Source organism: Natronocalculus amylovorans (assembly GCF_023638035.1).
GTDB classification, from domain to species: Archaea; Halobacteriota; Halobacteria; order Halobacteriales; family Haloferacaceae; genus Natronocalculus; species Natronocalculus amylovorans.
In genome coordinates this window covers 225,746-339,151 of sequence record NZ_JAKRVX010000001.1, presented here as the reverse complement: position 1 = coordinate 339,151, position 113,406 = coordinate 225,746, and the positions used below count along the sequence as shown (strand labels likewise).

The following is a 113,406-nucleotide window of genomic DNA, read 5'->3' as shown; positions in this document are numbered from 1 at the left end:
ACTGCACCCCGAATGTTGTGTCGTATCTCTGCATTTTTGAATGCGTTGACGAGCTTTCGAATTGATGCATGTCTGTTTGCAACATCGTCTGCGCTAACACGGTCTCGTTCTCTATCGAAATCAAGCTTCGAGACTGCATCCTCGTACTCCGATTTGGTAAATACATGTCCAAGTACGACGGTCGCGCCTGTTGGTCCTGCTACGTCGACCGTTTCCTCTGCAAGGCGATCGAGTCGATCGATATCCCCCGGTCCGACCGCTAACAGAATCGTTTCAATTGCCATACCTGAGGTAACACCGTCCGCTATTTAAACGTGCTGAAAATTTACTCGGAAGTGAAGTAATAATTCATGTTAAATTACAATGATGACATACCACAGACAGCGCTGTCGCTCACGAAGACGCAAAATAACAGAAACAGCGTATTCAGTAATCCGGTGCGTCGTCTTCAACTGACCGTTTTAGTGACTCACGTCGGGACTTCGCATCGCGGCCAGTTGCTTCGAGAAGGAAATCGTTTTTTGCGCTTACTGCATCAGCAGCTGCGTCAGCGTTTCCTTCTGCAATAATCTCCTCTGCAGGACGTTCTTCAAAATGCACTGCTAGTTTGTCTTTCTTACCGCTGTAGGATGCTGCACCAGCAATGATCTTTTTGAATACCGGGTTTGTTGGTTCATTCACAACGTAGAGATCATGTCCGTTGTGTTCTTCGGTGCCTGAAACGGGACCGAAATAATCTTCAATTGTTGCTTCCATATCCGGGATTCGCTCTTCGAGATGCTCACCGCGACGCATCTTGTATTCCTTCATGCGAGATGTGTTAGCCTGCGTTTGGTTTACCTGTTTCGTCGCTCACATCGTATCCACTGTGTCAACATGCAACAGGAATAGCCATCGGTCACAGCGGTCGCTCGGCAATATATCCGCGCTTGCACTCTGGACAGATGTCGCCTGCTCGCAGTGATGATTTTCCTGCGGTTCGAGCGAGTCCACACTCAGGACAGAAGAACTCAGTTTGGACATCGTCATCCATTGGCTCGAACGCCACATCGTTTCGATCGACACGCGTGAACCCTTCGGTTTCGATCATTTCGTCAGTTTCTGCCTGTTGATCGCCAGTAATCTCTGGGGTAAACCCACCCCCGAATGTGATCTCGTCAGGCCCACCATCGCTTGGTTCGGTTGCATCGAATCCTTCATCTTCATCATTGTGCTCGGGCCATGGAGTCGGATCATTTGTCTGGCTGGCTGCTGCAACATCATCGTGCTCTGGCCATGCCCCTGGGTCACGATCAGAGACCGCTTTGTTGTCATCTTCAGCCGAATTTGGGAGAATAATCCCATCATCAACTTCCGGTTGGGATTCATCGGTCTCGTTCGGATTCGAAGTCGGTGTCGCTTCGACTACAGCCTCTGGTGATGGCTCTTCAGGCTCACTTGGCGATTGGTCTGTTTCTGGGCCAGCAGTAATGATTTCGGCATCATCAGTGACAGAGTGATCTTCTTCAAATGGATCCGGCTCAGCTGCTGTCTGCACTGGCGGCTCCGGTGGCTCCGACGCTGTTTCGTCTTCTGAATGGATTGCTCCTGATTCTTTTTCGTTTTGTACCGTCTCTTCGGCTGTTTCCGCATCGCTTGCAGCAGCAGATAGCTGCTCAACAGAGGTTACTTCTTTATTTTCGCTGACAACCTGCTCCGCACCACAGCGTGCACATGTTTTCACTTCTCTAATTGTGACCACGACCTCGTTCCCACGCTCTTCTCGTTCTCGCTTGAGTTCCGGCTCATCGAAGTCGTGCCCAAGCAGACACCTAAGTCCCATTGGCCGACATACCGAGTTGTGTGACTAAAAGTTACTCCCTTGCGTCGGCCACACGTCAGACAACTATCAATAAACCGACTAATACTGCGTAGAATATTGTACTTTCCGCCGGTACACGTATAGCATTTCGCGCCCATAGATGCACGTATGGGAGCGAAGCGGGAGTTCCGCAACCGTCCGGCAGTCGAGGTCGACATTCTTGATGCCCTCGTTGACCGTGGCGATGGGATGACTGTACTCGAACTCCGTTCGGTCGTGGACGCTGATATCGATCGTATTGAAGGAGCGCTTGCTGATCTAAAAGATGATCAACTCATAACTATTGAAGAGCATGGTACGCGTCTTGAGATCCATCCTGCCCAGCGTGTCATCCCGGAGCCAGGAGAGCGAACTGAACCTGACTCAGGGCTGATCGATGCGGTCCGAGAACGGCTTGGATTATAATCGCTGCCGACTAATCAGACGAGATTTTACCAGTAGGCCAATTAGATAGAGACATGACGCTTGTCGCGGACGTACATTCGGATCATGGGGCAACATTCACAGAACGTGGTGATCGAACGGTTGTTGATCACTATGGCCGACCTGATCGCGCAGTTCGTGCCGTTCGAAACGGTGTTGGTGTGATTGAACATGGATACGGCATCGTGGAAATAACCGGTGATGACCGTATTGAATACGTTGACAACATTATTTCAAACCGTGTGCCCAGATCTGACGGCCAGGGCGTGTATGCACTGCTTTTGGACCCAAATGGCCGGATCGAGACGGATATGTATCTCTACAACGGTGGTGAACGACTGCTGCTCTTTACTCCTCCAGAAACGGTCTCTGAACTCGTCTCGGAGTGGCAATCAAAAATTTTCATCCAAGACGTTTCGATCGAAGAGATCTCCGATCGGCTCGCGGTGTTTGGTGTTCATGGGCCCCAGTCAACCGAAAAAGTGGCAAGCGTACTAAATCAAATCGGTGCGCCTGAGCCGGAGTTGACGTTCGATCGCGGCTCAATGGGTGATGTTGGCGTCACCGTTATTGCAAGCGATAACCCAATCGGTGAGGAGGGCTATGAAATCATCTGTGCTGCGGAAGAAGCAGCTGAACTGTTTGATACGCTTCTTACACGCGGAATGAATGCGGCACCGTTCGGCTACCGAACGTGGGATATCCTCACGCTCGAAGCAGGAACACCGCTATTTACTAGTGAACTTCGCGATCGAATTCCAAACACGATCGGCATGCGTAACGCACTCGATTTCGAAAAGGGATGTTTTGTCGGTCAAGAGGTCGTTTCAAAGGTCGAAAATAGGGGCCAACCAAGCCGGAAGCTTGTTGGACTCACACTGGACCGTGTGGTCCCTGAAAACAGTACGATTGTTGGAGATGGAGAGCAACTTGGAACCGTTACTCGATCGGTTGAAAGCCCAACACTGGAAACTGCAATCGGGTTCGGATTCGTCCCATATCAAACAACACACACAGAGGTTACCGTAGAGACCTCCGCTCAGAGCGAATCTGCGATGTTGACTGCGCTTCCGTTTGTGCGGGGATCTGCACAGTCACTTCGATGTCCACAGTTTGAGACACAATAGTTACATCTTTGTAACCCCTTATTATATTCTAATGGATACTGAGTCGCGCCTTTCGACCGGCGCTCCGGGTGCGGATACGGTTCTTTCTGGGGGATTGGTACCGAACCGATCGTATATGCTTCATGGAGAACCGGGCACTGGCAAAACGATTTTTGCATTGCAGTTTCTGCTTGCTGGAATCGACAAGAATGAACGTGTTCTGTACATTACGTTTGAAGAGTCTGTCGAGAGTATCCGACAAAATGCAACCCGACTTGGATTTGATACCTCCGCAATCGAATTTCTTGATCTAACGCCACAAGGGGCACATTTTACGACTGCATCAACGTACGATATCTTCTCACCGGATGAGGTCGAATCGGCTGGATTCACCGAACCGGTTCGTGAGGCGATTACAACGATTGAGCCGGATCGTGTTGTCATCGATCCGATCACGAGGCTCCGACAACTTTCGCCAAATACCTATCAGTTCAGACAACAATTAATGGCGTTCTTTTCGTTCTTGTCCGAACAGGAAACAACAGTTCTGTTCACCACGCAGCCGGTTGGGGATCGAGATGAATTCGATTATCAGTATCTCTCAGATGGAACACTCACGCTCGGCTATGCTAAAAAAGGGCGGATATTTTCGGTGAATAAATTCCGTGGCTCCTCATTCATGTCCGGTGACCATACACTCCGTATCACCGATACTGGCCTCGTGATCTATCCGAAACTAACTCCGCAGTCACATCGTCGATCGTTCGACACGGACAAACTCTCAACTGGAGTTTCAAAACTTGACTCACTTTTAAACGGTGGCATTGAACGTGGAACGATCACAATCTTAAGTGGTTCCAGTGGTGTTGGGAAAACAACCACAGGGACACACTTTATAAAAGAGTCTGCAGCCCGTGGTGAGCGATCAGTTGCGTATCTATTTGATGAGGTCAAAGAGACGTTTACGCATCGTGCAGAATCCATTGGTATCCCAATTACCGAGATGTTGTCGGGAGGCCACCTATCGATCGAAGAAGTAGAGCCGCTGGCAGTTTCACCGGATGAGTTTGCAGCGCAGGTCCGAACAGCAGTCGAACAACAGAATGCCCGCACAGTGTTACTTGATGGGCTCTCTGGATATCGGCTTTCAATCCGCGGCGATGAGGATGAGCTCATCCGAGAGTTGCACGCCCTTTGTCGATATCTGAAAAATATGGGTGTTACAACGATATTGACTGACGATGTTGGCGGTGTTGCTGGGGCACTCGATGTGACAAGTACAAACATTAGCTATCTTGCGGATACCATCGTCTTTTTCAGATATGTTGAAGTTGATGGCGAACTTCGAAAGTCGATCGGTATTTTAAAGAAACGCATTAGTGGATTTGATCGGACGCTCCGAGAGTTTGAGATCACAGATACGGGCATTCAGATCGGTGAACCGCTTCGCGGATTACAGGGTGTCTTGACTGGTGTTCCCCAACTACGTGATCTAGACCCATGACTGATCACCCGTCGGAACCGCCACCTCCGTATCCGTATGCTCAGCTGTCATCACTCCTCACGTCTGATAGTGTTACTGAGACCACTCCATCGAAAGTAGGAGGGACAGTCGCCTGTAGGCTTTCGAAAAAAGAAAATCAACGACTTCTGGTCTCATGGCTCGCCCGATTTGGAGGGTCTACGGTGAACACACCCCCAACCGAGTGCTTTACTGACGATCCGTTTGACATTTGTATTGTTGATGTTCCAACACTTATCGAAATTAGCGACGAATTGGTTTCGTATTTCACACAAAACGAAACGGGATATATTCCATGCCTTCTTGTAACGTCTGAATCCACTTCCGGCGAAGATGTTGTTGGGCGACTTCCCACAGTTCTCCGTTCACTCATTACGGAGGTAATCACAACGCCAATCCGGAAATCCGAACTTGCGCACCGTCTGGTTGCGTTGTTTCGAATCCGACGGCTCTCTGTTGAATTGTATGTGAGTCGCGAAGAGTATCGTAGAGTACTCCGTCTGATACCTGGGGCGGTCACCATTGTCACTAACGAAACAATAAGATATGTTAATCGGTCGGCAGTCAAACTTTTCAAACAAACCGAATCAGCGCTTATTGGACGGTCAGTTAGGCACCTGCTAGGAACTGATTGGGAGCGCATCCAAGAGTCGTTGTTGTCGGCTGATATTGGTGAGCCAACACCATTTCTTTCAGGGATATCTACAGTACCAAATTCGACACCCGTCGAAGTGGCAGCTGTTCAACTTGGGTCAAGCGGTGACTCGATCGCACTTGTCATTCGTGATGTCACTGAGCAACACCAACGAGAAGAGCAACTCCGACTCTATCGCCGTGCCATGGATGATGCGAAGATTGGTATCACAATCACCGATGCAACGGAGCCTGACAACCCGTTAATTTACGTAAACAAAGAGCTAGAGCGACTGACCGGCAGGAATGCAAGCGATATTCTCGGTGAGAACCCACGTATTTTTCAGCCCCCACAGACTACCTCTGCAATTAAATCGGACTTGCGTGAAGCGATTGCCAATGGCGAACCGATTAATACAGTGATACTCAACCAGCGATCGGATGGAACGGAGTGGTATAATGAACTTGACGTTTCTCCCGTTTATTATAATACTGAGCTCAGAAATTTCATTGGGTTTCAGCGTGATGTTACGGATGAGCGCGAGCGGAATCAACAGCTTGCTGTGTTAGATCGAGTGCTTCGACATAACTTCCGAAATCGGCTCAATGTCATCATCGGACACGCCGAAGAGATTGCGAATTCGCCCAGCGATACGAGAGACGGCACCCACGCAGAAGCAGTGCTCAGTGCGGCGTATGAACTGCTTGAACTAAGCGAGGAAGCACGGCAGTTTCGCAGTGCGATGCATGCAGATAAGCAGTCTCGGACTGCAGTCGATCTTGTTAGAGTGGTTCGTACAGAGATTCAAGAGCTCAGAGGAAAATTCGGCGAGGAAAGCGGCCGTGTTGTCACCTCGTTCCCAAACACCGCATATATTGACTCGAGTGAGAGCATCCGATTTGCGATCAGCGAGTTGTTGACGAACGCAGTGACTCACTCTGACCAGGATACTCCTCGAATCGAAGTGACGATCGAAGAAACGGCTGAGTCAATTGTCCTCACCATCACAGATGATGGACCAGGCATACCCGTATCCGAGCAGTCTGCACTGGTCGGTGCCGACGAAACACCGGTTAACCATGCAAGCGGTCTTGGGCTGTGGCTTATTCGATGGTCCGTTGCTTCTGCAGGCGGAAACCTCACATATACTGATGCTAAACCTCGTGGAAGCTGCGTTCGGATTGAACTGCCACAGAGCACACAGACTAGCTAAACAGCCGTCTTAGATGTGCCGGTGAAAAAAAGGAGGTCGGTTTATCCATATGTACACCGATCTCTCCGGAGAGCGCTTTCAGCCCCGCTGTTTGTACTGGCACCGGCAGCGAGTAGGCGCTTCGAATCAGTTTTCCAAGCCGTATCTCGGTCGCGAGCTCTCGACGCCATGCGTCTTCATAAATCGAAAGCGATGCTGGCCGATCGGGCTGGATATGTCGTGCCGCACAGTCTGCAGCCGTCATCCCGTATAGAATCCCGCCTCCAGTGAAGGGTTTTGTCTGTGCGGCTGCGTCACCAATCAAAAATATCCGATCGGTTGTCACCCGGTCTGGCGGGCCGATCGGAATAGCCCCAGAACAGAAGTGCTCCGTCTCAACAGCATACTGATCGGTCAACATATCGAACATCTCGTTTACTTCTGCACCGGGCGGGGCTGCAAGACCGTACTCTACGCCCGCATCACCACGCGGAATGCGCCAAGCAAAAAATCGTGGGACAGTCAGGTGCACGTCAACGTGATTGCCTGCATCCACTTCGTCTGTGAATGCAAGCACCCCGTGGAGCGTCTCATCCGGTTCGTCGAGCCCTGCCGTGCGTCGTACTTTTGAAATCGGCCCATCACAGCCGGCAACCATCTTCGCCGAAAACGTCTGTACCGACTCTGTCTCTGCAACACGAGCCGTAACGACGACCCGATCGCCCCGTTCGTCAATCGCCGTAACGGTATGTCCTTCTCGAACGTCTGCCCCTGCATTTCGGGCACAGGCGGCGAGTGTGTTATCGAGCCCAACCCGATCGATTACGTTCGATATCTCTTCAGTTTTATAAAATAGGTTTGGCTCCGTATCGGGGCCCCCAGTGTAGAAGTTCGCACCGTAGATCCGGTTTTGAAACAACGTTTCCTTTGCGTCCTCGGGGACGTACGACCAGATATCTGTACTGACGTGTCCTGAGCAGGCAAGCGGTGTTCCGATCTCCCCTTTTTCGAGTGCAAGCACGTCGTAGCCGGACTCGGCTGCTCGGCGTGCAAATCGTGCCCCGGCGGGACCAACACCGACGACGATGAAATCATACATACACAGTAGTATGGGTTATCCGGCAAATAGGTTGTCAGTTTCGCTGTTTAATACGATCGCTCGCGTTCACGCCGCTCTGCACTGTACCACTCAACACGCGTGTCAGTCTCTCGGTCTTCAACATCCAAGAGTCGATCAACCTGTCGCTCAAACTCCGATTCGGTGATCTCCCCGGCAGCGTACCGATTTTTGAGTCGCTCAAGCGGTGTCTCTGGTTCAGACTCCTGTTCGTCCTCATCGGGGAACGGATTCATCGGGATACCTAGCAGTCGAGAGACTGTGTACCAGAGCAACACGATCGGAACGAGCGGAATTGCCAACAACAATACGATTGCAAGAAACGTAAACGGAACCATCCCAAGCAAAAATCCATGAATACCCAACAGCATCCCGCTTGTGATCGCAAACCCTAACGCAAACGCAAACAGCGTGAATAAAATCACGCCACCAACTGCAAGCCGCCGACGGAGAGACCAAGCCATATCTATACTGACAGCCTCCGTCCGGAAATACGTTCCTCAGTCGCTAGACAACAGCCAATCCTTGTGGTGTCTGTGTTTCAAACGCGTCTGGCCATGTCTCACACACCGGGTCCCAACGATCGCCTCCGTCTGCGGTCCGGTAGAGTCCATAATTTGTTGCGGCAAATAGCTCTCCCACGGTCGTTCCGGAGGTCAGTACTGCCCGAACAACGCCGTCGCCCATCGGTATTCCTGTTCCATCGAGCCGCTCCCACGGTTCGGCATGCTGTTTTCGGTAGATGTAGGAGTCGGCCCGATCGGCTGCGTGTGCCGTTCTGGCACCGTCTGCAGCGGAGAGAAGCACGGTGCGTGGCTCTCCAGGATCGACGGCAACGCTCCAACAGTAGCGGTGCTCGAGTCCCTCCTGTGGATGTGTCCACGCCTCACCAGCATCAGTGCTTTCAGCGTAGCCGTCACCCGCTGCGCTCCAGACTCGATCTGGCGCCCGTGGATGTGTTGTCAGTGTGTGATTGTCAATCCGGGAATCCGGAACTCGATCGTGCCACGTCTCGCCTCCATCATGGGTCTGGATGAGTGCACCTGCCTCAATCCCAACGTAGAGGTGGTCTTCGTTGGTTGGATGCGGTTCAATCCACCTGACGTGATGCGTGTGTGGCCGTGGCGGAAATGACCAGCGCTCTGCTGAAGCGAGTGTTGTGGGTGTACGACACTCGTTCCAGCTATCACCGCCATCTATCGAGCGATACACCCGGCTTGGTTCCGTCCCGGCCCAGATCCGGTTGTGATCCGTTGTATCGATCGCAACTGCCGTTACAGCATCCTGCTCGATTGACGTGGTTCCGATTCGATCGAACGTCTGTCCACCATCTGTCGATCGCTGTAGCCCATTCTCAACGGTCCCAACGAAGACCGTTTCCGGATCGTTGGAATGTGCTGTCACACACGCTAGCTGTTTGCCGCCTAGCGATCGCCGTGTCTCACTTTCAGTGACCACGTAGAGGTCAGTTCTCATTGCAAGGTAGCAAACGGTCATACCGTACGCTCTCCGCGGAGATACAAAAACAGTCGGAGCCAGTGAGTGTTAGTCGTCGCTTGGGACCTTTGCAGGCTTCCGTCGATCGCTGCGTGGGCCATCAATATCAACTGCTGGCAACTCGTCTCGAAGATACAGCCCAGTGTAGGAGTCGTCGTTTCGAGCAACCTCCTCCGGCGTTCCGTGTGCGACAAGTGCGCCACCGTTTTCACCGCCCTCTGGACCAAGATCGATCACTCGATCGGCATTCTTGATCAAATCCATCTCGTGTTCGATCACAACAACGCTGTTACCGTTATCGACCAGTCGGTGGAGCACGTCGATGAGCTTTCGCTCGTCCTCTTTGTGGAGGCCGGTTGTCGGCTCATCAAGCAGGTAGAGTGTGCTCCCGCTATCGCGTTTTCCAAGCTCCTCTGCAAGCTTCACACGCTGGGCCTCACCACCGGAGAGCGTTGTCGATGGCTGTCCAAGCGTCATATAGCCAAGTCCAACATCTTCGAGTAGCGTAAGCCGGCGACGGATTTGGCTATTCGCTTCAAAGAACTCTCTTGCTTCTGAAACCTCCATGTTGAGGACATCTGCGATCGTCTTGTCCTTGTACGTGACATCGAGCGTTTCATTGTTGTATCGTGCTCCATCACACTGCTCACACGGAACGTACACATCCGAGAGGAAGTTCATCTCGATCTTGACGGTTCCCTGTCCGCCACACTCCTCACAGCGGCCACCCTTGACATTAAACGAAAATCTGCCTTTCTTGTAGCCACGCTGTTTCGAGAGTTTTGTCTCTGCAAACAGCTCTCGAACATAGTCAAACACACCGGTATAGGTTGCTGGATTCGATCGCGGCGTTCTCCCGATCGGACTCTGATCGATGAGCCTGACGGTCTCGATTGCATCCATCCCCTCGATCGCATCATGGTCGCCTGGATCAACCGAGGTGTTATTGTTCATCTCTCTCGCTAAGCTTTTGTACAGGATATCGTGCATCAACGTCGATTTGCCGGAGCCAGAGACCCCAGTTACGGCCGTAAACACACCAAGCGGGAACGACACATCCACATCTCGAAGGTTATGTTGACGTGCGCCACGAACGGTGAGCGATCCTGATGGGTCACGTCTCTCGCTTGGAACGTCGATCTCTTTGCGTCCCGAGAGATAATCCGCAGTGATTGAGTTGTCGGCGTCTACAATCTCATCGAACGTCCCCTGGGCAACGACCTCTCCACCGCGCTTTCCTGGTCCTGGCCCCATGTCGATAATGGTGTCTGCTCGCCGCATCGTCTCCTCATCGTGTTCGACAACAACGAGCGTATTTCCAAGATCGCGAAGCCCTTCAAGCGTATCTAAGAGCCGATCGTTATCCCGTTGATGCAGCCCGATCGATGGCTCATCAAGCACATACAGCACGCCGACAAGCCCAGAACCAACCTGTGTTGCCAGCCGGATTCGTTGGCTCTCTCCGCCAGAGAGCGTAGATGCCTCACGATCGAGTGTGAGATACTCAAGCCCAACCTCTTCCATGAAACTCAAGCGCGCACGAATCTCTTTGAGAATCTCCTCCGCGATTGTTCGATCGCGATCCGAAAGCGTTGCCTCCATTCCCTCGAAGTGTTTTCGCGCGTCACCAATGCTCAAACGGTTGACGTCGGTGATTGCTGTCCCGTCAACAAACACATGCCGCGACTGTTCACGAAGTCGCGTTCCATCACATGATGGACATGTCGTGACTGCCATGTACTCCTCGATGTGTTCGCGTGTCCCTTTTGAGTCTGTCTCAATATGGCGGCGCTCAAGATTTGGAACCACTCCCTCGAACCGTTTGGTTTTTCGTCGGGTTCCGTTTCGCGTTGTTCGCTCGAAGACAACCTCACGATCGGTCCCATAGAGGAACTGCCGTTGGATGTCTTCGTCAATCTCTTCCCACGGTGTGGTCACGCTGAGATCGAAATGCTTGGCAACCGAATCAATCCGCGTCCGATAGTACGATCGGTTGTAGCTCCAGGCCTCAAAAACGTTTTTGAGCGGTTTCCCTGGATCGACAATAATGAGGTCTTCATCAACCTCTTTGCTCTGTCCGATTCCTTCACACTCCGGACAAGCACCGTATGGGCTATTAAACGAGAACGACCGTGTTTCGATCTCCGAGAACTGGAACTCGCTGTTTGGGTTGCCAAGCGCTTCGGAGAACTCAAGCACAAGCCGATCGTCACCGTCACCACCAAGCGAGCCTGTTGATCGACTGTTTGAGCCCATCTCTATCTCTTCAGGCGGGTCCGGAATAATCACTTTTAAGAGTCCATCTGCCGCCTCAAGTGCAGTTTCGACACTGTCTGTAATCCTCGATCGAGCGTCAGAAGTGAATTTCACTCGGTCCACGATTACATCGATCGTGTGATCGTAATTTTTGTCCAACTCCGGTTTGTTGATCGTGAGATCGAACTGCTCGCCATCAACTTCCACACGAGCGTAGCCGTCTGCAACAAGCTCATCAAAGAGGTCTTCAAACGCGCCTTTCTGATCACGAACGATCGGGGCCGCAATCATGGCTCGCGTCCCATCCGGCAGCGAAAGGAGCTGCTGAACCATGTCCTGTGCACTCTGTTTACCGACCGGCTCTCCGGTGATCGGATCGTGCTGTACTCCAATCCGTGCGTACAGCAGTCGAAGATAGTCATGCAGTTCAGTAACGGTTCCCACTGTCGATCGCGGGTTGTTTGCAGCGTTCTTCTGATCGATCGAGATTGCTGGTGAAAGACCCTCCACCGCTTCGACCTGTGGCTTGTCCATCTGCCCGAGGAAGTTCCGAGCATAGGCCGACAACGACTCAATGTAGCGACGCTGGCCTTCCGCATAGACCGTATTGAATGCAAGCGACGATTTTCCAGAGCCAGAGAGCCCGGTTACAACCGTAAATTCGTCACGCGGAATCTTGACATCGAGATCTTTCAGGTTGTGCTCTTCAGCGCCTCGGACTTCGATATGTTGTTTTCTCATTGGAATCCGATCGCCTCCGGAATCCGCGTTCTCGTCTCTCTCCCCGTAATCTGCTCCATATGAGCATCATGGACGCGAGGAACTTAACGCGCCCGTTCGAGTGATGCTATTACATACCGCAAAAATCAATCTCGGCCGCCCGCGATCGTTATGAAACTTCGATCTGTCCGCTTGCAAACAGTGTAATTTCGCACCCACTGTAGTGGAATGTGAGGTACCCGGTAGATCTGTCAGCGCCCGGCAGATGATTGATTGGCCCGAACAGCTCATTGACCGCGTCTGGATCAATCACTTCTCCGATCGGCTGTAGCTCTAATGGATCTACATCTAGATAGGCGCTTACAGCGTTGACGATCGTCTCACACACTGACTGCACACCATCCCATTGGTGAACCGTCAGGTATGGTTGATCAGTAAATGATCGTGAGCGTAGCTGCGGATGATTGATGCCGTCAAGTGATTCTGTCTTCGCACTCCAAGAAGTTGTTTCGTTCATGGGTGATACGTCACTACCTGATACGGTGGTTGTACAGTACCACGTTGTGGCTCATATCTGAAGCTGTTTATATACTATCCACAATAATTGCCGGTACTGATGATGAAAACATACCTCTATAATATTTCTAATTCTTCCACAGAGATGCTTATTGGACGCTGTCGACGTAATATCCTGTTTATTATCAACCACACATATTTGTATATACCTTGACACAGTATACTAACCGTCTCAAACTGTGAGTCGAGGTGTCTTCGTATTTTGAAACGATCGTTAATCGCTTCGAAAAAGCGCCAATCACCACGCTGAATGTCACTTCACCTCGGTATTCATTCGGGGCCCCTGTCTTGTTGTTTATCGTGGTGAACGGCCTACTTTTCGACTAGTTGTATCCGTCAAGCATATTTTCGACATATTTTGCAATCACATCAACTTCAATATGCACTGGGTCACCAGTTGATTTCGCCCCAAGCGTGGTGATGTCGTACGTTGTCGGAATAATTGCGACATCAAAGGTTCCTGCGTCATGATCGATCGATGCAACCGTGAGCGAGATCCCATCTACACAAATGGAACCCTTATGAACAATATACTGCTCATGACCGGCCGGTAACACAAATGTAAACCGCCAGTCGTCACCAACCTGGTCGATCGCCTCAACTGTCGTTGTTGTATCCACATGTCCCTGAACAACGTGCCCATCGAACCGGCCATCTGCTGGCATTGCTCGCTCAATATTTACGACATCGCCTGCTTCAACGGTTCCGAGATATGTTTTTTCAACAGTCTCTGCTGCCAAAAAGACGGTAAACCACGGCGTTTCAGCCGCTTCATCACCAAACGTCTCGACAGTCAAGCACACACCGCTCACCGCGATTGATTGTCCATGATGTAGATCGTCCAACCCAGCTGCACTGATTGTTAGTCTCCGTCCGCCAGCCTCATCGTCGACTGATAGAATTTCACCCGCGGTCTCAACAATTCCAGTAAACATATGAACTCTTTCGGCCCACGATAAATGCGTGTTACGGCTCTCATTTTTGGAACACCGCCCTATGGACGGTCAGTTTTTCCCGCTTGAGAGGATATGGAAGTACAATGAAACTCGGGGTGATCGATATGATTAGTCTCGCGGCGACACTCGTATTTGCAATCCCTGTTGCAAACTATGGTGTGACGAGACTGCTTGCTGGCGATACCATACTCGGTGTTGGCATGGTTATTGTTGCTGTTGCAATGGTTGTTATCCCACAGTATATTCTTGATCCTCGAACGGTTGCAAAACGGCTTCTCTATGGGCTGCTCCCACAGCGACTTCGTGGTGAAAAAAAGCCAACAACCAAACAAGAAAAATCCACAAATCGGAAAGAGTAGGTGACATTTAGTTACTAGTAACCAACTAAATCACATAGTATATATATCTAAAACCGGCGACTGTTGCACTCAACTGTACTGTCGATTGATCTATATCCGTACTAACAATGGGTCAACGCTGTATAGCGTTTTGTAATGGCATCGCAGGTAGCACAAACAATCGCTGGGGAGGAGTACACCATCCGGCCATACAGATCTGGTGACCTCCAGGCATTTTTGGAGTTGGATACGGTAGTATGGGACCGAGAACAGTCTCCTGAGTGGTTCCGGTGGAAGTATATCTCAAACCCATTTGTCGATTTTGTCCCGATCGTCGTTGCAGAACAGGATGGTGAGATTGTTGGTTCACGCCCGTTCATGGTGTTTGAGCTCCGAGCAGGAGAGTCCACTTTCATTGGATACCAACCCGCAGACACCTCAGTCCATCCAGATCACCGGCGAAATGGCATCTTCAGTTCGATGACTGAGTTTGCCCTCACTGAGTATGCAGGGACAGAGCCGGATTTCTACTTCAATTACCCAAACGAGTATGCTCGCCCGGGATATGAATCGCTGGGCTGGCACACTGTCTCACCAGCGGTTACACACTTTCTGTTGCGATCGACAACCGGATATGGAAACGGGTCGCTCCCTTCAAAGATCGGGAAAACGCTGCTTAATCCTGCATTAACGCTCCGTCAACAGTTTCGGAGTAAGCGAACCTCTGTGAACTCTGCTGTCTCTGTTCGCCGAATTGAGGGAGTTCCATACAAACGCCTCGCAACACTCTACCGACGAAATATTCCAACGGCGTTCCATGCACACCGATCGGAGCAGTTCCTTAGATGGAGGCTGTCCAGTCCTGTCTGGAGCAGAGAAACCTACTTTGCAGCGTCTGACAGCTGTACCGTTGCCGTTGTTATTCGGACACGGACGCTCACAAACGGCGCGGTGCTTACACAGATAGTTGACGTCCTCCCGTTTTCGGGCGACGATAGGTGGCAGATGGCACTCAAGGGAGCAGTCAAACGTGTCATTACAGATCACCAACAGACAGACCTGTTTGCAACGGTTGGTAACACGCTTCCAAAAGAGCTGCTTAATGCATTTGGATTCATGAGCAACGATCGATTGCCACTGTCATACTTTAGCCGATACAGCACTGCCCTTGTGACACGGCCAAACGGCGATCCAGCAGACGAAAACGCATGGCGGTATGGCAATCGGCCAATTGATGATCCCACACAGTGGCGCCAAACATTCATTGAATGGGATACATCGTAACGTGTTTTTTCCGCTTTCTCTCGGTTGGGGAGTGCTTATTCGTCCGAATGTGAGTGCTAACAAAGCCATTCGCAGCACCGACATGGATAATGGCAGTTGAACATTCCACCACTGAGCAAGACACCTCGCGATCGCACCGACTTGCACATAGCGTTGCACGGGTGTACCGCCTCTCAATTCTTGTGCTTAGTTTGCCGATCGTCTTGAGCGAGTATTTTGCACCAAAAACAGGCCGAGAGTACGGGATTGGGCTTCGAGACAAGCTACGACTCGGAGTTACAATGCTCCGAAACAACCGGCGAATCCCAACCGGCTCATCGTTTGTTGAGCATCTCATTATTGCGACAAAAGCGTTCACCGTCCCAGTTGAGGAGGATGGTGTTCTTGTCGAATGTGGGGCATACAAGGGTGGCAGCACCGCAAATCTCTCGCTTGTTGCTGCACTCTGCGGCCGTGAACTTGTTGTCTTTGACTCATTTGAGGGGATGCCTGATCCAGATGATAGAGACAGAGAACATCTGCTCTTGGCCTCTGAATCGGTCCACACATATGATGCAGATGCGTGGCAAGGTACACTTGCTGAGGTTCAAGCGAACATCCAACAGTACGGTAACATTGACGCCTGTCGATTCGAAGTTGGGTACTTTGAGGAGAGTATGCCCGCGTTTACGGACCCTGTTGTCGTTGCGTTTGTCGACGTTGGGCTTCGATCGTCCGCAGAGACTGCGATCGAATATTTGTGGCCTCACCTCCAGACCGGACGCTACCTGTTCACTCACGAAGCAAAACATCAAGAGATTGTGAGCCTCTTTTTTGAGGATGCATGGTGGCGCGATCGAATTGGAACGGAGCCACCTGGCCTTGTTGGAGCAGGAAGCGGACTGGGACTCCATCCCGGTCCGAACGGATTTTCCAGCTTACTTGCATATACGATCAAATCTCCGGAGCGCCGACAGTTCAAAACGGTCTCCGACGACGGAAAAGAGAATGTTGTCGCTGGACACGCAGATAATTGAGTTGTAGCATCCTACCGGCTGTGTGTCGGTGTAATTGATCGAGGATACGGTGCAAGTATCTCATACCCTGGCTCCGCAGCTGTGATCAGGACGAGCTCTTCAAGCCTCACCCCACCGCGATCGGGATCGTACACTCCCGGTTCCACGGTAACGACCATCCCTGACTCAAGCGGTGTTTCTCGGGAGAGAATCGGGGGCTCATGGAGGCTCAACCCAACGCCATGCCCTGTTCCGTGAGTAAATCCGATTTCTCCTTCCTCGGCGACCATCGGAAAACCATATGCACCGATCTCCGCAGCTGCTTCTTCATGGACCGTTGCTGCATCAACTCCCGGCGCAAGCTGTCGGAGTGCGGCATCAAGAGCTGCCTCAACTGCGACATATGCCCTTCGTTCCCATCCACCGTCACCCTCCACAACAAACGTACGCGTCATATCGCCATAGTAGCCGTGTGGACCTCGTGGCGATATATCGATCAACACCGTTTCACCTGCATTAATCTCTTCAACACCCGTAAAATGAAGATCTGCAGCAGACGATCCAGCACCAATCACCGTATTTCCTGCCGGCTGAACACCATCTTGTGCGAGAATTGCATTGATTTGCCTTCGGAGCACTTCAGTCGTAAGTGCGGCTCCGCTCCACCGAAGCACTCCATTTTTTTCTGTGCTCTCTGCGAGGATCTTCTCTGCCTGGGCCATTCCAGCAGCGGTCACCTGTTGGACACACCGGAGGCAACCGATCTCAGCAGGCGTTTTCTGCTGTCGCTGAACTGTTACTGCATCTGTCGATCGGAGTTCGTAGCCTGCTTGCTCCAGATAGAGCGCTGCATCGTGTGGGATCTGTTGTGGAACTAGAATCGTGCCGTCAGAAATGCCCGCTGCTTGGAGCGTCGATACTGCACGAATCCCTGCTGGCTCCCCAACTTGTTCTGTGCGAACCTGCCGATGGGTTGTATCGCTTGCGCGATCGATAAACTCAGTCTGTGCCTGTTCGTGGAACAGTCTCGGTGCACAGAGCGTTGCGGTCGCTTCCGACCCGGTATATACAAATGCGTACGGCCGATCGGGCCCTGAGAACCGGGTGAGGTATCGAAGCTCATCATCGAACCGATCGCCAACATGAACAAAGCCGTCTGCATCTGTGTCAGCAAGCACTGTATTAAAAAACTCGAGCGATGTTGCTGGAGGCGAACCCGGATCCGGTGTTGTGGGTTGTGTTGTTTTCACGGCTCCGGTTCAAGTGCATCCGCAGGTGGCTCTTGTGCCGCTTCGAGCAGCTCCTCGACAGGTTCATCTCGAATCTCGTTGTGCAAGAGGACGCTAATCGGGAGTGTTGGTGCGCCGCTGATCAGGTTCTCCATCAAGACTAACCGCTCACGGGCACGAGACATTCCGACGTAGAAAACACGCCGCTCGTTGTCGGTTAGCACTGGAACAGGATCGGTTCGCTTCGTAAACTCACTTTCTTCGTCCTCTTCGTGGCCGCTGATCGTCGCCGCCATCTGCTCAACGACCTTCTCAGTCAGATCGGTCCCAACGAAGACGTGGTCTGCTTCGCGACCTTTTGCGGAGTGGATCGTCCCTACACGAACCGTATTTGGATCCAAGCCTGCATAGTCACCACTGAAATACGATTTAATTGATTTTCGCTGGAAGTTGGTAACCTTTCGAACCATATCGCTTGCCGACGCTGGCCCGGGCATAAACGGTGCAAACCGCCTCACATCGTCCGGTGCGAGCGGTATCTCTACGATATTCTCTGTCTCCGCATTTTCTTCTGTCTCATCAAGGAAGTCATAGAACTCCTCTCTCTCATTCGTTCCAAACGCTGAAGATTGAAGCATATCTGCCAATCGTCGCCCTTGCAGGAGCGTGAGTTCCTCATCTTCGCTGTAGGCTTCAACCGCCCGAACATAGTCTGTCAACCGATCGGTCCACAGCCGTTGATCGGTAAGTGATTTAAATGGAATTCCTTGATCAACAAACTCCTCGATGAATTGGAACAGTTGGTATCGTGCACGGAACAGCAGCATGACACTCCCGCTATCCTCATCGACAGTGTAACGAACATTCCGAACAAGCTCCAATATCGAGGGGTTCTGAATACCTTCTACGACACCTCCTTCTTTTCGTGGCTTCAGATCTTTCTCTTGACGCTTTTCGATATGTCTGATCTCATGGTTTACCACATTGAGAATCTTTGACGGAAGGCGGTAGGAGTTCGGCAGAATTTCATCTTCGTCCCGTTCCGTGTCCAATAGGATGTCTGGGTCCGCACCTTGCCACGCGTAAACAACCTGGTCGTCGTCCCCTGCGATGAGGACTTTTTTCATGTGCGGCTTCCACTCTTGATAGACATCGTACTGCAGGGTTGTAATATCCTGAAACTCGTCGATGATCAGATACTCAACGTTTGGCAGGAGCGATCGCTGTTTAACACGCTCAAGCATATCGGCGAAACCGACGAGGTTATGTTCGCCCTTGTATGCACGCCATGCGCGAATCGCTTCTGGAATGTCAACTCGATCGTCGTCAGATGTCCATGTTGGCGTGTACTTGTTCCCTTCTTGTGCATGTGGATCAATCTCCGGTGGAAGCCGAACCTCTTCAACATTCCACTGGAAGGGAACATCGTACCAATCTGCAACCTCCCGACGTGTCCGCTGGAGCCACTGACTTGTCGCGATGATTTTGTTTCCGATCGTGGTCGATCGCGATGTTCGCCGACCACCACTTTTGTACTCGTCCTCATATTCAAGGCCGTAATCTTTGCAGAACTCCTCTTTGTTTGATTCGCTCACCACGTCGCCGCGTGAGAGATTCAACAGCTCATACGCTTTTGCGTGCATCGTACAGACGCTCCCCTGCAGTGCACGTGGTGTTGTGTCGATCCGCTCTGCGAGCCGCTCACGAATCTCCGCCGCCGCAGCACGAGTATAGGAAACAACAAGAATATCGCGAATCGTGACCTCTTCTTCTTCTAAAATCGAATCAACCCGGTCGAGGAGTGCAGTGGTTTTCCCGCTGCCAGGACCACCAAACAGCCGGGTAACCGTCACATCGCTAGTGCTCATTATACACATACATGCACTACAGCATCATAAGCAATCTGAATACAAACCACGAAAAAAACAATGAACTACTTACCAGAGCGATCGAACGTGGATACCCCTATACTGGTTTCCACCCACAGACAGTACATGTTCGCGCATCTTCGCTGTGAATCCCGCCACACTCAGGACACTGCTTTTTGTTATACGAATACTCCCATCGGGTTGTTGTCATCTGGTGCCCGTTTGTTTCAAGGAAGTCGTCGAACAACGCGTCGTCAGAGTGCGGTGCTGAAGCCATACATGATACGCTATGTCATACCACTACTTAGCTGTTTGGCTTTGCGTACTTCTTTGTCGGAATAATACCCAAAATCACGATACTATTACCCATATTATTTGCTACTTGTCACAAAATAACCCGGACTTATCTCTACACTCTGATTCTCATATCGAAGTTTACTGGTGACTTGTCACGCATAGTTTCGTCCGCTGCTGTTCGCTGCTTGGAAGCAAGACCATACCTTTGGGGCAGTCTCTCTGTTGCTCTACAATGGAGTTTCCGGAGGATCAACCGGAACGCGACGATGCGCCACCACTCTTGAGACGAGAGACGATCGGCTTGCTCTCAGGGCCACTTGTATTTGGGCTGGTCTCTATCTTTGAGCCATTTTTCCTTCCGACTACTGCGAATGCAGTCCTCGCAGGCACCGCATGGATTGCGATCTGGTGGATGACGGAAGCAGTTCCAATACCAGTAACAAGCCTGTTGCCGATTGTTCTGTTTAGCCTCTCAGGTGCGGTCTCCGTATCCGAAGCAACAGCACCATACGCAGATCCAATTATTTTCCTCTTGCTTGGTGGATTCTTGCTCGCACTTGCAATCGAGGAGTGGAACCTCCATCAGCGTATCGCGCTCTCGATCGTTGCGCGTGTTGGTGTGAGCCCCAACCGGCTGCTGTTTGGCTTCATGCTCGCCACCGCGTCGTTGTCGATGTGGATCTCAAACACTGCAACGGCGATGATGATGGTTCCTATCGGTGTTGCAGTTGTTGCTCAGTTTACGTCAATGCAACACGCAACCACTGGAGCAGCGCCCACCGATGACGTGCCCGATGCGAAGTCACTTCCGCGATCAAATTTTGGCATCGCATTGATGCTTGCAATTGCGTACAGTGCTTCGATCGGTGGTGCGGCGACGCTTATCGGTAGCCCACCAAACGCGGTTTTTGCGGGGGTTGCATCGTCAAATCTTGGAATTGAAATCGGATTTCTTACGTGGATGCTGTTTGCACTTCCTGCTTCGGCTGTGTTTTTGCTCCTCACATGGGTGCTTTTGATCGCACTCTTTCGCCCAGAGCCGATCGAAGACACCGAAATCACGGACGCTGTTCAGGAACAGTTGGCAGAGATGGGCCCACTTGGACGGGGTGAACGTCGCGTTCTGTACGTATTTATTCTGGTTGCGGCGGGCTGGATACTTAGACCGTTTGTGTTGCAACCGCAGGTTCCAGCGATCACAGATACAACAATTGCGCTCATCGGTGGTGTCTTGTTATTTATTGTTCCGGTCAACCTTCGAGAACGAACCTTCCTTCTTGAGTGGGACGCTGTTTCTGCTCTTCCGTGGGGTGTTCTCTTATTGCTTGGTGCCGGATTTTCGATCGCAAATGCGTTTCAGCAAAGCGGGCTCGATGACAGCATCGCTCAAGCGATCTCGATATTTGCAAATATCCCGGTTGTGCTGCTGTTTGTGCTTCTCGCTGCGGTTGTTGTTTTTCTCACAGAAATAAATTCCAACACTGCAACGGCAACCGTGTTTATGCCAATTATGATTAGCTTGGGACTGACACTTGGAATTGATCCGATTCAGCTGATGGCGCTAACTGCACTCTCTGCGTCGTTTGCGTTCATGCTCCCTGTGGCGACCCCTCCGAATGCGATCGTCTTTGGGAGCGGGTATCTAACGATTCCTGATATGGTTCAGATTGGTGTCTGGCTGAACCTCCTCGCAATCATGTTGGTAGCGGCGCTTGCGTATCTGTGGGTACCAGTTATCTTTTGAGTACGTAAGCGAACGTGATTCTCCGCTGAAAATTGCAGCTACGTTGCGGTAAGGTTATATCGGTTACATCCTCACAGAGTATAACCCGGGCCGATCGGGGTATCGAATATGGAACGAGAGACAGTGAGCCATCAGGGCAGTGGCGTACAAATTGAGATACGAGAAACACCATACAAACAACATATGGAATATCCACTTGTTGAAGTTACGTGGTGGTCCTCAATTGAGGACTGTACCACGCTTGTGTTTGCAGAAACCGACCCTGCACGGCGTCAGCTTGAGCCTGCAGGTGTGCTTCTCGGTGGTGTTCCAACAGCTGTTGTTACCGCACTCGAAAAATCAGGCTACCAGATCGCATCGTAGCTTGCCTCTCAATTGAACAAATACGGAGGCAACCGATCGCTACTCTGTGGTCGCCTCTGGAACGCTCACGCCAACTTTTTCGGGCGTCAGTCGCTCAGGAATAGTCACGTCCTCACCCCTAATTTCGTCGAGGACGACTTTGATGTATGCGTTGAACAGTTCGGGATTTTCGCTCATCGGGAAATGGCCGATGTTCGTCATCTCGATCGCGCTTGCCATCTCTCCAACTCCTTCTGCAACCGCTCGCGCATCGTCAGGATCGGTTGCAAAGTCGTACTCACCGTTCATCACGTACACCGGACACTCCGGATCAACCTGGTCAAGTTTGTTCCGGTAGTCATGATCCACTGAGTAGTAGTAGAGATCGCCACGGAACAGACCAGTTGAACCCTGCTCATAGAGATGCATTGTTTCGCGTCGTGCGGCTTCTGGACCATGTGGGGCCATCAGCCCCCAGCATGCGTATGCACTTACCTCCGCGATGTTCACCTGCGGATGGTGGAACCAGTCTAAATAGTATCCCGGGCTGTGGGTGCCACACTCCAAACCAATGAGTGCACGGAACCGATCTGGATGCCAATCACCTAGCTGTAGAATGATGTTTCCACCGATGCTTGAACCCATGTATACGGGGTCCTCAAGCTCCAGTGCATCTGCAATGCTTACAATACTCTCTGCGAATGTGGTTTCAGTGAGCGTGTAATCTTCGGTCCACCACTCCTCTGTCGTCGGTGGGACGGATTTTCCGTGATGTGGTAAGTCGTACGCGATCACTCTGAAATGCTCTGTGATCTCCTCGTCTGCAAGGAGATGCCGCCACTCGTGGCCATGGTTCCCCGCAGTGTGTTGACAAAGCAGCGGAATTCCATCTTCGGGGCCTGCTTCTTCGTAGTAGACGCGATGTTTGACACCCTCTATTTCAACGCCAACATAGTGTCCAGTAATCGATTCTTTCTCGCCGTGGGCTGGTGGTTCGATCGTCATTGTTTGGTGGTTTGCTAATTAGGTATTGTGTGCAACGCGCATCAGATCGAGCGCTCGCTGGAATGGCCGCAGATTCTGGAAAATTCGTTTGTTATTGCCTTGCAGCTCAAGATGGCCGTCCTCACCTCTGACTGCTGTCCGATAGTTTGACGCAATAATCTCATTGTTATGTGCAGGTGGTAGCTCCTGGACGAACTCCTCCCACGCCTGTTTGCTTCCTCGAACACCAAACGACCACTCCTGATTCACGCCAGGATTTGGCACGATCGTTTCGACCTCCCCACCATGCATTTCGATCAAGAACCGATCGTCATCGATCTCAACAAAGAAGTTCGTGTTGAACCGATCGTGACCACGTACTTTCATCTCTTTGTCTGTATTGACTGTCTCTTTGTACTGTTCCCACCATTCGTGGGATCCCAACTCTGTATCTGACATTATTTTATTCCTCACCTTCTGAGAAGGCAGTTCAACGTCGAGGAATCTCCCACTTCGTTATTCTATCAAAATCTGTGAAAAACAGTGACCTACCTGAATACAACTCAATCTTACAGCAGTATCTCCGTGTATTATGGTAACTTCCATTGAACAATGTTCAACGAATCACGTCGGTGGCCCAGTTGTGTGTTCAGTATAAAACCGCAGTGGGCCGAGCAGAATCGACCCTCACTCGCTCACTTCCTGAGTAGATTTGCCCTTACAGAAATACACCCACGGCTCACTTCGTTTGCCGGGTTGAGTGGGCTCGGGCGGAATCGAACCACGATCGCTCACTTCGTTTGCTCCCTGCTTCGACCGCCCTCACTGAAACAGATTTGTGACTCACCGTTTAGCTCGTCACAAAATCTGATGGGCTCGGGCGGAATCGAACCGCCGATCTCGTCCTTGTAAGGGACACGTCATAACCACTAGACCACGAGCCCGCATTCGATCGAACCCGCCGCGTGGGGATAACCCTTTCTTTCTGCCCGCGTCTCTGCGATCGATTCCCGTGGGTCGAAATAACTATCCAAATCCCACCCGTCTCGTGCGATGTGACCTCCCGACGTATCTTTGTGGCGATCGCAGTGGTTGGCCTCCTCGCAGTCGGCGGTGTTGTTGGCTACCAGCTCGGGTTCATTGCTGGTGGTGAGTATGAATGGACGACGATCGAGATCGAATCCGCCGACACCGGTGGGGAGCTCGGGGTCGTCGATGTTCGGATTGCAGATGACTTTGCGAAACGCTACACCGGCCTCAGTGACACTGAATCGCTTGACGACGATGAAGGCATGTTGTTCATCCACGACGAGCCTGGAACCTACTCATACGTAATGCGAAATATGGACTTCCCGATCGATATTGTATTCATCGATGAAGATGGCTACATTACCGAAATCCACTCCGCACCTGTTGAAGAAAACCAAGACGATCTCACGAGCTATACTGGCGAGGGACAGTTCATTCTTGAGGTAAATGAAGGATACATGGCCGATCGGGGGATTACGATCGGCGATCGCGTCGAATTTGATCTTGACGATCGGCGGCCGCGCCGCTAACTCGCACACTCCGGCTGTTTTCACCGGTATATTTCGATTCGAAGGGAATACTCTTTGAAGCGCACACCGAACAGTAGTGTAATGAGTAGTATCGACTGGGAAGATGATGATCCGTTCGAGGACCAACGCGATCGCATTGATAAGCCAATGAAGCGGCTGTTGTTCAGCTATGGCCGCCCACATTGGTTCTCCGTCAGTGCAGGTATTCTCGCGAGTATTTTTGCTCGGATTCTCGATCTTCTCCCGCCGTTGTTGCTTGGTATTGCGATCGATGGGATCTTTCTCCGAAACGAAGCGTTCAGCCTTCCGCTCGTGCCTGATGCATGGCTCCCAACGAATGAAACCGAACAGTTCATGTTGACAGTGGCGATTATCGCAGCCTCATTCTTGATCGGCGCCGCCTTCCACTGGATTCGAAACTGGGGGTTCAACGCGTTCGCACAGAACATCCAACACGAAGTCAGGACTGACACGTACGACAAGATGCAGCGACTCGACATGGAGTTCTTCGCCGACAAACAGACCGGGGAGATGATGTCGATTCTTTCAAACGATGTGAATCAGTTGGAACGCTTTCTCAATGATGGATTGAACTCCGCGTTCCGCCTTGGTGTGATGGTGATCGGAATTGCAGTGATTCTCGTCTCACTGAACCCGCAGTTGGCACTTGTTGCAATGTCACCAGTCCCGCTCATTGCTGTATTTACGTACATCTTTGTCAAACGAATCCAGCCAAAATATGCCGCAGTCCGATCGAGCGTCGGAAAAGTCAACTCCCGGCTGGAAAACAACCTTGGTGGCATTCAGGTTATCAAATCCTCAAACACGGAGAACTTTGAATCCGGACGAGTCGATGAGGTCTCACAGAAATACTTTGGCACAAACTGGGGTGCGATCAAGATCCGAATCAAATTCTTCCCGGGGCTACAGCTCATATCCGGGATCGGATTTGTGCTGACGTTCCTTGTCGGTGGCTACTGGGTGTTTACAGGGGTTGGTCCCGGTCCATTCACGGGCACACTCAATGAAGGTGCATTTGTGACGTTTATCCTTCTCACACAACAACTTGTGTGGCCAATGGCACAGTTCGGCCAAATCATCAATATGTTCCAGCGTGCGGAAGCATCCGCTGAGCGTATTTTCGGGCTCATGGATGAGAACGGTCGCATCGAGGAGCAAACTGACGTTGAAGAACTCGTTGTCTCTGACGGGCGCGTCTCATACGACTCAGTCTCGTTCAGCTACAACAATAACGAGCAGATTATTTCGGATATCAGTTTTGACGTCGATGGTGGTGAGACGGTTGCACTCGTTGGGCCAACTGGGGCCGGAAAATCAACTGTACTGAAACTATTGCTCAGGCTCTATGATACGGATGCGGGCAGCATAACGATCGACAATCAAGATATCCGAAATGTCCAACTCTCCAGTCTCAGACAGTCAATGGGCTACGTTGGACAGGATTCGTATCTCTTCTATGGAACGGTGAAAGATAACATCGCATACGGTGCATTTGATGCCTCGGACGCGGATGTTGTCGCCGCCGCCAAAGCCGCAGAAGCACATGACTTCATCGAGAATCTGCCAGATGGATATGATACAATGGTTGGTGAACGCGGTGTCAAACTCTCCGGGGGGCAGCGACAACGTGTTGCGATCGCCCGTGCCATCCTCAAAGACCCCGATATTCTGATTCTCGACGAGGCGACATCAGATGTCGATACCGAGACCGAAATGCTCATTCAGCGCAGTTTGGATGAACTCACTGAAGAGCGGACGACGTTTGCGATCGCACACCGTCTCTCGACAATCAAAGATGCAGATATGATTGTTGTGCTTGAAGACGGGCAGATTGTCGAGCGTGGAACGCACTCTGAGCTACTCTCCGAAGACGGTCTCTACGCACACTTATGGGGTGTCCAAGCAGGCGAAATCGATTCGCTTCCAGAGGAGTTCATTCAGCGTGCTGCCCGCAGACAAGCTCGAACCAACGTTGATATTGAGTCAACAGACGACTAACCGCGGTTCGGATTTCAGCCGGACTCGGAATCTTCTGCATTGGCTGTCTCAACGCCATGGTCCGAATTGTTCTCACCACCACCCCCATCCTCACCGATCGCTGTGACGAGTAACTCTGTAAGGCCCTCTGCGTCTTCGATCGTAATCTCTCCAGCCGTCGTATCGTGTCGTGTTCCCTGTTGATACCGAGTAAAAACTGACGCAACTGTCACCTCCTCATCACCGTGTTCAATCGTCTCGCTCCCGAAGGTGTCAATTGCAGTCTCCATACTAATTGGATACTCTACCTGTTGTGCTCTCTCTAGTAAATGTTCAACTGCAATCCCATGGGTTTGCTCTGTTTTTTCATCGCTCATGATTGTACACTAGCATACGTGACGGCTGCGTTCGATAAACCGATTTGCACCGTTCGGACACTGGACTTATCGGCTTCGATGATTGTTGCACTTGAAGTATCCCGCAGTTGTGTTCTGTGTATGCAGCTTGAAACGGCTACGTGGCAAGAAGTTGATGCGCTTGACTCGTCGCTTGCGATCGTTCCTGTTGGTAGCACCGAACAACATGGGCCACACGCACCGCTTGGAACAGATTCGCTCAACGCGGGATCTGTTGCACAAGCCGGTGCAGAAAAATATGAAGCACAAACAGGTCGCGAAATCGTCGTTATTCCGACAATCCCGATCGGTATCGCGGAGGAACATCGCAGCTTTGCTGGAACACTGTGGGTCTCACCCGATACGTTTCGGGCATATCTCCGTGAGACTGTCGCCAGCTTGGCGCACCACGGGTTCGATCGCGTCGTGATCGTGAACGGCCATGGTGGCAATATCGACGCGCTCAACGAACTGACTGGCATCATCTCTCGCCATGATGACGCCTACGCGGTTGGGTTCACATGGTTCAACGCTGTCGGTGAACACAGCACACGAATGGGTCATGGTGGCGTGTTAGAGACAAGCCTGCTCCAGCACACGTACCCAGACACCATTCGATCGGATCAGCTTGAAACTGCAGCAGAAAGGGGTGCCGATCGGTGGGGTGAGTGGGTCGCTGGCGTGAACCTCGCGCATGATTCGATCGAGTTCACAGAAAATGGTGTCGTTGGAGAGCCAACTGATGCAAGCGCCGAACTTGGTGTAGAACTTCTCGAAACTGCTACAGATGAGTTGGTCTCACTGCTGGAAGCGGTTTCTGCTCGAACACAACAGAAGCGCTGATATTAATCGTCTGACTCTGCAGCTTCTGCGGTGTCATCGCCTTCATCAACCAAGTCAACATCCGATTCTGCATCGTCAAGTGCGCCCTTGAGAGCTGGAATTGTACCTGCAAGCGAACTTACCTGCTCTTTCGCATCGGAAATCTGTTCGATGAGCTCACCCACGGATTCAATCTCCGTTTTGAGATCGTCTGCGTCCTCGAATGCATCTGCACGCTCACCGATCACATACCATTTTTTCGCCTGTCGAAGCTCATCGGCTGCGTCGCCAACATCAAGAGCGCCTTTTAATGCATTTAGTACGCCGAGAACATTCTCTGCATCAGTCTCCCAAACTTCGGCTGCGCTTGGGAGTTCGGCTTTTGCCGCATCGAGATGTTTCTCGACATCTGCACGCATCTCATCTGCACCTTCGCTGAAGAGATCGTCATCATCAAACGTTGATTGGCTCATACCCACTATTTCGACTCCTGCCTTTTTAAAAGCGATCCCAAAAGCGAAAGTGAAATTCACTCTATCGGACTATTTTGTGTGCTGTTTGCCGTATCTTACGCGATTAGTTTCACTATACGCTACTGTGTGACAGACTCAAGTTTCATCAGCGGATAGCCGTTTTCCATCTCCATTCGAGTGGTGACTACTACATCTTCATATTCAATCTGCATTGTTACCTCCATTAACGACCCGGTGAGTTCTGTGTATCCGTTTGTATGATCGATCGCGTCCGCCACTTTTTCATCATCGATTTCAACCGTCACACTTGTACAGAAGGGTTGGTTTTCGATCGATTCAGCCATTGCTTGTTCTAAACTTCGTGTACTGTGCGGGCTAATCGGTGTTCCAGCAAACTGGTGGTAGAGCGATCCGAACTTTATTCCTGCTTCAAAACAGGCCTGTTCTGCAGTAGTCGCCATACATCATCTACTATTGGCGGCTGGTAAGGAGTATCGACTTCTACCTGTTCATATTCGTACAGGTCCGTGCACAAACCGCGGCTTACTTACGCTCTGTCGTCTCTTAGACAACTATATGGATCGACCAGTCCTTCTGACCGGAGCCGGCGGGCGTGTCGGGCAGGCGGTCCTCCGGGATCTTGGACCAAAATACGACTGGCGGCTACTTGATCGTGAGCCACTCTCTCGTGATAAACTCCCGGAGGGAACATCAAAAGATGATGTGATTGTTGCAGACATTACCGATCGACCGGCGCTTCGTGAGGCAGTCTCCGGTGTTGGTGCAATTATCCACCTTGCAGGAGACCCGCGAAAAACTGCGCCATGGACGAGCGTTCTTCGGAACAACATCGATGGCACACAAGCACTGTATGAGGCTGCAGTCAATGCTGACGTTGAAAAAGTTGCATTCGCATCCTCAAACCACGCGGTGGGACACTTCGAAACCGAAACACGAACGCCAGAGATGTACCGAGAAAATGATGACTTTCGGCTAGATGGGTCAGAACACCCACGGCCGGGAAATCTGTATGGTGTCTCAAAAGCAACTGGCGAGTTCCTTGGCCGATACTACTACGATGAGTACGACCTTTCGACGGTTGCAGTTCGGATTGGAAATCTCACAAAGGACCATCCACCACGGAACTACGAGCGTGGACATGCAATGTGGCTCTCACACCGTGACTGTGCACACCTCTTTGACCGCTGTATCCAAGCCGATTATGGGTTTGAGGTTGTCTACGGAATCTCGGATAACGATCGCAAGTACTACTCGATCGATCGTGCAAAAGACGTGCTTGGATATAACCCACAAGATAATTCTGCAGAGTATCATTTTGATGGGACGCCAAAAGACGAAGTACCGCAGTAGGGGGCCTAAGACGAGAGTGGGTACGTAAACCCGGTCAACGATTCCGACACATCCCATAGCTGTGTTGCTGTTTCCTCCGAATACGATCGATCGCTCGATCGTTGTGTTTCCGGATATCCGCGCATATTCAACAACCCACTTGGCCCAACGTACTCGCCGCCAGTGAGTGTTGGTTCGACCGCTGCATACATCATCGGAAGTGCACCCATCGCTGGCGACTGTCCAAACACACGGTTCGCAACATTCATCATCGCCAGTTTCAGTTTTGAGCCATCCATCTCCGCGCCACGGCGCTGTAGATTCGTTGCTGCATAGCCTGGATGACAGGTAGTACTCACGACGGAGGAATCTACGGCTTTGAGCTTTCGATCGAGCTCATACGCAAACAACAGATTTGCGAGTTTGCTCTGGGCGTATGCGCCCCACCGACTGTATGACGACCCCTGTTGTAAGTCATCAAAATCGATTGTTCCTTGTTTGTGTGCGCCGCTACTATGTGTTACCACTCTACTCTCTCCTGGCGTCTCGATTAATCGTTCAAGAAGCAATCCCGTGAGTGCAAAATGGCCGAGATGATTCACACCAAACTGCATCTCAAATCCATCCTCGGTCTCGGTTCGAGGAATTGCCATCACGCCTGCATTGTTACAGAGGATGTCAATCGGTGTTTCTTCCGAAATAAGCGTCTCTGCAAAGTTTCTGATCGAGTCGAGACTTGCTAAATCAAGTGCACCAACAGAGAGTGATGGGTCTGGAACTGCTTCTCTTATTGACCGGACGGCATCTTTGCCGCGATCGACGCTCCGACATGCGAGAATCACGTCTGCGCCGCGTTCGGCAAACATCCGGGTCGCTTCATATCCAAGCCCGCTGTTTGCACCGGTTACAACAACTGTTTTTCCTTGGAGGTCTGGAATATCGGCTTCAGTCCACGTCGCAGTAGCCATACCACGTATATGTGCGGAAACTGGAAAGAACCACTAGTTACGGTGACGACATCTTATGTACTCACTCGAACAGCCCACGAACATCATCGGCTTTTGCCCGTTCGTGATCGACATGTTGGCTCAGTCGGGTGAACACAATCGCTCGCCGATCGCCTTCTAGAATGAACTCCGTTAGCAGCCCAGCGTATTTTGAACGGCCATGTACCGCTTCATCAGTGGCATAGCTGCTTGCATCTGCAACTACTGTACTGTCATATCCATACTCGGTTGCGATCGTTTTGGCTGCGAGTGACAGTGCTTCCAACGAGAGTGTGTCCGCGGTCAATCGCATGCCCCGGTAGTAGAGCGCAGGCACGGGTCGGCGTTCGATCTGCTCTGGATCCGTTTTGAGCATCTTTAGTGCGGAGCGAACCCGATCAAGATCGACACTCCGGTACGTAGATGGGAGCTGATGGAGATAGCCGATCGCGCTGTCACAGAGTCCAACACAGCCACTCCAGTTTTGATTTCGTGCATGGTACACTGCGGCAGTGAACTGTATTAGCCCATGGAGGAAGCGCTCGTCATCACTGCCGCGATCGAGTTCGAGCCACGTTGCTTCCCACGCATCGTGGGCTGCGTGGTACTCACCAGCGTTGTACACGGCGATTCCAGCCTGCAGTGCAGCATCCATAGACGACTTTCGATCGACAGTCGGAAAACGGTCACTGTCGCAGCGGTCTCTATCGTGTGTTTTGTGACGCTCCAATGGTTCTGTTCGAGTGTAGGTATCGACAAAAACGTCCTGACGGAGATTTGAACTCCGGTCCCTGGCTCCGCAAGCCAAGAGGATAGTCCACTACCCTACCAGGACTCATCTACAGATACCCGACTGCAACTTAAGACCGTTACGATACTGCCGCCCTATGTGTCATGTCGACATACCGCCGAGAACCTGTTTGCCAACGGAGATTTATATATCAGTACGATCGACCGATCATATGCATCAACTCATGATCGAACTGCGGCCCAGTACGCCGATTTTCTCAGGGCAAGGACAACGCTTAAGCGCAGGCTGGCCCTGCCACAATCTACGAATATGGGAGCCATAGAGGACGCCTACGACGACCTCGACACTGACGTTTCTTTTGAGGATTTCAAGGAGGCTGTCGAGAAAAAAGTAGAAGAGATGGCCGGACTTGCCGACGAGGAGACCGCGGCAATGCTCATCGCGCACGAGCTACAAGATGAGGAGGTAAACAGCATTGCAGACATCGCGCCCGGGATGGATGACGTGAAATTTATGGGCAAAGTGGTGTCGATCGGTGAACTCCGAACCTTCGAGCGAGACGGCGATCAAGAAGATGGTCGAGTCGCAAATGTTGAAGTTGCAGACGAGACTGGACGCATCCGAATCTCGTTGTGGGATCAAGTTGCGTACGACGCGATCGGAACCAAGGATGAGCCGGGAGCACTCGATGTTGGCGACGTCCTCCGGATTGCTGGGCGACCGCAAGATGGGTACAACGGCGTTGAAGTGAGTGTAAACAAAGTCGAGCCTGACGAGGATGCAGAGATTGATATCCAAGTGCTCGATGTGTATCGTATAGAGGACCTCTCGCTCGGGCTTTCAGATATTAATCTCAAAGGAACTATTCTTGATCTTGATGCGGTTCGAACATTTTCACGAAATGACGGCTCTGAAGGCCGAGTCGCAAATATGACTGTAGGTGATCCAACCGGTCGCGTTCGCTTAACACTCTGGGATGAGAAAGCCGATCTCGTTGAAAAGTTTGATGCCGGACAATCGGTTGAAATTGTCGATGGCTACGTTCGCGAGCGTGATGGTGATATTGAACTTCATCTTGGCTCGCGTGGTGCGATCGATGAACTGGAGGAATCAATTGAGTACGTCCCAGAAACTACAGATATTGGCTCGCTCGAGATCGGACAAACCGTTGATATTGCTGGTGGCGTTATCGAGACTGATCCGAAACGAACGTTCGATCGAAAAGATGGCTCCGAAGGGCAAGTTAAAAACGTCCGAATTAAAGATGAGACGGGTGAGATTAGAGTTGCGTTGTGGGGAGAAAAGGCCGACGCTGATCTTGACCTTGCTGATTACGTGGTGTTCACTGACGTCGAGATCAAGGATGGCTGGCAAGACGATTTGGAGGCATCTGCTGGCTGGCGATCGACAATCAGTGTCTTAGAATCCGATCCGATAACCGAGGACGAACCATCATCTGAGAGTGATACTGAATCAAACAGTGGCCTCAGTGCGTTTGAAAACGGAGCTGTGACAGACAGTACAGGCACTCAGGCGTCAACAAATGGTACTGGCGCTGAAGATGAGCTGCCAGCAGGTGCAGAGATCGAGTTTACAGGGACCGTCGTTCAAGCAGGTAACCCAGTGGTGTTGATGCAGGGCGATGAGACACGAAGCGTTAATACGAGCGTAGAGGTCCGATTGGGCGAAGAAGTGACTGTTCGCGGCGTTGAACGAGACGGGACAATCGACGCTGACGAAGTCTTTTAGTTCACGGCTCTCTTCGAGTTTTTATATGGCTGGGCGAACTGAAACGAAGCAACGGAAAGGATTATACGCCGTACGGACCGGTATCACGGTATGAGTGTTGAGTTGCCGTTTGCACCAGTGGATGCAATTATCCGGCGAAACGCCGGTGACTTGCGAGTAAGTGCTGGCGCCGCCGAAGAGTTGGCAAAGCGGATTCAAGCGCATGGGGCAGCGCTTGCGGTTGATGCTGCAACGCTTGCAGAACAAGATGGTCGGAAAACGCTCATGGCTGTCGATTTTGCTGTTGAGCAAGTTATTGATCGCGATCGGCTTGAGTTGCCGGTTGCACCGGTTGATCGAATCGCACGGCTAGAACTTGACGACAAGTATCGTGTTTCGATGGAAGCCCGAATCGCGCTTGCAGACATTCTTGAAGATTACGCTGATAACATCGCTGCGGCTGCTGCAAAACTCGCACGACATGCGGACCGACGGACTGTACAGGCTGAAGATATCACAACGTACTTTTCCCTTTTTGAGTAATGCAATTTGGATACAGCGATACCTGTCTGGAACACGATACCGGTACTCGACACCCAGAGACACCTGATAGGCTCCGTGCAATCAAACGTGGCCTGCAGAAACGCCACGGTGTTGTGTACCACGACAGCGAACGTGCAACAAAAGCATCAGTTTCTGCAGTCCATGATGCAGACTATGTTGATGAGGTTGAATCATTCTGTAACGACGGTGGTGGGAACTGGGACCCGGACACTGTCGCCTGCGAGAAAACATGGGATGCAGCATTACAGAGTGCAGGACTTGCTGAATGGGCGGTAAAAGAGTCGCTTGAGGGCGCAGATGGCCGGCAAACACCGTTCGCCGTCGGTCGTCCACCGGGACATCATGCAGTGTATGATGACGCGATGGGTTTCTGTTTCTTTAATAATGCTGCTGTTGCAGCCCAAACCGCGCTTAATGAGTACCCGATCGATCGAGTCGCAATTTTTGACTGGGATGTGCATCACGGGAACGGAACGCAAGACATCTTTTATGAACGTGACGATGTATTCTATGCATCAATCCACGAAGATGGACTCTACCCCGGAACGGGTGCGATTGAAGAGATCGGCGCTGACGATGGAGACGGAACAACGCTGAACGCACCACTCCCTGTTGGTGCTGGTGATGCGGAGTATATGCATGTTATTGACGCCGCTCTTATACCCGCATTGGAAGCCTTCGATCCCGATGCACTCATCATTAGTGCTGGGTTCGATGCGCATCGACACGACCCAATCTCACGGATGCGAGTTTCGACGGAGGGCTATGCACTGATGACCGATCGGATGCGAACTGCCAGTGAGACGATCGGTGCGCCGCTTTCTTTTGTTCTTGAGGGTGGCTATGGATTAGATACGCTCGCAGATGGCGTTTCAACGGTTCATGAAACATTCGACGGTCGCGAGCCAATGCCGTGTGAAGACGAGCCTGATGGGCAGACGATCGAAATTACGGATGAGCTCAGAGACCGACTCGGAATATAATCTCTGACTACGGATGTGGGGCGAAATACTCTGCAAACGTTGTTCCAAATGGTGAGCAGAGCTCAGTAAGCTCTTCATCAACTAACACCCGATAGCGCTCCTCAAGAGCCGTTTGTACATGTGTTCCGAGTCCAACATCAAACAGCATCTCACTCTCGAGCAAGGAGACTGCATCTCGACACGATCGCGGTCGCTCAACAACGTAGCGGTCTCCATCGAGAAATGGTCCATATACCGACTCATCATCTATATACGCGTTGAAGAACCCCTCTGCATGTGATCGGACGTGTACTGGCGGTCCAACATGTCGCTCAATTGCAGGCAGTGTTCGCGTAGTGAGTTCGACAAGAATGAGTGACTCTGTTTCAGCGGCAACCATCGATCGAAGTACCCCAAACCCGTGTCGGTTGAGGGCTGCAACAATGCCGTTACGTGACTTCTCAAGCTGTGGGTAGAGTTGGTCTTCGACAATAGTGGGCGTGTCAAAAACAACGCCAATGAGTGTTGTCTCTCGTTGCCTCAGGTGATCTTTGAACTGCTCTGTACTGAGTGGCTCAGTTGGCTCTGGAAAGAAGAGATCTATATGTGGCGTGGATTGTACCTGTCGAGCGTAGTGTTGTACTCGAGCGACGTTCTCTGCAGAAAGAACTGCTGCAACGTTTCGCTCCGGATCCGTTGGATCGATCACAACAAGCGAGTCATCAAATGAGGTGCTGCTATGATTTTCTGGATCATGAACAACTGGTGGTCGCCACGCCGCTGCCGCCTGAATAAACGATTGGAAATCTCCGTACTCAATAATAAGCAACTCTGTGAGATAGCCCGAGAAGCCCTTTGTTTTGAGATCGCTTCCGTAGGCTCCGATCGCTTTTAAAAATCGCTTCGCGACGCGGACATCCGATTTCTGTTCATCGGTAAGTTTCGATTGGAGGTACGCATTGTGAAACGGCGTTCGATCAACTGCCGATTGAATTTCCGTTGCCGCCGAAACTGCATAACAAGGAACCAAATCGATGTCAAATCCCTCATATTCGCCTTTAACGTATGGGTGTTCAGCATACTCTTCATGACCATCTGGGAGGACTGTGTGTCCGATTTTCAGTCCGCAGGATTCTAATTCGTCTCTTGAAAGGGCTGGTGGAAACTGAATAAACAGATCAATATCTCGATCGCCTGCAAGCCACGTTCCTCGCGCAGTACTCCCAACACGTGTCACTGTTGCATCAACCGCAAGCGCTTCGATTGCATCCGCTGCCCGATCGGTGAGCGTGTCTGTGACCGCTTCAAGCCGATCGCGTTCTGCTTGGCCCGGCGTGATTTCTTCGAGAACCTCCGTTTGGATGCGATCGAGGGAAGTCATACACTCCGCTACTGTGGTGAGGTGTGAAAGCGTGTCGCTTCCGTCGGGCGAAAACGAAAGCCCTAATTATACCACTCGACAACCATTGATTGCGAGCCGTCGTAGCTCAGTTGGTAGAGCACCTCGCTGTTAACGAGGTGGTCCCAGGTTCGAGTCCTGGCGACGGCGTCATTTTCCATCTTTCAGTTTCAGAGACCGATCGATATCGCTCGTTTTGTCTCGATCGATCGCTTTGCGTCGACCAATTCCCAACAGCATAAATACCTCCGCGCAAAAATAACGCAACAGCGGGCCCTTAGCTTAGTCTGGTTAAAGCCCCCGGCTCATAATTCCACTGGCGCAATCGTCGATCGGTGGAATGAGACACCGGGTGACCGCTGGTTCAAATCCTGCAGGGCCCATCAAAATTTTTGATCAGTTCTTTGCGATCTGTCGATTTCTATAATCAGAGATGGCTGTTAAAACTGGTGACCAGTTACTTCGTCACTCGTCAGTCCGAATATCGTACGTATCTCGAACCGTCTCTGCAAGTATCCCGTCATTCCGGAATACAATATACACCGCAACAAATCCATGCTCCGCCGATTCTAAGATGAACACACCTCGATCGACATCGTCAGACAGGTCTGCTTCTGCACGCAGAATCAGTGGTTCGATCGGAATGCCGCCGGTTCGAATGGCATCAAACGTTTGTTCACCTGGTTGGTTTGCAAACACGTACAGCACACCGTTTGGCTCTCCATCAGTGCTTCGCGTGACTGTCGATCCGACAGCATCACCCGCAGCGCGTGCCGTTCGCCACGCATCTGTCGCCGCTTCGAACATTCCGGTCACAGACCGTTTGTAATAGAACCGATCGGATTTAACAACTGAAACAGTCTTCAACTGTGCTGTGTCCCCCTCCCACTCGATCGTTGCATCAATAACTGCACCTGGATGAATCGTATCTGGAGTTACTGAGACGGCGATCGGTGCAAACGGATCCGCGTCATCCTCTGTTGCGTCATGCGGTGCATCGACGGCACGTGTCGCGTCATCGAAATTAACGAGCCGTGCGACAGATTTGGCAGCGTCAACTGAAAGAACGCGGTACCGACCTGTCGTCGTCGTATCCATATTTCCTCATTTGTTGGCGGCCCCATAAGCGGGTCGAAGTGTCGATAGGAGCAGGCTACTAGATAGTATTAATGTAGTAACAAAACGGATGGCGCTGATTGTCTGCTGTGTACCTCGCCAACGGCACATTATCAACTGCTAACGGCGGATAAGTGAGGGAAATAGTATGCTACGATCAACAACGCGACGACGACAATCCACAGTCCGGGATGACTGTAGCCACCAGTTACGGAGGACATGTAATGTCTAGCCACAAAGCCAATCCACAGACGGCCTCGTTTGAACAACAAACGTTCACCCACGAAACAGTACAACTGACTCGTCAACCAGAGAACCGTCCTGACGGAGCTGTAATTACATATACGATCACTTCAGACGAAACTGCACCTGAAACAATCCGTTTCACCGACCAGTTTGCTGCAGTCGACTCGTGTGAGTGTGGCTTTCATCCACAACATGCACCGACCGCTTGGGAATCGAATACTACACAGAACCAGCTTACGATTACGCAGGAGCTAACAGAGACTACTGAAACGGAGTTTGTGCTTGGCGTCCTCTCTCCTGATGTGAGTCTTTCTGCTGCTGATCTTCGTGGGTCGATCGAATTTATACCTGATGATACTACTCACCAACCCGCTACAGAGGCGGCCGATGAGGACCTCTCAGAAGACACAACACAGTCTGGTGGGTTCTTCCAGCGAGCAAAGATGACGCTCCTCAATGGGACTGAGGCTACACCAGACACTGAACCCACAACCGAGGGGAATACAACGCAGACTCTCTCTGCGGATACAGATGCACCGATTGACGACGAGACTGAGGCCGAGAGCGACACGGATACAGACACCACGATCGCACAAAAAATACCAATGAGAGAACAACAAACGGAGAGTTGGGACGACGATGCATGGGATACAGAGACAACTACAAAAACAGGTACTAACGGCACTGAAGCGGTCAACACAGATGGCTCTGGCGCAGTGGAATTCGATACTGACGACAATGAACCGCTTACATTCGAGTCGACAGATGAGCCGGGGGGAGCCAAAGAGACAGAAGCATCGACTGTAGACACTGACGGATCGCTCCTCACTGCGCTTGTATCGGAGATCGAAACTGGAGAACACTCACCGGATGAACTCGCTGCACTTCGAAAAGCATTAGATGAGTCATACAGCCCAACAGAACAGATCAGGCTCCAGCATGTACAAGCCCGGATGGCTGATTTTTCAGCATACCTCACGCAGTTTGAGGAGTTCTTAGAGCAGTACGAGTCACTCCTCAGCTACGCCGAACAGCAACAAGCCGCAATTAACGGATTAGAGCAGACGATCGATGAACACGCCACTGCAGTAGAAACAGAGTTGCTCTCGCTTGCTGATACGATTGAGGCTGTTGAATCATCCACAGAAGAGCTCGCAACAGAACTTCATAGCGTTGATCACGAACTTAGCGACCTCACAACAGATGTCGCTGATATTGAGACAACAGTCCACCAAGCAAAGACGGAGCATACCGCTGCAATAGATGCACTCGATACACAGTACAACACACTGCAATCGGAGTTGGAGGCGCTTGACACCGAAACGACCCAAGAAATCGATGCACTCAGGGACGCAGTCTCTGAATTTGAATCTGTCCGCGGAACGCTTGCAGACGCCTTTGGTTCCGGTTCTGATTCAGGAGCAGCAGAAAAGAGCGAGCCTGATGAGATTGAGTGGTAGCGACACCACGCGACTGCGCTTACTCAACCAGTGCCGCAGTCTCGCGAAATAGCCCATCAAGAATCTCCGGAAGCGTTGGATGATACGATCGATCCGGTACTGTCCGGACATCTAATCCTAACTCAATAATCACCTGCATCGTTTTTGCCATTGTATCTGCGTCCGCGTGCAAGCCTTGATATCCAAGGACAACACCAGTGTCTGCATCAACAGTCAGGCGCGCGAGTCCCCATGGGATGTCTTTCACGTTGAATACACCATCATCTGCTGCCCATCGAGTTGCCTCAACAACGGTATGGCCTGCCTCCATCGCGCTCGCTTTGGTATGCCCAACTCGGGCAAATGGATAGACGCTCGCACCTGAGAATATCACATGGTGATGGATATTTTCGTACGCAACTTGCGCTTCCCCATCGATCGCACGCAGAATATTTTCCCCCGCCGTGTAGCCCTGCTCTTTTGCAACGTGAAGGATCGGTTCGCGACTGTTGACATCACCAACAACATACACTCGATCGTCATCGGCCGCCTGCATTGTTGGCCGAACCCACCCCTCCTCGGGCGAGAGTGTTGTGTGTGCAAGTTGGAGCCGATCGAGGTTCGGCTGTCGGCCAGTGAATAAAAAGAGCTCTTCCGCTTCGACTGTCTCCTCCGCACCGTCTCGATCGACAGTGAGACGAACCCCATCGGCAGTCTGTTCGATACGCCGCTCATGCGTCTCGGTCAAGACGGTCACACCAAACTCCTCTCGATACAGCGAAAGCAGTTCGTCTCCGAACTCGGGGTCCGCCTCATCAATCGGCCGTTCATCGTGCTCAATCACCGTGAGATCAGAGACACCTGCCTCAACAAGATACGGCACGAGTTCGATTCCAACATAGCCAAAGCCCATGACAATCCCGGACTCCGGGAGTGACGTTGCATCAAGAACGTCTGCACTCCCCATATACGAAACTGAATCCATCCCATCCAGATTCGGAATGTTCGGAGCTGAACCGGTTGCAACGACCACATAATCGGGGTTGAAGCGTTCATCACCAACCTCGACAACACGATCGTCAACAAACTGTGCGGTATCATGAATAAATGTCACGCCCTCCTGCTCAGTGAGGTCCTGAATTGCCGCACGTCGATGTTCCGCAAAGCCAAGCACTTGATCGTCTTTTATGTCAACAACTGACTCAAGATCGATCGTTGCTGGTTCCCCACGAAGTCGCTCGTCAGCGCGAACTTGATATCTGTGTCCTGCAGCCGAAAGTACTGCTTTCGATGGCATACAGCCTTGAAGAATACACAGCCCGCCTCCGGGTTCTCCATCATCGACGAGCGTGAGTTGATCCAGTGCTCCATCCGGGCCTACCTGTGGCGCGAGCGTTTCTGCAACGGCAGATCCAGCACTGCCGTATGCACCGATAATAAGAACATGCATACCCTACGTTCGACAGTTACGGTCTTATTCTTGTGCCCGCTCGACACGACAGTTGCACAACCGACTACTACTCTTTTCGCCGGTCTCCGGCGTGACCTGGATAATCACGCTCGAACCGGTCTTCAATATCTGTCCGATCAAATTTGATGATCGTTGGTCGGCCATGTGGACAGGCATACGGGTTCTTACACGAATCAAGCGCTTCAACCAACTCAAACATCGAGCCTTCAGTGAGTGATGTATTCCCGGTAACCGATGGATAGCATGCAAGGTCTGCCAAGAGTTCGTCTGCGACATCTCCAACAGTCTTTTCGCCAGCACTTGTTGACTCGACAAATGAGACCAACACATCTTGGAGCAGTTCCGCAGAGAGCGTTTTCGAAAACACTGCCGGAACTTGGCTCACTCGAATCCAGCGATCGTCAATCCGTTCCGCTGCAAAACCAAGCGGCGAAATCGAATCAGTATGCGCGTCGAACAGTGACGTTTCACGAGCCGTTAATTCAAGCTCAACCGGCGTCGCAAGCGCCTGTGCGGTCACTTGTCCCTCGAAGGCATTTTGGAGTCGTTCATAATTAACGCGCTCATCTGCGGCGTGTTGGTCAATGAGTACGAGCCCAGTTGGGCTCTCCGCAACAATATACGTCTCATAGAGCTGTCCAAGCAGCCGAAGCGCTGGTAGTGATTCATACGATCGCGACGCTGTCGCATCCGACCCCGCGAGTGTCTGCTGGGTCACAGCATTGGATTGCGACCCTGGAGTGTTGCTCTTTGTCGCCTGTCGGCTTGATTCGGGCTCTTTGCTCTGTTCACCATTTCCATCCGGCTGTCGTGAATCGGTTGTTTCTGGCGTTTCGATCGACGAATCGGTTGTTGAAGCAGTTACTTCCCACGCAGCTGGATCTGATGGGTCGACCCGTTCGACCGACCGATCGCCCTGTTGGCTGTCTGCACCTTCGTTGTGTTCGGTCGGATGTGGTTGATCAGGGGTTGTTGTCTGTGCTGATTCGGTGGGTTGTTTGGGTTCTGTTTCTGTGGGTTCGGCTTGTCGATGGTCACCTGTTTGTTGCTGAGTGTCCTCATCAGACGCTGAACGGCTGGTGTGTGCCGTCTTTGTGTCGGCGGTCGGCTTCTGTTCAGCCGCTGCTGTTTGATGCTTTGTCCCTGCACCGCCGACGATTTCGGTACTCTCTGTGGGCTGTTGACTTGTCGGCGCGATAGTGGTCTCTTCGGGTGCCGATCGACCGCGTGGTGCAGTTGATCGAATCAACCCTGCATCAACAAGCGCTGTCTCAACAGCCGTTTCGATCGCGGTTGTGACCGCCTCTTCTGCGTCAAATCGGACATCCAACTTCCGTGGATGTACATTAACATCAACACGATCCGGAGGGACTGTTACAAACAGCACGGCAAACGGGTATCGATCGCTCGACAATTGGCCGCCGTAGCCGGAAATAACGGCATCTCGAAGGATCGATGCGGTGACATAGCGACTGTTAACAAAGGTTGCAAGGTACTCTCGCGTGCTCCGATTAGTTTCGGGGTTGCTTACCATTCCATGAATCCGTGTGATTCCATCTACGTCTGGCTTGACATCGATTGAAAGCATTGACTCTGCAACCTCTCGGCCATAAATTGACAAAATTGCAGACTGCAGATTTCCAGATCCATCTGTGGCAAACCGCTCGCGATTGTTGTGTTCGAGCGATACCGCAACATCCGGGTTTGCCAGTGCATACTGCGTTACCACTGTATTGATATGATCAAACTCGGTTGCATCTTTTTTGAGGAATTTCTTTCGTGCAGGGGTATTATAAAAAAGGTCGTCAACAACAACAGTGGTTCCAGTGGGACAGCCAGCAGGGCGTGTCTCACCGATATCCCCACCTTCGACATGAACTTCGGCTCCAGCTACCGCATCTTGCGGCTTCGATCGAAGGGTCAGCCGGGAGACCGAAGCGATTGTTGAAAGCGCTTCACCACGGAATCCAAGCGTTCCAACACCTGATTCAAGATCAGCTAACTTCCGAATCTTACTTGTGGTATGTGGTTTGACTGCGATCGAAAGCTCTGCCTCCGGGATTCCACGCCCGTCGTCTCGAACCCGAATCCCATTCTTCCCACCGTTTTGTACTGCAACCGTAATCCGAGAGGCGCCTGCATCGAGACTGTTTTCGACTAGCTCTTTGACGACAGATGCGGGACGTTCAACAACTTCACCAGCTGCAATTCTGTCAACTGTTTTTGCGTCTAACTGCGTGATTGTGGGCGACTCGTCGTGTTTATCCATGTATCACTGGCCCTCTTTTGAATTGAGTCCCTACATACCAATCTAGCAGCGTATTCATTAGTTGTGTGTTCTGCAGGCCGATTACTTGAACACACGGGTCGCATACGCGCTCAACGTCCGGTCGGTGTCAGCGAATAGATCGTCACTGTCTCTGGCGTAACCACGACCGGATGGTTCCAAATCCGGACTGTTGCTCGCGCTGGTGTTGGGCCAGCGAGAAGCCGATCTAACGCATCGACGTCAACCCACTCCTCTAACACAGTCTGTTCGGACATGACCTCAAAACCAAGCGTGTAGAATGCACTGATGATCGCTTCCTCAACCGATTCATCCAGTTGAATCTGATATGTGAGCAATCGCCCGTACGCTTGTTCGTGGATTGCTGGGAGTTCTGTACGTTCTGATGACTGACTTTGCCGAATGCCATCCGGCAAATCAAACGTAATATGCTCTGACTTGGTTTTGTCAATACGAGCGCCATCTGAGAGAACACGAAGCAGCGATGTGATCTGTTCTTGTTGCTCTTTCGGCAATGTATCCGTGATCTTGTCTTTGGTAATCTCTTGATGAGCGATCAACACACAGCTTTGCCCATCGATCTTACTCGCCACTGCACAGAGCCGAAACCATCTCGATCGATTTGGGCTGTGGCAGGGATACTCGGTTGTAAACGTATTATCTGTCCGCGTCTCATCTAAGAGCGATCGAATACCACGTGAGACCGTTTGAGCAGACTGAACCCGTGCCGCGTCTGTTATTTCTAAATAGTTGTCTCCAAGGGCACTGTAGCTGGGGGCAAGCCCGTTTTGCTCCCCAAACAGGGTCCATGATTTATTCACCCATAGAATAGTCCCGTCCGTGTCAATGATGGTAATTGTCAGTGGAAACTCATCAAGTAAATAATAAATACCGTTGCGCTGAGTTTCCATACGAGTATGGAGGTATGCAGCCCGTATAGTTGCTCCTATTAAAATGTATACCTGCCAGCAACATCTCAAATCGTTTCCGTATTATTTACTTTACCACAAGCACAGGACACGATGCTGAATCGACCACACGTTCGGAGACACTGCCAAGTGATTGCAGTTTCTCTCGTGGTGTTTTGCCGTGTGTCCCGATCGTTATGAGATCAATACTGTTTGCTTCAGCGTAGCTTGCGATCTCTTTGTCGGGAGTTCCAGACGTAATTGCGGTTTCAACCGGGACGTCTGCTGCCTCCGCTTTCGATCGGACCGCGGAGACGGCTTTTTTCCCCTGTGTATTCAGTTCGTCGCGGACTTCCGACTGTAGCTTTTTTGACCCCGCTTGGACGATCCGTTTATCAATGACATACAGTGCATGGATTGTCGCATCGTTGTCTGCTGCAAGCTTGAGTGCATGTGTAACTGTTTTTTCGGTTGCATCACTGCCATCTGTTGGAACGAGGATCCGATCGTACATCTCGGATATACCATTCGTTGAGATGCCCTTAATACGCGGTGGCCGTTGGCACGTCGTGAGAATCTGTCACACGCGCTTACGAGTCACGGTCTCTAAGCGTCTGTTGCCACTCTTGCACCATGGTCATCAGCTCGATCGGAGAGGTGCTGTTCACGTCAACCTCCCCTAACTCATCAATGACCGCCTCCGCTTTCGGGTCTGTTGCTGTTGGTGCCTCAGTTTGGTCTGTTGCTGCTGCTGTTTCTGCGTGTGTCGTCCCATTTGCCGAGGCGAACTGGCCGCTTCCAAGATTAAACACTGTTTGTACAGGTTCACCGTCAGACCCGCCTTTTGCTTCGATCGCTTTCTCTTCTCTGAGCTTTGTCAGTACCTCATCTGCCCGGCTCACAACCGGCTGCGGAACGCCCGCCAAGTCCGCAACATGGATTCCGTACGATCGGTCTGTTGGGCCGTCACGAATCGTTCGTAAGAAGGTTACATCGCCGTCTCGTTCATCGGCGGCAACGTGAACGTTCTCAACGCGCGGCAAGTGCGATGCAAGCGTGGTCAATTCGTGATAGTGTGTCGCAAACAGCGTTTTCGAGCGGACCTCATTATGGAGATACTCGGTCGCTGCCCACGCAATTGAGATCCCATCATATGTTGCGGTTCCGCGACCAACCTCATCGAGAATGACGAGCGACTCCTCCGTTGCGGAGTGGAGGATGTTGGACAGCTCTTGCATCTCAACCATGAACGTTGACCGGCCCTGTGCTAATTCGTCAAGCGCCCCAACTCGGGTGTAGATTCCATCGACAACGCCGATCGTTGCGTTCGTTGCTGGAACAAAGCTGCCAGCCTGTGCAAGCAGCGTAATCAACGCCGCCTGTCGCATATACGTTGATTTCCCGCTCATGTTTGGCCCAGTCACGATGAGAAAGCCCCGGTCCTCGTCAAGCAACAGATCGTTCGGAACAAACTCTGTCGTTGTCTCAACGACCGGATGCCGGCCGGCCTCAATCGACAGCGTTCCAGCATCTGTGAGCGCTGGACGAACCCAGTTCGATCGGGCAGCATGCTCTGCAAGCGAGGCGACAGTGTCAATCTCAGCAAGCGTTCGTCCGACATCTTGAAGCAGCTCTGCGTGTACGGCAACCTCCTCTCGCAACGAGACAAACAGCTCATACTCTAGCTCACTGCGTGCCTCTTCAAGCCGCAGCACCTGCCGTTCGCGTTCAGTGAGCTCTTCGGTAACAAACCGTTTTGAGTTCTTGAGGGTCTTAATATGCCGGAAATGATCGGGGACGGAATCTGCCTGTGATTTTCCAACTTGGATGTAGTAGCCGTCTGTCTTGTTTCGATCGACTGTCACATGCGAGAGCCCATACTCGGATTTCACACGGCCAGCTAACCCCCCCAGCCACTCGTTTGCGGCCTCATGCTTCTCAATCAACCCATCAAGTTCGTCATGATAGCCATACGAAAACAATCCACCCTGACGGACAGTCTTCGGTGGTTCATCAGCAAGTGCAGAATCGAGCGTTTCCTGCAGCCGTGCCGTCTGCGCTTGATCTACCTGTGTAAGCATATCCGAAACCGGTGACTGTGCAAGTGGAGTCTCCGAGATATCTTTCGCTAACGCTGGCAGCAGCGAGAGTGTCTGTTCGACCGCTCGGAGATCGCGGGCATCTGCACTACCGCTTGCGGATCGGCTTGCAAGCCGTTCGAGGTCGTAGGCATCCGAGAGCGTTTCTCGAAGCCGATCGCGGGCAAGCGCTTCGGACCCAAGTGCTTCTACTGCGTCATGTCGTCGCTGTAGCGCCGATCGATCGCGCTGTGGCCGCGTGATCCACTCTCTGAGCAGCCGCCCACCAGGACTTGTCACGGTGTGGTCGATCGTGTCGATGAGTGACCCACGCCGATCGCCCTGCATTGTTTCGACAAGCTCGAGATTTCGTTGTGTGGTCGCATCAAGCGCAACCTGTTCGGTGTCCGTGTATGTCTGCAGCCGTGTCATCGACTGTGAGACGCCAACACCGGTCTCGTCGATATACGAGAGAATGCCGCCCGCCGCCTGAATTGCGACTGTTGATTCGAGTCCAATGCTGTCGATCGTCTCTTTGCCAAACTGCGATCGGACTGCATGCTCGCTGCGACCGGGAGCAAACGCATCCGATCGATGGAGGGTGAGTGATGCGGGCGTCTCCTCACGAAGGCGCGACAAAAACGCGTCGTCATTTCGAATTCCTGGCCCTGGGAGGATCTCTGCGGGTGCAAACCGATACAGCTCCGCATGTGCATCTCCAACGGTCTCAACCGCTGTCACGAGGAATCGCCCGGTCGTAATATCTGCAAAGGCTAATCCATACGGGCCATCAACCCCATCCCCCGAACCATGCGCCACTGCGTTTGTGCTGACGACTGCTGCAAGATACTGTGCTGCTGCGTCACTGGTTTCCAACAGCGTCCCCGGCGTTGCAATTCGGCTTATTTCTCGATAGATATCACCGTTCTCCGGTTTGTGCTGGTCTGCAACAGCAACCCGATAGCCTCGCTCTACCAAGGCTTTCAGATACGGTGTGAGCTCCGAAAGCGGAACGCCTGCCATCGGATATGATGACCCGTGTGATGATTTTTGTGAGACTGTCAGGTCGAGTTCATCTCCGACAATCTCTGCATCCTCTGCAAAAAACTCATAAAAATCACCGCACTGCATCGCCAATAGATCTGCCCCGCTTTCCGCTTTGAGCGAAAGAAACTGCCCGACGATTCCATCTGCCATATCCACACTGTGCAGTGCGTATTGTAAAACGCTGCGGGTCTCTGTGCCCTCGGTCTACTGGGTATCCGGTGGGAGACAAATTTCCGCGCTTGACACTGACTCCGGCTGCACTGTTCCATACGCTGCTTTCGTCCGTGCGTCGATCATGTGGTGTACTGCGCCCGGGCCGTTTCCGACGTCAATTCCATACTGTACAGCTCGTTGCATATATGAGACGCTCTGTTCCACTGCTGCTTCGAGCCCAATCCCGTGTGCAAGCCGTGCCGCGATCGCACTTGAGAGCGTACAGCCAGAGCCGTGTGTTGCGTTTGTGTCCACCCGTTCGTGTGAGAACTGTACGACTGTCGAGTCAGTTCCATCGCCAACAACGAGCGTATCAACAACGTCGTCTCCTTCAATATGTCCGCCTTTGATGAGTGCCGCATCTGCACCGGCAGTAACCAGTTTTTTTCCAGCAGCTTCCGCAGCGTCAACTGAATCGACATCGATACCGACTAGCACTTCGGCCTCATCAGCATTCGGTGTCACAACCGTAGCCGCCTCGATCAGTGCATCATACGCCTTCTCTGCACGCTCGCTCAGTAGTCGATCGCCCGTTGCCGCAATCATCACTGGATCAACAACGATCGGCCCAGCAAACGTATCTACTGCCTCGGTCACTGCCTCTACAACATCAGTCGTTGCAAGCATTCCTGTCTTGATTGCACCGACTGGAAAATCACGCGTCACAGCCTCATACTGCGCGGTGATTTCCTCCGTGGGAAGTACGTGCGAACTGTGAACACCATTGGAATTCTGTGCCGTAACTGCTGTCAGGACGGATGTCCCAAAGACGCCATGTGCCTCCATTGTTTTTAAATCCGCTTGGATACCGGCGCCACCGCCCGAGTCACTTCCTGCGATCGTCAGTGCAACCGGTGGTTTCACTGGCTTGTATGGTTTCATTACTGTGTGGTACAGGTCTGTGTTACAAAGCAGTGAGGGTTCGGCGTCTGTGTTGTTTGGTCTCAAAACCGCCGTGTGTTCTTGTATCGTGACCACCAACGGTTGGTATGAGCGATACAGACACAGATATTGATCTTGAGACGGTGACAATCTACTCGGATTACGTTTGTCCGTTCTGTTATTTGGGACGTGCGTCACTCGAACAGTATCAAAATACCCGCACCGACCCAGTGAGGATTGACTGGCACCCGTTCGACTTACGGAGCCAAAAACGAAACTCGGATGGAACAATCGATCACTCAGTTGATGATGGAAAAGATGACACCTACTTTGAGCAGGCTAAAGAAAACGTTCGGCGGCTTGCAGACAAATACGACGTTGAAATGACGGTTGAGATCGCACGAGAGGTTGATTCGCTTCCTGCACAGCTTGTTTCGTATGCTGTGAAAAACGAGTCTCCGTATGAGACTTGGCTCGCATTTGATGAAGCGGTTTTTGTTGCCCTCTGGGAAGAAGGGAAAGATATTGGCGATAGATCGGTTCTGAAAACAGTTGCCGAAGATGTTGGCCTTGAACCGACGATCGTCGATGACTCGCTTTCGGATGATACGCTTCGAGAGACAGTCACCGAACAGTTTGTGCGCGCAAACCAACATGGCGTCTCTGGTGTCCCAACGTTTGCGTATGATGGCCACGCTGCTCGGGGCGCAGTGCCTCCTGAGCATCTTCAGCGCCTTATTGAGGGCGTGTAACCGTCGTTGATAACCGCTCGATGAGTATATCACAACCACAGTACTGTTATACATTCGGGAAACTAACATACAAGAACGCACTTAATGACAGACAGACCCCACCCCTCCACGATCAGCCGCCGAACGCTCCTCGCATCCGGTGTAGCGCTCGGTATGACTGCAACCGCGGGGTGTGTTCGCGAAGCCAGAAACATCGCAGGCCGTGATAGACGAGAACAGTTAACACTCGAAATTAAAACGCCACCATCAGACAACGATCCGTTCGCACTTCGAATTGCAAATCACGTTGCAGAACATCTGGAAGCGATTGGCATCCATGCACAAATAATGCCGCTTGAAATTGAAGAGCTCTACCGTCAGGTTCTTATTAATCATAACTTCGACCTCTACGTCTCCCAATTCTCGCATCCGCCACTTGCGGATCCAGATGTGTTATTTCCGCTTACTCACTCATCATTTGACTCCGAGCCGGGATGGCAGAATCCGTTTGGATATACTGATCTCAACTGTGATGACCTGTTAGTTTCACAACGGACTACCAGTGGCGCTGATCGACTCGAGACCGTTCATGAACTGCAACAGTATCTCTCTCGGACGCAACCATTTGTCCCAATTGCATTCCCGGATACGCTCACTGCGGTTCGAAACACCCGATTTACCGGGTGGAGACAGACAGCCCCGACTGATCCGATGAGTCTGTTAGTATTGTCCCCGACAGACGAACACGATGGGGACTCACAAGTTCGGTTGGTAATTACTGATGCTCGAATTACCGTTAATCAAAATCCGATCGCAGCAGAGTTCAGACAACACGGATTGGTTTCTGGACTACTGTATGACTCACTTGTTCGATATGATCGCAGCGATCAGATCCCCTGGCTTGCGGAATCAATTACGTGGAATGAGGATGACGAACAAACAAGTGCAACAGTAACGCTTCGGGAGAACCTCACCTGGCACGATGACACCGATCTTACTGCCGCAGACGTTGCATTCACCTATGAATTCTATGCGGACACCTCACTTGGACGGACTGAAAATCCGCTTCCAACCGCGAGGTACAGAGGCAGATCGTCGCTCGTTACAGACGTTCATGTCACTGGACAGCGAACTGTCCTCATTGAATTTTCCGACGCGGTACAGGAGGTCGCAGAGACTGCACTAACGCTGCCAATCCTTCCCGAGCATATTTGGAGTGAGAAGACAGGAGGCGCGACAATCGGAGGAATTGAAATCGATACTGAAACAACTGAGGCACTTGTCTGGAACAATCCAGAGCCAGTTGGAAGCGGTCCCTTTGAGTTCGTCTCCGCCAGCGACGGTGTTGAACTTATTATTGCTCGCAACCCAGATCATTTCCTTCAAAATGTGTCGGAATCAGATCCCACCATTCCAGACCGATTTGTGAGTGCACCGCAGTATGAGGAGCTCTCTATCGAGCCGATTGCATCGGATAATAGCGCACTGGAGATGATTGCAACAGATGATGCGGATGCAACTCTCTCAAACGTCAGTCCTGATCTTGTTCCGCGGATTGGCCGAGAGTCAGATGTCCGGCTTATAACGAGTCGATCACGATCGTTCTACCATCTTGGGTTTAATACCCGTGTTGCACCGCTTGGAAACCCACATTTTAGACGCGCAGTTGCCCGTGTCATCGATAAAGCAGGACTGGTTGAAGATGCATTTTCAAACTACGCGGTCCCGATTGCGAGCATTCTTGCTGACACAGAGTGGCTCGATCCAGCACTGTCTTGGGAGGGAGAGGATCCAACACTACCGTTCTTTGCAACTGACGAGGGTGAGCTTGATGTAGACGCTGCACGGGAGATGCTCCGAGCAGAGGGATTCCAATACAATGATGAGGGAGAACTCACAATTGTGGGGCGATAATGGCGCTACTTCGAGTTATTTTTGATATTGCGGTTGTGGTTATTGTCCTTTGCCTAATTGGATCGGTGACGCTGATTGGTCCAGTTCGACTTCGTGAACTTCAGGTCGAACTCCGGGACCGTGCACGTGAAGCAGCGCCAGCGGTCGGAATCCTCCTTTGTGTGCTTATTCTGAACGCCCTTGTTCGTGATGCGACCCAAGAGCTTTCATGGCTAATCGGATGGAATATTACGCCCCTCATTCGGGATATTGAAGGTGGATTTGTAATCTTTATCCAATCATTTGCAACGCCGTTTTTGACGGCCTACTTCTCGTACATCTATGTATTTGGATACGTCTTTTTGCTTGTGTTCCCGTTTATCGCATACGCTGCGCTGTCCGACCAAGATCATCTCAAATCACTCCTTATTGCGTACACACTCAATTACGGGCTTGGACTGATCTGTTACATCATCTTCATCGCGTATGGGCCGCGAAACTCTTTTGATAGCGGGGAAGTTGAATCACTCTTGTATACGGTATACCCCCAGTTTCAATTCCTCACAAGCACAGTTAACGTCAATACAAACGTCTTCCCATCGCTACATACTTCACTTTCGGTTACGGCTGCACTCTTAGCATTCCATAGCCGTCGAGAATATCCAATCTGGTTTTGGCTTTCGATCATTCTTGCGACGAGCGTTGTTATCTCTACGATGTACCTTGGAATTCACTGGTTTTTAGACGTTATTGCAGGGACTATCCTCGCAGTTGTTTCTGTCGAACTCGGTCGTCGTTACGTAAAATACGGTTCATTCAGAGACAGTTCATCGGAGTCTCAGTTATCATGGCCGTGGTCGTGACCATGGCCGTGTCCATGAGATGCGTTTGCCTCCGCTGCAAACGGTCCAAAGTCATCAACAGGCATTACTGAGTAATCTACGGTAAGCGTATCTTTTGTCGCGCGAATCTTGCCGACGAACGTCGAAATATCTGTGAGCTGACCTTCAAGAACGAATAGCTCCATGCAGTAATGGTTTCCAACGTGACTGTGGAAATTAGACGCAACAAGATCTTCGTGCTCATGTCGAAGACGGATCATCCGCTCTTCAACACTTGTTGTCTCGTAATTGAACAACACGGTAACGATCGCAATCAACTCTCGATCTTCAAGCCGCTTGTCCTCAAACTCGCCAAGCAGGTTCCGTGCTGCTTCCCGCACAACCTCACTTCGACCAGTATAGCCGTGCTCATCTGCAAACCCGTCAATTCGCTCAAGCAGTTCTTCTGGCATTGAGACACTAACAACGGTCATATATTAACGTAACACTGGCTAAGTATTAGGGTTTAGTATTTTTGCCCTCTCTTACGGCAATAGATTCATGTATTATGCCTATTGCTCTCGGTTTCTCTTGATCGATCCCCATGCAGTGTCTCCACTCCCACCGCTTGTTTTGTACACTCCTCGGGCGTCCGCTACTGCGATCCCGTCCGCGTCCGAAATATGGATCTCGACGACCGAAACAGTCCCTCCGTTTCGGACAACCGTCGCCTCTGCAACGAGCGCAGTCTGTGCTGGTGTTAAATAATCAATTCGCATATCGATCGTTGGCGTTGGTTGCCCACACACCGACAGAACCGCAGCCCCACCAACAGTATCTGCAAGTGCATATGTGACACCGCCGTGAGCGATCGTTCGATCCGGAACTGATGAGTGTCGGGGTTCAAGTTTGAGCTGTCCAGTAGCACGTCCATCAGCTGCAGCGGTAATTTCAATGCCAATATCCGACACAAATGGCATCTCGTTCATCAGTGTGACCAACTCATCCATATCCCCACCATTGCACAAACTGAATAAAAACGTATGTGAACGAGCAGATGAGACATTACTGTTTCACTGTTCGCTGGTGATATTCACGCGACAGCCATCTTGATAGGTAATATGATCGATCGAGTCGATCGGATCATCACCACAGACGGGACAGTCAGGATCTTTTTGATATGGGACTGTCTCGAATGTCATGTCCATCGCATCATAGAACAGCAGTCTTCCTTCAAGCGGCTCTCCAGCTCCAAGCAGCAGTTTAAATGCCTCCGTTGCTTGGATACAGCCCACGGTTCCGGGCAGGACACCGAGTACGCCGGTTGTTGCACAGTCGGGGACTGATCCCGGCTCCGGTGCTTCGCGGAACAAGCATCGATAACACGGCCCATCGGGAACAAGCGTTGTTATCTGGCCTTCAAATTTGTAGATCGCTCCGTGAGCAATTGGAATTCCTGCTAGTCGTGCTGCATCATTCACCAGATACCGTGTTGGGAAGTTATCTGATGCATCAACAATAACGTCATACCCATCAATCAACTCTTCAACATTCTCGGGGGTGACACGCGTTTCGTACGTTTCAACAGTCACATCGGGGTTGAGCCTGTTGACAAACTGTTTTGCACTGTCGGCTTTTGGGACACCGACGTTTTCATCTGTGTGAATTACCTGCCGTTGGAGGTTCGATCGTTCAACAATATCATCATCTGCGACGCCGATCGTTCCAACACCGGCTGCCGCGAGATACTCAATAACGGGGGCACCGAGCCCGCCTGCTCCAATTACGAGCACCGACCCATCAAGCAGCCGTGCTTGTCCCTCGGGTCCGATCTCATCCATAATGATGTGTCGGGAGTACCGATCGAGCTGCGTTGCATCGAGTGAGAGTGACATATGCTAAGATTCCACCGCGAAGTGAATAAGCGTTCGCGGCTGCAGTTACAATCGAGTAACTGTGATTACGAGCCCGATCGTCCCAACAGCTGCGAGCAGTAAGAAACTCTCCGCAAAGTAGCCGCTGTCCCCAAGTGCACCAATAATGAGCGGGCTCGTTGCCCCGATAAGCATCCAGCCTGCTTTCACTGTTCCAAGTCCGGTTCCTTTCATATCCGCAGGGAGCTCATCTGCAATGTACGTCTGTGTTACCACCGCGCACCCACTGAGGATGCTCAGCACAACCGTCACAGCAACTAACAAAAAGAGCCCATCAACAAACGGTAACAGCCAGAGCCCGATCGCACTCACGCCCAAAATGCCGATTAGTGTTGGCCGTGATCCAATTCGGTCCATCATCGCCCCGGCGAGCGGCTGAATAAGAAACGACATGGCAAAAAAGAGCCCAAACAATGTCGCGGCACTCGTTGGTGAAACCCCTTTCACATCAATAAGATACGTTGGATAGAACCCGGTAAAGCCCTGAAACATGAACGAGAAACAGATCTGAATCAGGACTACTGTCGGAATGACGCCATGAGAGATCCCCTCCCAAATGCGTGCGATCGTTCTGCTTGACAGTTCTTCAACTGCACGTGCTCCGGTTGACGTTCGGGCTGGCACCGTTCGCCAGAGTGCGATCGCGACGAGCAAGAAAAACGGTGCAAACAACAAGAAACTGTATCGCCACGTGAGATACGTTGCAATGGCCGTCGCAACGATCGGTAGCACAACGTTGCCTGCACTGCCTGCCGCCATTGTGATGCCAACCGCAGAACCGGCTCTGTGCTCGTAAATGTCGGTGAATACCGTGAACCGCATTGGCCCAAACAGCGCCGTCGCAAGTCCAAATGTGATCGTTGCGGCGAACAGCATCCACACGTTAACCGCAGTTGCAACAGCAAGGACTGTCGCTGCGGCAAGAATAGAGCTGATGACAAGAATTCGCCCTTCACCGAATCGGTCGCCGACAACTCCCCCCGGAATATGGCCGATCGCGTACGCGCCCCAAAGCACGGTGAGAAGGAAGCCAGTTGTCCCAAGTGTTAGTTCAAATTCGGTTCGAAAGAACGGCGCAATTGCAGGATACACAAGTCGCACACCGATCGAAAGAAACCAGCCAAGACTGATCGAAACAAGTATCCATCCATTTCCATCTCTCCAGAGTTCGTGAACACTCTTTTTGAGGCGATTTGTAGCCTGTTGTGCCCGGGTACTCACGGTATCTGATTACATCTGATTGCTGTAACGCAATTAGCTTGTGGAATTTACAACGGTTGCTTGTGCTATTCGGTCATCGCGCGTGAACTGTGTTGTCTGGTACTGAGAGAGCAGCGATGCGAGTTGGTCTGCTTGTCCAGAGAGCTGTGTTGTTGCATCTGCAACCGTTGTGAGCGATGCAGTCTGCTCTTCTGCCGCTGCTGCTGCCGATCCCGCATCGTTCGCTGTTGACTGACTAATGTCTGATACTTCCTCGACGAGCGCTGCAACATCCTCTGCAGAGACGGCTTGTTGGCTTGTTGCATCGCTAATTTCGTGGACGCTCTCGTTCACCGCTGTCACAACCGTTTCGAGCTCATCAAACCGCTCAAGCGACTGTTCAACGTCGTCGATCCGTGCCTGAACTCGATCTCTTGCGGTTCGAACATCAGTGACCGTTTCATCAGACTGCGTTTGGATTGCGTCTAGTCGGTCGCCAATCTCCGCTGCTGATTCCTTTGTCTCCTCTGCGAGCGACTTGACCTCATCAGCAACGACCGCAAATCCACTGCCATCGCCATCGACACGGGCTGCTTCGATCGACGCATTCAGCGCAAGCAGGTTCGTTTCGTTTGCGATCTCTTCGATCACGGTTACAATCTCATCTACCGCATCGATTCTGCTGACAAGAGCCTCAACCGCATCAGCAGTGTTCTCAATCTCTGATTCGATCGTTGAAAGCTCCGAAATGGTCTCTGTGGCTTCTTTTTGTCCCCCTTTTGCAACAGTAGCCGCCTCGGTCGCGGTCCGAGTTGCTTCTTCGGCCGATGCTGCAATCTCTTCGACAGTCGCAGAGAGCGTGCTCATCTCGGTCGTGATTGTAGAGAGCCGTTCTCGTTGCGCGTCTGCACCTGCTGCGATATCATCCGTTGCGCCGGCAATCTCCGTACCCGCGTGGTTGAGTTCCTGTGCGCTCGATTCAACAGTACTTGTTGAGTCTGCAACCCCATCAGCAACCGTTGCTGCTTCCCCGATCGACTCGCTCAGCCGCTCAAGCAGCTGGTTATACTGCTGTATCACCGCCGCATATTCGCCCGTGTCATCGACAACGTCCGGATCGATCGTCGCAGTCAGGTCGCCATCGGCTGCGGCCTCAGTCGAGCGTTCAAACGCACCAATAAGCTGTTGTAGCTCCTTCGATCGAGCTTCCAGCGCTGCAGTGTGTGATTTGAGATTAGTTGCCATTCGATCGATCGACGCACCAAATGGCCCTGGAACCGGCTCATCGAGCGCTGGATCATCAAACGACTGTGCTGCGAGCGCATCCGCCTTTCGTGAAACGGTTGTTAGGTACGACTGCAGGCCGTTGAACGATCGGATCAGATCACCGACCTCGTCCTGTTGCGCGGTCTCAAGCTGTGTTGTCTGAACATTCCCACGGGCAATTGTTTCTGCAGCTTGTTCGATCCGATATAATGGGTCTATGAGGTCACGTCTAACGATGAGTATCGTATTGAGAAACGCAATCACTGCCCCACTAAAGAGGCCAATCTGGGCAGCGACCAGTATTCCCCCCGACAGCACAAACGGAAGTACAAAAATACCGATGGAGATCGTAAACTGGATTCCAACTGCAACCAAGATCTTCCGTTCGATCGATTCGGTAATTCCCAGCCACTCCATGGTCTGCCACAGAACAGCCTCATACTGACTCACAACGCTCATAGCTGTACTGTTACCAGACATGCTCTAAATCCTGTATGTAGATTCCCATCCCCCGATAATACGGTTCACAAAGACTGCGCTGTCGCTCAAACAGGCGAAAAATAGAAAACTGTGGTGTTGAATCGAACTGAACTGAACTGGACTGAACCGTCGCAGCGGCCGTTATTTGCCGCGTCCGCGGTTTGCGTTAATGCTTGGACGGACGTGCTCGGTTCCTTTCCCTTTCTTTGTGAGTCCGCGTCCCTTCTTGCCTTTATTGGTCAGGCCACGGAATGCACGGCGGTTGTGTTGGTTCTCACAGATCCAGCTGAGATCGTCGTCGTTCTGGATCGCTGGATGATTTGGATCGACAAGAATGATTTCGTGCCATTTCTGCGATCCGTCTTCACCGACCCAGTAGGAGTTCAGCACACGCAGGTTTGGATATTTGCGTGCCGCGCGCTCCTCTGCGATTCGTGGAATCGACTTTCGTCGTCCGATTCGGTTGACACCCTGTCGTTTCGATCGGCGGCCTGCTTTGTGTCGCTGTTTCCGAGCGCCACCTTTTCGAACTGCAACACGAACGACAACAACGCCTTGTTTGGCTTTGTAGCCGAGTTCGCGTGCTTTGTCAAGTCGAGTTGGGCGATCGATCCGCTCGATCGCGCCCTGCTTTCTCCAGTCCTGCTTTCGCTGCCACTGGAGTTCAGCGAGTTTGCCGTCTTTCGGGTTTTTCCAGGCCTCTTTGATGTGTGAGTAGAAGCTTCGTGCCATATGTATCACCACGGGCGCTTGCGATTCAGCGGATATACCGCCACATTTCGTCCCGAACGGTGTTCGGGTGCCCGCTGGGAGCCCGTCTGCCAGCGAGTTATGTGTTCTACCCGTGTGGGTACATTAAGGGCTTCGGAACACCCCTTCTGTGGGTATGTCTCTCAGTCGCTTGCGAAAAAATAGGCGATCGCCGAGTTTTTGCTATCCTTCCATGCCGCCGAAGGACAGCCCCTGTTCAATATACCGTTGTGCAAACAGGTAGATGAACATGATCGGCGCCGCGAATGTCAATGCAAATGCAGAGAATCGTGCCCATGGCGTGGAGTACTCACCGACGATGGCGAACAGTCCAACAGGGAGCGTGTAGTTCTCGGGCTGCAACACTGTTTGGGCAACAATGAACTCCGTCCATCCTGCAAGGAAGACGAAAATAAAGATCGCAGCCATCCCTGCTTTTGAAAGCGGGAGAATGATTTCGTATGCGATCCGCCATGGCGGCGCACCATCAATAATTGCGGCCTCCTCGTACGACGCTGGAATCGAGTCCATGAACGTCTTCAGAAGCCACGTATTGAATGGTACTGCCAATGCAGCGTAGTAGGCGGCAAGCGCAAGTTTGTCATTCGTGAGCCCAAATTCAACAAAGAGTGCATACAGTGCAATAAGCACTGCAATTCCAAGGCCACCACCGACCTGTGTAAACAGGATGTAGCCGTAGAGAATCTTCTTTTGCATAATGAACTCACGACGGGAGAATGCATACGCTGCCGGTACAACAACAGCCATGCCTAACAAGACTGTTGGAACTGCGACAGTGAAGCTATTCCACGCGTACAAGGTGAAGTTTGATGGATTCTCAACACCGTAGTTTGCCGCCTCGAACAGGACCAGCTCAGACGTGACAATGTCCATGCCGAGCGGGCCAAGCGAGATACGGAGACTTGGAATGACAACATCACCAATCACCCAGACAAACGCGGATAAGTCCATCCCCATCCACCAGTCGCCTTGGAAGATCAAGAACGGATTAAATCCGTCCGGGAGCAGTTGGAAGCCGCCAGCGGAGACAAGCGAGCCCTCACCACCGGAGAGCGCCGTAATGAGAATCCAGTACATCGGCAACAGGAGCAACGACACCATCGCAAGTGCGCCTGCGGTTGCAAACAACGGTGCAACAAGCGTCCCTAACCCGATTTTCCCTTTTCGGTACTGTCTGAGTTGATACCGGGAGCCACGATACAACCTCGCAGGTGCACGTAGCACCTCCAGCGTATCGTCTCTGATCTGTGCAACGATCGCTTTGAGCATATTCATGTTTCGTGTGCCCCCTCTGCGAGTTTGCCTTTGGTCACCGCGACAACCATGAAGATTGCAATAAAGAAGATTGCAGTCAACATGATTGCCGCACCCTCTCCGTATGCACGGCCGGAGAACGCCTCACGGTAGCCAAAGAGGATGATGAGCTCGTTCGATCGAGCAGGCCCACCCCGGTTGAAAATAAACGGAATAAGGAACTGCTGGAAGGACGCCGCCGCAGTCAAGATCGCCGCGAACATGACTGGCCGCTTGATCGATGGAAGTGTCACGTGCCAAAAGCGTGCGAGGAATCCTGCACCATCAACTTTCGCTGCATCATGAAGCTCATCGGAGACGTTCTGCAGTGCACTTACCGTAATGATCACCATGAACGGGTATGCAAGCCACATCTCGGTGATATTGTACGACAGGAACGCAAGCCATCGGTTACTAAGCCATGCCACCTGATCGAAGCCAAGGCTCGTGAGAGCTTGGTTCGCAAGCCCGAACCGTGCTGACGAAAAGACGTTACGCCAGACCGTGATCGAAAAGATCGCCGGCAGGCCAAGTGGAATAATTACAAGCGCGCGCATGAACCGCTTTCCACGAACCAGACTGTGTGTTAACACAACAGCAACAGTGAGCCCGAGTAGGACTTTGAGCGTAACACTCGTCAGAACGAAGAGCCAGGTCACGCCGATTGAATTCCAAAACAGTGGATCTGCAAGCAGCGTCGTGTAGTTTTCTAATCCAACAAAGTTTGCAGTCCCAAACAATGAGCCCCACAAGCCGGGAGCATCTTGAAATACGGTGGAAAGCTCGGCGTCAGTAAAGGACATCATGATGAGGTATCCCATCGGGATGAACATGAACGCCGAAAAGAAGAACAACCCCGGTGCAACAAGCAAGAATGCAACGTTGTCCGAGTATTTGTCCGGGAGTTTTGACTCAAACTCCCGCACGCGCTGTGCAACGGTTGAGGTAGACATTATTCGTAATTAGTCCCAGTTTGACTCAATCCGCTCTTCTGCCTCTGCCATTGCATCTTCGAGGCTCTGATCACCTGTGTAGGCGTTCAAGAATGCATCTTCAACCGGCTCCCACACGCTGTTCATATTCGGATGTGTCGGCATCGGAATTCCAGTATCTGCGGATTCCGCGTAGCCTTGGACTGACTCGGAAAGATCGTCGCTTTCTGCTGCCTCTTGGAGCACTGGAACGAATCCTTGTGCCTCTGAGATATCTGTGACCAGCTCCGGATTTGTTGCGTACCACTCAACAAACTCTCGTGCAGCTGATGCACGCGCTTCGTCGTTGTCCATCTCTGACGCAAAGTAGAGCATCCGAATACCAGTGTACGGGGATGGTTGTGACCCGTCAACGGTTGGAAGCGTTGTCACACCGTGATCAAACTCAAGCCCACCAACGAACCATGGGCCGTTGATCGCAAATGGGGCACTCTCTTCGTTAAAGACCGCAGCCTGTGCATCGTACTCCGGATCCTGTGGCATATACGGATCAAGCTCCTCAAGAATCACACGGAAACCTTCGATCGTGTCGTCGTCTGTGAGACCAAGCGACAGGTCCTCCTCATCGAAGTAGTAGCCACCGAATGTGTGAGCAAACGCACTGTAGAAATACGGATCAAGCGGGAAGCTCAGGCCATACATTCCGTTTGCAGGATCGTGGTACTCGTCCATGATCTCCTGCATCTCTTCGAGTGTCTCCGGCGGTTCATCAACCATATCACGATTGTACACGAGGGCAACCGTTTCTGCTGCAGTTGGAACACCGTAGATATCACCGTCATACTGCACCGCTTGTGCAGCTGCTTCGGTGAACGTACCCTCAAGATCTAATTCGATGTTGTCCGTCTGTGCGGAGAGGAATCCGCTCTCTGCAAAGTCACCGACCCAATCGTGTGCCCAATTGAATACCTCTGGACCCTCGCCAGTTGGGATTGCGCTTACAAGTCGGTCTTCAAGTTCTGCGATATCGGAGCCGTCAATTTCATAGTCACTTTCGCCACTGAAATCGTCGATCGCCTCTTCGACGATCGCCAATTCGCTCTCAGAAAGTGCGTACCAAAAGCTCGCGTCACCGCCAGTTGACCCAGCAGATGAGGAGTCATCGCTGGAGCCATTCCCAGAACCGTCTCCATTCCCGTTTCCGGAGCCTCCGTTTCCGTTGCCGTTTCCTGAGTCTTCGACGCCGATACAACCTGCAACGGCTAGGGAGCCGCTACCTGCAAGAATTCCGAGTAGTGTTCTGCGATCCATTGACATGCGTGAATCTATGATGAATAATGAGTTCGTTTATTTAAAGATTGGGTTTCTGATGTAATTTGGGATGAAATATCCGTTCACAAATTTACAATTGAGGGCAAGACTTAATTATTGGCTCTTACCACAATGAATAATGGCAACAGTACGATTTGAAAATCTCAGGAAAGAATTTGATACAGGGAAAATAGTCGCTGTTGATGATTTTTCACTCGATATCAAAGATGGTGAGTTCATCACTGTCGTTGGCCCATCCGGCTGCGGAAAGTCGACAACACTTCGTATGCTTGCGGGTCTCGAAAAGCCAACAGACGGTCATATTTATATTGGTGATGAAGACGTGACTGACCTCAGTGCGCGAAAGCGAGATGTGGCGATGGTTTTTCAAAACTACGCGCTCTACCCGCACAAAACTGTGTTCGGGAACATGGAGTTCGGACTCCGAATGAGCACAGATCTCGGCAAGGCTGCTCGCAGAGAGAAAGTCGAGTGGGCCGCAGAGATGATGGGTATCGAGATGCTGCTCGAACAGAAACCGGATGAGCTCTCCGGTGGACAGAAACAGCGCGTTGCACTCGGCCGTGCGATCGTCCGTGAACCTGATGTGTTTCTCTTTGATGAGCCGCTTTCAAATCTTGATGCAAAACTCCGAACCACGATGCGAACGGAGATTCAGCGACTCCAGGATGAACTCGACATCACTGCGGTCTACGTGACACACGATCAAGAAGAGGCAATGACAATGGGCGATCGCATGGTCATTCTCAAAGATGGCGAACTCCAGCAGGTCGGTGCCCCCAAACACGTCTATCAGCATCCAGTAAACAAGTTTGTTGGTGGGTTTGTTGGCTCTCCAAGTATGAACTTCGTCGATGTGGGTATCAACGAGCGATCGGGCACTGCCGAACTACGGAGCGAGAGCGAATCATTCGTCTATGAAACCACGGCGTTCGACGTTGCCGATGGTGAACGATACACCGCAGGAATACGGCCGGAAGATATTGAAATCGTAGAGAGCGGTGGTATTGAAGCAACCGTTGATGTTGTTGAACCCGTTGGAAGCGATAACTACCTTTATTTGGATATATCGCCTGATTTTATTGCCCGCGTTGACTCGGCAATCGAGCCAACTGTTGGCGATCGTGTCTCGATTGATTTTGCTGATGAAGACCTGCATCTCTTTGCTACGGACTCCGGAACGTCGATCGTTGCGGAACGAAACCGTATCACTGCGACCGTCTAAACGATCCGAAAACTATCCGTTCTACTAGTCTGCTGGTTGTCGAAGCGCGCTTGCAACGTCACTTTCTTCGAGTAAAACCGTTGTTGCAAGTCGAAGCGCATGTGGCCATCCAAGCGGTGTCGCACTATCGGGCGTTCCATCATCAAAGTACTGTTCCGGAAGATACGTTGTTGACGCAGAGAGTGGCCCATCAAGTGCAATACACGCTAGTAGCCGCTCGGCCTCCGCTGCAGCTTCAATCGCCCGGGGATCATCCGCATCCGAGAGCAACTCTGCAAGCTGTGCAGCAGCGTTTGCACCCCATGCCGTTGAGACTGTCCAGATCTTTTCGTGATCCTGATCGCGCTGTCGCCACCCGTCGCCTTCATACCGAACCAATCCTGAAACCTCACTCTCGTCAGGATCGTGCCAAAGCGTGTCAATGACTGATTCAAGATGAGAACACAGCCGTGTTCGCCGTTTTTCATCGATCGATCCAATCGCCGCGTAAGCTCTGTGTGCGCCAACAAGTGCGAGCGTTGCAGCATCTGCCCGACGGTCAATACGTGATTTTCCATTAGCAATCTCCGTGGCTGGCCGCTCTCGCATCGCGTACAATTCTCGATCGGTAACCCAGAGATCATCGATCGCATCATATACGCGATCCGCTTGTGCCCTTGCATGGGCTGCTCGTTCATATTCGCTTGCTGCAAGCGCGCTATATGCCTCAAGGAAGGTTGCGGCAGTGTGTGCAAACCGCCCGATTGTGTCCTCCCATGCGTTCTGACACTGCACTGGCCGACCATCCTGTTCAAGGGTTTCATCCAAACTCTCGAGCGCCTTTTCGAGCGTTGCATCAACCATCTCAAGCAGGGCTTCATCAGTAATCGAGGATCGGTAGCGTGCCAAAAAGGCAATCACACTCCCCGTCTGATCAGCCTGATAATCGTCATTGCTTCCAGCTTCCAATCGTGCGTTCGCCCATCCTGGTGCAAGCGATCCATTGTGTGGCCAGACACGATGTGGCCAGCTTCCATCATCGCGTTGGGCCACACAGTAGGCACGAGCGCTTCGTTCATGCCATTCCTCAAGACCTAACTCCGCCAGTTCATCAGTCTCAAACAGGAAGCGTGAGATTTCCGCATCGTCGCGGAACCATGTGTAGCCATACCCACCTGAGTGAACATAGTATGGGTCAAAATCAGGCCCGGCGATTCTGAGTCCAGTTGGTGCAGCAAGCAACGAGAGGACGCGTAGATCGGCCGTAATTGTTGGTGCGTTTGGGCGCTGTGCGTAACGGGTTGAATGGTTTGTTCCCGTCGGCGGGTATTCTAATTCGTCCGCGTAGGTTTCGAACAGTCCTGAGAGCAGATCTTGCGCTTCAGGTCGCGTTGTCTCTGCTCGCGAGGTAAGCATCGTCGCGTATGTTACCTGACCGTCTTCGAGAGGGAGGTAACAAACGACATCACCACTGAGTCTATCCTCTTCATACCGTCCATCTGCTTTTGGCCGAGGATATTCGGTTGGATCCGTTGCAAGCACGTCATCAAATTTCGCAGGCACCTGTCCACGAAACGATCGGAATCCGGTTGATGATGAAATAAAATCATGCTCGTCGGAATGATACACTTCGATCGACTCATCGTGGTGTAGCTGCCCAATTCGTGTATCCTGCCCGTCGGGGGCCAGCGAGACATACGCAACGATCGAAATATTGTTTGCACCCACATTCGACGTGGTTGAGACCGAAAACTGCGTCAGATGTGTTCGGCCAACGGTACGATCATACTGTGTTACCGTTCCACGTGCCGTCTTGTGAACTGTTTTTACGACTGTTTCTTCACCGTATGACTGCGTAGATGTGACCTCAGAATCATCAAACCAAATAATCGTCTCATCGACACGGAGCCCAAATCTCGATCGTTCAATACCAGTTAATCCGGAGAGTGGATAACCAAAATCTCTGAGTGATCCGTTCTCAGTTATATGTACTAACCGGTCGGCGTCACCCGTAAACCGGCCACCTGTCGTGCGCCGCTCACCCGGAAACCGTGTCCCTGATTCCACATAGCGCTTGTAGTCATCGAGCGCATCGCGTAACTGCATTGTTCATTCAGCCGTGTTGCGCACATATAATTCTTGGTGTAATTGTATTTCACACGTTTTAGCGCGATGGCAATAGTCATTATTCCCCGCCTACTCAGGTATGAGTAATGCATCATCCTGGACCACCTCGGTTCACAACGGTTGGTCGATCGATCGAACTCGCACCTCGTGATCCTGATCCAACTGCAACGTACCGTTGGCGTCTCGAATCTGCCCCGTCAAACAGTACTGTTGCTCTTGAAGATGGTCCGGTGATTCACTTTTCTCCCGATACAACTGGGACATATCTTTTGACACTGGCCGGCCCGAATGGAACACACACCCAAACTGTTCGTGTGTTCGAAGACGATCGGCAACTGACAACCGTTCACTGCGACACTGACGAATTTCAACTGCCAGCTACAGACATTGACTCCGTCTCCGCAATCGGTGCATTCAATGACCACTTTGTTGGTGCTGATAGACCAGCCCGCACGGAGGATGCGTACGTGCTTGAATGTATGCTTGCACCGGGTGAACACACTGTTTCGTTCTGCCCAAACGACGATCTCTCTCAACAGGTCCGAAAAACGGTCACAGTTCCCGGCCCCGGTCGCCCGCGAATATCGCTCTCCGGTGCTGTTACTGGAGATTCAATCACGGTGACTGCAACACCAACTGCCCCATACGATAGCAAACACGACGATGAGAGCCTGTCTGTTGAGTGGTTCAGTGACGATCGGAAAACGGTCGCAGCGGACATACTCAAACAGACATCGCGAACCGTCGAAATAAAGACGGCTGAACTTTCCTCCGAGCCATTCCGGCTTCACGCCGTTGCGGTTGGTGAGCGACACAGCGTTGCAGATACGATCGTTATTTCGGTTACAGACAGTGGGGCGATCGACATTGACCGTCCAAATGAACCACCGACATGGGCGAGGTCACCGACGGTGTATGAGATTTTCGTCCGATCATTTGCCGGTGAGACACTCCAAACCACGTTCCGCGAGATTGAGCGTCGAGTTGCGTATCTCGAATCGCTCAATATTGACATGCTCTGGCTGACGCCGGTGTTGGAGAGTCCAACAAGGCATGGCTATCACATTACTGATTTCTTCACCACCGCAAGCGACCTTGGGACGCGGGCAGCGTTCGAGTCGCTTGTCGATCGATGTCACGACGCTGGAATCAAAGTTGTATTTGACCTTGTAATCAATCACAGCTCACGGGACCACCCCGCATTCCAGCTCTACTCCGCGGGTGTTGACAGCTACAGCGACTACTATCGACGCATGCCTGCAGCGTGGGACACAACCGGTGTTTCGTGGGCTGGTGAGGACTCACCGGAGTTCTATTTCACCTGGCAGCGGATTCCAAATCTGAACTACGATTCGCTTGCGGTTCGACAGTGGATGCTTGATGTTGTAGACGAGTGGGCGACCGTCGTTGATGGATTCCGCTGTGATGTTGCATGGGGTGTCTCACACGGATTCTGGAAAGAGGTACGCGATCGCGTTCCTGATAACTTTTTACTCCTTGATGAGACCATTCCTCGAGATCCGTTCTACCATGAAAACGAGTTCCATATGCACTACGATACGACACTCTATGACACACTCTTGGCTGTCGGTTCACGAGAGCGCCCTGCAACCGCAATCTTTGATGCGCTTGCAAACAGCCGCTGGCAGGGATTCCCTGATGATTCAGTCCATCTCCGCTACGTCGAAAATCATGATGAGGATCGATACATTGCGGAGTGTGGTGAACAGGCACTTCGTGCCGCAGTTGGCACTATTTTTACGCTCCCCGGCGCGCCAATGATCTACTACGGCCAAGAGCGTGGGATGACTGCGTACCGAGGCCCAATGAAATGGCACGATGGAGATGCCGAACTGACTCAGTTCCATCGCCGGCTCACTACGCTCCGATCGGACCATCCTGCCCTTGCGAGCGGCGAACTCACACAGATATCCCCGACGGTCCACAGCGGAGAGCCAGCTGCAGTCATTGCGTACACGCGATCGGATGAGACGGAATCGTATGTTGTTGTGTGTAACTTCGCAACAGACACCGCTACGGTCACGCTTCCAGTCGCTGTTGATACGACTGATTTAGTCGCTGAAACAGCTGTCGAGGATGGCGATGCGATCGCTGTCGATGATATTGTTATTCTCGAACAGGCATCATCAAATTGATCATCGTTTATAAATAGCTTCCAACAGGTGTGAGAGTATGGACGATTCGACATTGAGCGATCTTCTTCATCGGTTCGGCTTCTCTGATAAAGAGGTGGATACGTATCTTACGCTCTTAGCGCACGGAGAGGCGAAAGCCAGTACGATCGCAGAGGCCGCCGGTGTTTCAAAACGATATGTCTACAGTGTCAGTGAGGTACTGGAAGATCGAGGGTTCGTGGACGTTAACGACCACGTTGTTCCTACGATGATCCGTGCACGTGATCCAGAAGAAGTTATTGCGCGTCTTACTGCCGATGTTGAATCAATGAAACCTGGACTCGAAGAGCGGTTCGCCAAAACGGAGCCTGCAGTCGAGCAGTTTGAGGTTATCAAAGCTCGGGTTACTGTTGAAAAACGAATTAAGGCGCTTATTGCTGAAGCTGAGACGGAGCTGACGATCTCCGTTCCACAACCGATTCTTACGGAACTTCGCTCCGAACTCACCGCAGCTGTCGATCGTGGCGTCCTTGTTCTACTCATTGTTTCCGGAACTGACGACGCGCCGGAAGATGCACAATCAATTGCAAGCGTCACCCGCGTCTGGCGAGAGCTGATGCCGACAATGGTTGCTGTTGACCGACAGCTTGGCCTTGTTGCACCGGCTGAAATGCTTGTTCGCGCGAACTCGGGGAAACAGGCGATCGTCTTTGCACAGGAACAGCTCGGTCCAGTGATTGTTGGCTCATTTTTCGGAAACTACTGGCCAGTTGCAGACGAGGTTGCGGTTGCAGATCCTGACGAACTCCCCGTAACGTACACTGACTTCAGGCGAGCAGTGTTCCAAGCCACACTGTGGCTCTGGTCAGACTCCGATCTCTGGGTGACTGTTTCCGGCCGATCGACTGAAACAAACGAGCACACGACGGTTTCGGGTCGAGTCGTTGATGTTGTCCAAGGAATCGTCGCGCCTGTCAACAATACGTTCCCCGTAGAAAACAGCCTCACGATCGAAACTGAGGACGAAGCATTGGTCACGGTTGGCGGTCGGGGGGCATTCGTTGAGGATATTGAAGCGGAGTCCGTAACGCTTGCATTGTCTGCACCGAACTAACCGTATACTCTGTTGTCTTGCGGTACACGGATCGTTCCACTGCACTCGTACTGTTTTCGCCCAATTTAAAAACGCAACGTGGCGCATCTACAGCGTGTACCGAGAGGCAGCCGGTGAGAACGGTATTTGATATCGCACTAATTGGTTTATTCACTATACGATCGCAGCGAATCAAACGAATTCGAGATGATTGCATCCCGTACTGCCGGAATATCGATTGCAGGAATCTCACGGGGATATTTGCGAGCAAAGTATTTGTGGACGTTTTTGATATCGCGGTCCAAGAACTCTACCGCGTTTTCGTGATCAACTGGGACTGCTTGTGGCCAGTCGAAGATCGTAATCCCGGACTCATCGATCGCAATATTATATTCACTCAGATCTGCGTGGATGTACCCTTCTGTGTACGCACCTGCAAGTTCATCAAACACTAAGTCAACTACCCCCACCACCTGCTCGGATTCCAACTTGGTCCGTGCAAGCTCGACACCGTCGAATTTGTCCATGACGATCGCATGTCGATTCTGATCGATCGGTCGGGGAACGGATACTCGCGGATACACCGCTTCGAGTGCCTCATACTCGCGTTCGGCTGCCTTTCGAGCCGTGTATAACCAAGAGACGTGGCGATTTTCGGATGTATAGTCGCGCTCGCGCATGACCTCTCGGAAGTTTGTATAGCCCTCTCGGTGATACTTCAATGCAAGCGGTTTGTACGACATTGCCTCGTAGACGTCACTCTCTTTACCCACTCCAAGAGGTGCACCAACACCGTCGATCGTGCCGCGCTCGGAAAACGTCCGAAGCGAAAGCACGTCGTAGCCCTCAAATGTCAGTTGGTAGCCTTCGTACTGGATTGTCCGTCGCTCGATGAGTTCACGTCGCATACACCGATCGAGCCGATACTGAACCTCTTTTTCTGTGAGCTGTGAGTAGTTCGGCAGTTTCTCCCGGTTGACCCACTCGGAGAATCGCATCCCTTGTTCAACACCAGATAAGAGATAGAAATCTTTGGGCTCAAGTTCGCGGACAATACCCGCGATATTCTGGACCATGAGGCCTAATCGGACAGCCGAGAGTAAAAGCCCGGCGAGTTATCGACCATGAAGATATATCTTATTATGCTATATAAAATCAATGCCGATCGTCAAAAACTGCCATCCAAGATAGCCTGCAACAACCCAGACGATCGCGGTCGAGCCATACCGGAGCCGTCTTGCCCATGAATCTGTGTCTGCTCGCATTCCAAACAGGTGCCCAGCGACGAGGAGGCCACCAAAAAACAGCCACGAAACAGCGATACACCCAGCAGCGAACAGCCACCGATCGATCCCGGTATACACCGCTGCATTTGCTCCAATAATGGCGATCGTGTCTAACAGCGCATGTGGATTTAGTAGTGACACCGACGTAGCGAATCCAATTTGAGCGCGTGCCCCAAGCGGCTCACTCACCGCTGGATCAAACGAGAGTGCTGGACTCGTGAGCAACAGCCACCCGAAGTAGAATAAAAATACGCTCCCTGCTGCAAACAGCACGGCGTGAAGCCAGACGAACTGCAACAACAAAATCGAAACACCAGCCACTGCCGCAACGATCAACACTGTATCTGCAACGCTTGCAACGATCGCACTCGGTGCTGCGTATCGGAGTTGCTGATGTGCCGCACCCTGTTGGAATAAAAAAATATTCTGTGGCCCCGGCGCAGCAATTAACCCAAGTGAGAGAAGCACGCCGTGAACAACTGCGATAGCCTCCATACCACTGCTCAGAAATAGTGAATAAAGCATCCTCCGGTCTCACCACGACATTTTTGTGATTATTTATGATATACAATGCCACAGGACGATCAAATAGTCATATTTAATTGTTTTTGTTAGCGTAACATCTACCAATGCAGGCCAGCACTGACGACCATTCCGACGAAGAGCACTCCACAGAGTCCCCGGATTCAACGCTCAACAACGCCTTATTCCAACTTGAGCGGGCGTCACAGTACACCGAAGTCGATCCGAACGTTATTGAGCGACTGAAACACCCAACAAAAGTGTTGCAGGTCTCGGTTCCACTCCGCCGTGACTCAGGTGAAGTTGAGGTGTTCACCGGCTTCCGTGCACAACATGACGATGTTCGAGGGCCGTACAAAGGTGGGCTTCGATACCACCCAGAAGTAACCGCAGAGGAATGTACCGGCCTCGCAATGTGGATGACGTGGAAGTGTGCAGTGATGGATCTCCCGTTCGGGGGCGCAAAAGGCGGCATCGCTGTTAACCCAAAGTCGTTGAGCCACGCGGAAAAAGAGCGTCTTACCCGACGATTTGCAGAAGAGCTCCGTGGATCGATCGGGCCGACGAAAGACGTTCCTGCACCAGATATGGGAACTGATGCACAGACGATGGCGTGGTTCATGGATGCATACAGTATGCAAGAAGGAGAAACAATTCCTGGTGTTGTAACTGGAAAGCCACCTGTTATTGGTGGTAGCGAAGGGCGTGAAGCAGCACCAGGACGCAGTGTTGCGATTATCAGCCGAGAGGTAGCAAAATATTATAATAAGCCGATGGACGAACTAACCGTTGCTGTCCAAGGGTTCGGAAGTGTCGGCGCAAACGCTGCTCGGCTGCTCGACGACTGGGGTGCAAAAGTTGTCGCAGTCAGCGACGTGAACGGTGCAGCATACGATCCGGATGGACTTGACACAAGTGAGATCCCAGACCACGAACAGGAGCCAGAAGCAGTTACGAAGTTCGATGGTGCTCCGGAACGGCTTTCGAACGCTGAGCTGCTTGAGCTTGATGTTGACATCCTTGCACCATCCGCAATTGGTAACGTAATCACCAAAGAGAACGCGAATAATATCTCCGCAGATATTGTTGTTGAAGGGGCAAATGGCCCAACAACCTTCGCGGCAGACGCAATCTTGGAGGAGCGGGGGATTCCAGTTGTACCGGATATTCTCGCAAACGCCGGTGGTGTCACTGTATCATACTTCGAGTGGCTCCAAGACATTAACCGCCAGTCGTGGACCTACGGGGAGATTACCTCCGAACTTGAGACAAAGATGCTTTCTGCGTGGGATGATGTTACAGCAGTCTACGAACGTGATGAAATGACTTGGCGTGATGCGGCCTACGCAGTCGCACTCTCACGCATTGCAGCCGCAAAAGATACCCGCGGTCTTTGGCCATAACAGATCGATCGGGACACAACGAATTTCACACCTGGCCGTCTTGTTTTTGTATGAGTACACTGGCCGACAGAGAGTGGCGCCTGATCACAGAAGAGCGCCGATCGGGAGCGATGAACATGGCACTTGATGAAATCGCAGCCGAAACAGCGGCTTCTGGTGGACCACGGACAGTACGTGTTTACCAGTGGGAGCCAAGCTGTCTCTCGCTTGGATATACACAAGATCCTGACACGGTTGAGTGGGGCTACTGTAGAAGAAATGGGATCGACGTAACACGAAGACAAACCGGCGGCGGCGGCATCTATCACGACTTTGACGGTGATATCTCCTACTCGATAATCGCACCAAAAGACGAACTCCCTGGAGACCTCATGGACTGTTATCGACTGTTGTGTGATCCAATCCTCGCTGCGTTCGATCGAATGGGCGTTAGCGCAGCGTTTGTCTCTGAAGAGTTTCCTGAAATCTATCATCCCGCCTGTTACCTTCGGGCATTACACCCGGCACATGATATTGTCGCGAATGGTCGAAAAATTAGTGGCAATGCCCAATATCGACAGTCCGATGCAGTCATTCAACACGGCTCGCTCACATATCGTGTCCGTGCACCGGAGCATCTTGGCGTATTTAATACTGATACTGTTTCACCAGCGCAGTTTCGAGATCGTGTTACCGGTATTGACGAAGAAAGCGACTGTTCCCGATCGGCTGCCGTCAATATACTTGAAGAAACACTCCGTGAGTGGGCTGCCGCAACTAATGGGGCGTGGACGGATGCAGAGCTGTCACGTGCTCACGACCGAGCAGAAAAAAAGTACAATGCAGATTCGTGGGTAATAGAGCGAAGCAGAAGCTAAGTACTCAGTCTGTCATCGCCGCATCAAATCCAAACGTCTCCGTTTCTGGAGCACCAAGCTCGTTTCTCACACCTTCAAAAATCTCGGTTACTGGCGGCACGTCACGAGTTGGATCGAGCCAATGCTGTCCGACCCATTTGTACCGAACAGTTCGATCCTCATCGATGAGGAAGCATGACCGTTTTGATCGCTCAAACAGGCCAAATACTCGGTACCGAACGTCAAATGCCTCCGCAATTGTGAGGTCTCGGTCACTAAACAGTGGGAACTGTAGATCTAAATAATCGATAAACTGCTGATGAATCCACGACCGAGACTTGCTAATCCCAACAACCTGTACGTCGCTTGTGCTTGCGAACCAGTCAAAATCTCTGAACGAACACCACTCCTCGATACAGTCAGGGCTAAAATCCGCAGTATAAAAACAAAAGAGCACTGGGCCATCGGAAAGCAATTCTGAGAGCGATCGTTCCTCTCGATCTGCATCGGGTGCCACAAGCGGTGCAGAAAACTCCGGGACTTCCTCACCTACAACTAGCCCGTCAGTTCCAGTCATTATAGATTCTATTTCGATCGGCTACATAGAGCTACCGTCGAAAGTATCGTTGCTGATATTTCGTATATCGAAGTCCATTTGTCGGCGCATCTCTTTGAGGATATAATGACATTTCACGTTGGAGCACATGTTTCCATCTCCAGTTCGAAAGCATACAATGATCCGACAACGCCACCGCACGGCAACATTGCAAACGCGGTATTTCGACAGGAGCAGTTTGGCGGTAACTGCGGACAGATATTTACTCACTCTCCGCAGGTGTGGCAAGATCCTAACCTTGACGACGAGGAGATTGAACTGTTTATCTCCGAAACTGAAGCAACGCTCGATGGTCCATGGGTAATTCACACTTCATACCTTGTCAACCTCTGCACACCAAAGGACGGTCTTCGAGCAAAGTCGATCGATTCGATGCAAAAAGAGATTGATGCAGCGCAGAAACTCTCAATCCCGTATGTTAACGTCCACCTTGGGGCACATACCGGCGCTGGTGTTGACCAAGGGCTTGAGAACGCTGCAAGCGTGCTCGATGAACTCGACATTCCTGACGAAGTGACCGTTCTCATCGAATCAGACGCAGGCAGCGGAACCAAACTTGGCGGTGACTTTGAACATCTTGCTCGGGTTCTCGAACTGAGCAACCAAGATCTTGACATCTGTCTTGACACTGCCCACGCCTTCGCCGCAGGCTATGACCTCTCTACCGAAGAGGCGGTGTATAACACAATCGCTGAACTCGACGATGTTGTCGGGCTCGAACACCTCAAATACATTCACCTGAACGACTCCAAACACGAATGCGGAACGAACAAAGACGAGCATGCACACATTGGTGAAGGGCTCATCGGTGAGGAGGGGATGCGGGCGTTCATTACGCATCCAGATCTTGCGGACGTTCCACTTGCACTAGAAACGCCAACGGAAGATGGCAAAAGCTTCGCGTGGAATATTGAACGTGTCCGCCAGTACCGAAACGGAGAGTAACATACCGAATGCGCCGGTTCTCTGCTGAGTACCTTACGCGAACCCGTGACGGGATGTGGGAAGACTCCACAGCAGCGCTCTCTGCACTTTCGCTTGGTGATCGCGATCGAATTCTTGACGTTGGCTGCGGAACTGGCGAACTCACACAGACACTGTCTGTAGAAGCAACAGCACAACAGACAACGCCACCGCTTGTTGTTGGTGTGGATGCAGATCGATCACTGTTGGATGTTGCACAGAGACAAACTGATGGGCAGTACGTACAGGGGGATGCGTTTCGTCTCCCGTTTGCAACAGATAGTTTTGATCTCGTGGTCTGTCAAGCACTGCTTATCAATCTCCCAGATCCGCAGGTCGCGGTTGAGGAGTTTGCTCGGGTTTCTTCGGACCTCGTAGCTGCGATTGAGCCAAACAACGCACAGGTTGGTGTCACCTCAACAGTGCGGGAAGAAGCAGAACTCGAACAAACTGTCCGGGATGCATTCCTCCGTGGTGTCGAAACTGACGTAGCACTCGGAGACACAGTGCAAACATTGTTTGAGCAGGTTGGGTTACGCAACCGATCGACAACACGGTATCACCATAAAAAACGGATCGAACCGCCCTACTCGGCGGCTGCGCTCGCAGATGCAAAGGCGAAAGCAACCGGCTCGGGGCTGCAGAAACACGATATAGAGATCAAATCCGGGTTAGCAGGAAGCGAGCCGAATATGGGATATGACACGCTCCGATCGAAGTGGCGGTCGATGGGGAGAGACGTAATTGACCAGATGCAAACCGAGGAGTATCGACGTGTTGAATTAGTGCCATTCGATGTGACCGTTGGCAAAGTACCGTAAGACAGCTAGACGATATCGCCACGAACTGTCGAACCGGTTTGCTTCGATCGGTACGCCTGCATCGCAGCAGCTGCTTCTGTTGCTGTCTCTGTATCAATTCCCAACATCTCTAGTGCACCAGAAAGTGTTGGGAACGGAAGTTCACCACCGCGAAGTTTCTGTAACGTTTCCTCGCCGCGCTGTCCATCAACCCAGAGACAAACGCCGCGTGGATCGAGAATCTGCTCATATGTTTCGTTTGCTATGGCACCTTTGAGCCGCTGGGTTACGTTATCATCGAAACTCGCGTTACACACTTCAAGATGGATTGGCTCATCCTCATCCAATAAGTGTGTAGCAAGACATTTTTCAGGTGCGGCATGACCGCTATCAGTTGTTCGAATATACTCCGGATAGGTTTCTGCCCATTCTGCAGTTACAGTCTGGCCAATTCCCTTCACACCATGTGTTTCTTCAAATTCTGCTGCTGCTTCACGATCGGATCGCAATAAAATATCTTTTGTCACATAGATATCTAATCGGTCTATCGGATCCAATCCAAGTGCAACATCGCCATACACCCATACTTCTCTGATTGGGACTGCCATCGGTTCAGATTCAATCGTGTCGAGAAACGCTTCGACCCGATCTAATGCGCTCGATCGTTCCATTAGCTACATTTCCGTACTATCAACGCATACAGGTTACGGCATCAAACCAAATTGCAAATCATGTAGAAATATCCGGCCAAAAACGTATGGAGAGCGAACGTTGATTGTACTTGCATCGCAACGACTGGGTAGTATAGGTTATACACGTGCAGTATCTGTCAACGCTTTCCAACGGATTTCGAGAGCTGCTGAGCGATGGCCGTGGCGGCATTTTGGTCGCTGTTGCTGCTGGATGGTTCCTTTCGATGGGTGCACGGATGATCTACCCGGTATTACTTCCGCATATCCGATCGGCATATGGCCTCGACCTAACAACTGCCGGGCTCTTACTGACCGTCCTCTTTCTGTTATATGGGCTTGGACAGCTCCCTGGCGGGATGCTCGCGGACCGATTTGGTGAGCGGCTTATTCTCACACTCAGTACGTTGGTCTCTGCGGCGACGCTTGCACTTGTCGTCACAGCGTCCTCGACACCCGTTTTGTTCCTTGCGACTGCACTGTTTGGCTTTGGGCTTGCATTGTATGCTGTCGCGCGCTATACACTCCTTGCATCAATATATCCCGACCAAATCGGTGCTGCAAACGGTGTTGCATCTGCAGCCGCTGACGCTGGACAGTCGCTGTTACCACCGCTTGGTGGACTGATTGCTGCGGTCGTTGCTTGGCAGTTCGGCCTTGCGTTTGCAATTCCGCTATTTCTGTGCATTGCGATCGCGATCTGGTTGATGGTTCCTCCCCGATCGTCTGCAGAAACGTCCTCATCAGGTTCGTTGTCGAAAAAAGATATCCAGATCTTATCTGGTGAACTGCGGACAAAAGCAGTTGTTCGTGGAACAGTTGCACTTCTGTTAGGTGTCTGTCTGTGGCAGGCGTTTACAGGCTTTTACCCCACGTATCTTATCGAAATTAAAGGATTCTCCGAGACGCTCGCGGGGACACTCTTTGGTATCTTCTTTTTATTAGGTGTGCTTGTCCAGCCGCTTTCAGGTGGGGCATACGATCGGTTCGGTATTCAGAAAACGCTCGCAGTGATTATGTTACTTGCTGCGGTCGGGCTTGCACTGCTGCCTTTTGTTGATCATGTTGCGCCACTCGTTGTTATTACAATCTTCTGCAGTAGTCTGCTTGGCTTTGCAACCGTGTCACAGTCATACCTGATTAGCTCGCTGTCCGATACCGCACAGGGGACTGGTTTTGGACTGCTTCGAACGATTTCGTTTACTGTCGGCTCTGCAAGCCCAGTTGTATTTGGGGCGATCGCTGATCGTGGCTATTTTGATCAAGGATTCATGTTGCTTGCGGTGTTTGCGGTGACCATTGCACTCATTGCACAGTTGGTCCCTGAACAGTAGTAGGGGGAGCCGAAACCGGTATCCCGTCGCACCCGTAATCGAACGGTAATGGAATGCGATAAATGTGGTCGTGATGCCGTGATGAATGCGGCATACTCGGGTGCACATCTTTGTGAAACCCACTTTTGTCGATCGATCGAAAAACGGGTCCGAAGGCGAATCAGAGAGGATTCGTTAATCCCTCGCGATGCAACACCGGAGGATCCAGAACGATGGGTCATTGGGCTTTCAGGCGGCAAAGACAGCGTTGTACTCACACAAATCTTGGATGAGACGTTTGGAAACGATCCACGGATTGAGATGCTTGCGCTGACAATCCATGAGGGCATCGAGGGATACCGAGACAAATCTGTTGACGCCTGTGTTGAGCTTTCAGAATCGCTCGATATACGACACGAACTTGTGACATACGAAGACGAGATTGGTGTCAAAATGGACGATGTCGCAGAGAGTGACCCGATGAATATGGCTCCGTGTGCATACTGTGGTGTCTTCCGACGCGATCTGCTTGAGCGATATGCGGACGAGTTTGGTGCAAGTAAACTGCTCACGGGGCACAACCTCGATGACGAAGCGCAAACTGCAATGATGAACTTCCTTGAGGGTGACGTCAAGCAGGTTGCAAAACACTTCGATGCAAGCTTAGGAAGCTTTGACGATCGGAACGAACAGTCCGAGTTCATTCCGCGTGCGAAGCCGCTCCGTGACATCCCTGAAAAAGAGGTTGCATTGTATGCACACCTTCGAGATCTACCCGCACATATTACCGAATGTCCACACGCGAGCGAAGCATACCGCGGTGAGATCCAAAAGCTACTCTGGAAACTTGAAGAAAACCACCCTGGTACGCGACACTCGATTCTCGCAGGGTATGAAGAGCTGTCAAAACTCGCGGCAGATCAGTATCGAGGCGCTGGTGAAGTCACACTCAACGAGTGCGAAGAATGCGGCTCAAAAACGAGTGGCACCCGCTGCCGAAAATGTAAGCTTGTCGATGCAATACACGCTGTCTAAGACAGGCTGACGATCGAAATACCAGTGAAAAATTGCGAATAAGCAGTATCCCGCTTAACGGATTACGTCAAGCCCGTTGTTCTTTTCGAGCTCGTCTCGTCCGCCGTCGGACTGCCATGAGTTTGTGTTTGGAGTCGTTTCTGACTGCCTTTGGTTTCGGCTTCGGTTCTGACTGCCTTCGTATTCGAACTCGGAGCCACCATTGATGCTTGCACGGGATTTGTCAGCCTGTTTCTGCGTCGTTGGGCCAAGCACCTGTGCACTCTGGACACCGGTCATGATCGCCATCACACGGACTTTTCCTTTGTACTCATCCTGGATTCGGGCACCCCAAATCACGTTTGCACTTGCTTCAAGTCGCTCCGTGATGTTGTGAGCGATTCCTTCTGCCTCTTTGAGTGTGAGGTCAGGTCCACCAGTGATGTGGACAAGTCCACCTGATGCACCACGGTAGTCAACATCCAGCAGTGGGTGGTTCATTGCATCGTTGACGACCTCTTGTGTCTTGTTTTTATCTTGGGTTTCGCCAACGAGCATCACCGCAACACCACCTTGGTTCATAATCGTGGACATATCTGCGTAGTCCAAATTGATGAGCGATGGTTGGGTGATTGTCTCGGAGATTCCTTTGACCGTCTCTGCGATGATCTGATCCATCACAGAGAAGGCTTTACCGATCGGTAGGTTCGGCACGTAGTCAAGCAGCCGGTTATTGTCAAGGACAATGATCGAGTCTGCTGCATTTCGCAGCTGTTCGAGGCCTTCTTCGGCTTTCACTGTTCGTGCACGCTCGACGTTGAATGGGGTAGAGACCATTCCGACGACGATCGCACCTTGCTCCTTGGCAATCTTTGAAACAACAGGTGCGGCACCGGTTCCAGTTCCGCCACCCATTCCTGCGGTGACGAACACAAGGTCTGCGTTACCAAGAACCTCTTTAATGGTTCCTTGTGCCATCTCGGTTGCACGCTCACCCATACTTGGGTCACCGCCTGCACCAAGACCGCTCGTCAATGATTTCCCGACAAGGATCTTCGTATCCGCCTCAATCATCTCGAGGTGTTGTTTATCAGTGTTGATTGCGACCGTTTCCGCACCATCGACACCAATATTGTAGAGGCGGTTGATCGTGTTATTTCCTGCACCACCACAGCCGACTATGACAATCCGAGGATCGCCAAAGTCATCTGCACTGCTTGATGCATCCATTTCACGCTGTTCGGCTTCGGCGTTTTCTAGGGCTTCTTGGACAATATCCTGCATAGTTTACACCTTAGCCCAGCTTCGTTCAGTACTACGACGGTGAGGTTCCGTCTCGTCTTGTTCGTTAAGCATCTCTCGAACTGCCGACCGGATCGCTTCGCTCCGGTTCGGGAACTGGCCGGTTTCGACCATTTGTTCGACCTCCTCAATCTGCTGTTTCGGAATTCGTAGTGTCACACGCTCCATAGTTGTGTATTCCCCCGGTAAGACAGACGGCAAAACCGATTTCTGTCATACACCGTCTTCCAACATACAGGAGTAGGGACCCTGTGGGCGGATCGCGGTGTAAGACAATTGTCTTACGCAAAAGTAATGTCTTGGCGAGAGTATATAAAATTACCGCCGGTGTGTAAGACACACCAAAAATAACACTTCAGATCTACTTATACCGCCTCTACCTCGATCTCTTGTCGAGGACGTCTGCAGTTGGAGTCCGTCTTCCACATCCAGGACAGAACGCCCAATCGGATCGAACTTCGTCACCACATTCACAGAAAAGCCGGTTAGAGGCCTTCTCACCACAGTTTGGGCAGTACACGTGGTCATCCATTACAGACTCGCCACACTGAGTACATGCGGTTTGTGTATCTGTCTTACGCGGCTGTGTCTTACGTCGGGTTTCTGATACTGTTTCGCTCTGTTCGATCGATGAGTGTTGTGAGATGCTTTCTTGTGAGCCGGTTGGGCCTTCGAGTCTCACATTCACCGTGATCGGCTGTGAGTCAGAGACACCGCGATCGTTAAGCGTGCGGTGATGCGTTTTGGCAAGCCGCTCAGAAATCAGTTCGTCGATTCGTTTTGAGAGGAATCCATCAAGTGATTCGTCATCGCCTTCGATATGTGGTGACTGTGTTGATGGGCTGTCTGATAGCGTGTCACGTTCGTATTCGATCGTCTCAAGGTATGATCGAAGCGCCTCGCGCATCACCTCGCTTTTAGAGGCCTCAAGGCTGTCGAGCCGATCGACCAGATTGTCGTCGGCACGGAACGTGATCTTGCTCATACACGCGATATTTCACTCATACATAATGAATGTATCTGTATGTCTGACGCATGGCAGACACGATCTGCTCAAATAGCAACCCTTAATTTACTCACCCGGGTAGAATCGGGTGACCGCTCTTAGCTCAGCCTGGTAGAGCAGCCGACTGTAGATCGGCTTGTCCCCCGTTCAATTCGGGGAGAGCGGACTTTTGCTTGATCCATTTAAATAAAGAGCGATCGGTTTGTCCCCCGCTCCCGTGAGCGAAGCGAACGGGAGGCCGCAAGACGATCAGAGTGAGTCTTGCACGCTTCAATTCGGGGAGAGTGGACTTTCGTGTGATCACAAATACATGGAGAGATATTTGCTTGTCTCTCGCCGCCGCGAGCAAGGGGGTGGCGACCAGTGAGTCGCATCCCACACAGGCTGTCGCCGAGCAGGAACGTCTCATACGGTTCAAATCGGGAAAAAACAACAAACATGGAAACGTGGACTGGTCTAGTGTGGTTCATACCATGGATTCTTTCATTTGTATCTGCAAGGGCACATATGGAGACACGATCGCTTGGCGCAGTTGGTAGCGTATCGGAAGTCGGCCTCGGGACGTGGAACATCGGTTCCGATTGGGGACCTGTTAGCGATGACGCGGGCCGTAAGGCGATCGAAGCCGCACTTGATAGCGGTATCACCTTTCTCGACACCGCTGATGTGTATGGGGATGGTCGGAGCGAAAAGCGGATTGCGGAGGTGCTGACTAAGCGCGACGCGTATGACGATGTGATTGTTGCAACAAAAGCAGGGCGCAGACTCTCCCCACATACCGCAGCCGAGTACACTGAGGGAAATCTCCGATCGTTTATTAACCGGAGTCGAAAAAACCTCGACGTTGAGACCCTCGACCTCCTCCAACTGCACTGTCCACCGACCGATGTATATTACGATCCAACAGTCTTTGATGCTCTAGAGACGTTCACTGCGGATGGATTGATCAACAATTACGGTGTGAGTGTTGAGCGCGTTGAAGAAGGGCTGAAAGCGATCGAGTATGATGGTGTGGAGTCAATCCAGATTATTTTTAATCCGTTCAGACAGCGACCAAACGAGCTGTTGTTCGATCGGGCAGCAGCAAACGATGTGGGGATTATTGTCCGCGTCCCGCTTGCATCTGGACTCTTGACAGGCGCACTTTCGAAAGATAGCACGTTTCCTGCGGACGACCACCGAAACTACAACCGAGATGGAGATGCGTTCGATGTCGGGGAGACGTTTGCTGGCGTGCCGTTCGAAACAGGCGTTGAGGCAGCGGCCCAACTTGAAGAGGGCGTACCAGCCGAGTGGTCGCTTGCTACGTTTACACTCCGTTGGATTCTGGATCACGACGCTGTCAGTACAGTCATACCTGGATCAACAAATTCGGACCACATCCGATCGAATGCAAACGTATCGACCCTGCGATCGCTCACCGATACGGAACATACAGCTGCGTCGAATGTGTATGACGAGCATATTCGTAGCCATGTCCACCATCGCTGGTAGCTATTTCAGGTCGTGATTGTTCTACGGGCGTCTCGCGCCCATACGCAAAGATGCAAGAATCTATACGTCACGCTCACATCCCAATAGACATGGACTACGAAGCAGGCCTCGATCGAGCGATCGAGAATCTCCCGGACCTTGGCGGATCGGACGAGCGGCTTTCTGTTCCCGACCCACAGGCACAGAAAGATGGTGCGTTTACACGACTGACAAATCTCTCTACAATTGCGGATGCACTTTCGCGAGACCCAGAGCATCTCCACAGTGGCATTCAGCGTGAACTCGGAACTGCGGGTCAGTTTGAGAATGGCCGTGGCCGATACAACGGATCGTTTACGCCACAAGACTTCTTGGCCGCAGTTGATGCGTACATCGAAGAGTACGTCACCTGTTCTGAGTGTGGGCTTCCTGACACCCGTCTTGTCATGGAGAACCGAACGCAGATGCTTCGCTGTGAGGCATGTGGTGCATTCCGCCCAGTGACGAAACGCCGCCGCAAACAGAGCCATCACGATCGCCCGGACCTCGAAGAGGGCAAAACCTACGAGGTCAAAATCACCGGCACTGGCCGCAAAGGCGATGGTGTTGCTGAGAAAGGTAACTACACTATTTTCGTCCCAGGTGCACAGGAAGGCGATGTGGTAAACATCTATATCAAGAATATCAGCGGGAATCTCGCGTTCGCTCGCGTCGATAACTAACGGCTCATTTTTGTTTTGGCTTCCGGTTCCCTGAACGTTATACACACGCATAGAGTGGCTCACGTATGGCAACACGCCTTCCAGCGGAAGCGTATGATACGCGCATTGCACGCGTTCGTGATCGGCTCTCAGATACCGAGGCAGACGCAGTGATCTGGTTTAGTGCAACCAGTATCGGTTATATAACCGGATTTCATCATATTCAGACCGAACGGCCGGTTGGATTGGTTGTGACTCCTGACCGGATCGAAATAACCGTTCCACGGCTTGAAGTTGAACGGGTTGAACCAAATCCACGAATCGATGCTGTCCACAGCTATTTCGACTATCCTGGCGGGAACCCGATCGAAACGATCGCAAGCATGCTTTCGGAGCTAGATCTCTCGTCAGTTGTGGCCGATACCGATGGTGCACCGGGTGTCATGGGGTACACCGGACCGTCGTTATCCGAGTTTGTCGATGTTGAGACACAGAACTGGGTGAGTCGGATGCGATGGGAGAAATCCGACGCAGAGGTGGCACTCATCCGGGAATCCGCACGATGGGCAAATCTTGGCCACCAGTATCTCGCCGACTACACCGAGGTGGGTGCACATCCAGCAACCGTCAGCCAACGGGCATCGATGGACAGTTCGCGTGCGATGTTAGACACGCTTGGCGATCGGTACGCAGTCCGTGTTCGTGGCGATGGGCCTGTTCACGCAGGATATATTTCAGGTACCGAGACTGCGCTCCCGCATGGCCATACGCCAAATGAGCGGCTCAAAGCCGGAGATGTGCTGATAACCGGTGCAACCGCAAATGTGGATGGCTACTATTCGGAACTTGAGCGGACAATGTTTGTTTCGGAGTACACTGATGAGGACGAACACTATTTTGAACTTATGTTGGAGGCGCAGACGATCGCAATTGAAGCGCTTGGGCCTGACGTTCCAGTCAGTCACGTTGATCAAGTAGTCTGGGACTACTTTACAGAACAGGGCGTCACCGAACTGGCACAGCATCACGTTGGACACAACATTGGTCTTGGAGGTCATGAACCACCATATATTGACAGAGGATGGGACGATGCGCAAGAACACGAGGAGAATACACTGATGAAACCAGGACACGTGTATACGATCGAACCAGGACTCTACACAGGGCGTGCTGGCTACCGTCACTCGGATACGATCGCAATCACTGAGGATGGGATCGAGTGGCTAACCTACTTCCCACGCGATCTTGCGTCGAACACAATTCGGTGACCCTGTGAATGAACCACTTCGTGTCTTTGACGGACACAACGACGTGTTGTTCGCAACGCGTGAGACAGGATCGATTACCGATCGCCCTGATGGCGGGCACATCGACCTCACGCGTGCACAAACTGGTGGCTTTGCGGGTGGATTTTTTGCTGCGTATGCCGGCAATGATGCAGTTGCAGGCGCAGCTGATGTCGACCTGTGGGCTGGGGAGCTACCAGCTGCGGTCCCACAGCCGATCGCTGCGCGTGAAATCGCCGACCAGTTCGATCGGCTGGACCAGTGGAGCAAGTCCGTTGATGGGTTCGAAACGGTCACCACTCTTGACCAGCTAGATGCGTGTCTTACAGGCGAGTTCATTGGTGCAGTGCCTCATATTGAGGGTGCAGCAGCAATTAGATCGGACCTTCGCAACCTCTCATCTTTGTACGATCGCGGACTGCGATCGGTCGGTATTGTTTGGAGCCGCCCGAATCAGTTTGGACATGGCGTCCCGTTTATTCACGACCACTCCCCTGATACTGGCCCCGGCCTCACTGAAGACGGTATTTCGCTTGTGTCTCGATGTGGCGAGTTTGGGATTGTTATTGACTGTGCACATCTCAACGAACGTGGATTTTGGGACGTGTATGACACAACACCGCATCCGATGGTTGTCAGCCATGCGGGTGCACATTCGGTCTGTCCAGCAACACGCAATCTCACCGACGAACAGCTTACAGCGATCGCGGAGACCGATGGTATTGTCGGTATTACACTGTCTGTGGCACATATCCGGCCGGATGGGCGCAATGATGTGGAGACGCCGATTGATGTCTTCTGTGATCACATCTCGTACGTTGTCGATCACATTGGAATTGACCACGTGGGCATCGGCTCTGATTTTGACGGCGCGACGATTCCGAATACGGTAGGTGACGTAACCGGTCTCAAACCGATCTTTGCAGCGCTTCGAGAGCGAGGCTACACAGCTGAGGAACTGGCGGCGCTCGCACAGACAAACTGGCGTCGTGTGATCGCGTCAACGTGGCAGTAGCAACTCGTTGCTCGCTCTCGATCGACCGATGTTTTCAAGCGCCTCGTGTCGAACCTGTATGTGTGGCAGTTTCATTTGATCTATTCGGAACGCTCGTCGCCGTTGCGTACCCCTCCGATCCAGCAGCGGCCGTCGCCGCTGAACTTCGATCGCTCGGCGTTACCGTCCCCGACGATTGGCATTCGCTGTACGGAACTGCACATATAGACGCCCCATCCGGTGCGGAGGTTCCGCTTCCGGCGCACGTCTCGGCCGCACTCAAACAGGGTGACGTACAGCCGGACGACAGTCTCATCAGACGAGCGGTTATCAATGCGTTTGACCCGGACGTTGAGACCGCACCTGGCGCACAGGACGCGATCGAAGCCGCCGGTGCAATTGGTCCCGTTGGGTTGCTCTCGAACTGCTCAGTTCCGGAACTAGTCGCCCGGACGCTGATCCGATCGGATATTGACCGGGCAGCGTTTGATACGATCGTGACGAGCGTTGCCTGCGGCTGGCGAAAACCCGACTGCCGCGCGTTTGAGGCGGTCGCAACACAACTCGAGTGCACAGTCTCTGAACTTACGCATGTTGGCGATACCGACCAAACCGATGGCGGAATCGAAGCCTGTGGTGGTCGCTACATTGGGGCAGATGTACCGTCGATACAGACGCTCCCCGATCGGTTTGAGGCAGTAGAATGAGCGTGGTGGTATCATTCTCAATTCCGATCGCACTCATCATTGCAACCGCACTTGATACGCTGTTTGCGGAGCCACCTGCACGGCTCCATCCCATCGTGTTTTTAGGTCGTGTCATTGAGCCTGTTGACGGCACTTATGATCGACCGCTTCTCGTCGGGACACTCGCTGCAGTCTGTATCCCGATCGGCTTTGCGGCAGTGCTTGGCGGTATCGTCTATCTCGTTGGCGTAGTAGTGCCACAAGTAGCTCCAGTTGTCGCTGGCGTCTTGCTATTCACACTGTTCAGCCAGCGGATGCTCCTCGAAACCGCCCGATCGGTTATCACCGCTACTAAAGATGATCTCGAAACGGCACGGCATGACCTGCGAGCACTTGCCGGTCGTGATGCAGCGGGGCTCTCACCCGAACAGATTCGGAGCGCTGCGACAGAAAGCGTTGCAGAGAATCTCGCAGATGGACTTGTTGGCCCACTGGGAGCGTTTACAATTGGTGCGCTTTTCATAACTGTTCTCGATGCATCCGTCTTTGCATCGGCAGTTCCAACATCACCAGCCGTTGCACTTGCGGTCGGTATCGCTGCGGCATCGTGGGTGAAAGCAGTCAATACAATGGATTCAATGATCGGCTACCGTAGCAAACGGGTGGGGACTCCAAGTGCCCGCCTGGACGATCTCGTCATGTGGATTCCAGCACGCATCAGCGCGTGTTTCATTTCACTTGCAGTTCCAAGCCCTGATCCGTTGCTGTCTGCACGTCGATGGGCACAAAACCCACCGTCACCAAACTCCGGATGGCCGATGGCAACGCTCGCTGGTGCGCTTCACGTCAAACTTGAAAAGCCGGGTGTGTACACACTCAATGAGCTTGCCTCGCTTCCAACCGTTTCTGAGGCACTTCGCGGTGTACAGGTTGTCTCCAGAGCTGGTCGACTCTTTATTCTGGTCTGTGTGCTTGCGGGGGTAGCGATTGGTGGAACATGATCTCAGCAATCCGCGGTGCGATCGGTTTTTTAACTCGTGTTCCGATCGCAACAACTGAAGCCGATTGGGACGCATTCAGACAACTTCCGTTAACGATTCCGCTCGTTGGAACGCTCATTGGTGCCGGTGCTGGGAGCGTGTTTCTGCTTCCGCTCCCATTGAATACGTCTGTGCCGCTGTATCTCGTCTTACTCTATCTTATTTCCGGTATTACACACGCCGATGGATTGGCGGACCTTGGCGATGGAGCGGTCGTTCATGGGTCTGCAACCGACCGCTTGGCGGTGATGGGTGACTCACAGTTGGGGGTTGGCGGGACGCTGTTGCTTGGTGTGACGCTTCTTGCGCTAACGCTCGGTGCAACAGGTGTTGGTGGGACTGGCTCAAGGCTTGTTTCCTTCCGGCTCTTTCTCGCCGCAGAGGTCGGTGCAAAGCTCGCAATGGTGTTTATTATCTGTTATGGAACCGCAGCACACGATGGGCTTGGCTCACAACTGCTGTCCGTTAACGGTCCCAAATCGTTCGGGATTGCACTGATCGCGGCATTGCCGATTGCGCTCTATCCGCCGCCGTTTGCATCCGGTGCGATCTTTGCAGCCCTTTTATCACCACTCTTTGTTGCACTCGTTCTGTTGTGGTGGGCGAACCGATCGCTCGGTGGCGCAACTGGTGATGTGATCGGTGCAACAAATGAGCTGGGTCGCGTTGTCGGCCTCCATGCAGGGGTGCTTGGATGGATCTTCCTGTAACGACTGCACTCGTTCTTTGTGGTGGCAAAGGAACACGACTTGTCGATACGGAGACCGAAAAACCGCTGGTTGAGATTTGTGGGACGCCAATGGTCGATCGCGTTTGCAACGCACTCCGAGCCAGTTCGATCGAGACGGTTGTTTGCGTCACGTCACCGCATACACCTGAGACGACGACGTACCTAGAATCACAGCCGGATCTTACGGTGATCGAAACATCGGGTGAGGGGTATGTCGCTGATCTCTCAGCGGCCCTAGAAGGGCTATCGATGCCTGTTCTAACGGTTGCCGCTGATCTGCCACTCCTAACTGGCTCGCTCATCGATGATCTGTGTCAGTCTCTCATTGTGCCTGTGCGATCGACCACAGTCTGTGTTCCCGTTGCTCGGAAACGAGCGCTTGGACTCAGTGCCGATACCTCATTTACACCTGCCGGTGCTGATGACTCTGTTACACCAAGCGGTGTCAATACTGTTGCATCAGATGGTGAGGAGACGATCGTCCGAACCGATCTCGAACTGGCCGTTAATGTAAATCGACCGGCCGATCGGGCGGTTGCAGAACGGTACTGTTCACACAACGGTTGATAAAAAGCCAGAAACAACTGACTGGTGTTTCTCGCGCTGTTCCCAAAACGGCATGTGGCTCGCATCCGAAAAGACAAACAGTTCTGCACCGGGGATGGTGGCTGCAATCTCTTCAGCAATCGAAGGCTCGATCTCATCGTATTCGCCGCTCAAAACAAGCGTTGGACAGTCGATCGCAGGGATCTCGTCGGTCACATCCCACCCACGAAGCCGGGCGGTCTCAGCAACAACGAACTCGCTTTGTCCCCACATGAGGCCATAAATATCCATATTGAACGTAGTCCCGATTTCGTAGTGGAGTGGCTTTCTCTCCGTTCGAAGCACATGGTTCTCCCTGATCGCTTCGTCAAACGCACTGAATCGATCGTCGTCAAAGGCTCGTGCTTCGACCAACTGGTCAAACAGTTCCCGATCGTCCGTAGAGAGAGATGATGCAGCCGCACGCATCGACGCTGCTGCCCGTTGGGTCTCCGATAAGGTATTTGCCAGAACAAGCCCCTGAACGTGCTCTGGATATGCCAGCGCGTACTCCTGTGCTAACATCCCACCCCATGAGTGTCCATAGAGTGTCACCGTCTCAACGCCGATCGCCTGTCGAAACGCATCTAGCCGATCGCGGTAGCCTTCAACAGTGTAATAATCGAACTCTCCGTCCGGCGGCCGCTTCGATCGGCCACAGCCAAACTGATCATATAAATAGATCGTCCAGTCATCCCCGAGAAGATCAACGACCGGTGCAAGGTAGTCGTGTGTTGATCCTGGGCCACCGTGAAGCCCAATGAGGACGTTCTCTCCGGTTCCAAACTTCCGGTAGTAGAGATAGCCGTCGGAGAGTGATGCGTAGCCATCAGTGTGTGGGACGTCAAAATACGGTGTGAGTGAGGGTGGATCGGATAACCCGTCTGGTCGTGTCATGGTGCTCTGAAATCACAATGTGACACCACCACAAAAAGCTTCACAGCGCGGCAGTCTCTGTCTTCTAGTGGGATTGAAGTGGGTAACGGACCCAGAGTGAGTAATGGATCATAGCGCGATCGACACGCTCGGACAGGTTCCACACGGCGGAGACCCAGATCCACGCGTGTTAGATTTCAGTGCAAACACAAACCCGAACACACCGCCTGGCACGCATGCGGCCTATATGGACGCTTTTGCGGCCGCAAAACGGTATCCGGATCCGGCCTACCGATCGTACCGAACTGCTGCAGCGGAATATCTCACATGGGAGCACACACAGGCAGATGTACATGCGACCCCGCTCACACCGGCGTCAATCATTCCAACTGCGGGTGGGTTGGTCGGAATGCGTCTACTCTTTGAGTGTACGCTCTCACAGGGTGATTCGGTCCTTGTTCCAACACCGAGCTTTGGTGAGTATGCCCGAGAGGTCAGGCTGCAGGGTGCAACACCGGTGTTTGTCTCGCATGATTCAATTCTCAGCTGCGACCCTACTGGCCACGATGTTGCCATTGTCTGCAATCCAAACAATCCAACCGGTACGCTGTACGATCGCTCCGCACTCACCTCGTTTGCAACGCGCTGTGTCGACGCAGAGACAACCTTGCTGGTCGATGAGGCATTTCTTGATTATACGAATGCAGGCTCACTTGTTGGGATGGATGGTGTCGTTGTGGCTCGATCGCTCACCAAAATATTTGGCCTCCCCGGACTCCGGGCTGGGTTCCTTGCAACAACTGACTCACTCGGCGACCGACTGTCGACAGCGAAGCCAACATGGGGATTGAGCACGCCTGCAAGCCGTGTCGGTGAACACTGTTTCTCGCAAACCGCGTTCGTGAAAGAGACAATCGAACGCGTCGCTACCGAGCGAACCAGAATGACCGATCGGCTCTCAGAGCGGTTTACCGTATATCCCTCTGCTGCACCATTTCTATTGCTGGAGACTGACAGACCGGTTGCGGAAATAGTGGCGGAGACACGTGAACACGGAGTTGCAATTCGTGATGCGACAACGTTCCGTGGGCTTGATTCCCACATTCGGGTCGCAATTAAACAACCATCGCAGAACGATCGACTGCTTGAGGCGCTCAATGTCTGAGAATGTCTTTGAGAGTACGGTTCGGTCGGGAGTCCTCCAAGCGTATCGCCCACATACACGGTGGCTCTCGACCGGTGTTAGTGGAGGGACCCATACGGCGGACGCTGCGTACAATATCACCGTTCCGGAGGGGTGGGGCGAGACTAATCTGTCAGCGTACATCGATCGACGGCGGGAGGGAGCAGAGTTTACGACTGGAGGTCCTGCGCTCTTGACCGGTGTTGACCTCCGGCATGCACGCCGGGCACAACATGGATCCGTTGAAGCGATCGTGACAGCTGGTGTTTCGAACCCAGCCACGCTCCCGTTAGATACCGATAGACCTGAATACGCGCAGACTGACTCGACGTTTCGCCCTGGAACAATCAATATTATTGTGGGGACCACAACGGCACTCTCGTCGGGTGCACTCGCAAATCTCGTTGCGATCGTTGCAGAGGCAAAAACAGCCACGCTGCTTCCGCTGACGGGATTTACTGGAACCACAAGCGATGCGATCGTCGTGGGATGTGATCCGAACGGCTCAAAAGAAACATTCTCCGGCTCAGCAACCGCGGTCGGCGATGCGACCCGTGCCTGTGTTCGAGATGCACTTGTTGCTGCACTTGAATCACGCTATGCGTCCGTTCCGATCCCAACATCAGTTGCGGATGCGACGTATGGGATTGAAACAACAACAACTGCCACTGTGAGCGAACTTTCACAACACAGTCGTGAGTAACAACCAAGCATCCTGCGGTCAGAGTATCTTTTATGACTGACCCAAAAGAGGTTCGCCGCAACACACCCGGCAAAGGGATCAAGCCAACAGCACAGTCGATCGAACCAACTGCCCCTGATGAGTTCGGCCTCACACAGGTCTGGTGGGGGGATGGAAAAGGAAAGACAACTGCAGCAATGGGAATGGGATTTCGTGCCGCCGGCCATGGGTATCGAGTCCATATGCTCCAATTCATGAAAGGCGGTGCAGACAGCGTCGAATCCGTCCGTGGAGAGTACAACGCGATCGCCGCCATGCCGGGGTTCAGTTACGAAAATACTGGCCACTACGGCTGGCACGGGCTTGCAGACGGAAGCGAGGATAGCGACCATCAAACAAACGCGGATGCAGCCCTTGAACGGACGTTTGCACTCCTTGACGCTGCGCAAGATGCAGTGTTGTCAGAGCCGATTGATCCCGATAGCGATCCTGCTGCGGGCGTTCATATGCTGATTCTGGATGAGATTCTCTACGCTGCAGATCAAGGCCTCCTTACTGAAGATGATGTGTTGGCCGTTATCGATCGCGCTCCTGACCGACTGGAGTTGGTTCTAACTGGAAGTCACACCAAACCCGAATACCTGTATGAGCATGCAGACCTCGTCACACAGGTCGGAAAAGAGAAGCATCCGATCGATGCTGGCCAGCGTGCACGCAGTGGGACTGAGTACTGAGTACTCTCATGTCAGCAGAGACACTTCTCATCGCAGGGACTGCAAGCCATGTTGGCAAAAGCACGGTTGCAGCCGGGCTCTGTCGGCTCCTCGCTGATCGGGGATTCTCAGTTGCCCCTTTCAAAGCGCAGAATATGAGCAACAACGCACATGCAGTGCCGCGAACGAACGCCGATGGCCCTCCATTTGGTGAGATTGGTGTCTCACAGGCGGTTCAAGCACGAGCCGCACGAGTGAGCGCAACGACTGATATGAATCCGGTGCTGCTCAAACCGCGTGGTGATGGCGAATCACAACTTGTGCTTGATGGCGTTGGTGTTGGCCACTTCGCTGCTGGGAGCTACTACGATGACCACTGGAAACAGGCGCGTGAAACCGCGCGTTCCGCACACGATCGGCTTGCGAGCGAACATGAGGTTATTGTTGCAGAGGGCGCAGGCTCGATTGCCGAAATTAACCTTCACCATCGCGATTTAGCAAATGTTGAGACGGCCCGATTTGCAGAGGCATCGATCGTTCTCGTCGGGGATATCGAACGTGGCGGCGTCTTTGCGTCGCTTGTTGGGACGCTTGAACTGATGCCTGATGACCTTCGTGAACAGGTTTGTGGGGTGATCATCACAAAGTTCCGCGGTGACCCCTCGCTCCTTGAGCCAGGACTAGATGCGTTTGAGAAACGAACCGACGTTCCTGTGTTAGGTGTCATTCCGTATGACGATCCGGGGTTGCCGGAAGAAGATAGCGTCTCACTGCCTGCTGAAGGGGAGCGGAAACGTACTGGTGCGGATGATGGCGTCCCGCCTGAATCGTCCGTCACCATTGCGGTTCCGCGATTTCCACGTGCCTCGAATATGACCGATCTTGAACCGCTTGCGCGTGTTCCTGGCGTCCGAATCGTCTATACTCCACTGGATGATGATCTCAGTGACGCCGATGCACTGATTCTGTCCGGCACAAAAAACACCGTCAACGATCTGCTCGCACTCTACGAGCAGGGGATGGCAGAACAGATCCGATCGTTTGACGGGCCGATCGTCGGACTTTGCGGCGGCTATCAGATGCTCGGTGAGAAACTCACTGCTGTTCACACCGAGGCAACAAGCGAAACAGATACCGATGACTGTCTCGCTGGGCTTGGGCTCCTCCCGGTTGAGACACGCTTTTTTTCGGAGAAACAGGTTCGTCCAGCGACGCTGACGGTTGATGGCGTCGGTCCGCTTGCGGGTGTCTCCGGGACTGTCACTGGGTATGAGATTCATACTGGAGAGACAACTGCCGTTGCAGGTGAGGCCGTGGATACCCGATCGCTTCCGTTTGGTGACGCGGATACTGATACCGATGCTGATGCTGATGCAGATGTTGAGGCTCGCGTTACCGATCGATCGCCAGCGCTTGGGTACTGCAATGAGTCTGTCCTTGGGACGTATCTACACGGGCTCTTTGAAAACGAAACTGTACGGGATGGATTTGTTGCTGCAGTGTATCGCTCAGCGGATCGATCGCGTCCGGATATTGAAATGGAATCGACAGATCCGTACGATCGCGCTGCAGCGCTCATTGAGAAAACGGTCTCTCTTGAGCCACTCTTTGAAAAAATGAAAATCTAGGTCCGTCGTGCAAGTGCGTACACACCTGCGACGAGGACACCGAAGACAATGTGTGCGGTAAACGATGGAATCGAGAACGATGGAACTGCCATCCCCATGTTTGCAACGGTGTTTAGCCATAGCGGCATCACGAACGCAGCGACGATCGTGAGCACAACGCCATAGAGTGCGCCAAGTCCAATGATGTTCTGCATGCTTGTCGCATACTTGCTAATCGGGGTCTCACGGATTGCTGCAACAAAGAGCAATGCAAAGAGGATACTATGAACAAGATGTGCTGCCCATCCTGCGGTGAGTGTTGGCTGTCCATACAGTGCACCGATCGCAGGCATTGCATCCATCCAGAACTGCATCAACAGTCCCATTGCTGCGCCACCAAGGAGCCCACCGCTTATTGCGACGATCCATGGACTTCGGTTCAGTTCGAGCGATACTTGTGACTCGGTGGTTTTTGCTTGTGCAGACATACAGTTCACCAATATACTAGACTGTCTTCAGAGGCGATAACTCGTGTTTACGATCGCCCGGAAGATTCGAATTTTTGAAGCATCCCTAGCCGCATTTAATCTGCACCTGCGTCCGTCTCCGCTGCGCACCGATTCGGACCCAGTTCCAGTTCGATCGCGTCCGTTTCGTTCTCCACGGTCGTCGATCCCTGATTGATTCCGATGACGGTTTCATAGTTCGGTGGTTTCTCTGGCAACCGTGCAGTGATCCGCTCAACAAAGTCATCCCGATCTGCTGAGAGGATGTCTAATCCAACCCGTGTCTCTCCAATTGTGGTGACGATCGGCTCACCTGATGTCGCCGGTGAGGTCCCATCGTTTCGAATCGTGAAATGACCCGGCAGCACCGTGACGCTGTCCGGCTCTGCAAGGAGTGTTCGATGAAGCGAGTCATACAGCTGTGTTGCACCCGTCTGTGCTTCACCGTCGCCAAACTGAAGCTCCGTTCGTCCAACCGACTCAACAAACAGCGTATCGCCAGTGATGACTGCTTCGGTGTCAATGAGATAGCTCACCATATCGGAGGTGTGCCCAGGCGTTGCGAGCGCTTTGATATCGACACCACCAACTTCAACAACGTCGTTCGGTGCAAGGGGCTCAAACGCATGTGTAACATCTCTGCCTGCCGCTTCGTGACCCATATAATATGGCACGTCAAGCGCTGTCGCAAGCGATCGCCCACCGGAGATGTGATCTGCATGGATGTGGGTATCAAACACCGCTGTAATTGGCGTTCCAAGCGCGTCTGCTGCAGCCGTGAACTCGTCCGTGTGACGCGTTGCGTCAATGACTGCAGCTTCACCGTTTGACGCAATGAGATAGCCAAGACAGCCTTTTGCTCTGCGCTGGATCTGCACGATTGTCAGATCGTCAGCCAGTTCGATCGGCACGTGATCATAGACGGCACTCCACGCTCTCATCCCCTCAAGCACAACCGTTACGTCATTGTATCCCGCAGATTCAAGATCCTCGGCGATCGCATAGGAGGCCTTCCCTTTTGCACAGATTGTGATTATTTCATCGTCTTTCTGGATACCAGTCGCGGAAACGAGCGCATCGAGATCGAACTCGTGAAACGGTTTATAAAAATACTGCACCGATCCCGGAATACGCCACCCTTCGAAGCTCTCCGTATCGCGTGTGTCGAGGAGAACAAACTCGTCGCCTGCATCCAGACGATCCCGAAGCTCCGATGCCGTGATTTCGCTCACCATACAATATCACACGTCAGCAAGCAGGAAAATACCACCGCTGTCTGCTAGTCGCTCCCGCCCTCAGCCTCGCTTTTGTCTTCGTCTTCTTCGTACGCATGCTTACGGAGCGTTTCAACCGAAACCTCATCTGTCACGCCGGCGGTTGTCGCTTCCAACAAGACTGGCGGTGCAACCCCTGCATCCAATGCTTCGACCCACCGAGGGAGGCACACGCACCACCGATCGCCAGGATGTAGCCCCGGAAACTGCCACTCGGGGCGTGGTGTAATGAGGTCATTGCCTTGTTCGCGGCTGTATTCAAGAAACGCTTGCGTCATAACTGCACAGACTTCATGTCGCCCAGGATCACGATCGAGCTGCCGACAGTGTCCATCCCGGAGGTAGCCTGTTTCCGGCGACATACTACATGGTGCAAGCGGTGTTCCGAGCACGTTCTCTTCAGAGTCGTCCATATAATCGTATTATTTTGGACGGAGTTAGTGATGATCCTCACAGTTGTTCATCGGACCCTTTTTATCTTCACACGGAACAACTCCTGACAATGAGTAAGCCGTGGGAATCGTGGGATCACATTCTCAAAGTTGATCCTGACAAAGAGTTACAGCCGGGCGAAACGTTCGAAGATGTCTGTCAGACGGGAACCGATGCGATCGAGATCGGCGGAACGCTCGGAATGACTGAAGAAAAGATGCAGCGAGTCATTGATGCTTGTGCGGAGTACGATGTTCCCCTGTATCAGGAACCATCAAACCCCGGTGTTGTTATCGACTCGCCAGCACTTGATGGCTATCTTATTCCAACCGTCTTCAATTCTAAAGACCCCTTCTGGATCGTTGGCGCACATAAAGAGTGGGTTCGGATCGAGAACGGTCTTGACTGGGACCGAACCACAACCGAGGCGTACATCGTGATGAATCCAGAGGCATCGGTTGCAGAGTACACCGAAGCGGACTGCGATCAATCCGCGGAGGATGTGGCCTCATTTGCCCGCGTTGCAGAGAAGATGTTCGGACAAGAGATCATCTATATTGAGTACTCCGGCACGTTCGGTGATACAGAAATTGTCTCGGCGGCGCACGATGCATTAGATAACTCTACGCTCTTTTATGGCGGTGGTATTCGGGACTACGATACTGCCTACGAGATGGGACAACACGCAGATGTCGTTGTTGTTGGTGATCTGCTTCACGATCAGGGATGCGATGCAGTCCGAGAGACTGTCGAAGGCGTCAAAAACGCCCACGGAACGATCGCTACACCCGAGTAGCTCCGTTAGGAGAACAAATAATCCATCAGTAGACGCCGGAGTATCCCTCTCCGTTTTGCCCCATCATGTGTCTGTACCATCAGCGAGGTGCACGACACTGAGTCAACCAACCGATTTGCCGGTCGCCCGAATAGCTGCCCGCTAATTCCGGATCGATCGACGCCGGTAACCAATAGATCAGCCTCACCAACGAACCGCGTTAAACCTTTAATTCGATCGTCTGTCTCGATAACCGTTGACCGCGCAGGAACAGTACAGAGCGAAATGAGTTCGTTATGATAGGCTTTGATTGTTTCACGCTGGCTTTCGGGTGCATCTGCTGGAAGTGCATGAAGTAGGTTCAGCTCGGCCCCTGTTTCCTCCGCAATTGCATCTGCCAGCAGTATTTTTAATGGATCGAATGCACCACGGTTTGCAACCACCGCGATTTCGTCTGCCCCCGTGAATCCTCTGTCTTCAACGAGCACAACATCACACGGTGCATTGTCTAAGATCCACTGTGTTTCACCACCGAACAGCTGATCGTAGAAATCTGCCGTTCGACGTTCAATTAGTAGTAGGTCAATCCCCTCATACGTTGCAAAATCGACAATCGCGTCTTTGTGGTCCTCGCTATCGATCTCGCGGTAGCGTATTTTGGTGTTCGCAGATTGTCTCTCTCCATTGCGCTCTGAGAGCGGGGCTGTTTGTCCACCATCTGTTTCTTGATTTACCTGTCGGTCTGGGTACCATTTGGGGAGCGAGCCGTCAGCGGTTTGGAGCCACTCCGGCTCATCTTTTTCAATCACTGTTGCGTGCTGCTCGGCGAAGATCTGGTGTGGTATGTCAAGAAACTCAACGACAGAGACATCTGTTGTACGCAATCGGCCCGTATCAGTCGCAACTCGAAGCATACCCCGTTTTGTCTGGTCGGATGTTTGATCAGTCAGCGCCACGAGCACGTCGTACTCACCATCATCCTCAAACAAACTCCGAGTCCGATCGGTTGCAGCTTCACCAATATTCTGTCGGATTGCGCCACGTGCGGCACCTTCTCGATCGACGCGCTTGCTGGCGTATAGTACGTAGTATATTACTGCAACAGATGTCACACCGACCGCGCCGAGAAGTGGAACGGTCCCAACTTGTGTGAGTACAACAAGCCCACTCGCCATTCCAAACAATTGAACCCATGGATATAACGGTGCCACAAACTCGGGATCATACCCCTCAACAGTTCCCTCACGAAAGCCAATCAGTGCGAGATTCACGAGCATGAAGACAATAATCTGAAACGCGCTTCCGAACTTTGCGACTTGATCGATCGGAAAGAACGCAACAAGCAGGATAATAATACCACCCGAAACAGCAACCGAAAGCACGGGGGTATTGAACCGATCGCTCACCGTTTCAAACTGCGACGGTGCAAGATTATCTCGGGCCATCGCAAACGGAAATCGCGACGCTGAAAGGAGGCCTGCATTCGCGGTTGATGCAAGCGCAAGGAGCGCAGCCAGTACAACCGCAGCCACACCAACTGGTCCGAGCGTGGCATCCGCAGCTAACGCCATGATTGGCCCCTCACCATCTACGTTGAGTTCTCCGGCCTCTATTGCTGCAGGAATGTCAACAAGCCCAATCGCGACGTATACAATGAGCACGTACAGCAGTGTGGTGAAAACCAACGACCCAATCATCGCCCGAGGAATCGTCTTTCCAGGGTCTTTGACCTCCTCTGCAACTGCTGCAATCTTAATCACGCCAGCATAAGAGATGAATACCAGTGCGGTTGCGGCGAGGAAGCCACCACTCCCAACCGAAAATGCACCTGCAGTCCGCTCTGGGACGATATCCGGTGCACCGCTGACCACAAACCATCCCATCACGAGAATCATAATACCAACGATCGCAAACTGAAATCCACCTGCACTTTTTGTACTGACGATATTAATTATGGTGAACAGCAATGCAAGCCCAATCGCAATTGGAATAATGTATTCTGCAACTCCCGGCGCGACAAAAATAAGATATGGGACACCGCCGACAAGCGCAAGTGCGCCTTTAAACGAGAGCATAAACCAGTTTCCGATGCCTGCAATTGTTCCTAATAGTGGGCCCATCCCACGTTCAACATAGACGTAGGACCCGCCATCTTCCGGCATCGCAGTCGCCATTTCGGATGCACTTAACGCAGCAGGCAACACAAGCAAGCCAGCAATAAGGAATGCGGCGACAACTGCTGGCCCTTCAACCTGCATGTATGCGACACCGGGGAGAATGAAAATACCACTGCCAACCATCGCACCGATCGCAATTGCGCTCGTCGAAAATAACCCAAGTTCACGTTTTAATCCTGATGGCATCTGCTAAGAACACCGTGAAAATTTGTCTTGAACTTGTTCTGAATGTATAGCACCGCCGCTCTCTGACCGCATGTGAACCCACACCATATTGATATGTACCAATATACGAGTTGAATACTGATAAATGCGTGGCTAGGTGCGCTCTAACCCATGTTTTCTGTTTCGAAAAGAGTGGCTCTCGATCCGATCGGAAACGGGGTCTTTTATGCCTGTCCCTCGGCAACCACAGAGTATGCGTAACCGAACATACACTGCAGATGCAGCGCCCGGCGATGAGGTAACTGTCGCAGGGTGGGTTCACGAGATTCGTGACCTTGGTGGAATCGCCTTCTTGATTCTCCGGGATAAAACCGGACAGATTCAGATCAAATTTGAAAAAGACGATATGGATGAAGACCTCGTTGAGACCGGTCTTGGTGTCTCCCGAGAATCCGTCCTCTCTGTTACAGGTACCGTCGCAGAGGAACCGCGTGCGCCAACGGGTGTCGAAGTGACTCCCTCTGAAGTCGAAGTTATCGCAGCAGCAGACACCGAACTCCCACTCGATCCATCGGGGAAAGTTGATGCTGAGATCTCAACCCGTCTAAACAACCGGACGCTTGATCTTCGAAAGCCGGAGGTCAAAGCAATCTTCGAGATTCGCGCGGAGATTCAGCGTGCAGCCCGAGAGACGTTCCGCAACCACGACTGTACCGAAATCAACACGCCAAAAATCGTCGCAACCGGTACCGAAGGTGGAACCGAATTGTTCCCAATTACGTACTTCGGTGAAGAGGCATTTATGAACCAGAGTCCACAGCTTTTCAAACAGCTGATGGCTGGCTCTGGCCTCGAGCGCGTGTTCGAGATTGGACCGATCTTCCGCGCCGAAGAGCACAACACCCCACGGCACCTCAACGAAGCGACCTCGATCGACTTTGAGGGTGCGTTCTGCGACCACACCGAAGCGATGGACGTTGCAGAGGCAGTCGTCAAAGCCGCATACGAAGCAGTTGCAGAGAACTGCGAAGCACAGCTTGAAGCGATCGGCCTCGCCGAGGAGTTCGAGGTTCCAGATGGGGACTTCCCACGACTGAGCTATGAGGAAGCGATCGAACGGATCAACGCAACAGGAAAGCTTGATGAACAGCTTGTCTGGGGAGACGACCTCCCAACCGAGGGCGAGGTTGCACTCGGAGAAGATGTTGGTGAGCACTACTTCATCACCGACTGGCCATCGGAAATTAAGCCGTTCTACATCATGGACCACGAGGACGACGAGCAGCTGTCGACCGGATTCGATCTGATGCACCCGCGGATGGAACTTGTCTCCGGTGGACAGCGTGAACACCGATACGAGCATCTCATCGCCGGATTCGAACAACAGGGCCTCGATCCCGAGGCGTTTGACTACTACACAAAGATGTTCAAATATGGCATGCCGCCACACGCAGGCTTCGGACTCGGTGGCGAGCGACTTGTCATGACGATCCTCGGATTGGATAACATCCGTGAAGCAGTGTTATTCCCACGAGATCGACAACGTCTCTCACCGTAGATCATCTCAGCCTGAGCACAAATGCAGAAATAACTGCACATTCGCTATTCGTCGAGATACGCATCGACGATTTTCTTTTCAGCAGCCCGCAAATGCTGATGGAACGTCTGTCGAGAGATGTCCATTGTTGCAGCAAGGTCATCGCCATCAACTGAGCGTGGCCACTCGAAATAGCCATTTAGATGTGCACTCTCGATTGCCGTCTGTTGACGATCGGTTAGTCGGCTACGGACCGTTGCTTGAAACTCTGGTGGTGATGGGTTACGGTTCTCTCGCTCTTTTTGTGCACGGAGCGAAACCCCCGTATACACCTCCGTAAGACGTGTGTAAATCGACCGAACATCTTGTTCGACTGGTGATGTGACCACAACTTCCGCGGTAGCTCCATCTGCGTGAGCCTGTACGATGTGTGCGTTTTCGTCTGCGAAAGATGAAAACACGGCAGTAGTAGCCATGGTGAGTGCAACTGTTGTTCTTCCATCTCCCTCATCGATGCGCCGAACCGCAGAGACGGGTGTAAGTGCGGTCAACTGGTCTATGTTACAGCCTTGAGAACACAGTGTGAGATAGAGCTCATAACAACCGTTCTGAGACCCAGCTCCGACACCAAGATATTCAACATCTGTGCCTATATGTGCTGCAATCTCATTCAAAAGGAATGATTCATCTTCGATTTTAAATGTCGTCTCATTAATCTGGTTTGTTGTCCACATTCGCGCTGTTTCAACAATGTGGAGTCCAGTCGCGATTATCGCACCCAGCGATTCAAATAACGTGAGCTCACGATCATCGACAAGGTCTGCATCTGCAATATGAATACCAAGAACGCCATACTCTTTTGGTGCATAGTGGAGCGGGACAAGGAGCAGCTGTTCACCGTCAGACTGTTGTGGGTGTATTGGTGTTTCTGTACAGAGGTCACCCGAAACCAGTGTTGCAGTAGTCGACTCAATCGCAGTGACAATCGGCTCAGACAGTCTCTCATATGACACAGTCTGTGACCCCTCAACAGTGTACCCCGATGTCGTTGCAATATGCAGCGCTTCCGAGTCAACGCAGGCAATCCAACTCCCACTGCAGCCATCTGCCTCGACAACCGCACGACAAATCCGTCGCTCGATCGCTTCACGGGTGGTTTCCTCAATCAACGCTTCGACAACCAGCTCAAACAGTCCATCAATCCGGGTGAGAATTCGGTCTAACACTGCACGTTCTGCTGCTAACTCCGTTGTCCGGTCACGTGCGAGCGCTTCTGCCCGCTTTCGTTCAGTGACATCATTTTGGAATCCAACATACTGCTGTAACGTCCCGTTAGCATCAAAAACCGGCGCAAGTGTCAACTCATTCCAGAACGACGTCCCGTCTTTTCGATAGTTCTTGAGGACTGTTGTGATCGGTTCGTTATTCGCAACTGCATGCCTGATTTTGGTAACCGTCTCGGTATCGGTTTCCGGACCTTGGAGCACTCGTGCATTTTTTCCAAGCAGCGTCTCCGTTTCATATCCGCTCATCTCCGTCCATGTTTCGTTCACGTAGACCAACGGATTGTCCGTTTGTGAGGGATCTGTAATACTGACTCCAATAGGTGCGCTATCGACCGCATGCGCAATTTCTGCATCGGTCGGCACTGTGTGCGTGCGCTGGTCTGCTATTACGTCCTGTTTCTGTAGCCAGCCGCAGATCGTTGGCACAATGTCATGGCCCTCTTCGAAATCAACCGTCTCGATCATGTCTTCATCCACAACAAATTGCGATTCACCTTCTCGACCGACAAGCAGACACGGTCGTTCTTGTTCGGACTGCAGTAGTGCGTTAACAAGCACCGATACGTTATCGGGCTCTGCTGTTGTTGACAGTACAACACACGCTATCGGGAGCTCTCGATCGATTAGCTGAGCCACGGCGTTCGACACTGTTGGGGCGGTCACAACGTCGATCGATCGTTCTGAGCAGGCTTCTCGGAGCCGATCGTTCTGTGCTGGAAGAACACTCAAGACGCAAGCAGTGGACACAGCCTACACTATGTCATATTCATCAATGAGTGTTATGCACACAAACACTGAAAAAATAAACCGCAATCCCGAATTAGTTGTGTTCGTTTAGTCGTCTGCTGGTGTTGCAGCTGCAGATTTAGATTTCCGGGTCGCACCGTAGTCTGAACCGGCAGTGATCTCGGATGGCTCTTTTGCGACGTACATGACGATCAAGAGCGTCACAATGTATTTGGTGATAATGTCAAGGATACTGTAGCCCCACGATGTCAACCCAACATCGAGCACTGCAATTCCTTCAACACCAAGTCCCCAAAGAATTGGGTAGCCAAACCAACCGACAACAGTCAACAGTTTCAACGTGTTGAACAGATCGGACGTTCCAGCGGCCTCTGCCTCTGCAGACCACTCAACAAGAATGATGTAGACGATCACGAGGAAGAAGATCGAACTCAGCACAAACCACCACCAGCGCATGAGAACGGAAGACGTTGTCAGCGCGGCTGCAAGTCCGGTGACACACATTGCGATCGTGAACGCAACGGATGTTCCGATTTTCGTTAGATTAGATCCTGCAATGAGCCCGAGCGAGATGAGAATGAACGGTGTAGAGAATGTCCATGTGAGATACCGACCCCACATAGTCAACACCTCTTCTCCTGCTCTGGCATGCCCTGCCGGCATCTCTATGAAACTTATTGTCAGTCCAGATGTCAGCCCTGTGTAGCTGGAAATCGAGACAACCGAAATAAGCATCGTGGAAATAACGATGAGCTGTGCTCGCGGGTCACTGACACCACGTGCAAGGAAGACGATTGCAAGAATCGTTAATCCTGCCAGCGCAATGTTTGCAACAAACGAACTGGCGAGCAGCGTGTCATTAAAAATAAATTCAAAAATCTCTGCCTGTGTTTCTGGTGTTTGTAACACCGTATCCTGTGCACCCAACAATACCGTACTGGTCGTTGTCATATACGACACATTATATATACGTATAGAATGTATATCAATTGACTCCCATACTAGTAAGGTATCTTGCGAAGATAGCGAAAGAGAAGCGTTATTCGCTCGCTACTCTTTGCGAGTGATATGACGACTGAGGCGAGTACGGATGCAGCCACCGCGTTCGTTCCGGGGCATATTACGGGCTTTTTTAGTACGCATCCTGCAGACACGCCTGTTGAATCTGGAAGCCGAGGTGCAGGGATCACACTCACGCATGGAGTAGATGTTTGCGTTGCTGAAGGCACTGGAACAACACTCAACGGAGAACATGTTTCCGTTGAGCCTGTGGACAGGGTGCTCGATATGCTTGCCATTGATGTTGCTGTGACCGCGGAGACTCCACTTCCACTTGGTGCCGGATTTGGCGTCTCCGGTGCACTGTCACTTGGCACTGCACTCGCAGCGAATGCAGCCTTCGACTGTGGCCGATCGGAAAACGAACTCATCTCGATCGCCCACAATGCAGAGGTTGAGTCAGGAACGGGACTTGGGGATGTCGTCTCACAAGCACGTGGGGGCGTTCCGATTAGACTCTCTCCGGGGGCACCTGGGTACGGGTTACTTGACGGAATACCAGCCCCATCGCAGATTGAGTACTGTACGTTTGGTGAACTTTCGACCGAGTCTGTCCTTTCAGGGGATACAACAAGACTCACCAACGCGGGTGAAACTGCACTTGAGACGCTCATAGAGCGGCCAACACTCGATCGATTGATGACGTGCTCACAGCAGTTCGCCCGTGAGGCCGGATTGCTTACCTCTGAGGTTGCGGCTGCGATCGAAGCTGTTGACGCTGTCGGTGGCTCCGCTGCAATGGCAATGCTCGGCCAAACAGTGTTTGCACTTGGAACTGGGCTCTCGGATGCTGGATACGAGCCCTCTGTCTGTCGGACACACGCAACTGGTGCGAGCCTTCGGCTGCGTGAATGAGAACATGAACGAGACTGAGGATGGGTCTGTGCGTACACGAGTGTGAATACGCACCGCAGTGACCACAGAAAGTCGTTGTTTTTATCTTTGAGTTGCTATCTGCAGATATGAGTGAGATCGATATTCCTGAGGATCATCCTCGCTACCAATCGCTTTTGACGCGACATCGGATCGAAGAGGGCGTTGAAAACGGTATCACAAGCAAGCAGGGCCTCATCGCGGAGGGTCGTGGTGAAGCGTTTGATTATTTATTGGGTGAGCGGACAATCGAGAGCGCAGACCGCGCTGAACGGACCGCAGCTGCATATCTGCTCCGAGCAGAACACCCCGTGCTTTCAGTTAATGGGAACGTTGCTGCCCTTGTCCCGAGAGAGATAATCGAGTTAGCAACTGTTGTCAACGCTGAGATCGAGATCAACCTTTTCAATAGAACACCGGAGCGGATGGATGCGATCGAAGCACATCTCCACTCGCATGGTGCAGCTGCTGTCAAAGGGCGTACTGCGGATGGTCGGATCCCCGGATTGAGTCACGAGCGGGCGAAAGTGGACGCGGATGGGATTGGATCTGCAGATGTTGTTCTGGTTCCGTTAGAGGACGGCGATCGAGCAGAAGCGCTCGCAGCAATGGGGAAAATCGAACTCGTCATTGATCTCAACCCGCTCTCTCGATCGGCACAACACGCAACCGTGCCGATTATTGATAACATCCTTCGAGCGGTTCCGAATATCGCCGCTCATGCGAAAGACCTCGCTGATGCATCTGATGCGGAACTGACTGACATTATTGATGCATTTGATTCATCTGAAGCACTCACGGCTGCAGAGGATGCGATCAGAACTGGGCGGCTATCCTAATCGCAATTCTAATGACTGTTAGAATGGCATCACAAAGCCAGTACTGCCGATCGGTCCCTCTGTTGTAATTACAAATAGTCCAACAACAACTGCAAGTGACAGTGCAATAAGGAGCATTAAAACCGTACTAATGCCACTCATTGCCCGTGTATCCATTGTATATAGTGACTCTACAATCGAACCCGGCATTGGTTGTCGTTTCGGTCCCACGGTGATAAATACGTGCGGCTTTCGCAACCGTCCACACTGACTTATTAGAACCCACTGATGAGCGTGACGAGCCATTGTGCAGGATCGTTTTCCGATCGAACCTCGATCCGTGTGACCCACTTGACCCATTGAAATCCTCGGCGACCCGGTGCAACAAGTCGGAGTGGCGCACCGTGGCCGTGGCTCAGTTGCTCTCCACCAACGTGCGTTGCAACAATGGTTTCTTTCGCTTCGTCGATCGGAAGGCTCCAGCGATAGCCGGTGACAGACACAAACCGTACCCACTGTCCAGCAGCTGTCTCCCCACCTGCCGCCGCAAGCAGATCAGCAACGCGATAGCCACCCCACGTCTGTTCGGTATACCATCCGCTTGTACAGTCGAGGAGTGCATCAACGTCAGCTTGGCCTGTTAACTCCTGATATGAGAGTTCAATCGGCTGCTGAACATGACCTATAATCTGTAGGTGCCATGCCTCTCGATCGATCGGCTCAGGATTATCTGCAACCCACGATGTTACCGGAAAACTCCCATTGCCCTGACCAGTCCGTGGCTGTGACCCGGTGAAGCGTCGGTCCGCGCCCGGTGTTGCAAAACGTCGGTTAATAGCCTCCTGAAGCCGGTATACCACTGCACCCCCGATAAGAAGGCCGCTGTACTGGAGCGCCGCTCTACGTGTTGTAAAATCAACTCGACGTGGTGGGTGAAACCGTGTCCACATGTGTGGAATGAGGAGTATAAAAAGCGCCAATCCAAATCCAACATGGACGCTCAACAGCGTCCAGTATGAAATCCTGATATCAAGACCAAACACCCAAACGATGCCCGTTATCAGTGCGCCACCCGCAGCGATCGTTGTAAGTACTGATAGCAGCGTGGATGGCTGCCACTGCTCTCTATTCAGTAGCCGATACCGTACTCGTCGAAGTTTGAAAATGAGCAACACAATGAGTCCGAGCCCAACAATCCGATGAATCCAAAAGATGGGCCATCCCTCGGGCGTCCCGAGTGTGAACGAGACAAATCCGGTGATCACCTCAACACAAATCAGCACAAAGAGCGACCAATCAACAAGACGCGGCGGTGGCTCCGCTTTGGACAGCCACCGAAAGGCCGACTCACGCCCAGGCACATTAGGAGTTCTGTCTCCATGCACATGAACTTCGTGGGTACGCTCTCAAAAAACTGAACAGTTCGGCTGAATTAGGGCTATGTGGTATCTTCACGACTAGTTTTGTATGAGCTCCGAAACAGCAGACAATGGAACTGCGACCGGTACTGATGAGCGCGTTGCCCTTGTCACTGGCGCTGGTCATGGAATTGGCCGTGGTATTGCACACCGGCTTGCAGCTGATGGCTATGCAGTCTCGGTTGTTGACATTGACGAAGATGCAGCGCACGAGGTCGCAGATGAGATTCATAACCTTGGTGAACAGGGCGATGCGATTGCGCTACCGGCTGATGTCACTGACCTTGCGACGATCGAAATGGCTGTCGAAGCGACGGTTGACAGCCTTGGTGGAATTGATGTTGTTGTCGCAAACGTTGGTGTCTACCCATCAGGCCGTATTGATGCGCTCTCGGTTGACTCATGGCACGAAATTATGGATATCAATCTTGCAGGCGCATTCCGAACGGTCAAAGCGTCGCTCCCAGCACTCAAACAGAGTGATTCTGGACGGATTGTCCTTACATCCTCAATCACCGGTCCGATGACTGGCTACCCCGGATGGGCACACTACGGTGCAACAAAAGCAGGATTGCTTGGATTCATGCGATCGGCTGCGCTTGAGCTTGCACCTGAGGGAATTACGATCAATGCAGTCCTTCCAGGGAATGTGAAAACTGAACAGCTGGAAGCATTGGGCGATGAGTACATCGAAGAGATGACAGAAAGCGTCCCCCTCGGAACGCTTGGTACGCCGGAAGACATCGGGGCTGCGGTTGCATTCTTGGCGTCCAAAGATGCGGGGTTCATTACCGGCCATCCGTTGGTCATCGATGGTGGACAGACACTGCCTGAGTCACAGGCTGCACTCTCGGAAATGAGCGTCTCAGAGTAGCTACCACGATCGAAGGGCAGTTTCGATCCGATCGAATCCCTCCTCAATCTGCGCCGTCGAATTTGCAAAGCTCAGCCGGAGTCGGCCCTTTCCTGCGGTACCAAACCCGTCTCCGGGTGCAAGTACTACGCCAAACTCAGAGAGTAGCCGCTTTGCAATCGACAGCGATGAGCCGGAAAGCTCCGGCTCGATAAACGCATAAAAGGCCGCTTGTGGATCCGGTGCCGAAAGGCCATCAATCTCCGCAATTCGATCGACAACCAGCTCACGGCGCCCTTTGAACGTCTCGTACATCTCCACAACGGGCTCTTGTGGCCCTGTGAGTGCAGCCAATGCGGCGTGCTGTACAATGCTTGGCGCACATGACGTTGTAGACTCGTGAATTGTATTTACGCCATCAATGAATGCAGGGTCGCCTGCAATCCACCCAAGCCGCCAGCCAGTCATGGCGTGCGTTTTTGAAACTGACCCGATCGTGAGCACGTGCTCATGTTCATCAACGTAGCCTGCGATGCCGCGTGGCGCTCGATCGTACGTCAACCCAAGATACACCTCATCCGCAATGACTGCAACATCGTGCGCTGCTGCAGCTTCAACAACCGCACGGACCGGTTTCTCATCAAACACACGACCGGTGGGGTTAGATGGAGTACAGAGCACAACTGCAGCGGTCTCTGGACCCATCCGTTCGATCACTGCGTCTGCATCCAATGCATATCCGGTCTCCGCTGAGAGTGGAATCTCAACCGGCGTTCCGCCAGCAAGTGTGGCCTGCATCGGATAGTTCGGCCAGACTGGTGATGGGAGGAGAACCTCCTGGCCGGGTTCAACGGTTGCAAGCATTGCGAGGTGGAGCGCTTCCATCCCCCCAACTGTAATCGTCACTCCGTCGGGCGTTGCTGGAACACCATACGAGGACTGCAGCATCTCGGCAACAGCAGCTCGAAGCTCTGGAATACCCGCATTTGCGGTATATCCGGTGTGACCGTTTTTTGCCGCGGCCGTTGCAGCATCAATAATGTGTGCTGGTGTCTGAAAATCCGGCTGTCCAACTTCGAGCCGCACGAGATCGTGGTCCGCCTGTTCTGCGAGATCGAACATCACACGGATGCTTGACGGCGTACTATTCTTTACACGCGTAGTCTGTGAGAGAGTCATACGCTGTAGAGGTGAAGGGATATAAAAAGCGATCGGGCAGCGGAAATACGCGGTCGCTATCTAGCTAGCGCTGCAGGCAGTTCGCCGCCAAAATCGGCCCGATCGTGTGGTGCGGTGAAATCAAGACCAGGTCCACGAGCAATGATTCCACTTGGCGTTACGCCTGGATGTGTTGTGTAGTAGTGTGCTTTGATGTGCTCCATGTTGACGGTCTCTGCAACACCAGATAGCTGGTAGAGTTCACGAAGATATGGCCACATATTTTCGTATTCGTGGATATGCTTCTTGTTACACATGAAGTGAGTGTGATACACCTGGTCAAAGCGGACAAGCGTTGTAAACATACAGATATCTGCTTCCGTAAGCCGATCGCCAACAAGGAATCGCTGCTCACCGAGGAGCTCGTTCCAGTGATCAAGCGCAGCAAACAGCTCGTCAATCGCGTCATCATATGGCCCCTGTTTCGTTGCAAATCCAGCACGGTAGACGCCGTTGTTGATCGGCTCGTAGATCTCTGTAATCACCGAATCAATCTCCGATCGGAGCGACTCAGGTGCGAGCGTAACATCGTTTTTTCCAATCTCTGTGAACGCGGTCGAGAGCTGGCGGATAATCTCTCGTGACTCGTTGTTGACGATCGTCTCTGTCTCTGTATCCCAGAGGACGGGCACGGTTACACGTCCGGTTACGTCGGAATCTGCCTTCATATACAGTTCACGCAAGTAATCTGCGCCGTATAGGTGATCTTTAGTACAGCCGTCTTTTTCGGGCGTAAACTGCCAGCCATCCTCCCCTCGCCATGGATCGACAACCGAGACCGAGATTGCATCTTCGAGTCCAAGGAGTGCACGGACGAGAAGCGCTCTGTGTGCCCATGGACACGCATAGGAGACGTACAGGTGGTATCGTCCTGCCTCCGGCTGAAATCGATCAGTTGGTTCTGCGTCAACATGCTCTGGGACTGCAGCGCCAGCAATCCAATCGCGGAATGCGGTTTCACTCCGATCGAACGCGCCAGACTCGTCTGTGCTTTTGTATGCATCTGTGCGCCACTCACCGTCGACGAGCATATTCATGTTCGAATAGTGGGTTGATAGATGGTTAAGCATTGATCTGTCGCTAAAAGCCAGTGTGTTCATAGTATTCGACGCTCAAGTAGGTGGTATGTACGCGCTCGGACACATCGGGATCTCGCTTGTTCTCTATGCCCCGATCGCCGCTTGGTATCTTCAAAACGGTGCGGTAGAGATGGCACTCCTCGGTGGCGTTTTAATGGCTGCACTGGGGGTACTGCCGGATATTGATGAGTATACGGAGCTGATTCCGCACCGTGGCCCAACACACACGGTCTGGTTTGCGATCGCAGTCGGCACAGTTGTCGGCCTTACTGCGTGGGCCCTTACGACCGTTATTGGTGCTGTCGATCCACTCGGAGCCGCGGTTCAATTCGGACTGCTTGGATCACTCGCAATTTTGGGACACCTTGCAGGCGATATTATTACACCGATGGGCGTCTGGCCGTTTCGACCGCTTTCGAAGTGGCACTACACGTTTGAAATCACGCCTGCAAAAAACCCTGCTGCAAACCGGCTCTTTTTTTTGGTAGGGATTGCGTCATCCTGTGGGATCGGGACCCTATTTTTGCTCGTGTTATAATCTCACCGTGACCATGAATTGATCCGCTCAACACCACGTTTGAGTCGCGGATCGATCTCTCCTGCAACTGTTGCATCTGACTCGGTGATTCCGCCAAACAGCCCAATGAAAAACAGATAGACTGCAAGGACAACGATCGGAAGTATAACGCCCGTCAGCAGTACTGACTGAATAAATAACACGACGATCGCCCCCGCGATCGCGGCAGGAACTGCTGCTGCAAGCACGCGACCGAGCGTAGCCGTGAATGGGTGTATCCGTCGGTAGTAGTACAGTTCAACAAGCGCGGCAACACCTGCAATTCCAAGCGCTGCAGAGGACCCAACTGCAGCACCAAGAATACCGATTCGAGGCACTAACAGCAGGCTCACAGTGATGTTTGTAATAAAAAGTAGCGCCGTGTTGATGAACACAAGCCGGGAATATCCTAATCCTTGGAGGAGCGAGCCACCTGGGCCGCCACCTGCAATACTTAGCATATAGCCGACTGCCAGTATTGCAATAACCGGCGCTGCAACAACGTACTGTGGAGTAAAAATAAGCGACAGGTAGGTAGTTGCACCCAGTGTGAGAATAAGCAGGACCGGGAGGGTAAAGCCAATCACCCACCGAACTGCAGTTTGATACCGATCGCGCACTGCCGAATCGTTTGTCCGTTCTTCTGCAATAAGCGGCTTAAAAACAGGAGCAAGCGCCGCAAAGAAAATGAGCAGATTCTCACCAAGCATGTATCCCACTCGATAAAATCCAACATCCTCCGAGGTTAGAAAGTACCCAACAATCAGATAATCAACTTGGCCAAGTACAACATAAATAACGCTCGCAAATGCCAGCGGAACTGAGTACCAAAACAGCTCTTTTGTCGGTGTCCACGTGATCGATCGGCCGACGTACTGCTTGCCATACCGGATGAGCAAGATGCTCCCAACAACAATACATGCCGCAAGCCCAATGATGTAGCCGCCGACAACGCCTATCAGACCAAACCCGGCGATGAGTAATAGTGCGGTTGCAACGAGTCGCGTTGTTGGGCGGGTAATATCTCGAACATAGACACGGAATTTGAGCTTCTTGATTCCGTTAAATGAGGCCAATAATACGTTGTACGCCGCAAGCAGCGGCAACGCAACGCTTAATAAAACTAGCGCGAGCCGAAGTGATGGCTCTCCAAACTGCTCTGCAAGCAGCCCTGCTGTGAGATACAACACAATGCCGACAAGAACAGAAATAATGGCAACGTATACAACAACCTGTATGAATACGCCGCGAACTGCATCGATACGGCCCTCGCTTAAATACTGCGGCACATAGTAGTCGATCGCTCGCGGCAGCCCGAGGGTTGCAAACACCTGGACAAACAGAATAATCGATGTTGCGAGAATGAACAGCCCGTAGACGGATGGGCTGACCAATCTTGTGATGATCGCAATAATGATGAAGCCAAATGACTTCTTGACAATATCACCAATAAATGTGATACTCCCCTGTTTTGCGAGCGTAACATGTCCATCATCAGAGTCACTATCCTGCGTATCTGGTGGCCCACTGATCGGTGGCTGTGGTGGGTCAGTCGGACTCATTATCGCCTCCAGTCCACCCGATCAATGGATATGTGTAAATGGACGTCAGTTGAGACCTTTGCAAGCGATACTGTAGATGAAACATGGCTCTGTGTCTGAGAGGTGCGGCTGTTTAGATATTTGTCACAACCTCAAGTTCGTACCCAACGACGCGTTCGGCAGCGTCTCCCGTTCGTGGAAATTCGATCTCAAACTCCCAGCGCCGACCGGCAGTCACATCATTGATATGCTCAACAGTGCTGTCTAGCAGCTCGTCATCCTCGTCGAAAAACCGTGCCTGTATCTCGACGTAGGTGAGCTGTCGATCGCTTACGTTCTCTGCGATTCCTTCCACTCTGACTGCTTCTTCCTCGGTTCCGGGATTTTCGCGGACGAGCCGGTCCTCAATAATCTCTACGAGTGGTTCTTCTTCCTCCCCGGGGAGCCCAAGAGGGCGATCGCGACTGAGGCAACCTGCCGAGGCGCCGCTTAGAGAAAGTGCTGTTCCAACGAGGACCTGCCGTCGGCGCATACGTACTGTGTAACGGTGCCGGACCGATATACCCACCGGATCAGCGATTAGTTCGCGTCATTCTTCAATCGTTACACTACTGATTCGAATAAACCCACACGCCCGCGTCTTATATCTCGGTGTTTGTGTCTTCGTATGAAGCCGTGCGTGTGCTGCCGCAACTCGTTGATCGAGCCGATCGATCGCGGCGCTGTCCCGCGCTGCGGCTGGCGGCGATGTCGCACGGACCACTGCAGAAAATAGTGGATTAATGAATGTCCCACCGATACTGCTGCTTCGAGCAAGATCAAGCAGTCCAACCGTCCCACCCTCACCGACGATCGCGGCCCACCGATCAACCATCGATGCTGGGTCGTCTACCATCCCGCTCACAAACGAACTAAAAATAACATCTACCTGTGAGCCGTCTTCCACAGGTGAAAGCGGCGGTTGTGTTGCATCCGCTCGAATCAGATGGACATTTTCCCAGCCATGTCGATCGATCCGATCGGCCGCAAGAGCGAGCACACCTGGAGAAAAATCAATACCAACGACGGTACCGTCTGTTCCAACCTGTTCGCGGAGGTATGGGAGATTTGCTCCCGTTCCACATCCCATTTCGACAACAGTGTCACCAGGTGCAACGCCAAGATGGTCGATCGCAGCACGCCGGATCAATCCAACACCAGGTATCTTCGCCGAAATAATATCGTACAGCCACGCCCACCGCGTATAGAAGCCTTGTGCAGTCGTCATTGCTGCCACCAACGATCCGGTGTGAATATGTTCATGCAGTCTGTTCGGTAACAGCCCACAAAAACCTACACCGAGTATCCTATTTCAGCTCTCGTGCAACGGTTGCAGCAGCCTGTGCATCCGGTGCAATAATATAGATAATCGGTTCAATTCCCATCGCACCAGTCTGATACAATACAAATGCTTCCTCAAGTTCAGTACCCGACAGTGCGGTTTCGATCGTTTCGGTAACCGTACTGCACGCTTCGGAGCTAAACTCGATGGTCTGATACCCGTTTTCTGAAAGCGCTGCAATGAGTTCGGGTGTATATTTGATATTTACGGCGCCGCGTGCAGTAGCACCACTCTCTCGTGCAGCCAAGAGGACTGATGCGACATGTTCACTCAATCCAAACTCCGGCTCACCGGGAACTGTTGCCTGTCCTTTCACGTCAAAAATACGTCCCGGAATTCCTGCGACATCTTCGATCGTATACGCGTCCGGATGACACTCAACTAGATTTGACCCCACGTTCGGGATGAGTGCCGCGAAGCCGCTTGCGTTTGTCAGCGTTCTGAGCCCGCGCCGAACCGACGATCGGACGCGTTCTGCGGTCCGAAGCTGGCTATCTGGATCATGAACTGAAAAGTCTGCATCCGTCTCAGCCAACTCAGGCATTGCCTCCTCGTGAAGCTCTGCGAGTAGATCACCGTCTTCTAACTGACGAATGAGCACTTCGATTTCGACGAGTGCTTGGACACGGCTCATGTCTCCGTTTGCCAGTCCATCCGCGATGCGAGTGACCAGATCTTGGACCCGCGTATCTGCAACGATCCGTTTGTGGCGGGCGACATCGCCATGTGCATACTTTGAGACTGCAGATTGGCTAATTCCAAGTGCGTTTGCGACCTCTCGTTGTGTGAGCCCATACTCGCGGAGATCCTCTGCGAGCATCGATCGAAGCGTCGGCAAAAACTCATCGACGACGATCTCTTCAATAAATCTCATTCAGTGGTCTCTCCGTCCCGTTCAAACTCAGGATCACTGCCGATCCGGGATGCTTGTGGGCCTTTCTGGTCTTGGTATTTCGAACCACGCTCTGAGCCATACGGTCGCTCTGCAGGAGAGGTCATCTTTGTAAACGTAAGCTGTGATGCACGCATCCCGGGGGTGAGTGCAACCGGTGCGGTTCCGAGATTTGACAGTTCAAGCGTAATTTGGCCTTGGTACCCCGGGTCACACAGCCCGGCTGTCGCATGCACCACGATCGCAAGCCGGCCAAGTGACGATCGGCCTTCAACATGTGCAACAAGATCATCCGGTATCTCTACCCGTTCTTTGGTTGTTCCCAGTACGAAATCACCTGGGTGAAGAATGAACTCATCACCCTCCTCAACGTAGGTTTCGGTTACGTAATCATCAACTTCTTCGGTGCTGTTTGGGTGTATACATGGAATGTTTGCCCGCTGGAACTCCAAAAATTCGGAGCCAAGTCGCAAGTCGATGCTTGCTGGCTGAATCTGCATCTCGGGATCGTCGATCGGATCAATGACTAAATCCCCCTCTTCAAGCCGTCTTCTTAAGTCCCTATCTGAGAGTATCATATAGCGAGTTCGCCGTACTGCGGGCGGTAAAAACTCCCGATTATCATCGGTTATCTGCCGTCGATCGATCCGTGACCGCTCGTGCTGCAGTTGCTTTGAATGAAGCACATACAGGGTCTCCAACTGCAAGATCCAGCCGAGTACAGCTCTCTGCAGTCAAAAGCGCACGCAGCTCATGTCCATTGATCGAGACGCCAATACGTACAATCCCATCCTGTGTATCGACTGAGGAGACCTTTCCATCGTAGCTGTTCCGCCGGCTTGTCTCATTTTCGTTTGCGGCACCGTCCGGCGTATCAAGCACAACGGCATCAGAGCGAACACCGACCCGAACGGGTGTACGCTCCGTCTCCGGTACAAGTGCGCGTATCGGGCCAATGTCTGTTTCAACGGTTCCAATCTGTCCCGATCGAACCGTGACAGTGCCATGAAACACGGATTCATCAACGGTCGTTACACCCGTTAGTTCAGCATGGAGCCTGTCAAATCGAGCACAGAGTTGGTGTGCCCGGTCTGTCAGTGCAGTTCCACCACCATCTGCACCCCCACGTTGTCGTGTTGTTAGTGAGCCAATCTCGGATTCTAGTTCCACAACACGTCGTTGTAGATGTGCATAGGATCGGCCAAGCGACGCCGCAGCCGCAGAGAGCGATCCGGTTCGATCGATCGCTCGAAGAAGTTCGATGTCTTTCGCGGTGACGGTTGCGTCTCCGATCGATAGCGTTGCCTCGAAGCCGCGCTCAGTCATCGGTTCTCTCCATGTCCGAGTGATATGGTGGATGCATATTAATATACCAACTCGCCGTCGATGAACTTCTGTGTTCGTGGGTCCTGTGGTGAAGAAAAAAGCTGCTCGGTAGGGCCAATTTCGACAACTTCGCCATCCAACAGCAATGCGACCCGATCGGCAATCCGTTGTGCTTGATGCATATCATGTGTTGCGACAACGGCACCAATTTCACCACGAGTGGCCGTGATAACTGCATCTTCAATGACGGCAGTGTTCCGTGGATCGAGATCGCTTGTTGGTTCGTCAAACAGCAGGTATGTTGGGTCATATGCCATTGCACGTGCAAACGCAACACGCTGTGCCTCGCCACCGGATAGC

Annotated in this window: 109 protein-coding genes, 5 tRNA genes and 1 pseudogene (2 of these 115 only partly in view); 50 read left to right on the top strand and 65 right to left on the bottom strand. The window is 52.1% G+C overall.

From position 1 onward, the window contains the following. The 3 genes from AArcSt2_RS01760 to AArcSt2_RS01750 all read right to left on the bottom strand — a co-directional run. On the bottom strand, positions 1 to 284 hold the 5' portion of the coding sequence (locus AArcSt2_RS01760; protein ID WP_250582525.1) for a universal stress protein. Its footprint begins 175 nt before the window's first position; 284 of the gene's 459 nt are visible here — the first part of the coding sequence; the start codon lies at positions 282 to 284; the stop codon falls past the left edge of the window. Between the two features lie 142 nt (positions 285 to 426). Continuing rightward, positions 427 to 810 (bottom strand): DUF5611 family protein, encoded by a 384-nt coding sequence (locus tag AArcSt2_RS01755; RefSeq protein ID WP_174652806.1) that lies wholly within the window; start codon positions 808 to 810, stop codon positions 427 to 429. An 88-nt stretch (positions 811 to 898) separates the two neighbouring features. Next, a complete protein-coding gene (locus tag AArcSt2_RS01750) occupies positions 899 to 1,822 on the bottom strand; it encodes a DUF7093 family protein (protein ID WP_174652807.1) in 924 nt (307 codons plus the stop codon). Between the two features lie 147 nt (positions 1,823 to 1,969). On the opposite strand from AArcSt2_RS01750, the gene AArcSt2_RS01745 reads away from it, so the two are divergent. From AArcSt2_RS01745 to AArcSt2_RS01730, 4 genes are all read left to right on the top strand, one after another. Then, the gene (locus tag AArcSt2_RS01745) at positions 1,970 to 2,266 is read left to right on the top strand and encodes a DUF6432 family protein (protein ID WP_174652808.1); all 297 of its coding nucleotides are present in this window, start codon (positions 1,970 to 1,972) and stop codon (positions 2,264 to 2,266) included. 53 nt (positions 2,267 to 2,319) lie between these two features. Next, the gene (gene ygfZ / locus AArcSt2_RS01740; protein WP_250582522.1) at positions 2,320 to 3,411 is read left to right on the top strand and encodes a CAF17-like 4Fe-4S cluster assembly/insertion protein YgfZ; all 1,092 of its coding nucleotides are present in this window, start codon (positions 2,320 to 2,322) and stop codon (positions 3,409 to 3,411) included. A gap of 31 nt (positions 3,412 to 3,442) precedes the next feature. Then, positions 3,443 to 4,894 carry an ATPase domain-containing protein gene (locus AArcSt2_RS01735; protein ID WP_250582520.1) on the top strand — a complete coding sequence of 484 codons (1,452 nt, stop codon included), beginning with the start codon at positions 3,443 to 3,445 and terminating at the stop codon, positions 4,892 to 4,894. 182 nt (positions 4,895 to 5,076) lie between these two features. Then, positions 5,077 to 6,759: a PAS domain S-box protein gene (locus AArcSt2_RS01730; RefSeq protein WP_250582518.1), complete on the top strand. Its 1,683-nt coding sequence runs from the start codon at positions 5,077 to 5,079 to the stop codon at positions 6,757 to 6,759. On the opposite strand, the gene AArcSt2_RS01725 is transcribed toward AArcSt2_RS01730, so the two are convergent. The 6 genes from AArcSt2_RS01725 to AArcSt2_RS01700 form a co-directional block, all read right to left on the bottom strand. Beyond that, positions 6,752 to 7,837, bottom strand: a complete 1,086-nt coding sequence (locus tag AArcSt2_RS01725; protein WP_250582516.1) for a geranylgeranyl reductase family protein — start codon at positions 7,835 to 7,837, stop codon at positions 6,752 to 6,754. The genes AArcSt2_RS01730 and AArcSt2_RS01725 overlap by 8 nt on opposite strands. Before the next feature lie 47 nt (positions 7,838 to 7,884). Beyond that, positions 7,885 to 8,319 carry an SHOCT domain-containing protein gene (locus AArcSt2_RS01720; RefSeq protein ID WP_250582514.1) on the bottom strand — a complete coding sequence of 145 codons (435 nt, stop codon included), beginning with the start codon at positions 8,317 to 8,319 and terminating at the stop codon, positions 7,885 to 7,887. 43 nt (positions 8,320 to 8,362) lie between these two features. Further along, on the bottom strand, positions 8,363 to 9,352 hold the full coding sequence (locus AArcSt2_RS01715) for a beta propeller repeat protein (RefSeq protein ID WP_250582512.1): 990 nt from the start codon (positions 9,350 to 9,352) through the stop codon (positions 8,363 to 8,365). 48 nt (positions 9,353 to 9,400) lie between these two features. Beyond that, on the bottom strand, positions 9,401 to 12,349 hold the full coding sequence (uvrA, locus tag AArcSt2_RS01710; RefSeq protein WP_250582510.1) for an excinuclease ABC subunit UvrA: 2,949 nt from the start codon (positions 12,347 to 12,349) through the stop codon (positions 9,401 to 9,403). A gap of 148 nt (positions 12,350 to 12,497) precedes the next feature. Beyond that, positions 12,498 to 12,845 (bottom strand): HalOD1 output domain-containing protein, encoded by a 348-nt coding sequence (locus tag AArcSt2_RS01705; RefSeq protein ID WP_174652814.1) that lies wholly within the window; start codon positions 12,843 to 12,845, stop codon positions 12,498 to 12,500. A gap of 382 nt (positions 12,846 to 13,227) precedes the next feature. Then, positions 13,228 to 13,839 carry a riboflavin synthase gene (locus AArcSt2_RS01700; RefSeq protein ID WP_250582508.1) on the bottom strand — a complete coding sequence of 204 codons (612 nt, stop codon included), beginning with the start codon at positions 13,837 to 13,839 and terminating at the stop codon, positions 13,228 to 13,230. 104 nt (positions 13,840 to 13,943) lie between these two features. Between AArcSt2_RS01700 and AArcSt2_RS01695 the strand changes: the two genes are divergently transcribed. From AArcSt2_RS01695 to AArcSt2_RS01685, 3 genes are all read left to right on the top strand, one after another. Continuing rightward, on the top strand, positions 13,944 to 14,219 hold the full coding sequence (locus tag AArcSt2_RS01695) for a DUF7533 family protein (RefSeq protein WP_174652816.1): 276 nt from the start codon (positions 13,944 to 13,946) through the stop codon (positions 14,217 to 14,219). A gap of 135 nt (positions 14,220 to 14,354) precedes the next feature. Next, positions 14,355 to 15,482, top strand: a complete 1,128-nt coding sequence (locus AArcSt2_RS01690) for a GNAT family N-acetyltransferase (RefSeq protein ID WP_250582505.1) — start codon at positions 14,355 to 14,357, stop codon at positions 15,480 to 15,482. A gap of 89 nt (positions 15,483 to 15,571) precedes the next feature. Next, the gene (locus AArcSt2_RS01685) at positions 15,572 to 16,498 is read left to right on the top strand and encodes a TylF/MycF/NovP-related O-methyltransferase (RefSeq protein WP_250582503.1); all 927 of its coding nucleotides are present in this window, start codon (positions 15,572 to 15,574) and stop codon (positions 16,496 to 16,498) included. Between the two features lie 11 nt (positions 16,499 to 16,509). On the opposite strand, the gene AArcSt2_RS01680 is transcribed toward AArcSt2_RS01685, so the two are convergent. The 3 genes from AArcSt2_RS01680 to AArcSt2_RS01670 all read right to left on the bottom strand — a co-directional run bounded on the left by AArcSt2_RS01680 (position 16,510) and on the right by AArcSt2_RS01670 (position 19,851). Next, entirely contained in the window at positions 16,510 to 17,727 is a 1,218-nt protein-coding gene (locus tag AArcSt2_RS01680; protein WP_425493635.1) for a M24 family metallopeptidase, read from the bottom strand. After that, on the bottom strand, positions 17,724 to 19,574 hold the full coding sequence (locus tag AArcSt2_RS01675) for a UvrD-helicase domain-containing protein (protein ID WP_250582501.1): 1,851 nt from the start codon (positions 19,572 to 19,574) through the stop codon (positions 17,724 to 17,726). Before AArcSt2_RS01675 ends, AArcSt2_RS01680 begins: the two co-directional genes overlap by 4 nt. Positions 19,575 to 19,671: 97 nt before the next feature. Next, the gene (locus tag AArcSt2_RS01670) at positions 19,672 to 19,851 is read right to left on the bottom strand and encodes an HVO_0416 family zinc finger protein (RefSeq protein ID WP_174652821.1); all 180 of its coding nucleotides are present in this window, start codon (positions 19,849 to 19,851) and stop codon (positions 19,672 to 19,674) included. Between the two features lie 252 nt (positions 19,852 to 20,103). Here AArcSt2_RS01670 and AArcSt2_RS01665 point away from each other — a divergent pair, with 252 nt between their 5' ends. After that, on the top strand, positions 20,104 to 21,615 hold the full coding sequence (locus tag AArcSt2_RS01665) for an SLC13 family permease (protein ID WP_250582499.1): 1,512 nt from the start codon (positions 20,104 to 20,106) through the stop codon (positions 21,613 to 21,615). A 108-nt stretch (positions 21,616 to 21,723) separates the two neighbouring features. Next, positions 21,724 to 21,978 (top strand): hypothetical protein, encoded by a 255-nt coding sequence (locus AArcSt2_RS01660; RefSeq protein ID WP_250582497.1) that lies wholly within the window; start codon positions 21,724 to 21,726, stop codon positions 21,976 to 21,978. Between the two features lie 39 nt (positions 21,979 to 22,017). Here the strand turns inward: AArcSt2_RS01660 and AArcSt2_RS01655 are convergent, their stop codons facing one another. From AArcSt2_RS01655 to AArcSt2_RS01645, 3 genes are all read right to left on the bottom strand, one after another. Next, on the bottom strand, positions 22,018 to 22,962 hold the full coding sequence (locus AArcSt2_RS01655) for an alpha/beta fold hydrolase (RefSeq protein ID WP_174652824.1): 945 nt from the start codon (positions 22,960 to 22,962) through the stop codon (positions 22,018 to 22,020). Positions 22,963 to 22,980: 18 nt separating this feature from the next. Next, the gene (locus tag AArcSt2_RS01650; protein ID WP_174652825.1) at positions 22,981 to 23,400 is read right to left on the bottom strand and encodes a hypothetical protein; all 420 of its coding nucleotides are present in this window, start codon (positions 23,398 to 23,400) and stop codon (positions 22,981 to 22,983) included. Positions 23,401 to 23,812: 412 nt separating this feature from the next. Beyond that, positions 23,813 to 23,885, bottom strand: a tRNA-Val gene (locus tag AArcSt2_RS01645). Positions 23,886 to 23,996: 111 nt separating this feature from the next. Between AArcSt2_RS01645 and AArcSt2_RS01640 the strand changes: the two genes are divergently transcribed. Together AArcSt2_RS01640 and AArcSt2_RS01635 are read left to right on the top strand one after the other, a co-directional pair. After that, positions 23,997 to 24,500 carry a DUF192 domain-containing protein gene (locus tag AArcSt2_RS01640; RefSeq protein WP_250582495.1) on the top strand — a complete coding sequence of 168 codons (504 nt, stop codon included), beginning with the start codon at positions 23,997 to 23,999 and terminating at the stop codon, positions 24,498 to 24,500. 81 nt (positions 24,501 to 24,581) lie between these two features. Then, positions 24,582 to 26,519, top strand: coding sequence for an ABC transporter ATP-binding protein (locus AArcSt2_RS01635; RefSeq protein WP_250582493.1), 1,938 nt, complete (start codon positions 24,582 to 24,584; stop codon positions 26,517 to 26,519). Positions 26,520 to 26,533: 14 nt separating this feature from the next. On the opposite strand, the gene AArcSt2_RS01630 is transcribed toward AArcSt2_RS01635, so the two are convergent. Further along, positions 26,534 to 26,875, bottom strand: coding sequence for a hypothetical protein (locus AArcSt2_RS01630; protein ID WP_250582491.1), 342 nt, complete (start codon positions 26,873 to 26,875; stop codon positions 26,534 to 26,536). 120 nt (positions 26,876 to 26,995) lie between these two features. Between AArcSt2_RS01630 and AArcSt2_RS01625 the strand changes: the two genes are divergently transcribed. Then, positions 26,996 to 27,736: a creatininase family protein gene (locus tag AArcSt2_RS01625; RefSeq protein ID WP_250582489.1), complete on the top strand. Its 741-nt coding sequence runs from the start codon at positions 26,996 to 26,998 to the stop codon at positions 27,734 to 27,736. Between the two features lie 2 nt (positions 27,737 to 27,738). On the opposite strand, the gene AArcSt2_RS01620 is transcribed toward AArcSt2_RS01625, so the two are convergent. Beyond that, positions 27,739 to 28,188, bottom strand: a complete 450-nt coding sequence (locus tag AArcSt2_RS01620) for a DUF5790 family protein (RefSeq protein ID WP_174652831.1) — start codon at positions 28,186 to 28,188, stop codon at positions 27,739 to 27,741. A 119-nt stretch (positions 28,189 to 28,307) separates the two neighbouring features. After that, positions 28,308 to 28,649 (bottom strand): dihydroneopterin aldolase family protein, encoded by a 342-nt coding sequence (locus tag AArcSt2_RS01615; RefSeq protein ID WP_250582487.1) that lies wholly within the window; start codon positions 28,647 to 28,649, stop codon positions 28,308 to 28,310. Positions 28,650 to 28,764: 115 nt separating this feature from the next. Between AArcSt2_RS01615 and azf the strand changes: the two genes are divergently transcribed. After that, on the top strand, positions 28,765 to 29,559 hold the full coding sequence (azf, locus tag AArcSt2_RS01610; RefSeq protein WP_250582485.1) for an NAD-dependent glucose-6-phosphate dehydrogenase Azf: 795 nt from the start codon (positions 28,765 to 28,767) through the stop codon (positions 29,557 to 29,559). A gap of 5 nt (positions 29,560 to 29,564) precedes the next feature. On the opposite strand, the gene AArcSt2_RS01605 is transcribed toward azf, so the two are convergent. From AArcSt2_RS01605 to AArcSt2_RS01595, 3 genes are all read right to left on the bottom strand, one after another. Further along, positions 29,565 to 30,506 carry an oxidoreductase gene (locus AArcSt2_RS01605; RefSeq protein WP_250582483.1) on the bottom strand — a complete coding sequence of 314 codons (942 nt, stop codon included), beginning with the start codon at positions 30,504 to 30,506 and terminating at the stop codon, positions 29,565 to 29,567. 61 nt (positions 30,507 to 30,567) lie between these two features. Further along, a complete protein-coding gene (locus AArcSt2_RS01600; RefSeq protein ID WP_250582481.1) occupies positions 30,568 to 31,179 on the bottom strand; it encodes a DUF309 domain-containing protein in 612 nt (203 codons plus the stop codon). A 107-nt stretch (positions 31,180 to 31,286) separates the two neighbouring features. Next, a tRNA-Arg gene (locus AArcSt2_RS01595) sits at positions 31,287 to 31,359 on the bottom strand. A gap of 225 nt (positions 31,360 to 31,584) precedes the next feature. Between AArcSt2_RS01595 and AArcSt2_RS01590 the strand changes: the two genes are divergently transcribed. The 3 genes from AArcSt2_RS01590 (at position 31,585) to AArcSt2_RS01580 (ending at position 34,550) form a co-directional block, all read left to right on the top strand. Continuing rightward, positions 31,585 to 33,024 carry a single-stranded DNA binding protein gene (locus AArcSt2_RS01590; protein ID WP_250582479.1) on the top strand — a complete coding sequence of 480 codons (1,440 nt, stop codon included), beginning with the start codon at positions 31,585 to 31,587 and terminating at the stop codon, positions 33,022 to 33,024. Positions 33,025 to 33,114: 90 nt separating this feature from the next. Beyond that, a complete protein-coding gene (locus AArcSt2_RS01585) occupies positions 33,115 to 33,546 on the top strand; it encodes a histone (protein WP_174652837.1) in 432 nt (143 codons plus the stop codon). Next, positions 33,546 to 34,550 carry a histone deacetylase family protein gene (locus AArcSt2_RS01580; protein ID WP_250582477.1) on the top strand — a complete coding sequence of 335 codons (1,005 nt, stop codon included), beginning with the start codon at positions 33,546 to 33,548 and terminating at the stop codon, positions 34,548 to 34,550. The genes AArcSt2_RS01585 and AArcSt2_RS01580 overlap by 1 nt, the downstream gene beginning before the upstream one ends. A gap of 7 nt (positions 34,551 to 34,557) precedes the next feature. Here the strand turns inward: AArcSt2_RS01580 and cca are convergent, their stop codons facing one another. Beyond that, the gene (gene cca / locus AArcSt2_RS01575; protein ID WP_250582476.1) at positions 34,558 to 35,910 is read right to left on the bottom strand and encodes a CCA tRNA nucleotidyltransferase; all 1,353 of its coding nucleotides are present in this window, start codon (positions 35,908 to 35,910) and stop codon (positions 34,558 to 34,560) included. Positions 35,911 to 36,005: 95 nt separating this feature from the next. Between cca and AArcSt2_RS01570 the strand changes: the two genes are divergently transcribed. Both AArcSt2_RS01570 and AArcSt2_RS01565 read left to right on the top strand, forming a co-directional pair. Then, positions 36,006 to 36,078, top strand: a tRNA-Asn gene (locus tag AArcSt2_RS01570). Positions 36,079 to 36,199: 121 nt separating this feature from the next. After that, positions 36,200 to 36,311 (top strand) — tRNA-Ile (locus AArcSt2_RS01565). Positions 36,312 to 36,393: 82 nt separating this feature from the next. Here the strand turns inward: AArcSt2_RS01565 and AArcSt2_RS01560 are convergent. Beyond that, positions 36,394 to 37,026: a DUF6663 family protein gene (locus AArcSt2_RS01560; protein ID WP_250582474.1), complete on the bottom strand. Its 633-nt coding sequence runs from the start codon at positions 37,024 to 37,026 to the stop codon at positions 36,394 to 36,396. Between the two features lie 242 nt (positions 37,027 to 37,268). Between AArcSt2_RS01560 and AArcSt2_RS01555 the strand changes: the two genes are divergently transcribed. Continuing rightward, complete coding sequence (locus AArcSt2_RS01555; RefSeq protein ID WP_250582472.1) at positions 37,269 to 38,750, top strand: coiled-coil domain-containing protein; 1,482 nt, start codon at positions 37,269 to 37,271, stop codon at positions 38,748 to 38,750. 19 nt (positions 38,751 to 38,769) lie between these two features. On the opposite strand, the gene AArcSt2_RS01550 is transcribed toward AArcSt2_RS01555, so the two are convergent. The 6 genes and pseudogenes from AArcSt2_RS01550 to thiD all read right to left on the bottom strand — a co-directional run. After that, positions 38,770 to 40,179 (bottom strand): dihydrolipoyl dehydrogenase family protein, encoded by a 1,410-nt coding sequence (locus AArcSt2_RS01550; protein ID WP_250582471.1) that lies wholly within the window; start codon positions 40,177 to 40,179, stop codon positions 38,770 to 38,772. 67 nt (positions 40,180 to 40,246) lie between these two features. After that, positions 40,247 to 42,469, bottom strand: a complete 2,223-nt coding sequence (gene mutL / locus AArcSt2_RS01545; RefSeq protein WP_250582469.1) for a DNA mismatch repair endonuclease MutL — start codon at positions 42,467 to 42,469, stop codon at positions 40,247 to 40,249. Between the two features lie 110 nt (positions 42,470 to 42,579). Continuing rightward, the gene (locus AArcSt2_RS01540; RefSeq protein ID WP_250582467.1) at positions 42,580 to 43,398 is read right to left on the bottom strand and encodes a hypothetical protein; all 819 of its coding nucleotides are present in this window, start codon (positions 43,396 to 43,398) and stop codon (positions 42,580 to 42,582) included. Between the two features lie 85 nt (positions 43,399 to 43,483). Beyond that, positions 43,484 to 43,909, bottom strand: coding sequence for a universal stress protein (locus AArcSt2_RS01535; RefSeq protein ID WP_174652845.1), 426 nt, complete (start codon positions 43,907 to 43,909; stop codon positions 43,484 to 43,486). A gap of 76 nt (positions 43,910 to 43,985) precedes the next feature. After that, positions 43,986 to 46,670 (bottom strand): DNA mismatch repair protein MutS, encoded by a 2,685-nt coding sequence (mutS, locus tag AArcSt2_RS01530; RefSeq protein WP_250582465.1) that lies wholly within the window; start codon positions 46,668 to 46,670, stop codon positions 43,986 to 43,988. Between the two features lie 120 nt (positions 46,671 to 46,790). After that, positions 46,791 to 47,615, bottom strand: a pseudogene (gene thiD, locus AArcSt2_RS01525) (bifunctional hydroxymethylpyrimidine kinase/phosphomethylpyrimidine kinase); the annotation flags it as partial. Positions 47,616 to 47,722: 107 nt separating this feature from the next. Here thiD and AArcSt2_RS01520 point away from each other — a divergent pair. The 3 genes from AArcSt2_RS01520 (at position 47,723) to AArcSt2_RS01510 (ending at position 51,102) form a co-directional block, all read left to right on the top strand. After that, positions 47,723 to 48,367: a DsbA family oxidoreductase gene (locus tag AArcSt2_RS01520; protein ID WP_174652848.1), complete on the top strand. Its 645-nt coding sequence runs from the start codon at positions 47,723 to 47,725 to the stop codon at positions 48,365 to 48,367. Positions 48,368 to 48,451: 84 nt separating this feature from the next. Then, positions 48,452 to 50,260 carry an ABC transporter substrate-binding protein gene (locus AArcSt2_RS01515; RefSeq protein WP_250582461.1) on the top strand — a complete coding sequence of 603 codons (1,809 nt, stop codon included), beginning with the start codon at positions 48,452 to 48,454 and terminating at the stop codon, positions 50,258 to 50,260. Next, complete coding sequence (locus AArcSt2_RS01510) at positions 50,260 to 51,102, top strand: phosphatase PAP2 family protein (RefSeq protein ID WP_250582458.1); 843 nt, start codon at positions 50,260 to 50,262, stop codon at positions 51,100 to 51,102. The genes AArcSt2_RS01515 and AArcSt2_RS01510 overlap by 1 nt, the downstream gene beginning before the upstream one ends. Here AArcSt2_RS01510 and nikR read toward each other — a convergent pair. From nikR to AArcSt2_RS01465, 9 genes are all read right to left on the bottom strand, one after another. Then, complete coding sequence (nikR, locus tag AArcSt2_RS01505; RefSeq protein ID WP_174652851.1) at positions 51,078 to 51,554, bottom strand: nickel-responsive transcriptional regulator NikR; 477 nt, start codon at positions 51,552 to 51,554, stop codon at positions 51,078 to 51,080. The two genes, AArcSt2_RS01510 and nikR, sit on opposite strands and share 25 nt — an antisense overlap. Positions 51,555 to 51,632: 78 nt before the next feature. Continuing rightward, positions 51,633 to 52,070: a PaaI family thioesterase gene (locus AArcSt2_RS01500; RefSeq protein WP_250582456.1), complete on the bottom strand. Its 438-nt coding sequence runs from the start codon at positions 52,068 to 52,070 to the stop codon at positions 51,633 to 51,635. 63 nt (positions 52,071 to 52,133) lie between these two features. After that, positions 52,134 to 52,955 carry an SAMP-activating enzyme E1 gene (ubaA, locus tag AArcSt2_RS01495; protein WP_250582454.1) on the bottom strand — a complete coding sequence of 274 codons (822 nt, stop codon included), beginning with the start codon at positions 52,953 to 52,955 and terminating at the stop codon, positions 52,134 to 52,136. Between the two features lie 45 nt (positions 52,956 to 53,000). Continuing rightward, entirely contained in the window at positions 53,001 to 54,215 is a 1,215-nt protein-coding gene (locus AArcSt2_RS01490; RefSeq protein ID WP_174652854.1) for an MFS transporter, read from the bottom strand. A 33-nt stretch (positions 54,216 to 54,248) separates the two neighbouring features. Then, a complete protein-coding gene (locus tag AArcSt2_RS01485; RefSeq protein WP_250582452.1) occupies positions 54,249 to 55,919 on the bottom strand; it encodes a methyl-accepting chemotaxis protein in 1,671 nt (556 codons plus the stop codon). Between the two features lie 162 nt (positions 55,920 to 56,081). Beyond that, positions 56,082 to 56,672, bottom strand: a complete 591-nt coding sequence (locus tag AArcSt2_RS01480) for a 50S ribosomal protein L15e (RefSeq protein WP_174652856.1) — start codon at positions 56,670 to 56,672, stop codon at positions 56,082 to 56,084. Between the two features lie 201 nt (positions 56,673 to 56,873). Further along, positions 56,874 to 57,986, bottom strand: a complete 1,113-nt coding sequence (locus AArcSt2_RS01475; protein ID WP_250582450.1) for an ABC transporter permease subunit — start codon at positions 57,984 to 57,986, stop codon at positions 56,874 to 56,876. Continuing rightward, positions 57,983 to 58,957 carry a carbohydrate ABC transporter permease gene (locus tag AArcSt2_RS01470; RefSeq protein ID WP_250582448.1) on the bottom strand — a complete coding sequence of 325 codons (975 nt, stop codon included), beginning with the start codon at positions 58,955 to 58,957 and terminating at the stop codon, positions 57,983 to 57,985. Before AArcSt2_RS01470 ends, AArcSt2_RS01475 begins: the two co-directional genes overlap by 4 nt. Before the next feature lie 9 nt (positions 58,958 to 58,966). Beyond that, positions 58,967 to 60,247, bottom strand: a complete 1,281-nt coding sequence (locus AArcSt2_RS01465; protein WP_174652859.1) for an extracellular solute-binding protein — start codon at positions 60,245 to 60,247, stop codon at positions 58,967 to 58,969. A gap of 139 nt (positions 60,248 to 60,386) precedes the next feature. Here AArcSt2_RS01465 and AArcSt2_RS01460 point away from each other — a divergent pair, with 139 nt between their 5' ends. Beyond that, complete coding sequence (locus AArcSt2_RS01460) at positions 60,387 to 61,493, top strand: ABC transporter ATP-binding protein (RefSeq protein ID WP_250582446.1); 1,107 nt, start codon at positions 60,387 to 60,389, stop codon at positions 61,491 to 61,493. 24 nt (positions 61,494 to 61,517) lie between these two features. Here the strand turns inward: AArcSt2_RS01460 and AArcSt2_RS01455 are convergent, their stop codons facing one another. Continuing rightward, on the bottom strand, positions 61,518 to 63,578 hold the full coding sequence (locus AArcSt2_RS01455) for a DUF7997 domain-containing protein (RefSeq protein WP_250582444.1): 2,061 nt from the start codon (positions 63,576 to 63,578) through the stop codon (positions 61,518 to 61,520). Positions 63,579 to 63,685: 107 nt separating this feature from the next. Between AArcSt2_RS01455 and AArcSt2_RS01450 the strand changes: the two genes are divergently transcribed. Both AArcSt2_RS01450 and AArcSt2_RS01445 read left to right on the top strand, forming a co-directional pair. Then, positions 63,686 to 65,755: an alpha-amylase family glycosyl hydrolase gene (locus AArcSt2_RS01450; RefSeq protein WP_250582442.1), complete on the top strand. Its 2,070-nt coding sequence runs from the start codon at positions 63,686 to 63,688 to the stop codon at positions 65,753 to 65,755. 37 nt (positions 65,756 to 65,792) lie between these two features. Continuing rightward, positions 65,793 to 66,848 (top strand): TrmB family transcriptional regulator, encoded by a 1,056-nt coding sequence (locus AArcSt2_RS01445; protein WP_250582440.1) that lies wholly within the window; start codon positions 65,793 to 65,795, stop codon positions 66,846 to 66,848. A gap of 146 nt (positions 66,849 to 66,994) precedes the next feature. Here the strand turns inward: AArcSt2_RS01445 and AArcSt2_RS01440 are convergent, their stop codons facing one another. Next, positions 66,995 to 67,903 (bottom strand): serine/threonine-protein kinase RIO2, encoded by a 909-nt coding sequence (locus AArcSt2_RS01440; RefSeq protein WP_250582439.1) that lies wholly within the window; start codon positions 67,901 to 67,903, stop codon positions 66,995 to 66,997. Between the two features lie 69 nt (positions 67,904 to 67,972). Beyond that, entirely contained in the window at positions 67,973 to 68,608 is a 636-nt protein-coding gene (locus AArcSt2_RS01435; protein ID WP_250582437.1) for a LysE/ArgO family amino acid transporter, read from the bottom strand. Positions 68,609 to 68,742: 134 nt separating this feature from the next. On the opposite strand from AArcSt2_RS01435, the gene gdhB reads away from it, so the two are divergent. Both gdhB and AArcSt2_RS01425 read left to right on the top strand, forming a co-directional pair. Then, the gene (gdhB, locus tag AArcSt2_RS01430; RefSeq protein WP_250582434.1) at positions 68,743 to 70,038 is read left to right on the top strand and encodes a glutamate dehydrogenase GdhB; all 1,296 of its coding nucleotides are present in this window, start codon (positions 68,743 to 68,745) and stop codon (positions 70,036 to 70,038) included. A 50-nt stretch (positions 70,039 to 70,088) separates the two neighbouring features. Next, on the top strand, positions 70,089 to 70,895 hold the full coding sequence (locus AArcSt2_RS01425) for a lipoate--protein ligase family protein (protein ID WP_174652867.1): 807 nt from the start codon (positions 70,089 to 70,091) through the stop codon (positions 70,893 to 70,895). Between the two features lie 4 nt (positions 70,896 to 70,899). On the opposite strand, the gene AArcSt2_RS01420 is transcribed toward AArcSt2_RS01425, so the two are convergent. Next, a complete protein-coding gene (locus AArcSt2_RS01420; RefSeq protein WP_174652868.1) occupies positions 70,900 to 71,451 on the bottom strand; it encodes a redoxin domain-containing protein in 552 nt (183 codons plus the stop codon). Positions 71,452 to 71,556: 105 nt separating this feature from the next. On the opposite strand from AArcSt2_RS01420, the gene AArcSt2_RS01415 reads away from it, so the two are divergent. Both AArcSt2_RS01415 and AArcSt2_RS01410 read left to right on the top strand, forming a co-directional pair. Then, positions 71,557 to 72,435, top strand: coding sequence for a deoxyribonuclease IV (locus AArcSt2_RS01415; RefSeq protein WP_250582432.1), 879 nt, complete (start codon positions 71,557 to 71,559; stop codon positions 72,433 to 72,435). A gap of 8 nt (positions 72,436 to 72,443) precedes the next feature. Next, positions 72,444 to 73,274: a class I SAM-dependent methyltransferase gene (locus AArcSt2_RS01410; RefSeq protein ID WP_250582430.1), complete on the top strand. Its 831-nt coding sequence runs from the start codon at positions 72,444 to 72,446 to the stop codon at positions 73,272 to 73,274. Positions 73,275 to 73,279: 5 nt separating this feature from the next. On the opposite strand, the gene AArcSt2_RS01405 is transcribed toward AArcSt2_RS01410, so the two are convergent. After that, positions 73,280 to 73,924, bottom strand: coding sequence for a DUF7095 family protein (locus tag AArcSt2_RS01405; protein WP_250582428.1), 645 nt, complete (start codon positions 73,922 to 73,924; stop codon positions 73,280 to 73,282). Between the two features lie 146 nt (positions 73,925 to 74,070). On the opposite strand from AArcSt2_RS01405, the gene AArcSt2_RS01400 reads away from it, so the two are divergent. Together AArcSt2_RS01400 and ncsA are read left to right on the top strand one after the other, a co-directional pair. Then, a complete protein-coding gene (locus AArcSt2_RS01400; RefSeq protein WP_250582426.1) occupies positions 74,071 to 75,276 on the top strand; it encodes an MFS transporter in 1,206 nt (401 codons plus the stop codon). Positions 75,277 to 75,324: 48 nt separating this feature from the next. After that, positions 75,325 to 76,290 (top strand): tRNA 2-thiolation protein NcsA, encoded by a 966-nt coding sequence (gene ncsA / locus AArcSt2_RS01395; protein WP_250582424.1) that lies wholly within the window; start codon positions 75,325 to 75,327, stop codon positions 76,288 to 76,290. 54 nt (positions 76,291 to 76,344) lie between these two features. Here the strand turns inward: ncsA and ftsZ are convergent, their stop codons facing one another. From ftsZ to AArcSt2_RS01380, 3 genes are all read right to left on the bottom strand, one after another. Continuing rightward, a complete protein-coding gene (ftsZ, locus tag AArcSt2_RS01390) occupies positions 76,345 to 77,553 on the bottom strand; it encodes a cell division protein FtsZ (protein ID WP_174652873.1) in 1,209 nt (402 codons plus the stop codon). 3 nt (positions 77,554 to 77,556) lie between these two features. Then, the gene (locus AArcSt2_RS01385; RefSeq protein WP_174652874.1) at positions 77,557 to 77,739 is read right to left on the bottom strand and encodes a ribbon-helix-helix domain-containing protein; all 183 of its coding nucleotides are present in this window, start codon (positions 77,737 to 77,739) and stop codon (positions 77,557 to 77,559) included. Between the two features lie 208 nt (positions 77,740 to 77,947). Beyond that, positions 77,948 to 78,556, bottom strand: a complete 609-nt coding sequence (locus tag AArcSt2_RS01380) for a double zinc ribbon domain-containing protein (RefSeq protein WP_250582422.1) — start codon at positions 78,554 to 78,556, stop codon at positions 77,948 to 77,950. 113 nt (positions 78,557 to 78,669) lie between these two features. Here AArcSt2_RS01380 and AArcSt2_RS01375 point away from each other — a divergent pair. Further along, a tRNA-Tyr gene (locus tag AArcSt2_RS01375) sits at positions 78,670 to 78,743 on the top strand. Between the two features lie 16 nt (positions 78,744 to 78,759). On the opposite strand, the gene AArcSt2_RS01370 is transcribed toward AArcSt2_RS01375, so the two are convergent. Then, positions 78,760 to 79,017: a hypothetical protein gene (locus AArcSt2_RS01370; protein WP_250582419.1), complete on the bottom strand. Its 258-nt coding sequence runs from the start codon at positions 79,015 to 79,017 to the stop codon at positions 78,760 to 78,762. Between the two features lie 67 nt (positions 79,018 to 79,084). Here AArcSt2_RS01370 and AArcSt2_RS01365 point away from each other — a divergent pair, with 67 nt between their 5' ends. The 8 genes from AArcSt2_RS01365 (at position 79,085) to AArcSt2_RS01330 (ending at position 86,054) form a co-directional block, all read left to right on the top strand. Then, complete coding sequence (locus AArcSt2_RS01365) at positions 79,085 to 80,071, top strand: aldo/keto reductase (RefSeq protein ID WP_250582417.1); 987 nt, start codon at positions 79,085 to 79,087, stop codon at positions 80,069 to 80,071. 89 nt (positions 80,072 to 80,160) lie between these two features. Beyond that, on the top strand, positions 80,161 to 80,772 hold the full coding sequence (locus tag AArcSt2_RS01360) for a translation initiation factor IF-2 subunit beta (protein WP_174652877.1): 612 nt from the start codon (positions 80,161 to 80,163) through the stop codon (positions 80,770 to 80,772). A 65-nt stretch (positions 80,773 to 80,837) separates the two neighbouring features. Next, positions 80,838 to 82,019, top strand: a complete 1,182-nt coding sequence (locus AArcSt2_RS01355) for a M24 family metallopeptidase (RefSeq protein WP_250582415.1) — start codon at positions 80,838 to 80,840, stop codon at positions 82,017 to 82,019. A 4-nt stretch (positions 82,020 to 82,023) separates the two neighbouring features. Beyond that, entirely contained in the window at positions 82,024 to 83,052 is a 1,029-nt protein-coding gene (locus tag AArcSt2_RS01350) for a dipeptidase (protein ID WP_250582413.1), read from the top strand. 62 nt (positions 83,053 to 83,114) lie between these two features. Further along, positions 83,115 to 83,738, top strand: coding sequence for an HAD family hydrolase (locus AArcSt2_RS01345; RefSeq protein ID WP_250582411.1), 624 nt, complete (start codon positions 83,115 to 83,117; stop codon positions 83,736 to 83,738). Continuing rightward, positions 83,735 to 84,718, top strand: a complete 984-nt coding sequence (gene cbiB, locus AArcSt2_RS01340) for an adenosylcobinamide-phosphate synthase CbiB (protein ID WP_250582409.1) — start codon at positions 83,735 to 83,737, stop codon at positions 84,716 to 84,718. Before AArcSt2_RS01345 ends, cbiB begins: the two co-directional genes overlap by 4 nt. After that, a complete protein-coding gene (cobS, locus tag AArcSt2_RS01335) occupies positions 84,715 to 85,467 on the top strand; it encodes an adenosylcobinamide-GDP ribazoletransferase (RefSeq protein WP_250582407.1) in 753 nt (250 codons plus the stop codon). The genes cbiB and cobS overlap by 4 nt, the downstream gene beginning before the upstream one ends. Continuing rightward, positions 85,452 to 86,054, top strand: coding sequence for an NTP transferase domain-containing protein (locus AArcSt2_RS01330; protein WP_250582405.1), 603 nt, complete (start codon positions 85,452 to 85,454; stop codon positions 86,052 to 86,054). Before cobS ends, AArcSt2_RS01330 begins: the two co-directional genes overlap by 16 nt. Here AArcSt2_RS01330 and AArcSt2_RS01325 read toward each other — a convergent pair. Beyond that, positions 86,040 to 86,969 (bottom strand): proline iminopeptidase-family hydrolase, encoded by a 930-nt coding sequence (locus AArcSt2_RS01325; protein WP_250582403.1) that lies wholly within the window; start codon positions 86,967 to 86,969, stop codon positions 86,040 to 86,042. The genes AArcSt2_RS01330 and AArcSt2_RS01325 overlap by 15 nt on opposite strands. A gap of 103 nt (positions 86,970 to 87,072) precedes the next feature. Between AArcSt2_RS01325 and AArcSt2_RS01320 the strand changes: the two genes are divergently transcribed. From AArcSt2_RS01320 to AArcSt2_RS01305, 4 genes are read left to right on the top strand one after another with little or no spacing between them, the layout of a single operon-like run. Further along, positions 87,073 to 88,113, top strand: a complete 1,041-nt coding sequence (locus AArcSt2_RS01320) for a threonine-phosphate decarboxylase (protein ID WP_250582401.1) — start codon at positions 87,073 to 87,075, stop codon at positions 88,111 to 88,113. After that, positions 88,106 to 88,834: an adenosylcobinamide amidohydrolase gene (locus tag AArcSt2_RS01315; protein ID WP_250582399.1), complete on the top strand. Its 729-nt coding sequence runs from the start codon at positions 88,106 to 88,108 to the stop codon at positions 88,832 to 88,834. The genes AArcSt2_RS01320 and AArcSt2_RS01315 overlap by 8 nt, the downstream gene beginning before the upstream one ends. A 32-nt stretch (positions 88,835 to 88,866) precedes the next feature. After that, positions 88,867 to 89,547, top strand: a complete 681-nt coding sequence (locus AArcSt2_RS01310) for a cob(I)yrinic acid a,c-diamide adenosyltransferase (protein ID WP_174652887.1) — start codon at positions 88,867 to 88,869, stop codon at positions 89,545 to 89,547. An 8-nt stretch (positions 89,548 to 89,555) separates the two neighbouring features. Then, positions 89,556 to 91,154 carry a cobyric acid synthase gene (locus AArcSt2_RS01305; RefSeq protein ID WP_250582397.1) on the top strand — a complete coding sequence of 533 codons (1,599 nt, stop codon included), beginning with the start codon at positions 89,556 to 89,558 and terminating at the stop codon, positions 91,152 to 91,154. Here AArcSt2_RS01305 and AArcSt2_RS01300 read toward each other — a convergent pair. The 3 genes from AArcSt2_RS01300 to AArcSt2_RS01290 all read right to left on the bottom strand — a co-directional run bounded on the left by AArcSt2_RS01300 (position 91,151) and on the right by AArcSt2_RS01290 (position 93,326). Next, a complete protein-coding gene (locus AArcSt2_RS01300) occupies positions 91,151 to 91,621 on the bottom strand; it encodes a hypothetical protein (RefSeq protein ID WP_250582395.1) in 471 nt (156 codons plus the stop codon). The two genes, AArcSt2_RS01305 and AArcSt2_RS01300, sit on opposite strands and share 4 nt — an antisense overlap. Positions 91,622 to 91,716: 95 nt before the next feature. After that, positions 91,717 to 92,874, bottom strand: a complete 1,158-nt coding sequence (locus AArcSt2_RS01295) for an MBL fold metallo-hydrolase (RefSeq protein ID WP_250582393.1) — start codon at positions 92,872 to 92,874, stop codon at positions 91,717 to 91,719. Positions 92,875 to 92,918: 44 nt separating this feature from the next. Then, a complete protein-coding gene (locus AArcSt2_RS01290; RefSeq protein WP_250582391.1) occupies positions 92,919 to 93,326 on the bottom strand; it encodes a DUF2237 family protein in 408 nt (135 codons plus the stop codon). Positions 93,327 to 93,415: 89 nt separating this feature from the next. On the opposite strand from AArcSt2_RS01290, the gene AArcSt2_RS01285 reads away from it, so the two are divergent. Continuing rightward, positions 93,416 to 94,141 carry a phosphoglycerol geranylgeranyltransferase gene (locus AArcSt2_RS01285; RefSeq protein ID WP_174652892.1) on the top strand — a complete coding sequence of 242 codons (726 nt, stop codon included), beginning with the start codon at positions 93,416 to 93,418 and terminating at the stop codon, positions 94,139 to 94,141. Positions 94,142 to 94,146: 5 nt separating this feature from the next. Here AArcSt2_RS01285 and AArcSt2_RS01280 read toward each other — a convergent pair whose 3' ends face one another. Then, positions 94,147 to 96,483, bottom strand: a complete 2,337-nt coding sequence (locus AArcSt2_RS01280; protein WP_250582389.1) for an amino acid permease — start codon at positions 96,481 to 96,483, stop codon at positions 94,147 to 94,149. Positions 96,484 to 96,715: 232 nt separating this feature from the next. Between AArcSt2_RS01280 and aspS the strand changes: the two genes are divergently transcribed. Then, on the top strand, positions 96,716 to 98,020 hold the full coding sequence (gene aspS / locus AArcSt2_RS01275; protein WP_174652894.1) for an aspartate--tRNA(Asn) ligase: 1,305 nt from the start codon (positions 96,716 to 96,718) through the stop codon (positions 98,018 to 98,020). Between the two features lie 44 nt (positions 98,021 to 98,064). On the opposite strand, the gene AArcSt2_RS01270 is transcribed toward aspS, so the two are convergent. Beyond that, positions 98,065 to 100,032 carry a bacterio-opsin activator domain-containing protein gene (locus tag AArcSt2_RS01270; protein WP_250582386.1) on the bottom strand — a complete coding sequence of 656 codons (1,968 nt, stop codon included), beginning with the start codon at positions 100,030 to 100,032 and terminating at the stop codon, positions 98,065 to 98,067. Between the two features lie 87 nt (positions 100,033 to 100,119). Then, entirely contained in the window at positions 100,120 to 100,983 is an 864-nt protein-coding gene (locus AArcSt2_RS01265; RefSeq protein ID WP_174652896.1) for a bacteriorhodopsin, read from the bottom strand. Positions 100,984 to 101,100: 117 nt separating this feature from the next. On the opposite strand from AArcSt2_RS01265, the gene AArcSt2_RS01260 reads away from it, so the two are divergent. Both AArcSt2_RS01260 and AArcSt2_RS01255 read left to right on the top strand, forming a co-directional pair. Further along, positions 101,101 to 101,946: a pantoate kinase gene (locus AArcSt2_RS01260; RefSeq protein WP_250582384.1), complete on the top strand. Its 846-nt coding sequence runs from the start codon at positions 101,101 to 101,103 to the stop codon at positions 101,944 to 101,946. Positions 101,947 to 102,053: 107 nt separating this feature from the next. Further along, positions 102,054 to 102,803, top strand: coding sequence for a 4-phosphopantoate--beta-alanine ligase (locus AArcSt2_RS01255; RefSeq protein WP_174652898.1), 750 nt, complete (start codon positions 102,054 to 102,056; stop codon positions 102,801 to 102,803). Positions 102,804 to 102,821: 18 nt separating this feature from the next. Here the strand turns inward: AArcSt2_RS01255 and AArcSt2_RS01250 are convergent, their stop codons facing one another. After that, positions 102,822 to 102,992, bottom strand: a complete 171-nt coding sequence (locus AArcSt2_RS01250) for a hypothetical protein (protein WP_174652899.1) — start codon at positions 102,990 to 102,992, stop codon at positions 102,822 to 102,824. A gap of 65 nt (positions 102,993 to 103,057) precedes the next feature. Then, positions 103,058 to 104,143 (bottom strand): molybdopterin-dependent oxidoreductase, encoded by a 1,086-nt coding sequence (locus AArcSt2_RS01245; protein WP_250582382.1) that lies wholly within the window; start codon positions 104,141 to 104,143, stop codon positions 103,058 to 103,060. Positions 104,144 to 104,249: 106 nt separating this feature from the next. Between AArcSt2_RS01245 and fabG the strand changes: the two genes are divergently transcribed. After that, on the top strand, positions 104,250 to 105,074 hold the full coding sequence (fabG, locus tag AArcSt2_RS01240; protein ID WP_250582380.1) for a 3-oxoacyl-ACP reductase FabG: 825 nt from the start codon (positions 104,250 to 104,252) through the stop codon (positions 105,072 to 105,074). Here the strand turns inward: fabG and AArcSt2_RS01235 are convergent, their stop codons facing one another. After that, positions 105,075 to 106,232: a pyridoxal phosphate-dependent aminotransferase gene (locus tag AArcSt2_RS01235; protein WP_250582378.1), complete on the bottom strand. Its 1,158-nt coding sequence runs from the start codon at positions 106,230 to 106,232 to the stop codon at positions 105,075 to 105,077. A 56-nt stretch (positions 106,233 to 106,288) separates the two neighbouring features. Next, positions 106,289 to 107,308: a glutathione S-transferase family protein gene (locus AArcSt2_RS01230; protein ID WP_250582376.1), complete on the bottom strand. Its 1,020-nt coding sequence runs from the start codon at positions 107,306 to 107,308 to the stop codon at positions 106,289 to 106,291. An 88-nt stretch (positions 107,309 to 107,396) separates the two neighbouring features. Between AArcSt2_RS01230 and AArcSt2_RS01225 the strand changes: the two genes are divergently transcribed. Further along, entirely contained in the window at positions 107,397 to 107,888 is a 492-nt protein-coding gene (locus tag AArcSt2_RS01225; protein WP_174652903.1) for a metal-dependent hydrolase, read from the top strand. Positions 107,889 to 107,890: 2 nt separating this feature from the next. On the opposite strand, the gene AArcSt2_RS01220 is transcribed toward AArcSt2_RS01225, so the two are convergent. The 7 genes from AArcSt2_RS01220 to AArcSt2_RS01190 all read right to left on the bottom strand — a co-directional run. Continuing rightward, positions 107,891 to 109,468 (bottom strand): flippase, encoded by a 1,578-nt coding sequence (locus AArcSt2_RS01220; RefSeq protein WP_250582374.1) that lies wholly within the window; start codon positions 109,466 to 109,468, stop codon positions 107,891 to 107,893. Positions 109,469 to 109,580: 112 nt separating this feature from the next. Beyond that, positions 109,581 to 109,979 carry an FxLYD domain-containing protein gene (locus AArcSt2_RS01215; protein WP_250582372.1) on the bottom strand — a complete coding sequence of 133 codons (399 nt, stop codon included), beginning with the start codon at positions 109,977 to 109,979 and terminating at the stop codon, positions 109,581 to 109,583. A 57-nt stretch (positions 109,980 to 110,036) separates the two neighbouring features. Next, positions 110,037 to 110,714 carry a class I SAM-dependent methyltransferase gene (locus tag AArcSt2_RS01210; protein WP_250582370.1) on the bottom strand — a complete coding sequence of 226 codons (678 nt, stop codon included), beginning with the start codon at positions 110,712 to 110,714 and terminating at the stop codon, positions 110,037 to 110,039. Positions 110,715 to 110,793: 79 nt separating this feature from the next. Then, positions 110,794 to 111,702, bottom strand: coding sequence for a thiamine-phosphate synthase family protein (locus AArcSt2_RS01205; protein WP_250582368.1), 909 nt, complete (start codon positions 111,700 to 111,702; stop codon positions 110,794 to 110,796). Next, positions 111,699 to 112,298, bottom strand: a complete 600-nt coding sequence (dcd, locus tag AArcSt2_RS01200) for a dCTP deaminase (protein ID WP_250582366.1) — start codon at positions 112,296 to 112,298, stop codon at positions 111,699 to 111,701. Before dcd ends, AArcSt2_RS01205 begins: the two co-directional genes overlap by 4 nt. Positions 112,299 to 112,341: 43 nt before the next feature. Beyond that, positions 112,342 to 113,046: a TOBE domain-containing protein gene (locus AArcSt2_RS01195; RefSeq protein ID WP_250582364.1), complete on the bottom strand. Its 705-nt coding sequence runs from the start codon at positions 113,044 to 113,046 to the stop codon at positions 112,342 to 112,344. Positions 113,047 to 113,084: 38 nt separating this feature from the next. Further along, positions 113,085 to 113,406: the final stretch of an amino acid ABC transporter ATP-binding protein gene (locus tag AArcSt2_RS01190; protein ID WP_250582362.1), read on the bottom strand. It continues 443 nt past the right edge of the window; 322 of the gene's 765 nt are visible here — the last part of the coding sequence; its start codon lies off the right edge, out of view — the gene reads right to left on this strand; its stop codon occupies positions 113,085 to 113,087.

What these genes read in the sequence shown, in the direction of transcription:
- AArcSt2_RS01755 (WP_174652806.1), bottom strand. Translation starts at nt 810, where the DNA reads ATGAAGGAATACAAGATGCGTCGCGGTGAGCATCTCGAAGAGCGAATC.
- AArcSt2_RS01750 (WP_174652807.1), bottom strand. Translation starts at nt 1,822, where the DNA reads ATGGGACTTAGGTGTCTGCTTGGGCACGACTTCGATGAGCCGGAACTC.
- AArcSt2_RS01745 (WP_174652808.1), top strand. Translation starts at nt 1,970, where the DNA reads ATGGGAGCGAAGCGGGAGTTCCGCAACCGTCCGGCAGTCGAGGTCGAC.
- ygfZ (WP_250582522.1), top strand. Translation starts at nt 2,320, where the DNA reads ATGACGCTTGTCGCGGACGTACATTCGGATCATGGGGCAACATTCACA.
- AArcSt2_RS01735 (WP_250582520.1), top strand. Translation starts at nt 3,443, where the DNA reads ATGGATACTGAGTCGCGCCTTTCGACCGGCGCTCCGGGTGCGGATACG.
- AArcSt2_RS01725 (WP_250582516.1), bottom strand. Translation starts at nt 7,837, where the DNA reads ATGTATGATTTCATCGTCGTCGGTGTTGGTCCCGCCGGGGCACGATTT.
- AArcSt2_RS01720 (WP_250582514.1), bottom strand. Translation starts at nt 8,319, where the DNA reads ATGGCTTGGTCTCTCCGTCGGCGGCTTGCAGTTGGTGGCGTGATTTTA.
- AArcSt2_RS01715 (WP_250582512.1), bottom strand. Translation starts at nt 9,352, where the DNA reads ATGACCGTTTGCTACCTTGCAATGAGAACTGACCTCTACGTGGTCACT.
- uvrA (WP_250582510.1), bottom strand. Translation starts at nt 12,349, where the DNA reads ATGAGAAAACAACATATCGAAGTCCGAGGCGCTGAAGAGCACAACCTG.
- AArcSt2_RS01705 (WP_174652814.1), bottom strand. Translation starts at nt 12,845, where the DNA reads ATGAACGAAACAACTTCTTGGAGTGCGAAGACAGAATCACTTGACGGC.
- AArcSt2_RS01700 (WP_250582508.1), bottom strand. Translation starts at nt 13,839, where the DNA reads ATGTTTACTGGAATTGTTGAGACCGCGGGTGAAATTCTATCAGTCGAC.
- AArcSt2_RS01695 (WP_174652816.1), top strand. Translation starts at nt 13,944, where the DNA reads ATGAAACTCGGGGTGATCGATATGATTAGTCTCGCGGCGACACTCGTA.
- AArcSt2_RS01690 (WP_250582505.1), top strand. Translation starts at nt 14,355, where the DNA reads ATGGCATCGCAGGTAGCACAAACAATCGCTGGGGAGGAGTACACCATC.
- AArcSt2_RS01685 (WP_250582503.1), top strand. Translation starts at nt 15,572, where the DNA reads ATGGCAGTTGAACATTCCACCACTGAGCAAGACACCTCGCGATCGCAC.
- AArcSt2_RS01675 (WP_250582501.1), bottom strand. Translation starts at nt 19,574, where the DNA reads ATGAGCACTAGCGATGTGACGGTTACCCGGCTGTTTGGTGGTCCTGGC.
- AArcSt2_RS01670 (WP_174652821.1), bottom strand. Translation starts at nt 19,851, where the DNA reads ATGGCTTCAGCACCGCACTCTGACGACGCGTTGTTCGACGACTTCCTT.
- AArcSt2_RS01665 (WP_250582499.1), top strand. Translation starts at nt 20,104, where the DNA reads ATGGAGTTTCCGGAGGATCAACCGGAACGCGACGATGCGCCACCACTC.
- AArcSt2_RS01660 (WP_250582497.1), top strand. Translation starts at nt 21,724, where the DNA reads ATGGAACGAGAGACAGTGAGCCATCAGGGCAGTGGCGTACAAATTGAG.
- AArcSt2_RS01655 (WP_174652824.1), bottom strand. Translation starts at nt 22,962, where the DNA reads ATGACGATCGAACCACCAGCCCACGGCGAGAAAGAATCGATTACTGGA.
- AArcSt2_RS01650 (WP_174652825.1), bottom strand. Translation starts at nt 23,400, where the DNA reads ATGTCAGATACAGAGTTGGGATCCCACGAATGGTGGGAACAGTACAAA.
- AArcSt2_RS01635 (WP_250582493.1), top strand. Translation starts at nt 24,582, where the DNA reads ATGAGTAGTATCGACTGGGAAGATGATGATCCGTTCGAGGACCAACGC.
- AArcSt2_RS01630 (WP_250582491.1), bottom strand. Translation starts at nt 26,875, where the DNA reads ATGAGCGATGAAAAAACAGAGCAAACCCATGGGATTGCAGTTGAACAT.
- AArcSt2_RS01625 (WP_250582489.1), top strand. Translation starts at nt 26,996, where the DNA reads ATGCAGCTTGAAACGGCTACGTGGCAAGAAGTTGATGCGCTTGACTCG.
- AArcSt2_RS01620 (WP_174652831.1), bottom strand. Translation starts at nt 28,188, where the DNA reads ATGAGCCAATCAACGTTTGATGATGACGATCTCTTCAGCGAAGGTGCA.
- AArcSt2_RS01615 (WP_250582487.1), bottom strand. Translation starts at nt 28,649, where the DNA reads ATGGCGACTACTGCAGAACAGGCCTGTTTTGAAGCAGGAATAAAGTTC.
- azf (WP_250582485.1), top strand. Translation starts at nt 28,765, where the DNA reads ATGGATCGACCAGTCCTTCTGACCGGAGCCGGCGGGCGTGTCGGGCAG.
- AArcSt2_RS01605 (WP_250582483.1), bottom strand. Translation starts at nt 30,506, where the DNA reads ATGGCTACTGCGACGTGGACTGAAGCCGATATTCCAGACCTCCAAGGA.
- AArcSt2_RS01600 (WP_250582481.1), bottom strand. Translation starts at nt 31,179, where the DNA reads ATGGATGCTGCACTGCAGGCTGGAATCGCCGTGTACAACGCTGGTGAG.
- AArcSt2_RS01590 (WP_250582479.1), top strand. Translation starts at nt 31,585, where the DNA reads ATGGGAGCCATAGAGGACGCCTACGACGACCTCGACACTGACGTTTCT.
- AArcSt2_RS01585 (WP_174652837.1), top strand. Translation starts at nt 33,115, where the DNA reads ATGAGTGTTGAGTTGCCGTTTGCACCAGTGGATGCAATTATCCGGCGA.
- AArcSt2_RS01580 (WP_250582477.1), top strand. Translation starts at nt 33,546, where the DNA reads ATGCAATTTGGATACAGCGATACCTGTCTGGAACACGATACCGGTACT.
- cca (WP_250582476.1), bottom strand. Translation starts at nt 35,910, where the DNA reads ATGACTTCCCTCGATCGCATCCAAACGGAGGTTCTCGAAGAAATCACG.
- AArcSt2_RS01560 (WP_250582474.1), bottom strand. Translation starts at nt 37,026, where the DNA reads ATGGATACGACGACGACAGGTCGGTACCGCGTTCTTTCAGTTGACGCT.
- AArcSt2_RS01555 (WP_250582472.1), top strand. Translation starts at nt 37,269, where the DNA reads ATGTCTAGCCACAAAGCCAATCCACAGACGGCCTCGTTTGAACAACAA.
- AArcSt2_RS01550 (WP_250582471.1), bottom strand. Translation starts at nt 40,179, where the DNA reads ATGCATGTTCTTATTATCGGTGCATACGGCAGTGCTGGATCTGCCGTT.
- mutL (WP_250582469.1), bottom strand. Translation starts at nt 42,469, where the DNA reads ATGGATAAACACGACGAGTCGCCCACAATCACGCAGTTAGACGCAAAA.
- AArcSt2_RS01540 (WP_250582467.1), bottom strand. Translation starts at nt 43,398, where the DNA reads ATGGAAACTCAGCGCAACGGTATTTATTATTTACTTGATGAGTTTCCA.
- AArcSt2_RS01535 (WP_174652845.1), bottom strand. Translation starts at nt 43,909, where the DNA reads ATGTACGATCGGATCCTCGTTCCAACAGATGGCAGTGATGCAACCGAA.
- mutS (WP_250582465.1), bottom strand. Translation starts at nt 46,670, where the DNA reads ATGGCAGATGGAATCGTCGGGCAGTTTCTTTCGCTCAAAGCGGAAAGC.
- AArcSt2_RS01520 (WP_174652848.1), top strand. Translation starts at nt 47,723, where the DNA reads ATGAGCGATACAGACACAGATATTGATCTTGAGACGGTGACAATCTAC.
- AArcSt2_RS01515 (WP_250582461.1), top strand. Translation starts at nt 48,452, where the DNA reads ATGACAGACAGACCCCACCCCTCCACGATCAGCCGCCGAACGCTCCTC.
- AArcSt2_RS01510 (WP_250582458.1), top strand. Translation starts at nt 50,260, where the DNA reads ATGGCGCTACTTCGAGTTATTTTTGATATTGCGGTTGTGGTTATTGTC.
- nikR (WP_174652851.1), bottom strand. Translation starts at nt 51,554, where the DNA reads ATGACCGTTGTTAGTGTCTCAATGCCAGAAGAACTGCTTGAGCGAATT.
- AArcSt2_RS01500 (WP_250582456.1), bottom strand. Translation starts at nt 52,070, where the DNA reads ATGGATGAGTTGGTCACACTGATGAACGAGATGCCATTTGTGTCGGAT.
- ubaA (WP_250582454.1), bottom strand. Translation starts at nt 52,955, where the DNA reads ATGTCACTCTCACTCGATGCAACGCAGCTCGATCGGTACTCCCGACAC.
- AArcSt2_RS01485 (WP_250582452.1), bottom strand. Translation starts at nt 55,919, where the DNA reads ATGAGCGTTGTGAGTCAGTATGAGGCTGTTCTGTGGCAGACCATGGAG.
- AArcSt2_RS01480 (WP_174652856.1), bottom strand. Translation starts at nt 56,672, where the DNA reads ATGGCACGAAGCTTCTACTCACACATCAAAGAGGCCTGGAAAAACCCG.
- AArcSt2_RS01475 (WP_250582450.1), bottom strand. Translation starts at nt 57,986, where the DNA reads ATGAATATGCTCAAAGCGATCGTTGCACAGATCAGAGACGATACGCTG.
- AArcSt2_RS01470 (WP_250582448.1), bottom strand. Translation starts at nt 58,957, where the DNA reads ATGTCTACCTCAACCGTTGCACAGCGCGTGCGGGAGTTTGAGTCAAAA.
- AArcSt2_RS01465 (WP_174652859.1), bottom strand. Translation starts at nt 60,247, where the DNA reads ATGGATCGCAGAACACTACTCGGAATTCTTGCAGGTAGCGGCTCCCTA.
- AArcSt2_RS01460 (WP_250582446.1), top strand. Translation starts at nt 60,387, where the DNA reads ATGGCAACAGTACGATTTGAAAATCTCAGGAAAGAATTTGATACAGGG.
- AArcSt2_RS01455 (WP_250582444.1), bottom strand. Translation starts at nt 63,578, where the DNA reads ATGCAGTTACGCGATGCGCTCGATGACTACAAGCGCTATGTGGAATCA.
- AArcSt2_RS01450 (WP_250582442.1), top strand. Translation starts at nt 63,686, where the DNA reads ATGCATCATCCTGGACCACCTCGGTTCACAACGGTTGGTCGATCGATC.
- AArcSt2_RS01445 (WP_250582440.1), top strand. Translation starts at nt 65,793, where the DNA reads ATGGACGATTCGACATTGAGCGATCTTCTTCATCGGTTCGGCTTCTCT.
- AArcSt2_RS01440 (WP_250582439.1), bottom strand. Translation starts at nt 67,903, where the DNA reads ATGGTCCAGAATATCGCGGGTATTGTCCGCGAACTTGAGCCCAAAGAT.
- AArcSt2_RS01435 (WP_250582437.1), bottom strand. Translation starts at nt 68,608, where the DNA reads ATGGAGGCTATCGCAGTTGTTCACGGCGTGCTTCTCTCACTTGGGTTA.
- gdhB (WP_250582434.1), top strand. Translation starts at nt 68,743, where the DNA reads ATGCAGGCCAGCACTGACGACCATTCCGACGAAGAGCACTCCACAGAG.
- AArcSt2_RS01425 (WP_174652867.1), top strand. Translation starts at nt 70,089, where the DNA reads ATGAGTACACTGGCCGACAGAGAGTGGCGCCTGATCACAGAAGAGCGC.
- AArcSt2_RS01420 (WP_174652868.1), bottom strand. Translation starts at nt 71,451, where the DNA reads ATGACTGGAACTGACGGGCTAGTTGTAGGTGAGGAAGTCCCGGAGTTT.
- AArcSt2_RS01415 (WP_250582432.1), top strand. Translation starts at nt 71,557, where the DNA reads ATGACATTTCACGTTGGAGCACATGTTTCCATCTCCAGTTCGAAAGCA.
- AArcSt2_RS01410 (WP_250582430.1), top strand. Translation starts at nt 72,444, where the DNA reads ATGCGCCGGTTCTCTGCTGAGTACCTTACGCGAACCCGTGACGGGATG.
- AArcSt2_RS01405 (WP_250582428.1), bottom strand. Translation starts at nt 73,924, where the DNA reads ATGGAACGATCGAGCGCATTAGATCGGGTCGAAGCGTTTCTCGACACG.
- ncsA (WP_250582424.1), top strand. Translation starts at nt 75,325, where the DNA reads ATGGAATGCGATAAATGTGGTCGTGATGCCGTGATGAATGCGGCATAC.
- ftsZ (WP_174652873.1), bottom strand. Translation starts at nt 77,553, where the DNA reads ATGCAGGATATTGTCCAAGAAGCCCTAGAAAACGCCGAAGCCGAACAG.
- AArcSt2_RS01385 (WP_174652874.1), bottom strand. Translation starts at nt 77,739, where the DNA reads ATGGAGCGTGTGACACTACGAATTCCGAAACAGCAGATTGAGGAGGTC.
- AArcSt2_RS01380 (WP_250582422.1), bottom strand. Translation starts at nt 78,556, where the DNA reads ATGAGCAAGATCACGTTCCGTGCCGACGACAATCTGGTCGATCGGCTC.
- AArcSt2_RS01370 (WP_250582419.1), bottom strand. Translation starts at nt 79,017, where the DNA reads ATGTTTGTTGTTTTTTCCCGATTTGAACCGTATGAGACGTTCCTGCTC.
- AArcSt2_RS01365 (WP_250582417.1), top strand. Translation starts at nt 79,085, where the DNA reads ATGGAGACACGATCGCTTGGCGCAGTTGGTAGCGTATCGGAAGTCGGC.
- AArcSt2_RS01360 (WP_174652877.1), top strand. Translation starts at nt 80,161, where the DNA reads ATGGACTACGAAGCAGGCCTCGATCGAGCGATCGAGAATCTCCCGGAC.
- AArcSt2_RS01355 (WP_250582415.1), top strand. Translation starts at nt 80,838, where the DNA reads ATGGCAACACGCCTTCCAGCGGAAGCGTATGATACGCGCATTGCACGC.
- cbiB (WP_250582409.1), top strand. Translation starts at nt 83,735, where the DNA reads ATGAGCGTGGTGGTATCATTCTCAATTCCGATCGCACTCATCATTGCA.
- cobS (WP_250582407.1), top strand. Translation starts at nt 84,715, where the DNA reads ATGATCTCAGCAATCCGCGGTGCGATCGGTTTTTTAACTCGTGTTCCG.
- AArcSt2_RS01330 (WP_250582405.1), top strand. Translation starts at nt 85,452, where the DNA reads ATGGATCTTCCTGTAACGACTGCACTCGTTCTTTGTGGTGGCAAAGGA.
- AArcSt2_RS01325 (WP_250582403.1), bottom strand. Translation starts at nt 86,969, where the DNA reads ATGACACGACCAGACGGGTTATCCGATCCACCCTCACTCACACCGTAT.
- AArcSt2_RS01320 (WP_250582401.1), top strand. Translation starts at nt 87,073, where the DNA reads ATGGATCATAGCGCGATCGACACGCTCGGACAGGTTCCACACGGCGGA.
- AArcSt2_RS01315 (WP_250582399.1), top strand. Translation starts at nt 88,106, where the DNA reads ATGTCTGAGAATGTCTTTGAGAGTACGGTTCGGTCGGGAGTCCTCCAA.
- AArcSt2_RS01310 (WP_174652887.1), top strand. Translation starts at nt 88,867, where the DNA reads ATGACTGACCCAAAAGAGGTTCGCCGCAACACACCCGGCAAAGGGATC.
- AArcSt2_RS01305 (WP_250582397.1), top strand. Translation starts at nt 89,556, where the DNA reads ATGTCAGCAGAGACACTTCTCATCGCAGGGACTGCAAGCCATGTTGGC.
- AArcSt2_RS01300 (WP_250582395.1), bottom strand. Translation starts at nt 91,621, where the DNA reads ATGTCTGCACAAGCAAAAACCACCGAGTCACAAGTATCGCTCGAACTG.
- AArcSt2_RS01295 (WP_250582393.1), bottom strand. Translation starts at nt 92,874, where the DNA reads ATGGTGAGCGAAATCACGGCATCGGAGCTTCGGGATCGTCTGGATGCA.
- AArcSt2_RS01290 (WP_250582391.1), bottom strand. Translation starts at nt 93,326, where the DNA reads ATGGACGACTCTGAAGAGAACGTGCTCGGAACACCGCTTGCACCATGT.
- AArcSt2_RS01285 (WP_174652892.1), top strand. Translation starts at nt 93,416, where the DNA reads ATGAGTAAGCCGTGGGAATCGTGGGATCACATTCTCAAAGTTGATCCT.
- AArcSt2_RS01280 (WP_250582389.1), bottom strand. Translation starts at nt 96,483, where the DNA reads ATGCCATCAGGATTAAAACGTGAACTTGGGTTATTTTCGACGAGCGCA.
- aspS (WP_174652894.1), top strand. Translation starts at nt 96,716, where the DNA reads ATGCGTAACCGAACATACACTGCAGATGCAGCGCCCGGCGATGAGGTA.
- AArcSt2_RS01265 (WP_174652896.1), bottom strand. Translation starts at nt 100,983, where the DNA reads ATGACAACGACCAGTACGGTATTGTTGGGTGCACAGGATACGGTGTTA.
- AArcSt2_RS01260 (WP_250582384.1), top strand. Translation starts at nt 101,101, where the DNA reads ATGACGACTGAGGCGAGTACGGATGCAGCCACCGCGTTCGTTCCGGGG.
- AArcSt2_RS01255 (WP_174652898.1), top strand. Translation starts at nt 102,054, where the DNA reads ATGAGTGAGATCGATATTCCTGAGGATCATCCTCGCTACCAATCGCTT.
- AArcSt2_RS01250 (WP_174652899.1), bottom strand. Translation starts at nt 102,992, where the DNA reads ATGCCGGGTTCGATTGTAGAGTCACTATATACAATGGATACACGGGCA.
- fabG (WP_250582380.1), top strand. Translation starts at nt 104,250, where the DNA reads ATGAGCTCCGAAACAGCAGACAATGGAACTGCGACCGGTACTGATGAG.
- AArcSt2_RS01235 (WP_250582378.1), bottom strand. Translation starts at nt 106,232, where the DNA reads ATGACTCTCTCACAGACTACGCGTGTAAAGAATAGTACGCCGTCAAGC.
- AArcSt2_RS01230 (WP_250582376.1), bottom strand. Translation starts at nt 107,308, where the DNA reads ATGAATATGCTCGTCGACGGTGAGTGGCGCACAGATGCATACAAAAGC.
- AArcSt2_RS01225 (WP_174652903.1), top strand. Translation starts at nt 107,397, where the DNA reads ATGTACGCGCTCGGACACATCGGGATCTCGCTTGTTCTCTATGCCCCG.
- AArcSt2_RS01220 (WP_250582374.1), bottom strand. Translation starts at nt 109,468, where the DNA reads ATGAGTCCGACTGACCCACCACAGCCACCGATCAGTGGGCCACCAGAT.
- AArcSt2_RS01215 (WP_250582372.1), bottom strand. Translation starts at nt 109,979, where the DNA reads ATGCGCCGACGGCAGGTCCTCGTTGGAACAGCACTTTCTCTAAGCGGC.
- AArcSt2_RS01210 (WP_250582370.1), bottom strand. Translation starts at nt 110,714, where the DNA reads ATGACGACTGCACAAGGCTTCTATACGCGGTGGGCGTGGCTGTACGAT.
- AArcSt2_RS01205 (WP_250582368.1), bottom strand. Translation starts at nt 111,702, where the DNA reads ATGAGATTTATTGAAGAGATCGTCGTCGATGAGTTTTTGCCGACGCTT.
- dcd (WP_250582366.1), bottom strand. Translation starts at nt 112,298, where the DNA reads ATGATACTCTCAGATAGGGACTTAAGAAGACGGCTTGAAGAGGGGGAT.
- AArcSt2_RS01195 (WP_250582364.1), bottom strand. Translation starts at nt 113,046, where the DNA reads ATGACTGAGCGCGGCTTCGAGGCAACGCTATCGATCGGAGACGCAACC.